Source organism: Burkholderia diffusa, assembly GCF_902499115.1.
GTDB classification, from domain to species: Bacteria; Pseudomonadota; Gammaproteobacteria; order Burkholderiales; family Burkholderiaceae; genus Burkholderia; species Burkholderia diffusa.
On the sequence record NZ_CABVPN010000020.1, the window covers coordinates 1 to 115,343 of the forward strand.

At 66.1% G+C, this 115,343-nt stretch carries 93 protein-coding genes and 4 pseudogenes (1 of these 97 running past the window's edge); 33 read left to right on the plus strand and 64 right to left on the minus strand.

Translation table 11 applies throughout. The features are described from left to right. From BTE28158_RS20460 to BTE28158_RS20480, 5 genes are all read right to left on the minus strand, one after another. The coding region (locus BTE28158_RS20460; protein WP_254597373.1) for a DUF6531 domain-containing protein at positions 1-1,241 on the minus strand (1,241 nt) is incomplete at its 3' end. 365 nt (positions 1,242-1,606) lie between these two features. Next, positions 1,607-2,191: a hypothetical protein gene (locus tag BTE28158_RS20465; protein ID WP_151049361.1), complete on the minus strand. Its 585-nt coding sequence runs from the start codon at positions 2,189-2,191 to the stop codon at positions 1,607-1,609. Positions 2,192-2,415: 224 nt separating this feature from the next. Continuing rightward, complete coding sequence (locus tag BTE28158_RS20470; protein WP_151049359.1) at positions 2,416-5,091, minus strand: TcfC E-set like domain-containing protein; 2,676 nt, start codon at positions 5,089-5,091, stop codon at positions 2,416-2,418. A gap of 52 nt (positions 5,092-5,143) precedes the next feature. Beyond that, positions 5,144-5,851, minus strand: a complete 708-nt coding sequence (locus BTE28158_RS20475; RefSeq protein WP_151049357.1) for an EcpB family pilus assembly chaperone — start codon at positions 5,849-5,851, stop codon at positions 5,144-5,146. A gap of 113 nt (positions 5,852-5,964) precedes the next feature. Continuing rightward, complete coding sequence (locus BTE28158_RS20480) at positions 5,965-6,618, minus strand: common pilus major fimbrillin subunit EcpA (protein ID WP_059599572.1); 654 nt, start codon at positions 6,616-6,618, stop codon at positions 5,965-5,967. Positions 6,619-7,703: 1,085 nt separating this feature from the next. On the opposite strand from BTE28158_RS20480, the gene BTE28158_RS20485 reads away from it, so the two are divergent. Further along, the gene (locus BTE28158_RS20485; protein WP_151049355.1) at positions 7,704-9,338 is read left to right on the plus strand and encodes a fimbrial adhesin EcpD family protein; all 1,635 of its coding nucleotides are present in this window, start codon (positions 7,704-7,706) and stop codon (positions 9,336-9,338) included. Between the two features lie 505 nt (positions 9,339-9,843). Then, positions 9,844-10,095, plus strand: coding sequence for a hypothetical protein (locus BTE28158_RS20490; RefSeq protein WP_151049353.1), 252 nt, complete (start codon positions 9,844-9,846; stop codon positions 10,093-10,095). A 902-nt stretch (positions 10,096-10,997) separates the two neighbouring features. Here BTE28158_RS20490 and BTE28158_RS20500 read toward each other — a convergent pair. Further along, positions 10,998-11,174 carry a CsbD family protein gene (locus tag BTE28158_RS20500; RefSeq protein WP_151049351.1) on the minus strand — a complete coding sequence of 59 codons (177 nt, stop codon included), beginning with the start codon at positions 11,172-11,174 and terminating at the stop codon, positions 10,998-11,000. A gap of 230 nt (positions 11,175-11,404) precedes the next feature. On the opposite strand from BTE28158_RS20500, the gene BTE28158_RS20505 reads away from it, so the two are divergent. Beyond that, entirely contained in the window at positions 11,405-11,551 is a 147-nt protein-coding gene (locus BTE28158_RS20505) for a DUF3096 domain-containing protein (RefSeq protein ID WP_124627542.1), read from the plus strand. 631 nt (positions 11,552-12,182) lie between these two features. Continuing rightward, complete coding sequence (locus BTE28158_RS20510; RefSeq protein ID WP_151049349.1) at positions 12,183-12,458, plus strand: hypothetical protein; 276 nt, start codon at positions 12,183-12,185, stop codon at positions 12,456-12,458. Between the two features lie 103 nt (positions 12,459-12,561). Here BTE28158_RS20510 and BTE28158_RS20515 read toward each other — a convergent pair whose 3' ends face one another. The 3 genes from BTE28158_RS20515 to BTE28158_RS20525 all read right to left on the minus strand — a co-directional run bounded on the left by BTE28158_RS20515 (position 12,562) and on the right by BTE28158_RS20525 (position 18,732). Further along, complete coding sequence (locus BTE28158_RS20515) at positions 12,562-13,797, minus strand: S53 family peptidase (protein WP_151049347.1); 1,236 nt, start codon at positions 13,795-13,797, stop codon at positions 12,562-12,564. 33 nt (positions 13,798-13,830) lie between these two features. Then, the gene (locus BTE28158_RS20520) at positions 13,831-15,963 is read right to left on the minus strand and encodes a polysaccharide deacetylase family protein (protein WP_151049345.1); all 2,133 of its coding nucleotides are present in this window, start codon (positions 15,961-15,963) and stop codon (positions 13,831-13,833) included. A 690-nt stretch (positions 15,964-16,653) separates the two neighbouring features. Continuing rightward, positions 16,654-18,732 (minus strand): hypothetical protein, encoded by a 2,079-nt coding sequence (locus BTE28158_RS20525; RefSeq protein ID WP_151049343.1) that lies wholly within the window; start codon positions 18,730-18,732, stop codon positions 16,654-16,656. A gap of 233 nt (positions 18,733-18,965) precedes the next feature. On the opposite strand from BTE28158_RS20525, the gene BTE28158_RS20530 reads away from it, so the two are divergent. Next, positions 18,966-20,084 (plus strand): helix-turn-helix transcriptional regulator, encoded by a 1,119-nt coding sequence (locus BTE28158_RS20530; protein ID WP_151049341.1) that lies wholly within the window; start codon positions 18,966-18,968, stop codon positions 20,082-20,084. Positions 20,085-20,258: 174 nt separating this feature from the next. After that, a complete protein-coding gene (locus tag BTE28158_RS20535) occupies positions 20,259-20,375 on the plus strand; it encodes a LamG domain-containing protein (RefSeq protein ID WP_217481645.1) in 117 nt (38 codons plus the stop codon). Positions 20,376-20,451: 76 nt separating this feature from the next. Here BTE28158_RS20535 and BTE28158_RS20540 read toward each other — a convergent pair whose 3' ends face one another. The 13 genes from BTE28158_RS20540 to BTE28158_RS20600 form a co-directional block, all read right to left on the minus strand. Continuing rightward, positions 20,452-21,639 carry a M20 aminoacylase family protein gene (locus BTE28158_RS20540; protein ID WP_151049337.1) on the minus strand — a complete coding sequence of 396 codons (1,188 nt, stop codon included), beginning with the start codon at positions 21,637-21,639 and terminating at the stop codon, positions 20,452-20,454. Positions 21,640-21,670: 31 nt separating this feature from the next. Beyond that, entirely contained in the window at positions 21,671-23,140 is a 1,470-nt protein-coding gene (locus BTE28158_RS20545; RefSeq protein ID WP_151049335.1) for an aldehyde dehydrogenase family protein, read from the minus strand. Continuing rightward, the gene (locus BTE28158_RS20550; RefSeq protein WP_151049333.1) at positions 23,137-24,414 is read right to left on the minus strand and encodes an NAD(P)/FAD-dependent oxidoreductase; all 1,278 of its coding nucleotides are present in this window, start codon (positions 24,412-24,414) and stop codon (positions 23,137-23,139) included. The genes BTE28158_RS20545 and BTE28158_RS20550 overlap by 4 nt, the downstream gene beginning before the upstream one ends. A gap of 137 nt (positions 24,415-24,551) precedes the next feature. After that, a complete protein-coding gene (locus BTE28158_RS20555) occupies positions 24,552-25,877 on the minus strand; it encodes an NAD(P)/FAD-dependent oxidoreductase (RefSeq protein ID WP_151049331.1) in 1,326 nt (441 codons plus the stop codon). 2 nt (positions 25,878-25,879) lie between these two features. Then, positions 25,880-26,614 (minus strand): cupin domain-containing protein, encoded by a 735-nt coding sequence (locus tag BTE28158_RS20560; RefSeq protein WP_151049329.1) that lies wholly within the window; start codon positions 26,612-26,614, stop codon positions 25,880-25,882. Positions 26,615-26,703: 89 nt separating this feature from the next. Next, entirely contained in the window at positions 26,704-27,159 is a 456-nt protein-coding gene (locus tag BTE28158_RS20565; protein WP_151049327.1) for a helix-turn-helix domain-containing protein, read from the minus strand. A gap of 183 nt (positions 27,160-27,342) precedes the next feature. Beyond that, positions 27,343-28,620: an NAD(P)/FAD-dependent oxidoreductase gene (locus tag BTE28158_RS20570; RefSeq protein WP_151049325.1), complete on the minus strand. Its 1,278-nt coding sequence runs from the start codon at positions 28,618-28,620 to the stop codon at positions 27,343-27,345. A 166-nt stretch (positions 28,621-28,786) separates the two neighbouring features. After that, positions 28,787-30,658, minus strand: a complete 1,872-nt coding sequence (locus BTE28158_RS20575; protein WP_151049323.1) for an ABC transporter ATP-binding protein — start codon at positions 30,656-30,658, stop codon at positions 28,787-28,789. Next, positions 30,658-31,617, minus strand: a complete 960-nt coding sequence (locus BTE28158_RS20580; protein WP_174920064.1) for an ABC transporter permease — start codon at positions 31,615-31,617, stop codon at positions 30,658-30,660. Before BTE28158_RS20580 ends, BTE28158_RS20575 begins: the two co-directional genes overlap by 1 nt. 30 nt (positions 31,618-31,647) lie before the next feature. Next, on the minus strand, positions 31,648-32,601 hold the full coding sequence (locus tag BTE28158_RS20585) for an ABC transporter permease (protein WP_059536198.1): 954 nt from the start codon (positions 32,599-32,601) through the stop codon (positions 31,648-31,650). Positions 32,602-32,680: 79 nt separating this feature from the next. Beyond that, positions 32,681-34,264 (minus strand): ABC transporter substrate-binding protein, encoded by a 1,584-nt coding sequence (locus BTE28158_RS20590; RefSeq protein ID WP_151052075.1) that lies wholly within the window; start codon positions 34,262-34,264, stop codon positions 32,681-32,683. A gap of 696 nt (positions 34,265-34,960) precedes the next feature. Further along, positions 34,961-36,499 carry a methyl-accepting chemotaxis protein gene (locus tag BTE28158_RS20595; protein ID WP_151052079.1) on the minus strand — a complete coding sequence of 513 codons (1,539 nt, stop codon included), beginning with the start codon at positions 36,497-36,499 and terminating at the stop codon, positions 34,961-34,963. Between the two features lie 203 nt (positions 36,500-36,702). After that, the gene (locus tag BTE28158_RS20600; RefSeq protein ID WP_059599594.1) at positions 36,703-37,371 is read right to left on the minus strand and encodes a haloacid dehalogenase type II; all 669 of its coding nucleotides are present in this window, start codon (positions 37,369-37,371) and stop codon (positions 36,703-36,705) included. Between the two features lie 479 nt (positions 37,372-37,850). On the opposite strand from BTE28158_RS20600, the gene BTE28158_RS20605 reads away from it, so the two are divergent. The 8 genes and pseudogenes from BTE28158_RS20605 to BTE28158_RS20640 all read left to right on the plus strand — a co-directional run. Then, positions 37,851-38,711, plus strand: a complete 861-nt coding sequence (locus BTE28158_RS20605) for a GNAT family N-acetyltransferase (RefSeq protein ID WP_124901927.1) — start codon at positions 37,851-37,853, stop codon at positions 38,709-38,711. 12 nt (positions 38,712-38,723) lie between these two features. Continuing rightward, positions 38,724-39,650: a 2-hydroxyacid dehydrogenase gene (locus tag BTE28158_RS20610; protein WP_174920066.1), complete on the plus strand. Its 927-nt coding sequence runs from the start codon at positions 38,724-38,726 to the stop codon at positions 39,648-39,650. A gap of 160 nt (positions 39,651-39,810) precedes the next feature. Continuing rightward, positions 39,811-41,211, plus strand: coding sequence for an aspartate aminotransferase family protein (locus BTE28158_RS20615; protein ID WP_151052592.1), 1,401 nt, complete (start codon positions 39,811-39,813; stop codon positions 41,209-41,211). 85 nt (positions 41,212-41,296) lie between these two features. Next, positions 41,297-41,788, plus strand: a complete 492-nt coding sequence (locus BTE28158_RS20620; RefSeq protein ID WP_006749694.1) for an Lrp/AsnC family transcriptional regulator — start codon at positions 41,297-41,299, stop codon at positions 41,786-41,788. A gap of 108 nt (positions 41,789-41,896) precedes the next feature. After that, positions 41,897-43,369: an NAD-dependent succinate-semialdehyde dehydrogenase gene (locus BTE28158_RS20625; RefSeq protein WP_124901924.1), complete on the plus strand. Its 1,473-nt coding sequence runs from the start codon at positions 41,897-41,899 to the stop codon at positions 43,367-43,369. A gap of 203 nt (positions 43,370-43,572) precedes the next feature. Then, on the plus strand, positions 43,573-45,093 hold the full coding sequence (locus BTE28158_RS20630) for a sensor domain-containing diguanylate cyclase (protein ID WP_151047783.1): 1,521 nt from the start codon (positions 43,573-43,575) through the stop codon (positions 45,091-45,093). A 236-nt stretch (positions 45,094-45,329) separates the two neighbouring features. Continuing rightward, entirely contained in the window at positions 45,330-47,288 is a 1,959-nt protein-coding gene (locus BTE28158_RS20635; protein ID WP_151047781.1) for a phosphatase PAP2 family protein, read from the plus strand. 205 nt (positions 47,289-47,493) lie between these two features. Next, a pseudogene (locus tag BTE28158_RS20640) lies at positions 47,494-47,937 on the plus strand (acetate--CoA ligase family protein); the annotation flags it as partial. A 64-nt stretch (positions 47,938-48,001) separates the two neighbouring features. Here the strand turns inward: BTE28158_RS20640 and scpA are convergent. From scpA to BTE28158_RS20690, 10 genes are read right to left on the minus strand one after another with little or no spacing between them, the layout of a single operon-like run. Continuing rightward, a complete protein-coding gene (scpA, locus tag BTE28158_RS20645) occupies positions 48,002-50,143 on the minus strand; it encodes a methylmalonyl-CoA mutase (RefSeq protein WP_151047779.1) in 2,142 nt (713 codons plus the stop codon). After that, complete coding sequence (locus BTE28158_RS20650; protein ID WP_151047777.1) at positions 50,140-50,973, minus strand: Pnap_2097 family protein; 834 nt, start codon at positions 50,971-50,973, stop codon at positions 50,140-50,142. Before BTE28158_RS20650 ends, scpA begins: the two co-directional genes overlap by 4 nt. Positions 50,974-50,978: 5 nt before the next feature. Further along, on the minus strand, positions 50,979-52,280 hold the full coding sequence (locus tag BTE28158_RS20655; RefSeq protein ID WP_151047774.1) for an MSMEG_0569 family flavin-dependent oxidoreductase: 1,302 nt from the start codon (positions 52,278-52,280) through the stop codon (positions 50,979-50,981). Positions 52,281-52,336: 56 nt separating this feature from the next. Next, complete coding sequence (locus BTE28158_RS20660) at positions 52,337-52,621, minus strand: MSMEG_0570 family nitrogen starvation response protein (RefSeq protein WP_059599611.1); 285 nt, start codon at positions 52,619-52,621, stop codon at positions 52,337-52,339. A 9-nt stretch (positions 52,622-52,630) separates the two neighbouring features. Further along, a complete protein-coding gene (locus BTE28158_RS20665; protein WP_151047771.1) occupies positions 52,631-53,815 on the minus strand; it encodes an MSMEG_0565 family glycosyltransferase in 1,185 nt (394 codons plus the stop codon). Next, entirely contained in the window at positions 53,812-54,798 is a 987-nt protein-coding gene (locus BTE28158_RS20670) for a sll0787 family AIR synthase-like protein (protein ID WP_059599613.1), read from the minus strand. The genes BTE28158_RS20665 and BTE28158_RS20670 overlap by 4 nt, the downstream gene beginning before the upstream one ends. After that, positions 54,795-55,355: an MSMEG_0567/Sll0786 family nitrogen starvation N-acetyltransferase gene (locus BTE28158_RS20675; protein WP_059599614.1), complete on the minus strand. Its 561-nt coding sequence runs from the start codon at positions 55,353-55,355 to the stop codon at positions 54,795-54,797. Before BTE28158_RS20675 ends, BTE28158_RS20670 begins: the two co-directional genes overlap by 4 nt. 2 nt (positions 55,356-55,357) lie before the next feature. Beyond that, positions 55,358-56,428 carry an MSMEG_0568 family radical SAM protein gene (locus tag BTE28158_RS20680; RefSeq protein ID WP_151047798.1) on the minus strand — a complete coding sequence of 357 codons (1,071 nt, stop codon included), beginning with the start codon at positions 56,426-56,428 and terminating at the stop codon, positions 55,358-55,360. Then, positions 56,421-57,443, minus strand: coding sequence for a Nit6803 family nitrilase (locus BTE28158_RS20685; RefSeq protein WP_059599702.1), 1,023 nt, complete (start codon positions 57,441-57,443; stop codon positions 56,421-56,423). Before BTE28158_RS20685 ends, BTE28158_RS20680 begins: the two co-directional genes overlap by 8 nt. Positions 57,444-57,462: 19 nt before the next feature. Continuing rightward, on the minus strand, positions 57,463-57,945 hold the full coding sequence (locus tag BTE28158_RS20690; RefSeq protein WP_059599615.1) for an MSMEG_0572/Sll0783 family nitrogen starvation response protein: 483 nt from the start codon (positions 57,943-57,945) through the stop codon (positions 57,463-57,465). Positions 57,946-58,326: 381 nt separating this feature from the next. Between BTE28158_RS20690 and BTE28158_RS20695 the strand changes: the two genes are divergently transcribed. After that, positions 58,327-59,718, plus strand: coding sequence for an aminotransferase-like domain-containing protein (locus tag BTE28158_RS20695; RefSeq protein WP_151047769.1), 1,392 nt, complete (start codon positions 58,327-58,329; stop codon positions 59,716-59,718). 498 nt (positions 59,719-60,216) lie between these two features. Here the strand turns inward: BTE28158_RS20695 and BTE28158_RS20700 are convergent. Continuing rightward, positions 60,217-60,594: pseudogene (locus tag BTE28158_RS20700) on the minus strand (fucose-binding lectin II); the annotation flags it as partial. Between the two features lie 118 nt (positions 60,595-60,712). On the opposite strand from BTE28158_RS20700, the gene BTE28158_RS32820 reads away from it, so the two are divergent. Continuing rightward, entirely contained in the window at positions 60,713-60,844 is a 132-nt protein-coding gene (locus BTE28158_RS32820; protein ID WP_275404664.1) for a hypothetical protein, read from the plus strand. Positions 60,845-60,938: 94 nt separating this feature from the next. Here the strand turns inward: BTE28158_RS32820 and BTE28158_RS20705 are convergent, their stop codons facing one another. From BTE28158_RS20705 to BTE28158_RS20770, 14 genes are all read right to left on the minus strand, one after another. Beyond that, entirely contained in the window at positions 60,939-62,270 is a 1,332-nt protein-coding gene (locus BTE28158_RS20705; protein WP_151047764.1) for an MFS transporter, read from the minus strand. Between the two features lie 4 nt (positions 62,271-62,274). Then, positions 62,275-63,234, minus strand: a complete 960-nt coding sequence (locus BTE28158_RS20710; protein WP_239007361.1) for an amidohydrolase family protein — start codon at positions 63,232-63,234, stop codon at positions 62,275-62,277. Positions 63,235-63,421: 187 nt separating this feature from the next. Beyond that, positions 63,422-64,102 (minus strand): hypothetical protein, encoded by a 681-nt coding sequence (locus BTE28158_RS20715; protein WP_151047762.1) that lies wholly within the window; start codon positions 64,100-64,102, stop codon positions 63,422-63,424. Between the two features lie 139 nt (positions 64,103-64,241). Further along, complete coding sequence (locus BTE28158_RS20720; RefSeq protein WP_244108021.1) at positions 64,242-64,739, minus strand: cupin domain-containing protein; 498 nt, start codon at positions 64,737-64,739, stop codon at positions 64,242-64,244. Next, positions 64,715-65,752 carry an alpha/beta hydrolase gene (locus BTE28158_RS20725; protein WP_151047791.1) on the minus strand — a complete coding sequence of 346 codons (1,038 nt, stop codon included), beginning with the start codon at positions 65,750-65,752 and terminating at the stop codon, positions 64,715-64,717. Before BTE28158_RS20725 ends, BTE28158_RS20720 begins: the two co-directional genes overlap by 25 nt. Before the next feature lie 149 nt (positions 65,753-65,901). Then, positions 65,902-67,848, minus strand: a complete 1,947-nt coding sequence (locus BTE28158_RS20730) for a glycoside hydrolase family 3 protein (RefSeq protein WP_151047760.1) — start codon at positions 67,846-67,848, stop codon at positions 65,902-65,904. Between the two features lie 155 nt (positions 67,849-68,003). Further along, complete coding sequence (locus BTE28158_RS20735) at positions 68,004-69,143, minus strand: porin (protein ID WP_151047758.1); 1,140 nt, start codon at positions 69,141-69,143, stop codon at positions 68,004-68,006. Between the two features lie 684 nt (positions 69,144-69,827). Continuing rightward, positions 69,828-70,718, minus strand: coding sequence for an alpha/beta fold hydrolase (locus BTE28158_RS20740; RefSeq protein WP_151047756.1), 891 nt, complete (start codon positions 70,716-70,718; stop codon positions 69,828-69,830). A 62-nt stretch (positions 70,719-70,780) separates the two neighbouring features. Continuing rightward, on the minus strand, positions 70,781-71,671 hold the full coding sequence (locus BTE28158_RS20745; RefSeq protein ID WP_124901905.1) for an alpha/beta fold hydrolase: 891 nt from the start codon (positions 71,669-71,671) through the stop codon (positions 70,781-70,783). Between the two features lie 32 nt (positions 71,672-71,703). Next, the gene (locus BTE28158_RS20750; protein WP_151047754.1) at positions 71,704-72,489 is read right to left on the minus strand and encodes a substrate-binding domain-containing protein; all 786 of its coding nucleotides are present in this window, start codon (positions 72,487-72,489) and stop codon (positions 71,704-71,706) included. A 79-nt stretch (positions 72,490-72,568) separates the two neighbouring features. Next, positions 72,569-73,405, minus strand: coding sequence for an amidohydrolase family protein (locus tag BTE28158_RS20755; RefSeq protein ID WP_151047752.1), 837 nt, complete (start codon positions 73,403-73,405; stop codon positions 72,569-72,571). Next, positions 73,405-74,232, minus strand: coding sequence for an SDR family NAD(P)-dependent oxidoreductase (locus tag BTE28158_RS20760; RefSeq protein WP_059599627.1), 828 nt, complete (start codon positions 74,230-74,232; stop codon positions 73,405-73,407). The genes BTE28158_RS20755 and BTE28158_RS20760 overlap by 1 nt, the downstream gene beginning before the upstream one ends. A gap of 11 nt (positions 74,233-74,243) precedes the next feature. After that, entirely contained in the window at positions 74,244-74,804 is a 561-nt protein-coding gene (locus tag BTE28158_RS20765) for a carboxymuconolactone decarboxylase family protein (protein WP_059599628.1), read from the minus strand. A 23-nt stretch (positions 74,805-74,827) separates the two neighbouring features. Beyond that, the gene (locus tag BTE28158_RS20770) at positions 74,828-76,153 is read right to left on the minus strand and encodes a cation:dicarboxylate symporter family transporter (protein WP_059599629.1); all 1,326 of its coding nucleotides are present in this window, start codon (positions 76,151-76,153) and stop codon (positions 74,828-74,830) included. Between the two features lie 254 nt (positions 76,154-76,407). Here BTE28158_RS20770 and BTE28158_RS20775 point away from each other — a divergent pair, with 254 nt between their 5' ends. Together BTE28158_RS20775 and BTE28158_RS20780 are read left to right on the plus strand one after the other, a co-directional pair. Beyond that, positions 76,408-77,346 carry a LysR family transcriptional regulator gene (locus BTE28158_RS20775; RefSeq protein WP_124901899.1) on the plus strand — a complete coding sequence of 313 codons (939 nt, stop codon included), beginning with the start codon at positions 76,408-76,410 and terminating at the stop codon, positions 77,344-77,346. A gap of 87 nt (positions 77,347-77,433) precedes the next feature. After that, on the plus strand, positions 77,434-78,240 hold the full coding sequence (locus tag BTE28158_RS20780; protein WP_151047750.1) for an IclR family transcriptional regulator: 807 nt from the start codon (positions 77,434-77,436) through the stop codon (positions 78,238-78,240). Between the two features lie 24 nt (positions 78,241-78,264). Here BTE28158_RS20780 and BTE28158_RS20785 read toward each other — a convergent pair whose 3' ends face one another. Next, positions 78,265-79,596 carry an MFS transporter gene (locus tag BTE28158_RS20785; RefSeq protein WP_059599633.1) on the minus strand — a complete coding sequence of 444 codons (1,332 nt, stop codon included), beginning with the start codon at positions 79,594-79,596 and terminating at the stop codon, positions 78,265-78,267. A 273-nt stretch (positions 79,597-79,869) separates the two neighbouring features. Here BTE28158_RS20785 and BTE28158_RS20790 point away from each other — a divergent pair, with 273 nt between their 5' ends. Together BTE28158_RS20790 and BTE28158_RS20795 are read left to right on the plus strand one after the other, a co-directional pair. Continuing rightward, positions 79,870-80,646 carry an enoyl-CoA hydratase/isomerase family protein gene (locus tag BTE28158_RS20790; protein ID WP_151047747.1) on the plus strand — a complete coding sequence of 259 codons (777 nt, stop codon included), beginning with the start codon at positions 79,870-79,872 and terminating at the stop codon, positions 80,644-80,646. 19 nt (positions 80,647-80,665) lie between these two features. Continuing rightward, positions 80,666-82,765, plus strand: a complete 2,100-nt coding sequence (locus tag BTE28158_RS20795; RefSeq protein WP_151047745.1) for an acetate--CoA ligase family protein — start codon at positions 80,666-80,668, stop codon at positions 82,763-82,765. Positions 82,766-82,825: 60 nt separating this feature from the next. Here BTE28158_RS20795 and BTE28158_RS20800 read toward each other — a convergent pair whose 3' ends face one another. Continuing rightward, on the minus strand, positions 82,826-83,701 hold the full coding sequence (locus BTE28158_RS20800) for an aldo/keto reductase family oxidoreductase (protein ID WP_151047789.1): 876 nt from the start codon (positions 83,699-83,701) through the stop codon (positions 82,826-82,828). Positions 83,702-83,800: 99 nt separating this feature from the next. Between BTE28158_RS20800 and BTE28158_RS20805 the strand changes: the two genes are divergently transcribed. Continuing rightward, positions 83,801-84,703 (plus strand): LysR family transcriptional regulator, encoded by a 903-nt coding sequence (locus BTE28158_RS20805; RefSeq protein WP_151047742.1) that lies wholly within the window; start codon positions 83,801-83,803, stop codon positions 84,701-84,703. 58 nt (positions 84,704-84,761) lie between these two features. Here BTE28158_RS20805 and BTE28158_RS20810 read toward each other — a convergent pair whose 3' ends face one another. From BTE28158_RS20810 to xylA, 5 genes are all read right to left on the minus strand, one after another. After that, positions 84,762-85,961 (minus strand): sugar ABC transporter permease, encoded by a 1,200-nt coding sequence (locus tag BTE28158_RS20810; protein ID WP_151047740.1) that lies wholly within the window; start codon positions 85,959-85,961, stop codon positions 84,762-84,764. Further along, positions 85,958-87,517 (minus strand): D-xylose ABC transporter ATP-binding protein, encoded by a 1,560-nt coding sequence (gene xylG / locus BTE28158_RS20815; protein ID WP_151047737.1) that lies wholly within the window; start codon positions 87,515-87,517, stop codon positions 85,958-85,960. The genes BTE28158_RS20810 and xylG overlap by 4 nt, the downstream gene beginning before the upstream one ends. 73 nt (positions 87,518-87,590) lie before the next feature. Beyond that, positions 87,591-88,619 carry a D-xylose ABC transporter substrate-binding protein gene (xylF, locus tag BTE28158_RS20820; RefSeq protein ID WP_151047735.1) on the minus strand — a complete coding sequence of 343 codons (1,029 nt, stop codon included), beginning with the start codon at positions 88,617-88,619 and terminating at the stop codon, positions 87,591-87,593. 109 nt (positions 88,620-88,728) lie between these two features. Next, positions 88,729-90,207 carry a xylulokinase gene (gene xylB / locus BTE28158_RS20825; protein WP_151047732.1) on the minus strand — a complete coding sequence of 493 codons (1,479 nt, stop codon included), beginning with the start codon at positions 90,205-90,207 and terminating at the stop codon, positions 88,729-88,731. A 4-nt stretch (positions 90,208-90,211) separates the two neighbouring features. Further along, the gene (xylA, locus tag BTE28158_RS20830) at positions 90,212-91,534 is read right to left on the minus strand and encodes a xylose isomerase (protein ID WP_151047730.1); all 1,323 of its coding nucleotides are present in this window, start codon (positions 91,532-91,534) and stop codon (positions 90,212-90,214) included. 266 nt (positions 91,535-91,800) lie between these two features. On the opposite strand from xylA, the gene BTE28158_RS20835 reads away from it, so the two are divergent. From BTE28158_RS20835 to BTE28158_RS20845, 3 genes are all read left to right on the plus strand, one after another. After that, complete coding sequence (locus BTE28158_RS20835) at positions 91,801-92,994, plus strand: XylR family transcriptional regulator (RefSeq protein ID WP_059599641.1); 1,194 nt, start codon at positions 91,801-91,803, stop codon at positions 92,992-92,994. A gap of 27 nt (positions 92,995-93,021) precedes the next feature. After that, a complete protein-coding gene (locus BTE28158_RS20840; RefSeq protein WP_151047727.1) occupies positions 93,022-94,110 on the plus strand; it encodes an aldose epimerase family protein in 1,089 nt (362 codons plus the stop codon). 170 nt (positions 94,111-94,280) lie between these two features. Continuing rightward, a complete protein-coding gene (locus BTE28158_RS20845) occupies positions 94,281-95,441 on the plus strand; it encodes a glycoside hydrolase family 53 protein (protein WP_151047725.1) in 1,161 nt (386 codons plus the stop codon). A 44-nt stretch (positions 95,442-95,485) separates the two neighbouring features. Here the strand turns inward: BTE28158_RS20845 and BTE28158_RS20850 are convergent, their stop codons facing one another. The 6 genes from BTE28158_RS20850 to BTE28158_RS20875 form a co-directional block, all read right to left on the minus strand. Next, positions 95,486-96,784: a sugar efflux transporter gene (locus tag BTE28158_RS20850; protein WP_151047723.1), complete on the minus strand. Its 1,299-nt coding sequence runs from the start codon at positions 96,782-96,784 to the stop codon at positions 95,486-95,488. Between the two features lie 4 nt (positions 96,785-96,788). Beyond that, positions 96,789-98,759 carry a beta-galactosidase gene (locus BTE28158_RS20855; protein ID WP_151047721.1) on the minus strand — a complete coding sequence of 657 codons (1,971 nt, stop codon included), beginning with the start codon at positions 98,757-98,759 and terminating at the stop codon, positions 96,789-96,791. Between the two features lie 36 nt (positions 98,760-98,795). Then, positions 98,796-99,647, minus strand: coding sequence for a carbohydrate ABC transporter permease (locus tag BTE28158_RS20860; RefSeq protein WP_059599644.1), 852 nt, complete (start codon positions 99,645-99,647; stop codon positions 98,796-98,798). Positions 99,648-99,658: 11 nt separating this feature from the next. Beyond that, a complete protein-coding gene (locus tag BTE28158_RS20865) occupies positions 99,659-100,576 on the minus strand; it encodes a carbohydrate ABC transporter permease (protein WP_059679901.1) in 918 nt (305 codons plus the stop codon). 97 nt (positions 100,577-100,673) lie between these two features. After that, on the minus strand, positions 100,674-101,912 hold the full coding sequence (locus tag BTE28158_RS20870; RefSeq protein WP_151047719.1) for an ABC transporter substrate-binding protein: 1,239 nt from the start codon (positions 101,910-101,912) through the stop codon (positions 100,674-100,676). A gap of 63 nt (positions 101,913-101,975) precedes the next feature. Further along, the gene (locus tag BTE28158_RS20875) at positions 101,976-103,130 is read right to left on the minus strand and encodes an ABC transporter ATP-binding protein (protein WP_151047717.1); all 1,155 of its coding nucleotides are present in this window, start codon (positions 103,128-103,130) and stop codon (positions 101,976-101,978) included. Positions 103,131-103,364: 234 nt separating this feature from the next. Here BTE28158_RS20875 and BTE28158_RS20880 point away from each other — a divergent pair, with 234 nt between their 5' ends. Continuing rightward, a complete protein-coding gene (locus BTE28158_RS20880) occupies positions 103,365-104,378 on the plus strand; it encodes a LacI family DNA-binding transcriptional regulator (protein ID WP_151047715.1) in 1,014 nt (337 codons plus the stop codon). 205 nt (positions 104,379-104,583) lie between these two features. On the opposite strand, the pseudogene BTE28158_RS33110 reads toward BTE28158_RS20880, so the two are convergent. After that, a pseudogene (locus tag BTE28158_RS33110) lies at positions 104,584-104,682 on the minus strand (porin); the annotation flags it as partial. Here BTE28158_RS33110 and BTE28158_RS32965 point away from each other — a divergent pair. The 3 genes and pseudogenes from BTE28158_RS32965 to BTE28158_RS20895 form a co-directional block, all read left to right on the plus strand. Continuing rightward, a pseudogene (locus tag BTE28158_RS32965) lies at positions 104,678-104,836 on the plus strand (LysR family transcriptional regulator); the annotation flags it as partial. The pseudogenes BTE28158_RS33110 and BTE28158_RS32965 sit on opposite strands and share 5 nt — an antisense overlap. Positions 104,837-104,919: 83 nt before the next feature. Then, positions 104,920-105,195, plus strand: a complete 276-nt coding sequence (gene frmR, locus BTE28158_RS20890; protein WP_059599650.1) for a formaldehyde-responsive transcriptional repressor FrmR — start codon at positions 104,920-104,922, stop codon at positions 105,193-105,195. 55 nt (positions 105,196-105,250) lie between these two features. Further along, positions 105,251-106,360 carry an S-(hydroxymethyl)glutathione dehydrogenase/class III alcohol dehydrogenase gene (locus tag BTE28158_RS20895; protein ID WP_059599651.1) on the plus strand — a complete coding sequence of 370 codons (1,110 nt, stop codon included), beginning with the start codon at positions 105,251-105,253 and terminating at the stop codon, positions 106,358-106,360. 207 nt (positions 106,361-106,567) lie between these two features. Here the strand turns inward: BTE28158_RS20895 and BTE28158_RS20900 are convergent, their stop codons facing one another. Next, positions 106,568-107,761: an NnrS family protein gene (locus tag BTE28158_RS20900; RefSeq protein ID WP_151047713.1), complete on the minus strand. Its 1,194-nt coding sequence runs from the start codon at positions 107,759-107,761 to the stop codon at positions 106,568-106,570. Positions 107,762-107,937: 176 nt separating this feature from the next. Beyond that, on the minus strand, positions 107,938-108,963 hold the full coding sequence (locus tag BTE28158_RS20905; RefSeq protein WP_059599653.1) for an AraC family transcriptional regulator: 1,026 nt from the start codon (positions 108,961-108,963) through the stop codon (positions 107,938-107,940). Positions 108,964-109,317: 354 nt separating this feature from the next. On the opposite strand from BTE28158_RS20905, the gene BTE28158_RS20910 reads away from it, so the two are divergent. From BTE28158_RS20910 to BTE28158_RS20930, 5 genes are all read left to right on the plus strand, one after another. Next, positions 109,318-110,547: a dienelactone hydrolase family protein gene (locus BTE28158_RS20910; protein WP_151047711.1), complete on the plus strand. Its 1,230-nt coding sequence runs from the start codon at positions 109,318-109,320 to the stop codon at positions 110,545-110,547. Positions 110,548-110,614: 67 nt separating this feature from the next. Next, entirely contained in the window at positions 110,615-111,400 is a 786-nt protein-coding gene (locus BTE28158_RS20915; protein WP_124901879.1) for an SDR family oxidoreductase, read from the plus strand. A gap of 65 nt (positions 111,401-111,465) precedes the next feature. Next, the gene (locus BTE28158_RS20920; RefSeq protein ID WP_170296379.1) at positions 111,466-112,704 is read left to right on the plus strand and encodes a styrene monooxygenase/indole monooxygenase family protein; all 1,239 of its coding nucleotides are present in this window, start codon (positions 111,466-111,468) and stop codon (positions 112,702-112,704) included. A gap of 5 nt (positions 112,705-112,709) precedes the next feature. Further along, on the plus strand, positions 112,710-113,237 hold the full coding sequence (locus BTE28158_RS20925) for a flavin reductase family protein (protein WP_170296378.1): 528 nt from the start codon (positions 112,710-112,712) through the stop codon (positions 113,235-113,237). Positions 113,238-113,270: 33 nt separating this feature from the next. Beyond that, positions 113,271-114,230 carry a SphA family protein gene (locus BTE28158_RS20930; protein ID WP_151047709.1) on the plus strand — a complete coding sequence of 320 codons (960 nt, stop codon included), beginning with the start codon at positions 113,271-113,273 and terminating at the stop codon, positions 114,228-114,230. 223 nt (positions 114,231-114,453) lie between these two features. Here BTE28158_RS20930 and BTE28158_RS20935 read toward each other — a convergent pair whose 3' ends face one another. Then, on the minus strand, positions 114,454-115,343 hold the 3' portion of the coding sequence (locus BTE28158_RS20935) for a hypothetical protein (protein ID WP_151047707.1). Its footprint extends 103 nt past the window's final position; the window shows 890 of its 993 coding nt (coding positions 104-993); the start codon falls outside the window, past its right edge; its stop codon occupies positions 114,454-114,456.

The window sequence follows — 115,343 nt, forward strand, 5'->3', positions numbered from 1 at the left end:
CGCAGGCCTTCGCCCCGCACGTCGAAGCGCGTGGTGTATGGCGTGATCCAGCGCGCGCCCAGCACGCCATCGTCGAAAGCACCCAGGCTGGAGCGGTAGGTGCGGGTCCATTCAATGGGGAACGGACCCGGCAAGGCGAAGTCGGTATGCGCGATGGTCTCGCTGCCCATGGCGAAGCTGATGCTGCCGCAACTGCCGACACACGTGCCGTTTTTCTGGGGCTTGGCATCGCCCTGGGCCCTACGTTCGACGGGGCGCGGCTCCAGCGGCTGCCCCGGGTGGCTGGCCTTGCTGATGCTGGTGGTGCCCGACTTGACGTTGGCGCCATGTCCCCGGCCTGGTCTGCGGGCGAGCACGGCACGGGCCAGGCCCGCGATGATCCAGCCGATGCTCTGCTCAATGTTTTCGTCGGCCAGACGGCGAATCTGCCGACCGAGTTCGGGGGACAGCCGACGAAGTGCTGCGGTCTCCCGCAGCACTGCTTCGCGGGCGCGCTTCGGTATCGCCATTGTCGCCAGGTTGAGGCTGGCCTTGGCCACGCTCGCCTGGAATTGCGTGGCGGCGCCATACACATTGGTGAATACGCCGAGCGGGTCACGCCAGAGTTTGCCCGTGGCCTCGAACAGTTCCGCCTTCGCCGCCTTGAGATTGCCCTCGGCATCCAGCTCGCTCAGCACGATCGCGTCCAGGCCGTTGGCCAGGTCAACGATCAGCGCCTCTCCATACTGGGCGGCCGCTTCGATGAAACCGGACAACTCGGCCCGTGCCTTCGTCACGAAGTCTTCCAGGCTGCCCTTGATGCTGGCGTTCAAACTGGTAGCGAGCACCGTGAGCATTGCCTCGCCGACCAGTTGCTTGCCGCTCTTGCGCAACTCCTGACGCACCAGGAACAAGCCGGGGCGCAAACTCATGCGGGCAGCCGCTGCGCCGGGCAAGGGCACCACGCCCATCAGGTTGATGCCCAGGCTCACCCAATCGAGCGTATGGCGCTCTTTACTCTTGGCGAGGGTGACGATATCGCCGAACACGTCCGCCAGTGCGAGGATGTTGCCCAACACCGGCAGCGCACCGGCCATGGTGGAGATACGTTCCAGCGAGATCGTGCCGTCGCTGATGCTGATCAGCCAGTCGTCGAAGGCACTGATGCTCTGCCCCACGTCGGCGGGTTGGATCAGATTCACCGGGACGACGGCTACTTGCTTTGCTCGAGGTAACGCGGCGTTGCTGTTGTCGCTATCCATCGCGGGTTAATCCGAATGTGAAATTGGAATAGATGGGCCGCGATCCAATGCGGCTTCTTGGGATGGGGGCGCTGCGTCCGGGACCAAGCCTTGTTTAGGGGGCAAGGGCGCCCCTCTGTCGCGCCCGGTGCCTCTTGACGCTGGCTAAGGTGTCAGTTGTACGGCGGCGTGATGCCGGTGCCGATCTGCTTTCAAGATCGCTACTCAGGCAAGAGGGCATTGCATTTGGCATGAGCCGTCGAGGCGATTCTTGGGGACAACGCCGCAATGGAATGCTTCTTCAACCCTGAAGAACCGAGCGCGTGAGCAGGCGCGCCTATCGCACCCGTGCCGATGGGTTCGAATACATCGAGCGACAGGGAAAATTAATTCACCGGCACCACTTTCACTTCATGCGTGTCGGTCCCGTTTGCCAAGACGACCCTGACCGGGCCGCCCACTGGATTCAGCCCGGCCAGATCGAGTGATTCACCAGGCGACAAATAGCGGTCTCGCATGCAGTCAATCAAAAGCGCACATTCCCCATGCGCGGTTGCCAGCATGACCGTGTTCCCCGTATTAACGAATAGCGTCCCATCGACCCGATAAGCCTGCCTTGGCGACCTCGGCTGCACGACCAGGATTGTCTGCAACTCGAGACGCGGTTTCACCTTGACCGCATTTGTATCGATCGAAACCGCGCGCTCCTCCCGGAACGTCACGCGAAAATAGCGTGGCGAGTCGTCACTTACACCTTTGAAATAGAGACGCAACCACCCACTCTTGTTCGGGCGTAACACGAGCTGCTTCGGTGCGTACATCAGATCGCCGCCGTTCGGCTTCCAGGTCGCGACGTCGCCATACGGCGGAGCACTTTCCTCCACTGACACGCCGTATACGCGCGTCTGGTCGCTGTCGTTCACGACCTCGCGAACGAGATAGTCTTTCCCGGACCCCATGAAATAGGTCATGTCGCCAACGGACAATGCCTGCGCGGTGCAAGACCAGACCAACATCAAGAACGCTGCGAATTGCCTCAATCGATTCCTCACTGGTTACTGGTCCGCGCATACGCATCTCACCCGCTACAACTCAGCCGGTCGGCCCGGCATCGCGCGTTACCCGACAAAAATAGACGCGCGACCGACTGCGTCGGCCGCGCATATGGATACGTCTCCTCCATTTTGGTTTGGTATCAGCCTTCGCGACGCCGAACCGGGCGCGCATCGGCCACGCTTTTCGGTTTGCACTCGATCTGATCAACCCACAGCGCGCCTTGCGCCTTGCTGAGGTCAAAGTCGATCTCGCACGTTCCGCCGGTGCCCGTCTCATATTGAATGACCGGATAGGCGGTATCGACGTCGATCACGAAACCGCCGTCGGCCGCAGTCGTAGCCTTGCCGATGTGGTTGCGAATCTCGGTGTTCGGCTTCACCAAACCGTTCTCGGTCAGCACGCCGAACACCGTTACCAGCCGGCGGACCTTCGGCATCATCGACGCGACGTTGCCCGGATACAGCACGAGCTTGGCGTCGCCTTCCTGGATATCGAAGTTTTCCGGCGTGTCACGACGCGTGCGGATCGTCACGCGGTGTTCGCGGTATCCCGTAAGCGGAACGAACGTGGAACGCGAATCGAGCGCCAACGCCCCATTCGTCGACACCATCTCGAGGTTGCCACGTGCCGACTTGTCCACGCCGACGATCACGCCGCTTTCGCCCTTCTTGCTGTTGAACCCGATGCCGCGCGTGTTCCACCCGACACTGCCCTGCATCGCGGCGGTGCCGCTGGCGTCGCCGGTATCGTCGATGTTCACGTTACCTTGCCAGCCGAACCAGCGGTTGTGGCCCTGCGCGCCAAGGTTCGCTTGGGTGCTCGACGGATTGCCATAGTCGCTCGACAGCGAACGCGAGCGGTTGACCCCTGCCGACAGATAGTCGACGCCCGGGATACGCTCCGGCCGCCAGCCGACGTGCGCGCCGATCTGCTCGGTATCGAGCGAACGCGAATAGTCGATGCCTGCGTCGCCGAACGAGAACGTCGCATTCAGGCCGACGTAGAACGCATTGTTCCACTTACGGCCCATGCCGCCGCTATTCCGGCTGAACATCTGGCCGCCATTGAGCATCACGCGCACCCATTTGTTCGAGTAAATGTCCTGGCTCCAGTCGATGCGGTAGTCCTGACCACCGCCGCCGTATACGCTTCCGCTCACGTTGAGCGTCGCGTTGTTGGCCCAGCCGAACATACGCGCAACGTTCACGTTCGAACCGAAGCTCAGTGTGCGCTGATTGTATACGCCGTTTTTCGCGGTGCTGCCCGTCGTCAGCATGTAGTTCGCCCACGCGCCGACAGGCCCGATGTTCGCCGCGCCATTCGCATTCACGCGAAAACCGCCGTCGCTCGTCGCTCCCGTGTCGATGCCTACGTTACCGTGCTTGAAACCCCGTTGATACCGCAGTTCGGCGGCGGCCAGACCGTCAAAATAATATGCACTTCCGTTAAACGTGCCGAACCGAGTCGCCATCTTGCCGCTCGCGCCGACGAGCTGTCGGCTGATCGCACCACGCCCCCCAACGTTGTTCGCAACATACTGGCCGACATAGAACTGATACTGCGTGTCCGCACCGGTTCCGCCGTTACTCGGCTTGTACACTTGCTCATTGCGGGACGACACCACACGACCGTTGACAACGACGTCCACGCGAATCGGGTAAGTCCCGACTGGCAACTGGCGCGTATCGATTTCCTGGTTGCCGAGGGGAAGATGCTGAACGTTGATCAGCTTGCCGTCGCGATGAATCTGCACTTCACCCGATGCAGGCATGAACGCGAAGATTGGCGTGCGCGCCAGCGAGCCGTCGTTCAACTCCGAGCGGCTCGCGGTGCCTGCGCTGACGCCAAGAAAGCGCCCGCCCGGAAGGAACGTTGTCTGCCCCAGCGCATTCATCGACCAGGTGCTCAGATAGCCGGCCGTGATCGATACGCCGCGGTAATCACGTTCCAGCCGCGCTTCATACAGGTTGAAATCGTCGCCGCTGCGAATGTCGCCCTCAACATACGCGTGATTGACACCAATTGCGCTGACCGACTGCATGTGGAGGTAGCCGTTCGCATCGGCTCTGGCGTTCTTCACGACCGACATGTCGTAATTCAGCACACCGCTCGGATGCTTCTCGGTACTGTCGGGCAGCATATGCAAGCGCGGCGCGCCTTCGCTTGCATAGGCATCCCTCGGCAGCTGTGCAACCAGTTCGAACGTCCGGAGATTGAATTCCAGTTGGACGTCAGATACGTCCTCGCGTGCGCTCGACGTTTCCGCGACCATGCGCAGCGGCTTGCCGTAGCGATCCGCAATCCTTTGCTTCGCGGCATCCGTGATGGCGATCTTCGCGAGGCTGAAGTCCACCAGCGTCAGCGTGCGACCATCGTACTTGACGGTCGCCCGGCCCGCTTCCTCCGAACCGCTATCGATCTTGAGCCGCACGGGCACGTCGACACCCTGCTCGAGTGCACCGAGCAGGTTGTCAGGAAAGGCGTACTGACCAGCAGCCAATGTGCCATCGGCATCTGCACCCTCCGCAGGATCGGGCGCGCGATCGGCAATTTCCGGATTCAACGAGCGAGCATCGCGGCCTGGTTCCATGTCCGACGCTGGCACGGACACCGATGCGTATTCCGAGGCCGTGATCGCGTCGACATCGACGGCGTATGCGGACTCGTCGCGCCCCCTGTCAGCTTCGGGCGTCTCGACTGCCCGCGCACCCCGATCGAACATCACCGAATGATCCGCCGCAAGCACAGCCGACGACACCCATCCTCCCGCAAGGGATACGGCGACGTTAATTGCTGTCATTGTCGACTTTTTCATTCGCAGTCCAAATTGAATCTCTGTTTATCCAAGTCACATAACCGTGATTCGCTTACTTCGCTACGACCTTCGACGGTGCGGCATTCATCGGGAAATACTGGTACTCGCTGCCTTTCCAGACGCCAATGCCTTGAAGGGATACCAAGCCCTTTTCCTTTCGCATGTCTCCCGACTCGCCCGGGAGCAGGAAAGTGGATCGGCTGCACGCCTTCGGTTCGGTCGCGGCCTTTTCTTCGCACTTCCCCGTGGCCGTGACATGGACGAAGGTATTTCCGATGTTCTTCACACGCCCGTTGCCGTCGTGTTCGAATTTGAAGTGGATCATTCGCGGGCGCACGACGAGGATCGAACTCAGCCGAATGCGCTGCTTCGCGGACAAGCTGACGCCATCACTGATGTTCGATTGCGACGACACGGCCTGTTCAATGAACGACAACTGGTAGTAGCGCTCCTTGTCGTCCCGCTTGCCCTGGTAGTAGATCTTGACGTCCGCCGTTCGATGCGGCGGCAGAAACACCGTTGCGGGCGAGATCAGCACATCCTTTTTCTGCTCATGCAGCACATTCAATTGCCGCGGATTGGTAATCTCCTGGACTTCCGTCGACACGAATTTGGCTATCGAGTCGTCGTTCTTGATCTGCTTGACGACGTAGAACTCGTTTTCCTGCATTTCGGTCGTCAACGATCCGATGCCAATGGCCGATGCATGCTGCGCGCCCATCAGCGCGGCCGCCAGCGCCAAGAGTTTGAGTGGCTTCATCGTGTCCTCCGAAAGAAAAGAAAAAGAAAATGCCGAACCCCTAGACCGCGAGGTCCGGCATTACCGGAGTCAATGCCTGCTTCGACCGAATCTACGCAGGCATTCGGCGCAACTTACGCGGTCGGCGTTTCCCAGCTCGCGACGAAACGCACTTCGACGTCGCCGTTGTAACGGCCGTCGGAGACGCCAGACAGACCTGTGCCAGTCAGCGCGTTTCCGTCCTTGTCGGTGCCTTCTGCGATCGAGAACTTCACCGGCACGCCATTCGCCTGGTGGTACGAGCCGTTCGGCGTCTTGTTCGGGCCGACCTTCGACAGATTCATGTTCTGCAGGCCATTTGCCGCGATCGACGGCGCCGCGTCACCGCCGGTGCCCGACAGGATGTCGGTGAGGGTTTCGCTCAGCTCGACGCCACCGAGATCGACGCCGACCTTCAGCGAATCCTTCACGCCACCTGCAACGGCATTCAGCGTGTTCTTCGTGACTTGCGCCTGGATCTTGTAGCCCGTGCCGCCTTCGTAACCCGCCGCGAGAACGGTCAGCGTGCGGTCCTGCGTCGAGAATGCTTCGCTCGACGGGTTCCACTCGAAATCGAGCGTCGTGCTACCTTCCGCGAAGACGCTCAGCGTCACGTCGGACTTCTTGACAACGGATGCCGTCCACTTCACGCGTGCTTCTTCCGGGCCCACGGTTGCGGCGATGGCCGGAACAGCGAACGCGACTGCGAGTGCGGATGCCACTGCGAGGCGGAATGCAGTTTTCTTCATATCGATCTCTCAAAGGTGTTCATCAATTAACTTGGATGACCAGACGACATCCCATACCCGGGGATGCTTCTGGACCGCCCGTCCTACCAACTGCCGGTTCAATGGGTTTGCCAGATCACGGCGGCGAAACGAATTATTTCAATTGAAAGGCCAATGTAATATAAGAATGGGCCTAAAAAATCCTTGACCCGCTTCGAACGGCACATGCTCATGCGGCCCGGCGCCCGTGCTGATGGATGACAGTCACACCCGAGCGCATCCCTCTCCGGCAAGTAAGCCAACAGAAAAAGGTTTGCCGCGGACGCGATGATTTGGACGTGCGAAACCGGCAGGTGCGCCGGAACCGAAGACAACACGCATCACGACCACGATGGTCGGTGCATTTCGCGGCGCACCCGCAACGCGCTGCCGAAACACGTCCGCGTGTGTTTTCACCTGCGCTGAATGGCGCCACACGGCGATGGGTGCGATACGCCCTGGCCGGTTCCAGGCGTGCGTCGCTCGAGGGCGGACAAGATGCCGGTATGCAACGTGAGTGCCGCGCCGTATGCGCGGTCTCTACGGATCGTCAAGCCAGAAGACATGCCCGACGCCTGCAGGTGCCATTGCACAACGGCCGGTCTGCACGCATCCGGGCGCGAACGAACGCGTCGCGGTAGTCCGCGCGAGAACATTCACACGGCCTCGCGCTCAATCGCAGACTGATACATCTGATCGACGCTCCAGTGGCGCGAGCGCGGAAGGCGTACGCTCCGTGCGTTCTCTCGCAACGATTCAGCAGCTATCGTCGAGACCTTCCCCGACTCCGCCGGCAGGCCGAGCGGGCATTGCGCGGATATCCGCGGGATGCATTTAGGACGGTTCTCATATTCTGATCGCGCGCCCCTCCGTTAGCATACGAAAGCCATTTTGCGTGTGATTAGCGGGACGACTCGGTTATCCGGTCCTCATCGCGGCCCCCTCCGCTCAACCGCTCGTGGTCGAACGTGCGTTGCGTGTCGACCTGAATCCGGATGGCGGTCAACAAATCATGTGCGCTCCACCGAATGTGTCTACTCCTCTCCTCTCCTCGCCATTGCATTGAAATGTCAAATCTCAAACCACTTTTTCTACGCGCTGCGATTCGCTTTTGCTTGAGCGGCGCGCTGGCGCTCGGTCATGCTGTCTCTGCCCATGCCGCGGCCGATGACCCGTTCAGCGTTCCGTGCAGCCGTTCGCCGACGATTTCCGACCACTCTTATGCGCCGTTAGTGATTGAGGTGGGTGATTATCTTTATTTGCCTGACATTCCCACTGGTACGATGGGTGCACTCGTCGGGCGCATTCACAAAACGAATCCCCAACTGACGCAGTTGGCAATCATCTTCAAGGAAGCGACCACCTGGGACGATTTCCCGGACGTCGCTGTCGGCGCATGGCTGTCGGCGAGCGGCGGCTTGCGCTCGATCGTTGTTCCGAATAGCCAGGATGTGCGCTTCCCCAATCTTCCCTATTCGAGCAAGACCACACTAAATCGTCTCAGCGCGGACTACATCATCAACGGCATGCAAATCGCGTCAATTGCTCAATTTACGCAGCAAACCAGCAACTCGCTGGGGCAGTTCGTTCGCGGGCCGGGTACTCAAGTGCAAGATCAGACCGCCAGAAAGATGGTGGCGGACGCCTTCCTGAACCAGTCACCGATGACGTTCGGTGCGCATATGTTCTACTCCTCTATCATGCTTGGAGACCGCGGTCAGCAGCTTTCGGATTGGTGGTTGAATGGAAACTTCTCGAACATGGGCCTTTGCGGATACTCCAGCCAGTTCATTTACAGAACGACGGTGACGCCAACCGCCTCCCGGACGCTCACGCTGTCACCGATCAGCGGCACCATCAGCGTGTCGAACGGCAAAATGCTCGTATCCGTTCCGCCCGTATGCCGTATCACGGACGGCAACATGGAATGCCCGATATCCGCCAACTCCACGGCCACGATGGATAACATTTCGTTCATCGTACCGCCTTCTCAGCAATCCGACGTATGGTTCAAGACGGCTGGCGGGCAGAAGTTGTCGAAGGTCTCTGCGACTGCCTTAGGCACAACGAAACTGGTGGTCACGTCGAGTCTGCTGGATTCGCTGCTGGGCGACGCCGAAGCGAAGCCGCTCGGCGAAACCATCGGCGCGATCGTGCAATCTACCGGTGGAACGGCCGTCGACATGCGGGTGTCCTTTTTCGAAGATACGGAACTGAAACGTCTCACATTCGGCGTCGCGATCGACGAGCGCGACCCCGCCGCGATGGGCAAATATTCCGGTTCGATCGGCCAGGATGCGGAGATCGTCGTGCCGCTCACAATCCGCCAGTATGGCGCGTCGAAGGCGACCAAGGTGTCGGTAGACGTGCTCGCGCCCAGTGTGCAAACCGCCGACGGGCCACGTTGCAAATTCGTCGACAAGAGTGGTGCAACAGTGGTTGCAGTGCCGTCAATCGTCCGCTTTTATGACGGCACTGGGCTCGACGACCGCCCGGACAATTGCGCCGGCACCGTGTATGACGTTGCCACGCTAAGGTGGCGCGAGACCCTCGGCGGCGCATTCGCGTACGAGGGGGCCCTCGATATGGACCTGCGCTTCCCGCTCGATCCAAAGCAACTAGCGACCGACACGTCAGGCGCGCCCTGGTTTGGTACCGTTTCGGCCAGTGGTGAAGTCCGCGTACGCGCTGACTGGCTCTAAGCGACTGCGGCCTTGGCGGTGCTCTGCGCTGACATTAGACATTCCGCGAATAAATCCTTCGATGCCGCACCGCTTCGCCAGCATCGTGAGCGACGGTTCCGTCTACGACTGTCTCAGGCTCCCAGCGGCGATCGACAGACGGGACCGCAGCCGCATCAGCGGCTGTCGATCCCCACGCCCGATCGCCGTTGGTGACACCTCGCAATTCGATTTTGCGTAGGTCTTTTATAGAATTCCTCATTGGGTTCCACACGACAAGACTTTGTCGGATTGGAATCCGTCTAATCGAGTGCAGTCGTCCTTTTCGTGAAAAATCAGGACTCCTCGCGCGCTTACACCAGCACTCGAGACGGTCCTTGTCCATCTTTGACTTTCTTTCAGACGTATCTGATTGTTCCGATTAGTCGATTTCGCGACGATAGGTTCGCGTGGGAGGCGTCGGCCTGATAACGCGATTCCTTCCCTGCGAATCATTCACTCAGATTTTTTGGGATCGTTCTGAACAATGAAAAAAATAACCCTGACTCTTCTCTTGATGGCGCTCGCCGTGCCCGCCTTCGCAGGCCAATGCAATAGCTACGGCTATCAAAAGAAGCTGCGTAAACTTGAAGTCAAAGCCGAAGCTGCGAGCCGGTATGGCGACAGGATCAAGGCGCAGAAGCTCCGGGAGAAGCGCCAGTATTTGATGTCCCGTTGCCAGTTGACGCACACCATTGGCGGAGCGGCTGAAAACCACATCCCGTACCAATATCACTAATTTGCCGTAGGCGTAGGCGCGCGGTGTCAGGAAACGCGCGCCGTCCGCACGTGAAAGTAGGCAGGCCCTCGATCAAGGGCTCAGCGCTTACAGAACGCAACGCCGGGCGCAATCTGAACAAGTTCGCTCATCTGCGGATTTCTCCACGCATTCTGAACGTCGAAGTGCGCGGCAGCAGGCAGTTCGACACTTCGCGCCGTCACACCTGAAGGAAGCCGGTCCACTCGCGACACAGCGCCCAATTTCCCGTTGGTTACCGTTAGTGGCTTTGTGCTAGACCGTCAGTTCGACTCAGTGCTTTCTCAAAAAACGATCGCGGCCCTTCACTCCCTCAATCCATTGAGGCTTCCTGCCATGCCCAATGCATGGTGCACCACTCTTTCGATCACGATACTTCGGCGCGATCGGTGCACTCGTGTTCGTCACAACGGCACGGCGCCGCCCGAAAAGCTGCTTTGGGTAATACGACCGCTCCAGCAGCGTGCACGGCGACCGTGGGGATGACCTGGTGACCAGTGCTGATTCAAGTTGGATCTCTTCTCAGCGAGTCAATCAATTCGTATGTCTAATCATACTTTACATGATGCCATTCAACGTTTTGGGTGTGTAGTGGCCAGATTGAAATGTCCGCTTTTGGGCCGTGTCAGAAGTACGGCCGTGGGTGTCCGGCGCCGAGGGCTGCGATGGCTCCAACGGACCAGATCACGATGACGATGCGCGATCGGCCGGTCAAGGCGTTGCGATTGTGATGGACCAACACGACAGCAGACGCCAACGTTTACACGCTTCCCGTCGTGGCCGCTTTCAACGCACGCTTCGCGAAGCCACAGAAGAGCGACTCCAATGCACACCGGCCGCTTCGGTCTGACGAGAAGCCAGTTCGGTGTCTTCCACGTCAGGCTCTAATGCCGCTTCTTGATTCGCTCCTTTGCATCGCCGAATGATGCTTGTGTCTTGCCGACGATCTGTTCGGCCTTGCCCGTCAATCTGCTTGTTCGATTTCCCACGACCTTGCCAACCATTTCCTTCAGCTTGCCCTTTGCTTCCGTAAGGCGGCCTTTTACCTGATCTTTGTTCATGACATTGCTCCTTGAAACTTGACGAATGCTCGAACTGCGGTCCGGCACGCCGATCCCAATCGCGATGAAACGTCGGTGCAGGTACGGCGATTGCGCCGGTCGAAGCGTTCGCGCTTGTGGACAATGAGTTGACGGCCGCAAGCTTGACGCTCGCCAGGCTCGCATCTCTGTAACGGGTGCCGGAGGCAAGGCAGGCGGTGGCCACTCGTTCTCAATCTTGCGGAGGAAGCATGAACACGCTCACTAGCGCCGGCCCGCTGGTTTCGCTGATCGCCGGCATTCTCATCCTCGTGGTACCCCGCCTCCTGAATTACATCGTTGCGCTCTACCTGATCATCATCGGGCTGCTCGGTCTGTTCGGAGGACGTCTCCATTGAATTGATATGACCACGAGATAGCCTGTTACGAACGCGCATCAGTTACATCGCGGCGCCATGCGTGGGTCCGGTGCCGGCGAACACCGCCAGCGCAATGAGCAACACATATACCCGCTGCATGTGAGCGAATGATCGAACAACGACGTCGTGCGTCTTCGTCGATGAAATGACTCGCCGCCCCTGCACTGGCCACCGGGCGGAGAACAGTGATGCCAACAGTGCGCACCCTCTCGCAAGGCAGAGCAGGGGCCATTCCTTCGGATGCGAAGCGATATTCGACCCGACATCGGCACTGCGGGAATGGGGCGGTTCCCTCCACTTCATTTCAATTCAATGTAAGTGTTGCTTTGTCAGATCTGAACGCAAATCCCGATTGCATTGTGGACCTTGTCCGCGTGCGCTTTCGCGTTGCGCCATCATGCTCTGCATTCCTTCACATTATTCACACGCCGTGCCTCGAAGCGATTGCATTTCCGGCCTGTGGCGACGGTGACATCGTGGGTTCGGCCATCGGATCGGCATTGCTGCAAAGAGATGCGGATCGCGTCGTTGAAATAGGGAGCGAAGCGCCTGCCGCTTCGTACGAGAACGATTCATGCTCGTTGTCAGGTACTGAATGGAGGACAGCACGATGAAGCCCAAGACCCTTTCAAACCGCAGAATTCTGGCGACACTCGTGGCAGGCAGCGCACTCGTCGCGGCCACCACGGCCTTCGCGCAAGTCTACGTTGCACCGCAACCGAGGTACGAAGAGCCCGCCCCGGCGCCGGGTGTGTCGATCACAATCGGCATGCACGGCCACCGCTACTGGGAGCACGACGAGTGGATGCATCGTCATCCGCGTGAACATGATCCGTGGCGTGAGGACGAGCGCGGGCGGATGCACGAACACGAATATCGTGAATAGCGCAGACCCGCCGCCAGATACGAGGGAACACGCCTACCGACCAACATTCTCGTATGTGGCGCGCGGACCCGCCTGATCTTCTCGAGCGGCCAACATATCCACGTCAAGGTGCGGCCATCAGTGCCTGGATCAGATTGGCGGCCATCGGGCGCCCGAGGCCGGTCACGTAGTCGTATCCGACCGCCGCGGTACAAAGCGTGCCGCATGTGCCGTTCGATCCGCTGACAATGTCGCGGAAGTTCGCCGCGTAAGCGCTCGACGCGAGACCGTACAGCACGCTCTGGATCGCATTCACCGCGTTCAGCGTCGTCTTGCCGCGCGCGATGCGCAAGCTGTTGACGATCGCGACCAAAGCGGACCATTGCGGTGCGCCCGCGCTCGTGCCGCCGACGACGAACCAGCCGCGCTGCCCCGCATAGCCGTACGAATCGTAGACCGCGAAGCCGGACGCCGGGTCGCCGTCGTAAGCGACGTCGGGCACGCCGCGCAGCCCGAGGCTGTCCGATGGCGTCCCGAAGTTCGACTGATACGTCGGTTCCGACTCGACGGCGCTCTGTCCGCCGCCGCTGCCGGCCCACGCCGTTTCGCCGGCATAAGCGCCACTTGCGTCGGTCGCGATCGACGTGCCGCCGACGCTCAGCACGTACGGCGACGCGGCCGGGTAGTCGACGCCATTGCCGCCGTCGCCGGACGCAGCGACGAACGACACACCGTTCGCGCTGGCGAATTGCCCGTCGTATTGCGTTTCGGCCAGAAATTCGGCGCTCCCCCAGCTCATCGACACGACCTTGGCGCCGACCCCGCCCGGTGCCGGACTCGTCGCGAGCGCGATCGCGCTCATCAGGTCGTCCAGCGAACTCGATGCGGCTTCGACCAGCACGATCCGCGCATTGGGTGCGATCGCGTGTGCCCACTGCACGTCCAGCGAACTTTCGAGCGCCCACAGCGCATCGGGCGGCGGCGGCCGCTTGTCCGGCGTCGCGTACACCTTCGTGAAGCAGCGCGGGGACGCGCACGGCGGCAAGCCGAACGTGCTGCTGAACAATCGCAGATCAGCCTCGACGTTCGGATTGTCATAGGCATCGACAATCGCGATGACCTGATCGTCGCCGCCATAGCCGCGCGCCGGCAATAGATCGAACCCGTAGAAATGGCGGATCTGCTGCGGCGACAGGCCGACCGGATTCCGTTTCGCGGATCCGTGCAGATGGAGCGGCGGCCTCGCAAACCCATGCAGCGCTCGCGACGAGGATTGCGCGAACGCCACGCCGGTCGCAAGCGCGACGCTCGCCGATACGACCAACATGCACAGCCCACGCGCAAACGAGGCTCGGTTCATGGTGTTCCCCCTTGGCAAACGAGCTGAGGTGCGTCACTGCACCTTCGCGCTCGTGAACGACAGCGATTTCCCGGTGCCCGCGATGACCAGCCAGTTGTTCTGATCGGTGCTGACGACCGTCGCGCTTCCGCTTTTCACGCTCGGCATCTGGTACGTGCGCTTCGGCAACAGCCAGGTCATGTCCTGGAGGTTCGTCGGATGCGTTGCACTGAACGTCCAGCTGGTACCGGTATCTGTCGCCGTCCAGTTCACCAGCAGACGGCGCCGGTCGAACTGCGTGAGCTGGTCCATCGTGAACCACTTGAACTGGCCCGTCGTCGCGAGCGACGCCGCGTAGCTGAGAAACGTCGTAACGACGTTCGGATACCATGACGCGCCCAGCGGGTGCATGTAGATCAACCGGCTCGTGCGGTTCGCAACGACGAAGTCCATCAGCGACAGATACCAGTTCTGGACGTCTGTCGTCGGCACCGCGAACTCCTGGAACTCCTCGAACGTCGCGTACTTGCCGAACGGCATCACCGGAAACGCCCAGATGCCCGGATTCAGCAGCGAACCGTTGCGATACGCCCGCGTTTGCGCATTGCCGGTATGGCCGGTGAAGTAGTAACCGGAATAGCCGTTCGACTCGAGCCAGTTCACCGCCCACGTCGGCGTGTTGCCTTCCGGCGCCGCCCATTCGACGTCCGGCTTGCCCGTCACCGACTGGACCGCATTGTGGTTCAGCACCAGATATTGCGTGAACGTGCTCGCATTCGTTTCGCTGGCGTTCGCCCCCCAGTAGTCGTGCGCCCAGCCGCCGTGGCTGCCGACTTTGTGCCCGCGCTTGAGCAGGAACGCGACAAGTTGCTTCGCCTGCGTATTGTTCGTCAGGTTGATCCCGAGACCGTCGCCGATCGTCACGTCGTCCGGGCCGGCGGTCATCACGATCGAGTACGGGCCGCTGTTCCAGACACCGTAGTTCTTCAGGTACTGCGCCGGCTGGATCTGGTCTTCCGCGCAGAAGTGCCAGTTCAGGACCATCCCGGCCTGCGCGCGCGGCTGCAGCGACAGGTGCGGCATCGACAGGATGTTCGTCGTGAAGTAACGCAGAAAGCCGTGAATCGGCATGCTGTCGGTTTGTCCGTCGAGATACGCGAGCGGCAGGTTGACGAACATCACGCCGCCGTTTCCATACGCCTGATAGCCGGAGACGAGGCCGAAGTTCGGCGACGTCAGCAGCGTCGTGCCTGTATACGTGCCCTGTGTGACGTAGCTCGGATATGTGAGGAAGCCGTATACGTAGCCGGAAATTCCTTCGAGCACGTCCGTCGTCGCCGACGGTGTCGCAGTCGCGAGCGACGTCGCGCCACTCACCGCCGTGGATACCGACGACAGCGTCGTCGATGTCGGCGAATACGATCCGGATCTGACCTTGCCGCCCGTCGACACGCGCCCGAGATTCAGCGGCACGCTGGTCATGCGCCCGTTATCCATCTTGTACGTGAAATACGCCTGATGGTTGTACCCGGCAAGCCCGCCCGGGTTCGACGTGCTCGGCTGCAGGAAGAGCAGCTGATTCGTCGTCGAGCCGGTCGAAGAAGTTGACGTGGTTGCGGCCAACGCCGTCGCGGTCGTCGTCGAGCCGGACCATGTCATCGACTTCCCGGGCGGAATCTGAAGGGCGCGCAACGTGCTGCCCATCCCGGTCACAGGGCCGAGGCCGATCATGCTTCCGCCGAGCGTATCGTAGAGCACGTAGTTGACGCCGGCCATCGAGCTGAATCGCGATTGCCCGGCCGGATAGAATCCAGTTGCGTTCAGCACACCGAAATCATAGACGAGCATCACGCGCCCGCCGTTCAGCGCGTAGTTCTGGATGGCGGTCACGAGCGTATCGTCGGCGACCGTATGCACCTGGTCCGGCAGGATGAGCCCCTGATACTGCTGCAGCGACGTGCCGCCCTGCTTGAATTGCGTGTCGCTGATGAGCGAAATCTGCAACCCCTCCTCCGCCGCCGAATCGAGCCACGCGGACACACGCGGGTCCGGCAGCGTAAAGTTGTCCGGCAGCAGCAACAGCAACTGATTCGACAGTGCGTTCGCCGGCCCGGCTGCGAACGTCAACAGGCAAACGGAAAAGACGATCAGAAAGGCTCGTAGGGCCCGAATTGAGTTGGCCAACATTATGCTCTCCCGTCGGAGGGGGGATAACTGCCGATGCCCGACACGTTGCGGCCGACGCGTTCCGCCCATCGTGATCGAGCGGTCGGCGGCCGGGCCGTGTGGCGCCATCGGCTGAGGGGGAGAGCGAACGTGCCGCGTTGCGGACACGTCCGGTCATGCAAGTGCATCGATTCGTCGGACGATCACGAACGCGCGGCAACTATCGTTCCCACCGCAATCCATGAAGCTAACAACGTGCCAGTCTCGCAACCACGCAGCCGCGACAGCCACCTGCCATGGAAAGCGCGCGGAACAGGGAAAATCGCACCGAAAACGTTACAGCTTCGATACGGCGTACCTGGTGGCGCAATGTGACGAGCCGACAGGAAGCGTCGCGATGGACGATGTGAGGTTGTCTGGCGGGGTGGCGCCTGGGACTCGGGGTCGCCAACGCCCTTTGCTGGGCATCCGCAAGCGCCGGGAATCGACGGAGAATGATTCTGCCGAGTAACGTCGGCGCTGCACGCGTGTGGACTGCGTGGCCGTCTCCCGAGTCATGCCTGATGAATTGACAATAAAAATATTCATGCTCGAAGGCCGTTCAGGACATGGCGCGCATCGTCTCGCCACGCCATGACGCAAAAAGGGCCGGCGGGATAAAAAATCTCCCCGCCCGCCCCATTCTCACCGGGCATATCTGCCCGGCCTCCGTCACCGGTCGTACTCGAAGGACTCGGTAAAGAGCGTGTCGACCGTGTCGGACCAGCTCAGGTTCACGAACGAGAAGTCGGTGCTGCCCGTCCAGCCGGCCACCGACGGGAACGCGACGCCCTGGTCGCCCGGCACGTTGAGCGTCACCGCCGCTCCCGGCAGGACCGGCGACGCCTGTGCCGAACCGTTGACGAACGTCGGCGCGGGCTGCCCCGACGCGGTCGCGCGAATCTGCACGTTGCCGCGCTTGACGAACGGCAGCCCTGCCTTCGACGTCCAGCTCAGCGGGAATGTCGCGCCGCCCGCGAACGTGCTGGCGGTGCCGGGCGTCAGGCTATCGCGCGTGGACTGCGCCAGATCGTGCCACGCATACTGGCGCAGCGCGTCGGGCAACGGCGAAGGTGTACGCAGCCTGACCGTATAGTGCCTGGCCGGCGCCGACGTGTCGCCGTTCTGGTAGACGTCGATCGTATAGGCACTGAAGGGCTTGATGTCGGCCAGCTCGGCGGCGCTCAGTTGCGGCTTCGCCCACGCGGTGTTGTTGCGCGGCGCATCGCCGGGCCACGTGAACAGGCTCTGGCTGGCCGGGTCCTGCGCGACACCGGCCAGGCGGAAATTGTTGCGGCACTGCGCATTCTTCGTCAGCGCGGCGAGCTGAGCCGGCGTCTGCCCGCTCGCGATCTGCGCGCGGATGTTCAGCGTGTCGCACGTACCGCTCGACGGCTGGAGGAACACGCCGTTTCGCAATCCCGGGCCATTGACGATCGCGAAATCCACCGCGGTGCCCGATGCATCGACGGTGCCGACCTGCAGGTTGAGCGAATCGACGAACGCGTTGGTCCCCGTCGACGGATTGGCCGGATTCAGCCAGTCCCATTTCTGCGCATTCGCGTTCACCTTGCTCAGCACGGCTCGCTGATTGCCGACCACGCGCCAGCCGGTATCGCCGCTCGCGAGGCTGCTCGCCTGCACCGCGAGTTGCACATGCTGCTGCATGCCGTCGCGAATGCCGTCGGTGCGCGTCCACGCGAGCTTGACCCACATCGTGTCGCTGGCGATAACGCGGACGACTTCCGGCAAGCTGAAGCTGGTATTGTTCATCGCATCGTCGGCCACGATGCCCGGCGCGCCGCCGGCATGCGCGCCGAATTCCTGGTCGGCCGACATGCCGTTGTCGAGATAGGCAGCGGGCACGCCTGCGTTCAGCGCGCCCGGCGCGACGCCGTCGACAAAGATCCGGCCGCACGCCGATACGTTGCCGCCCGCGCGCGCCGCGCCGGTCGAACCGGCGAAACACTGATTGAGCGCACTCTGCAATCCCGCCAGGTCGCTCGCGCTCGGCAGGTTCGACACCACCGTGCCGTTGATGGTCGCGGCGGCCGGCAGGCTGGCCTTGTCGCTAGGCTGCGGCGCGACACCGGCCGCGAGCTGAAGCTGCACCGGCGTATCGCTGGACGCGCCCGCCACCGAGCTGATCTGAACCCCACCGTCCGGCAACACGTTGATCTTCACCTGGTCGAGCAGCCGGTCGAGGCCGGGGCCGCCGGCCGTCAGCGGGCCGGAAATCAGGTCGACGCCCGTATTGCCGGTTGCGGTCAGCAGGTCGGCCAGTGCGGACGAATAGGCCTGCACCGTGCTGGCCACCGCCTGGGCGGTGACCTTGCTCTGCAGCAATCCGGTGTCGGCCAGCAGCTTCGTCGGGTTGTCGCCGATGATCGTGGCGGCGATCGCATTCGTGATCGGCGTGATGTTGATCGTCTGCGTGCCGCCCGTGGCACTGAGTGCGATCAGCGTGGCCTGAGAATCCGCGACGTTGCCGTAAGCGGACAACGCGAAAGGCGCGGTCAGTCCGGTCACGGCGCAATGAAACGCGCCGGTCGTGGCGTCGGCGGGACAGTCGACCGATTTGCCGGTCGCATCCATCAGTTTGACCGTCGCGGCCTGCATGGCCGCGCCGGCGGCCGCGACGCCGCTGACCGTCTGTGCGGCGGGTTCGGATGGTGACGAAGATGAACCGCCGCCTCCACAAGCAGACACCACCAGCGCTGCGATACCCCACACGACAGGTTTGAGTTTCATTGTTTTTCCCCCGCGAGTCTTCTGGTTGTCAGGTGCGATACGCAACGCGCATGCACGCTGAGCGGAATTCTCGCAAAGGCGATTTTTGCGATCATCATTCAAGTGAATGAAAATCCAGAAACAATGCGGTACGGAAGGCAAATAGCCCGTGTTAGCCTGAAACAAATTCGGTATTCGAATCAATATCGTCAGACAAAATCCGCATACAAAATCATTACGCGGCGGGGTGGAACATGCAACGGGACCAGCTCATCGGGGACCTCTACGAGGCCGCCCTATGCCCGGATGGTTTTCTCGAAGTCTTCCATCGGGTATCCGAATCGCTCGGCGCAAACGTCTTTCATATGTTCAGCTGGGACGCCGCGCGCAATGCACCGAAATTCTCGATCTATTCGCCGCGTGCGGAATTCGACACGATCGTCGCACTCTACGACCAGTATTACGGCGCGCTCGATCCGCGCCGCGGCTTCGTCGAGAATGCGCCGCTCGGCAAATTCGTTTGCTGCCAGGATCATCTGACCGAACGCGATGTCGAGCGCAGCGAATTCTTTCAGGACTATCAGATTCCGTCGGGCATTCGCTACCTGATGGGAATGCGCTTCGCGCGCCCGGGCAGCGACGACATCCTGCTCGGCTTGCTGAGAGCGCACGGCCGGCCGCCCTATTCGTCAGAGGAACGCGCGAACCTGACGGGCATGGCCGGGCATCTGCAACGCGCGATCAACCTCTGGCAGGATGCAAGCGTGCTGCGTCGGGACGCTGCGCTCGGCCGCGAACTGATGGAGGAAATGGGCTTGTCCGTCTTCACGCTCGACCGGCATTCGCGCGTCATATTCGTCAACCGGGCCGCAGAGTCGATGTTGCGCGCCACCACTTGCCTCAAGCTCGAGCACGGGCATCTGAGCGCGGCGAGCGCACCGCAGAACGATGCACTCAAGGCGGCCGTGGCACGTGTCGCGAAGACCCGCAAAAGCGAGAACCTTGCGCTGGCCGGCACCGTGAGCGCCGCGCACGAAATCTTCATCAGCATCGCTTCGTTATCCGGACAAGCACGCGATGGCGCACTCGGCGACGCTGCGATACTGATCACCGCCAGGCGCCGCAGCGCCGCTCCGCTCGTCGTCGCTCAGCAACTTCGGCAGGCATTCGGCTTGACGAGCGCCGAAGCCGCCGTCGCCGAAGCATTGGTCGGCGGCAAGACGCCGGAGGAATGCGCGGCCATTGCCGGCGTGTCGCTCTCGACCGTTCGCACCCAGTTGCGCGCGATCTACGAGAAGACGCATTCCCGAAATCAGGCCGAGGCGGTTGGCCGGATGCTCTGGGTGCTACCGCAGCACGCGCGCGATGCGTGATCTCTCGAAATCGCGAGCCACCGATGTATCGAAAAACGGCGGCCGCAACGACCGGTTGTATTTCGCGCTCGCCAGCACCGTTCGCTCGTTGCAGAACACGCATACTGCGCACGATTTGCGCCCGCTGACGTAGCACCGGGCGAACAGGTTCGCGACATTCGACGCAAGCCGCCAGTGACGCAGCTGATAGCGCATTGCGACCCGTTCTTCAACGGCGTGATCGACGAATTCCGCATCCATCGCAGCGCGATGTCGGCCGCTCAGGTGAGGGCGCTCGCTCAGGGCGCGTGATGCGTGCCGGGGCTCCGAATGCGTGTCGCGGCGGGCTTCGCCTCCACTGCCCGCTGCTCGGACATCACGCACGCACTCACGGCGATCGCCTGAAGTAATGCTGCGCCAACGCGACCCAATACCGTACCCCGGCCGGAATGATGTCGTCGTTGAAATCGTATTTCGGGTGATGCAGCGCCGGCGCAGCCGTTCCGGCCGGCGCGTTGCCGATCAGCACATAAGCGCCGGGGCGCTCCTCGAGCATGAAGCCGAAGTCTTCGGACGTCATGTTCGGCGGCACGTTGGCGTCAACGCGTGCGTCGCCGAAGGTGTCGCGAATCACCGCTTCGCAGAGCGCGGTCTCGGCCGGCGTGTTGACCGTCGCCGGATAGTACTGAAAGAACTCGACGTCGGCTTGCGCGCCATGAGCGCGGGCGAGCGCCTCGCACATGAGCCGGACGTCGCGCTGCAACTGTTGCTGCAATGCCGACGACAGCGTGCGAATCGTCCCGCGCAGCTCGGCGGTGTCCGGAATGACATTGTCCGTCGTTCCCGCATGGAACATGCAGACGGAAATGACGGCGGGATCCACGGGATCCTTGTGGCGCGCGGCGATGGTCTGACACTGCAGCACCATCGAACAGGCGAGCGGGACGGGATCGATGCCCAGGTGCGGCTGCGCCGCATGCGCGCCCTTGCCGGTCACCGTGATCCTGAACCGGCAGCCCGCGGCCATGATGGGGCCCGTGCGCAACCCGAAATGCCCGGCCGGCAAGCCGGGCCAGTTGTGCATGCCGAATACCGCTTCCGCCGGGCATTGCTCGAACAGCCCGTCGTCGATCATCTTCCGCGCGCCCGCGCCGCCCTCTTCGCCGGGCTGAAACACGAAATGGACGGTGCCCGGCAGCTGCGGCAACGCTTTCAGCACGCGTGCGGCGCCGAGCAACATCACGGTATGGCCGTCGTGGCCGCACGCGTGCATGATCCCGTGCGTGCACGATGCATGCGCGAAGTCGTTGGCTTCGTGGATCGGCAACGCGTCCAGATCGGCACGCAGTACGATGCCGCGGCCCGGATCCGCGCCAGGCAGGCTCGCGACGACACCTGTGCCGCCCAGCCCGCGCGTCACCGCATAGCCGAGCGCTTCGAGCTCGCGGGCGACGACGTCGGCCGTCCGGTGTTCTTCGAATCGCAGCTCGGGATGCGCATGCAGGTCCCGGCGCAGCTTCGCCCAGTGCGCGTGATGCGCTTGAAGCGACGTGTCGGGGATGACGGGGTTTTCCAATTTCGGCACCTTCGAAAAATAGACGGCTGCGTCAGTCGTAAAAGCCGACGATCGACTTGATCTCCATATACTCCTCCATCCCTTCGATCCCGTACTCGCGACCATTGCCCGACTGCTTGTAGCCGCCGAACGGCGCCTGCGGATCCCATGCCGGGTAGTTCAGATGCACCTGCCCCGACCGGATGCGCGCGGCCACCGCACGTGCCCGTTCCTTGTCGGCGCCCTGCACATGCGCGCCGAGCCCATAGACCGTGTCGTTCGCGATCGCGACGGCTTCGTCGACCGTATCGTAAGGAAGAATCGCCAGGACCGGACCGAAGATCTCCTGCTGCGCGATCGCCATGTTGGTGCGGACGTCGGAAAAGATCGTCGGCCGCGCATAGAAGCCGCGGTCGAATCCCGTGGGCCGTCCGGGGCCGCCGGCGATCAGCTTCGCCCGTTCGTCGATGCCCGCGTCGATCATCTGCGCGACGCGACCGAACTGCGCGCGATTGGCGAGCGGCCCGTGCGTCGTCGCGCCGTCGAACGGATCGCCGACGATCAGCCGTTGCGCTGCCGCGACGGCCAGTTCCTCGACCGCGCCGAGCACGTCGCGCGGCACGATCATGCGGGTCGGCGCGCTGCACGATTGCCCCATGTTCCGGAACGCGGCGGCCACGCCCGGCCCGATCGCCTGCTGCAGGTCCGCATCCGGCAACACGATGTTCGGCGATTTGCCGCCCAGCTCCTGCGCGACGCGCTTGACGGTCGGGGCCGCCGCCTGCGCCACGAGCACGCCCGCGCGCGTCGACCCGGTAATCGACACCATGTCGACCTCGGGGTGCGACGAAAGCGCACCACCCACCGCCTCGCCGCTGCCGCTCACCAGGTTGAAGACGCCCGCCGGCACGCCCGCATCGGCAATCACTTCCGCGAACAGCAGCGCGCTGAGCGGCGACAGCTCGCTGGGTTTCAGCACCACCGTGCAGCCTGCCGCGAGCGCCGGGCCGACCTTCGCGGTGATCTGATAGATCGGCCAGTTCCACGGCGTGATCAGCGCGCATACGCCGATCGGCTCGCGTACGACCGCGGTCGTCCCGCGCCGCGTGACGAACGGGTAGCTGGCCAGATTGTCGCGCGCGACCCGGATATGTTCGGCCGCGAGCGGCACATGGGCGCCGCGTGCATAGCTGATCGGCGCGCCCATTTCGAGCGCAAGCGCCGTGGCGAACCGTTCCGCGCGCTCCAGCATCAATGCGTGCACGCGGTCGAGCAGCGCGGCGCGTTCTTGCGGCGAGGTCGCGGCCCAGCGTTCGAACGCGTTGCGCGCGGCGCGCACCGCGCGGTCGGCATCGCGTGCGTTGCCGGGCGGGATGTCGCACAGCACGTCTTCGGTGGACGGGCAAACGACCGCGAAGCGCTCGCCGCCGTCGGGTAAAACCCAGTCGCCGTCGATGAAGAAGCGATCGAGCCTGCCGGCTTCCATCAGATGACGAACCGGTGAATTGACCAGTGAATTCATTGCAGCGTGTCCTTGAGTCGATACCATGCGCCGACGAACGGCAGAAACCACGGCTTGCCGAAGTGGCCGGGAATCGCGGGCCAGTCGAAGCTTTGCCACGGATTGAGATCGGCGCGTCCGTCCATGATCTCCGCCATCAGCGTGCCCATCAGCGTCGCCATGTGCGTGCCGTGGCCGCTATAGCCCATCGAAAAATACACACCATCGCGCTGGCCCGCGCGCGGCAGGCGGTTGGCCGTCATGTCGACCATCCCGCCCCAGCAATAGTCGATGCGCACGGCGGCCAGTTCGGGAAACACGGCGGACATCTGCTGTCGCAGGATCAGCCCGCTCTTTTCGTCCGAACGCGGGTTGGACGTCGCGAACCGCGCGCGCCCGCCGAACAGCATCCGGTTGTCGGGCGTGACGCGAAAAAAATTGACGAAGTTCTTGGTGTCGGTGACCATCCGGCGGGTCGGCAGCAGCCGGTCAAGAAGTTCGCGCGGCAACGGCTCGGTAACGATGATGAACGCGCCGACCGGCACGATCCTGCGCCGGATCCAGCCGAACGGGCCGACCTGCGAGATGCCGCTCGCGAGCAGCACCTGGCGCGTACGGATCTCGCCGAGCGGCGTTCGCACCGCGTAGGCGCCGCCCGCCTCCCGCGTCATGCCGAGCACCGGCGCATGCTCGAGAATGTGCGCGCCGCGCGCTTGCGCGGCGTTCGCCAGGCCGCGCACATAGCGGCCGACGTGCATCCCGGCACTCTTCTCGAAGATCAGCCCGCCGTGATAGCGGTTCGAACCGATCTCGTCGTGCAGCTCCGCCTTCGTCACGAGGCGCGTGTCGGGGTCGACGCTTGCCGCGAGCAGCGCCTGGCTTCGCACGAGCTTGTCGTAGTGCTCGGGCTTCGCTGCGAGCTTGAGCTTGCCGCGGCGCGCGAAGTCGCAATCGATCGCCTCCTCCCTGACCAGCCGCTCGACCGTATCGACACCCGCGTCGAATGCGAGATACAACCGGTTCGCCAGTTCCGTGCCGATGCGCTGCGACAGGAACGCGTAATCCTGCGCGAAGCCGTTGTTGCACATGCCGCCGTTGCGTCCCGACGCCGCCTGTCCCACGGTGCCCGCTTCGCAGACAACCACGCTCGCGCCCTTCTTCGCCAGCGCGAGCGCCGCCGCCGAACCCGTGATCCCGCCGCCCACCACCACCACGTCGCAACTTCCGTCAGGCCGCTCGGTCGAGCGGCTCATGAACGGCTCGGACGTATCGAGCCAGTAGGATCCGAAACGCATCACGCACTCCAATGTCGGCAGCACCAGGCTACACAGCGCGGCGAGCATTCACCACACCGATCCGGCCGCTCGCGCGCCGTCCGGATCGAAACGCATCGTCCCGAGGCCGCCACCGTCGTTCCAGTGACGACCGCGCACTAGAAGTCGGCAACCTTGCCCCAGGCGGAATCGCCGAACCGGCTCGGCCGATACGGCACCGGGTCCACGATCGGTTGCGCACCCGTGGCGAGATCCGCGATCAAGTGACCGGCGCCGGGGCCGATGCCGAAGCCGTGCCCGGAAAAGCCTGCCGCCAGGATCAATCCCGGCACGCCCGGCACTTCGCCGATACCTGGCACGCCGTCCGGCGTGCTGTCGACGAACCCGGCCCATGCGTGCGTGATCGTCGACTCGCGAAGTTCAGGAAGCAGTTCGACGGCACGTCGATACGTTTCGGCGACCGTCGGCATGTCTGGCTTCGGATCCAGGATGCGCACCGCCTCCATCGGCGTCGGCGCATCGAGCCGCCACCGCTTCAGCGTTTCGTGTCCGCCGCGCATGCCTTCGAGGCCGCCCGGAAGAAGATTGCGCCAGCGCTTCGCGAACATCGGCACGAACTGCGGCGCGAATCGCAGGAACTGCGGCGTGAGGTCCACGCGTGCGCGGCCGCTGATCGCCAGTGCGTAGCGTCCGTCGCTGCGGCGGGTGATGGACACGCCGGACGTATACAGCGCATCCGGCAGCGGATGCGCGACAGGCGACACGCTCAGGATCGACTGACGGATCGACGCCTGCGGAAAACGAATCCCCAACTGTCGGCAGAACGACGACGCCCATGCGCCGCCGGAGAGCACGACCGTCCTGGTCTTGATGACGCCCGCCTCGGTAACGACGCCGCTGACGCGCCCGCCCTCCAGCTCGATGCCGCGCGCCGCGCAGTGCTGGTTGATGCTGCCGCCGAGCTTCATGACCGCGGCCGCCACGGCCGGCGCGGCCTTCCCCGGGTCGGCCGTGCCGTCGCTCGGCGAGAACACGCCGCCCTTCCACGACCGCCCGGTCGCGTGCCCGCGCTCGCCGGCCTGCTTGCTGTCGAGCATGTACGTCGTCACGCCCGCGGTCTTCGCGAAATCGCCCCAGTTGGCCCAGCGCGACAGCTCGGCCTCGTCGTTGCTCAGGTACAGCAGTCCGCAGCGGTGAAAGCCCGTGTCTTCGCCGGATTCGGCGGCGAATCGTTCCCACAGATCGATGCTCTTGCTTGCCATCGGCAATTCGCGTTCGTCGCGGTTCTGCTGCCGGCACCAGCCCCAGTTGCGGCTCGACTGCTCGGCCCCGATTCGGCCCTTCTCGACCAGCGCGACCGACACCCCGCGCCGGGCCAGGTAGTAGGCAGTGAAGACGCCGATGATGCCGCCGCCGATCACGACGACATCGGCCGAAGCCGGCGGCGTGGACGGCGTTTCGATTTGGCGCAACGGAGGGGACATGTTCAGTCTCGTTCGGTTGATACGTGGATGTTTTGCACGACGTAGAATTTCGCCACGCGTTCGCTGCTTTCCCATCCGATCGATGCGCCGCGCGGCACGAAGAGCGCGTCGCCGGCGCCGAGCGACAGCACGCTGCCGTCGGGCGCGGCGAACCGTACGCTGCCGGCGAGCAGGAGCATGAACTCGTTCACGCGATGCGGGCGAACGATCCGGTGATAGGGCGTCGAATCCCACGTGCCCGCGCAGTACTCGGCGCCGTCGTCGATGAACACGTTGTCGCTACGGCATTGCGGTGCGGGGCCGAGCAGCACCTCTGCCGGCAGCGATGCGGACGGCCTGAAGTCGGCGTCGGCACGCAGCGGGAACAGGCCGCCCTTCGTCGGTTGCGCGCATGCAGCCGCGCAGAACGTGACGAGCACGCGCGATTCCGCGGTGACGCGAAGCGCCGTGCCGCCGCCGATCACTGCCCCCTCCCCCGGCCCGAGCACCAACGGTGCGGCGCCCGCCGCTTCCAGCGTCAGCTCGCCTTCGACGACGACGAGGGTCTCGATGTGCGGATAACGCGTGACGTCGAGCTCGCCGACGAAACGGATACGCCCGGCGGCCATCGAATCGGGCCCTTCCCACGCGATCTCACGATGTCGCGCGAAAGGATCACGCTCACCGAACGCCTGCTTGCGGAAAGCTGTTGTATTGGCCGTGCCGTCGGCACGATGCAACACGAAAACTGCGGTCATTTCTGCTCCTGCCGGTGCGCGGCGATGTTGTCGACAACCCGTCGCGCGGTATCGGAAATCGTTGTTCGCGGGCGTCGCCCGCGCCGCGCCTACGCGGCGTGACGCGACGCTTCGCTGCGTTCGGCATGCGCGCGCATCGACGACGTTCGCGCCGGCGCATCACCCGCCCGGGCGACCACGTAATCGCGCGGCGTAATCCCGAGCACCCGCCGGAAATGCCGGCACAGATGGCTCTGATCGAAGAAGCCGACCTCGGTCGCGACGACCGACGGCGCCAGACCGGCGCGCAGCAAATCCTGCGCACGCCGCACACGCACGAGACACAGATACCGGTGCGGCGACAAGCCGACTTCGCTGCGAAAGCGCGCCGTGAACCTCGACACGCTCAGTCCGGCCACCGCCGCGAGCGTGTCGAGGTTCAGCGGCTGCGCGAACGATGCATCGATCGTGCGCAGCACGTCGCCGATCGCTGGCGAGACGGGCTGCGGAATACGCAGTGCGCGCGGCGTCGCGCCTTCAGGAAAATCGTGGAACAGGGTGGCCATGCTCGCCGTCCTCATGCAATCGTCTCAACGGTCGCGCCTTGTGCGGCGAAATGCGCGATCGAGCATCGCTCGATCAACGAGGCCATCGTGTCACCGACGCCCGTCCCGTCGCGGCGACGTTCTTCGGCGGCGAGCAGGCAAACGAATCGTGCGTTCATATCGAATCTTCCCGAGGCAGCCGCTTCAGTGCAGGAAATCCTGCATCCGGTAATACGCGCCGACGAACGGCAGGAACCACGCTTGCCCGAAATGGCCGGGCATCGCCGGCCAGTCGAGTTCGCGCCACGGATTCGACGCGGCCGCGCCGTACAGCACGTCGGCCATCACGCGGCCCATGTGCACGGACATCTGCACGCCGTGGCCGCTGTAGCCCATCGAGTAATAGAGCCCGTCGTGCTGACCCGCGCGCGGCAGCCGGTCGGCGGTGATGTCGACCAGCCCGCCCCAGCAGTAATCGAGCCGCACGTTCGCGAGTTCCGGAAAATAGCCGGCCATGCCGGCGCGCAGGATCTCGCCGCTTTTTGCGTCGGAGCGCGGGCTCGACATCGCGAAGCGCGCGCGGCCGCCGAACAGCAGCCGGTTGTCGGGCGTCACGCGGAAGTAGTTGCCGATCTGGCGCGACGTCACGTATGCGCGGCGATGCGGGAACAGCCGGTACAACTGCGCGTCGGGCAGCGGCTCGGTGACGACGATGAAACTGCCGACCGGCGCGATGCGCCGCCGGAACCACGCGAACGGGCCATGCTGCGACGCGCCGGTCGCGACCAGCACGCGATCGGCGACGAGCGTGCCGCGCGTGCTGGTGATCGTGTGGCGCTCGCCGTCGATCCGATCGAGTCGCGTGACGGCCGCGTGCTCGTAGATGCGTGCGCCGGCTCGCACGGCCGCCTGCGCCAACCCGACGCCGAACTTGCCCATGTGCATCTGCACGCCATTGCGTTGCAACAGCCCGCCGTGGAAACCGTCGGACGCGATTTCATCGCGGATTCGCGACGGCTCGATCAGTTCGATATCCGGATCGACGTCGCGCCGCAATGCGTCGAACGTCTTCGCGAGTCCCGCGAAATGCTGCGGTTTCGCCGCGAGCTTCAGCTTGCCCGCCCGCCGAAAGTCGCACTCGATCGCATGCTCGGCGACGATCGTCTCGACGCTCTTCACCGCACTTTCGTAGGCGCGATAGAACTGCTTCGCCGGCTCGGCGCCGATGCGTGCGGCCAGCGACGCGTAGTCCTGCGCGACACCCGTATTGCACTGGCCACCGTTGCGGCCGGACGCTTCGCCCGCGATCTGCGCGGCTTCCAGCACGATCACCGATACGCCGCGCTGTGCCAGCGCAAGCGCCGCCGACAGGCCGGTGAAGCCGCCGCCGATCACGACCACGTCGGCGCGCCCTTCCACGGGCCCTTCGCAGCCGGCACGAAACGCGGGGCGGGTATCCAGCCAGTACGATTCGAATTTCATCGGATCCTTGTCGAGCATTCCGGCGACAGCGATTGGCGATCGCCCGTTGAAAGTCATTTAATCACCGTCAAAAAGCGCAGTTGCCGCGTATTCGCGCACGGCGCGCGCACGATCCACCGTTTTGCACGACCGCCGCAGCACACTATGCGGAAGGCCGCGCGGCGCGCTACAGACGCACCGGCTGCACCGGCGCGACGCCCGCCGCCGGCTCGGCCTGGAAGCGCGCGAGGTCTTCCTCGCTGCGATGGCACAGCACCTGCGCGCCGTTCTCGAGCGTGCGCAGCGCGGGCGCGGTGCGGTTGCACACGCCGTCCACCCGCATCGCGCAGCGCGACAGGAACGGACACAGCTCGACATCGTCGGCGCTCGCGCCGATCGGCACCAGCGGCCGGTGGCAGCGCTCGGCCGCATCGTCGAGCCAGCCCGCGCGCAACTCCGGTGCCGACGACACGAGCAGGTGCGAATACGGGTGGTAAGGCGGCGCGCACAGCGCATCGCGGCTGCCGGTTTCGACGCGGCGGCCCGCGTACAGCACGACGATGTCGTCGCTGATCGCGCGCACCTTCGCGATATCGTGCGTGATGAACACGTACGACACGCCGAGCTTCGCCTGCAGGTCGCGCAGCAGGTCCATGATCGCGGCGCCGACCACGGTGTCGAGTGCCGACGTGACCTCGTCGCACAGGATCAGGTCAGGCTCGGCCGCCAGCGCGCGCGCGAGGTTCACGCGCTGCTTCTGCCCGCCGGACAGCTCGCCGGTACGCCGCGCGGCGACCGCCTGCGGCAGCCGCACGAGTTCCAGCAGTTCCGCGACGCGCTGCCGTGCACGCGCGCCCTTGATCCCGTGATAGAACGCGAGCGGCCGCGCCAGCGTGCGCTCGACGGTATGCACCGGATTGAGCGCGGTATCGGCGTTCTGGAACACGATCTGCACGCGGCGGTGCTGCTCCTTGGTGCGCTTGCCGATGTCGAGCGCGAGCGGCTCGCCGTCGAGCAGGATCTGCCCGGCCGTCGCCGGCACGAGGCCCGCGATCACCTTCGCGAGCGTCGTCTTGCCCGAGCCCGATTCGCCGATCACGCCGACCGTCTGCCCGCGCCCGATGCGCAGGTCCACTTCGTGAAGGATCACCTTCGCGGGAAAGCCTTTCGCGGTACGGCCGCCGTAGCCGGCGACCGCGCCGCGCACGTCGAGCAGCGGCGCCGGCGCGGCGCTCGCCGCTAGCGCATCACGTTCGGCATCGCTCGGCGTGACCGCCGCGATCAGGCTCTGCGTGTACGGATGCGTCGGCGCATGCAGGATCTGTTCGGTGTCGCCCGATTCGCGGATCACGCCATCGCTCAGCACGACGATCCGGTCGGCCATTTGCGCGACCACCGCCAGATCGTGCGACACGTACACCGCGCTCATCCCGCAGCGCCGGATCACGCTCTTGAACGCCTGCAGCACGTCGATCTGCGTGGTGACGTCGAGCGCGGTGGTCGGCTCATCGAGGATCACCAGCTCCGGATCGGTGATCAGCGCCATCGCGGCCATCAGCCGCTGCAGCTGGCCGCCCGACACCTGGTGCGGATAGCGCTTGCCGATCGTCTCCGGCTCGGGCAGCGCGAGCGCGCGGAACAGCTCGACCGCCTTCGCCTGCGCATCGCGCTTCGTCATCGTCTTGTGGATCAGCGCGCTCTCGATCACCTGGTCGAGAATCGTGCGCGACGGGTTGAACGCGGCGGCCGCGCTCTGCGCGATATACGCGACCTTGCGCCCGCGCAGCGCGGCCAGCGCCGGCGCCGGCAACGTGCAGACGTCCACGCCGCCGAGCTTCACCGACCCGCCGGCGATCCGGCAGCCGGCACGCGCATGGCCCATCAGCGACAGCGCGATCGTCGTCTTGCCGGAGCCGGACTCGCCGATCAGCGCGAGCACCTCGCCGCGCCCGATCTCGAAGTCGACGCCGTGAACGATCGTCGTTTCCTCGCCGCCCGGCCGGCCGCCGACGACGCGCAGCCCGCGCACCTCGACGAGCGGAGTCGATTCATCTCGCATCAGTGTTCTCCCGCGGCAGCGGCCGCGCCCTTGCGGCGGCCGCGATGCGGCAGGCCGTCGATCAACAGGTTGACGCCCACCGTCAGGATCGCGATTGCGACTGCGGGCATGATCGCGACGGCCGAGCCGTCGCCGAGGCTCGCGATGTTCTCGCGCACCAGCGAGCCGAGGTCCGCGTACGGCGGCTGCACGCCGAGCCCGAGAAAGCTCAGGCCGCTCAGCAGCAGCACGACGAACGTGAAGCGCAGCCCGGTATCGGCCAGCATCGGGTGGATCATGTTCGGCAGCATCTCGACGCACGCGATGTACAGCGCGCTCTCGCCGCGGGCTCGCGCGACCTGCACGAACTCGAGCGTGCTGATGTTGATCGCCAGCGCGCGCGCGATCCGGTACGAGCCCGGCATGTAGCTGACCGCGGCGGTCAGGACCAGGAGCGGCAGCGACGAGCCGAACGCGGCGACGAACATCAGCGCGAACATCTTCGACGGAATCGACGTGAGCGCATCGAGCAGCCGGCTCATCGTCTCGTCGACCGCGCGGCCCGAGACGGTCGCGAGCAGCCCGAGCGTCGTGCCGGTCAGCGCGGCGAGCAACACCGCCGCGAGCGCGAGCAGCACGGTCAGGCGCGTGCCGTACAGGATCCGGCTCAGCATGTCCCGGCCGAGGAAGTCGGAGCCGAACGGCAGCTTCGCGCTGAACGGCGCGAACACGTCGGGCGTGACGATCGTGCCGACGTCGTGCGGCGCGAGCAGCGGCGCGAACGCCGCGATGAACAGCATCAGACCGACCATAGACAGGCCGACGCGGCCGCCGGTCGTCAGTTTCACGCGCGCGGCGCGGCGCTTGCGCGGCTGGTCGGGGGCGGGCGCGGCTGGCGGCGTCGCGCCGCTCCACGGCGGAGGCTGATCGCCGGACGGCGGCAGCGCGCTGCTGCGTTGAACGGGTTCGGTCGGGTGCATGGGCGGCATCTCGGAAGGAGGACTGGACGCTCAGGTCCGCAGTCTCGGGTTCGACACGATCGAGCACAGGTCGGCGAACAGCACGAGCGTCAGATAGGCGACGCAGAAGATCAGCGTGCACGCCTGGACCAGCGGGAAATCGCGGTTGCCGACGGCATCGACCATCAGGCTCGCGAGCCCCGGATAGTTGAAGATCGTCTCGACGACGATCACGCCGCCGAGCAGATACGACAGGCTCAGCGCGACCGCATTGGCGATCGGGCCGATCGCGTTCGGCAGCGCATGGCGCAGCACGACGCGCGCGGGGCTCGCGCCCTTGAGCACGGCCATCTCGACGTACGACGCGCTCAGCTGCTCGATCACCGCGGCGCGCGTCATCCGTGCCATCTGCGCGATCACGACCGCGCACAGCGTCAGCACCGGCATCGCATACGCGCGCAGGAAATCGTGCAGGCTTTCGATCGGGCCGCTGTACGACAGCGCAGACAGCCAGTGCAGCTTCACGGCCAGCACGAGCACGGCGACCGTCGCGATCAGGAATTCCGGCGTTGCGACGAGCGACAGCGTGCCGAGGCTGATCACGCGATCGACCACCGACTCGCGCTTGACCGCCGCGAGGATCCCGAGCAGCAGCGCGATCGGCACCGACACGGCGGTCGTGATCGCCGCGAGCGCGAGCGACTTCGGCAGACGTCCGCCGATCATCTCCGACACCGGCATGTCGCCCGACAGCGAGCGGCCGAAATCGCCGTGCAGCAGCCCCGCGAGCCAGTGCAGGTAGCGCACGTGGGCCGGCATGTCGAGGCCGAACTGCTGACGCAGCGCGGCGACCGTCTCCGGCGTCGCGGACTGGCCGAGCGCGGCCTGCGCGGCGTCGCCCGGCAGCAGGTTCGTAATCGTGAAGATGATCGCGGACACGATCAGCAGCGTCAGCGCGGTAACCGCGATGCGCCGGCCGATCAGCCCGAGCAGGATTCGATTCATGAAGCGGCACTCCGGAAAAATTCGCGCGCGACCAGGGCGAGGGCCCGCACTGGTCGCGCGGCGGCGGCACGCGTCGTGCTCAGGCGTTCCACCACACGTGCTCGGCGAACATGAAGCCCATCATTCCGCCGGTCGGAATCGAGCCGAGACCGGCGAGCCGCTTGTCGTAGCCGTCGAGGAAGCTGATGAAGGCCGGAATGCCGACCCGGCACTGTTGCGCGACGAGCACCTGCATGTCGCCGTACATCTGCTTGCGCTTCGCGTCGTCGGTTTCCGATCGCGCGGCGAGCAGCAACTGGTCGAACTTCGCGTTCTTCCAGCCCGACTCGTTCCACGGCGCGTCCGACTTGAAGAACTGCGTGAACAACACATCGGCGCTCGAGCGCGGATTGATGTTGCCGAAGCCGAGCGGATGCTTCATCCAGTGGTTCGACCAGTAGCCGTCGGGCGACACGCGGTTCACCTGCAGGTTCAGCCCGATCTTTTGGCCGGCCTGCTGCAGCAGCACGGCCATTTCGATCGACCCGTTCGCGTCGGACGTCGCATAGATCGGCGGCAGCGGGGCGCCCAGTGCGCCCGCCTTCTGGAACAGGAACTTCGCCTTGTCCGGATCGTGCGGCCGCTGCGGCAGCGATGCGTTGAAGTAGCGATGCCCCGGCGGGATCGGCTGGTCGTTGCCGATCACCGCGTAGCCGCGAAACACCGCCGAGCGGATCTGCTCGCGATCGAACAGGTACTTCATCCCTTCGACGAAATCCGGGTTCGCGGTGATCGGGTTGTCGCTACGCACGATCAGGTCGGTATAGAGCCCTGACTTGGTTTCCTGCAGCGCATAGCCCGGCGTCGACGCGACCCGCTGCGTCGAGCGCGGATCGATCGCGTTGATCAGGTGCACGTCGCCCGACAGCAGCGCGTTCAGGCGCGCGGCGCTGTCGCTGATGCCGATCAGCTCGATCTCGTCGAGATACGGCATCCCCGGCTTGAAGTAGCTGTCGTTGCGCACGCCGACGGTCGACACGCCCGGCTTGAACGACTTCAGCTTGTACGGGCCGCAGCCGATGCCGGTGCTGAAGTCGGTCGTGCCGTCCTTGACGATCACGAGCTGCGGCGTCGCGAGGATCACCGGCAGATCAGCGTTCGCGCTGGCGAGCGTGAGCGTGACCTCGTCCGGGCCGCTCGCTTTCGCATCGGCGAACTGATCGGCGAGCGGCTTGACCTTCGAGGCGGTGGCCGCGTTCTTGTGGCGCATCAGCGAGAACACCACGTCGGCCGGCCCGACCGGTTTCCCGTCGTGGAACGTGACGCCCTTGCGCAGCTTGATGACCCACGTTTTCGCGTCGGTCGTCTGCAACGACTGGGCGAGATTCATTTGCGGCGTCAGGCTCGCATCGAGCTGCGTGAGGCCGCTGTAGAACATGAAGAATCGAATGTAGTCGGCGCCCGTCGAGCCCTTGGCCGGGTCGAGCGTATCGGCCGTCGAACTCGATTCGTTCGCGACCCGGATCTTGCCGCCGCGCTTCGGCGCGGGCGCGGCGAACGCGGATTGCATGCCGGTCAGCAGGCCGCCGCCACCGACGGCCATCATGCCGCTCGCCGCCATGACCCGCATCATGTCGCGGCGCGTGATGCCGCCCTTGCCGCCGTTGTCGATATCGTCGCTCATCCGAACTGCTCCTGACTGTGGAAAGTGGGGTCCTGGGATCCAGCGTGGTTCGAGAAAACCCGCCGCGCCTGCCTGCTGGTGGCGAACACGACGTCGTGCGCATTGAGTTCATTTAAGCATCGCCAAAATGCGGGTTGTCGCGATTCGGGGCGGCTGCACGACACGATTCGACCGTTTTGGGCCACCTGCGCAGCATGATTTGCTGCGTGACCACGCGTGCCGCCGTTTGCTCGATGCCGCGTCGCGACGCTGCGCAGCGCGTGCGCGACGAAGGAAATCGTAAAGTGATGCACGCGGCAGATTGCGCCGACAAAATTGGCCGTTCAGCATCCGAAGCGCGTTCGGCTCCCTCAAACAGCATGTTTGCGTGGAATGCGCACTCGCGGCCCGCAGTGCCCGAAACGACCGGAACGCCACGTGCACATGCGACAGCGGGTGCCGGCCGTGAGGACGCCTTGAGCCTGAAAGATCGGGAGATTGCGGCGACGTCGAAGCGGCTTTGCCGGATAACGGGAAGACGGCGGGGTTGCCCGACGCCGGGAACGAACCCGTGACGGGCCACCAGGCCGTGATTTCCTGCGGCGATGCGGTCGATGCGGTCGATGCCGGCTTGTCGGCGCGCACGCCGGACACATGCCGGCGTGGCGTGAGGGAGACGCGATGATGTCGTTGCCGGCAGATGCCGGCACGCGGCCGTCAGGCAGCCAGCCTGAACACCGATACGGCGGCCCGCAAGCGTGCCGCCTGTTCATCCAGCGAGGACGCGGCAGCGGCAGCCTGCTCCACCAGCGCGGCATTCTGCTGGGTCACTTCGTCCATTTGCGCGACCGCCAGGCCGACCTGCTCGATGCCGGTGCTTTGCTCGGCGGATGCCGCTGAAATCTCGCCCATGATGTCGGCCACCCGGTCGATCGACCGCACGATCTCCGTCATGCGCGCGCCCGCTGTCTCGACGAGCCGGCTGCCGCTGCCGACCCGCTCGACCGACGCCTCGATCAATCCCTTGATGTCTTTCGCGGCCGCCGCGCTGCGTTGCGCGAGCGAGCGGACCTCCGAGGCCACCACAGCGAACCCGCGCCCTTCCTCGCCGGCCCGCGCGGCCTCGACCGCGGCGTTGAGCGCGAGAATGTTCGTCTGGAACGCGATGCTTTCGATCACGACGGTAATGTCGGCGATCCGCACCGATCCGTCCGAAATCTGCCGCATCGTTTCGACGACTTCGCGCACCGCAGCGCCGCCGAGTTCGGTCGCCTCCTTCGCGTGGGTCACGAGCGCATTCGCCTGACGTGCATTGTCGGCATTCTGTTTGACCGTCGACGTGATCTGCTCCATGCTGGCGGCCGTTTGCTGCAGCGACGCGGCCTGTTCCTCCGTGCGCTGCGACAAGTCCAGATTGCCTTGCGCGATCTCGCCGGTGCCGACGGCAATCGAGTGGGTCGTGGTCTGGATTTCGGCGATGGTCTCGGTCAGTCGGGCCTTCATGTCGGCGAGCGCGACGAGCAGGCTGCCCGGCGCGGCGTTCGCCGTATCGAACTGCACGTCCAGTTCGCCGGCGGCGATGCGGGCCGCAATGTGCGTCGCATGCGCCGGCTCGCCGCCGAGCGTGCGCCGGACGCTGCGCAACACCCCCCACGCGATCGCCGCGAGCGCCGCGGCGATGGCGAGCGTGATGGCGCCCAGCACCTGCGCGAGCCGCGTAAACGCGGCATTGATGTCGTCGTAGAAGAATCCCGTGCCGATCCACCAGTCCCACTCCGGAATGGCGACCACGCCCTGGAGTTTCGGCTCCACGTCCGCGTCCGGGCTGCGCTTGATCAGCACGTCGACGAGCGCGAAATGCGCCTGGGCCATTCCGGCGCGGTACGCCTCGCTGTCGGTCATGCCGCTGGTCGTGCGGTTGCCCTTGGCGCGGGTGCCGATGAACTTCGCGTTCGGATGCACGAGGTTGACGCCGTCGGACGTCGTCACCCAGTAGTAGCTTTTCGAATTCGCATTGAGCGCGGACAACGCGGCCTTGGCCTGCTGCTGGGCCTGATCTGGCGTGAGCGTGCCGTTCGCCTGCATCGCGCGATACGCGTCGACCAGATGCTCGGCTTTGGTCAGAAGAATGACGATCTCTTCACGACGGCTGTCGATCAGCGCGTCGCGCAGCGTATACAGCGACATCGCGGCAAGCAATGCAACGCCGAGCAGCGCCGCGGCGACGAGCATCAGCAGTTTCGTGGACAACTTCATGCGGAGGGCCTCGATATATTAACCGTTCGGTACATATATCGGCCCGGGCGGCCCTGCCTTGAATGGCTCTGTATCGGTAATTACCCTCGTTTCGTGCGGTGATCGCACGCGCAAGGCGGAACGGCCGTCGCGCCACCCCGGTCGATCGCGACGGGCACGGCCGCGCGCGCAGGGCACGCGGCCCCACGCCGGCGCGGCGTCGCTTACAGCCCGAGCTGTGTCGCGAGATGGCCGATGTCCGACACCTCGTAGTAGTTGTAGAACGGCGTGCCCGGCTCGTGGCCGCGGTTCACGAAAGCCTTGTGCTTGATGCCGAGGTCCTCGGCCGTCATCAGGTCGTAGCGCAGGCTCGACGACACGTGCAGCACGTCCTCCGGCTTGCAGCCGAGCTTGCCGAACATGTATTCGAAGCCCTGCATCCGCGGCTTGTACGACTGCGCCTGCTGCGCGGTGAACACCGCATGGAACGGCGCGCCGAGCTTGTCGACGTTGCTCATGATCTGGTCGTCCGACGCGTTGGACAGGATCACCAGCTTGTACTTCGTGGCCAGCCGCGAAAGCCCGGCCGGCACGTCCGGATGCGGACCCCACGTCGGCACCGCATGATAGAAACGCTCGGCCTCGGCCTCGTCGAACTGCACGCCGATGCGCGCGCAGGTGCGCCGGATCGCATTGACGACGACGTCGCGGTACGGCTTCCACGCCCCGAGCACCTCGTCGAGCCGATAGGCGGCGAACGCGCGCACGAATTCCTCCATCGCGACCGGCGACAGCCGGTCCGCGTAGACCTCGCGCGCCATTTCCGCCATCCGGAAGCGGGTCAGCGTGCCGTAGCAGTCGAACGTGATGAACTTCGGTTCAAATTGGATCATGGTGACGTCCTGTCGGTGTGAAGCCCCGGCAGGGCCGGGGACGGGCTGGGTTGTACGAAATTGAATCAGGGCAAAAAGTCCTTCGCGCATCGTTCGACGCCGGTCAAAACGCAGAATCACCGCGTGTTGGGCGCGCTGCACGGCACGATCTGCGGTGCGATTCCGGGCGGTGCGCTCGGGCCGGCCGACGGCTCTCGCAAAACCGCGACGCGCGCGCCCGGCGTGGCCGCCACGCGGTTCGGCGCGGCAGCGAGCGGCGCGCCACCCCGCTTCCATCGTACTGGCGTTCATGCAGCAGAAGCTGCCGGGAAGAAGGTCCGAGGCGGCACGATCCGCGCGTTCGCGCACACCGATCGAGCGGGTTTGCGTCGATCTCTCTCGCGCGCTCGTCGCCGCCGGAAAACAGGCGAATCGTCCTATCCGCGCCGTGGTGGCGCTGGCAAAGTCGACATGTCATTCCTACCCATCCGGAGTCCGGCGTGGCCGACCTCAATTCTTCCAGCACGCTTACCTATCGCCCTTTCGCCGAGACCGACCTGCCTGCCGCGCTGCGGCTGTCGGAAGCAGTCAAGTGGCCGCACCGGCTCGACGACTGGCGCTTCGCATTCCAGCTCGGCAGCGGCTTCGTCGCCGAAGACGAATCCGGCATCGTCGGCACCGCGCTCGGCTGGCGCTTCGGCGAGTCGCACGCATCGCTCGGCATGGTGATCGTGTCGCCCGAGCGCCAAGGTCGCGGCATCGGCCGCGAACTGTTTGCGCGCGTCGTCGACAGCCTCGGCACGCGCACGATCCTCCTGCACGCGACACCGTCCGGCGAACCGCTCTACGTGAAGTTCGGCTTCGCGGCGATCGGCACGATCGACCAGCACCAGGGCGCCGCGTTCCAGCCGCCGCTGATCTCGCTGCCGCCGGGCGAGCGGCTGCGCCCGCTCGGCACCAACGACGGTCCGCGCCTCGCCGCGCTCGCATCGCGCGCGGCCGGCTACCCGCGCGACGCGGTGATCGATGCGCTGCTCGGCGTCGCCAACGGGATCGCACTCGACCGCGACGGCGAACTGCTCGGCTTCGCGCTCTTTCGCCGTTTCGGTCGCGGCCACGTGATCGGCCCTGTGATCGCACCGGACGCGCTGCGCGCGCAGGCGCTGATCAGCCACTGGCTCGCGCTGCACGAAGGCATGTTCGTGCGCGTCGACGTGCCGGGCGACAGTGGGCTGTCGGACTGGCTGCAGGGGCTCGGCCTGCCGCGCGTCGACACCGTCGTCGCGATGGCGCGCGGCGCGGCACCTGCCCGCGATCCGGCACTGCGCGCGTTCGCGATCGTCAACCAGGCGCTCGGCTGAACCGCACGCACGATGAGCTTTCTCTACAAGGCCGACCCGGTGCGCGGCGCGCAATGGGCGCAGCGCTTCGCGCAACAGGCGCCCGACCTCGCGTTCCGGATCTGGCCGGACATCGGCGATCCCGAAGCCGTGCGCTATCTCGCCGCGTGGCAGCCGCCCGACGATCCGTTAGCGCTGCTGCCGAATCTGGAGATCGTGTTTTCGGTCGGCGCCGGCATCGACCAGTTCGACCTGTCGTGCGTGCCCGCGCACATCCCGGTCGTGCGGATGATCGAGCCGGGCATCGTCGAAGGGATGGTCGAATACGTGACGCAGGCCGTGCTGACGATCCATCGCGACCTGTTCGACTATGCGACGCAACAGCGCGAGCACGTGTGGCGCGAGAAGCCGGTGCGCGCCGCCGCGTCGCGACGCGTCGGCGTGCTCGGGCTCGGCACGCTCGGGCAGGCCGTGCTCGACACGCTGCTGCGCTTCGGCTTCCCGTGCGCCGGCTGGAGCCGCACGCCGCGCACGCTCGACGGCATCGACTGCTACGCGGGCGACGCGGCGCTCGACGCGTTCCTTGCCCGCACCGACATCCTGATCTGCCTGCTGCCGCTCACCGACGACACGCGCGGCCTGCTCGGCGCGCGCGTGTTCGACGCGCTGCCGGCCGGCGCATCGCTCGTGCAGGTCGGGCGCGGCCCGCAGCTCGATGCGACCGCGCTGCTCGCCGCGCTCGGCAGCGGCCGCCTCGACAGCGCGATCCTCGACGTGACGGACCCGGAGCCTTTGCCGGCCGGCCACCCGTTCTGGACGCATCCGCGCATTCGCATCACGCCGCACATCGCCAGCGCGACGCGGCCCGACACCGCGGCCGACGCCGTGCTCGCGAACCTCGCGCGCCATCGCGCGGGGCAGCCGATGATCGGCGTCGTCGATCGCGCACGCGGCTACTGACGCGCGCGCCCGGCCCCGCGGGGCGCGCAGCAGAAAATGCCGAAGCGCCCCGTGCAAACACCGCTTTCGTACGTTTCAGGCCGCAAATTGAAGACGCATGCGGATTTCTCGCCCGGTAGCATGACCTCACGCTGACACCCGACGAGAGTCCCGCCCTGCCATGAACCAAGCCGCGCTGATCGAAGCCGATCGTCAACACCTGATCCACCCTGTCGTCAACTATCGTGCGCACGAGGCGCGCGGCGTCACCGTGCTCGAATCCGCCGAAGGCGTGTTCCTGCGCGACGCCGACGGCCACACGTTGCTCGATGCGTTCTCGGGCCTGTGGTGCGTGAACGTCGGCTACGGCCGCGACAGCATCGTGAAGGCCGCCGCCGAACAAATGGCGAAGCTGCCCTACGCGACCGGCTATTTCCATTTCGGCTCACAACCCGCGATCGAGCTGGCCGAACGCCTCGCGGCGCTCGCGCCGCCGTCGCTGAATCGCGTGTACTTCACGCTCGGCGGCTCGGATGCGATCGACTCCGCGGTGCGTTTCATCACGCACTATTTCAACGCAACCGGTCGCCCGACGAAAAAGCACATGATCGCGCTCGAGCGCGGCTATCACGGCTCGTCGTCGATCGGCGCCGGCCTCACCGCGCTGCCCGCGTTCCACCGTCACTTCGACCTGCCGCGCGCGGACCAGCACCACATCCCGTCGCCCTACCCGTATCGCCACCCGCTCGGCAACGATTCGCAGGCGCTGACCGCCGCGTCGGTCGCCGCGCTCGAAGCGAAAGTCGCCGAACTCGGCGCGGACAACGTCGCGGCCTTCTTCTGCGAGCCCGTGCAGGGTTCCGGCGGCGTGATCGTGCCGCCGGCCGGCTGGCTGAAAGCGATGCGCGACGCCTGCCGGCGCCTCGGCATCCTGTTCGTCGCCGACGAGGTGATCACCGGCTTCGGCCGCACGGGCCCGTTGTTCGCGTGCGAGACCGAGCAGGTCGACCCGGACCTGATGACCGTCGCGAAGGGGCTGACCGCCGGCTATGCGCCGATGGGGGCCGTGCTGATGTCCGATGAAATCTACGAAGGGATCGCGGGCAGCCGCGCCGATTCGCCCGCGGTCGGCCACGGCCATACGTATTCCGCGCATCCGGTCAGCGCGGCGATCGGCCTCGAGGTGCTGAAGCTCTATCACGAAGGCGGGCTGCTCGCGAACGGCCAGGCGATGGCGCCGCGTTTCGCCGCGGGGCTCGATGGGCTGCGCGCGCATCCGCTCGTCGGCGACGCCCGTTCGGTCGGGCTGCTCGGCGCGCTCGAGCTGGTCGCCGACAAGGCACGCAAGACGCGCTTCGACCCTGCGCTGAACGTGCCCGACAGGATTGCCGCCGCCGCGTACGCGAACGGCGTGGTGTTTCGCGCATTCGGCGACGGCGTGCTCGGTTTCGCGCCGGCGCTGAGCTTCAACGCGGGCGAGTTCGACCTGATGTTCGAACGCGTGCGCAAGACGCTCGACGACGTGCTGGCCGACGCGGGCGTGCAACGCGCGCTCGACACCGCGCACGCGCAGCCGGCCTGACCGGCCAAGGGAAAGCCGGGCTTGTGGCGGCCATCGTTCGACTCTAAAGTAACCGGACATTCCATTTTTTCCCTCTCACGTGAACATGACGGACAGCAAGCTGGATCGCATCGACCTGCGCATCCTCTCCCAGTTGCAAAAGCGCGGCCGCATGACCAACGTCGAACTGGCCGATGCGGTCGGGCTGTCGCCCAGTCCTTGCCTGATCCGCGTGAAGCGGCTCGAGAAGGCCGGCTACATCGGCGGCTACGGCGCGCACATCCAGCTCGAGAAACTCGGCGACGTGCAGGTCGTGTTTACCGAAGTCACGCTGGCCGACCACCGGCGCGAGGACTTCGACCGTTTCGTCGCGGCGATCCGCAACGTCGACGAGATCGTCGAGTGCCACCTCGCGAGCGGCGGCTACGACTATCTGCTGAAGTTCATCACGCGCAGCGTGAGCCATTACCAGACGATCGTCGAAGGGCTGCTCGAGCAGAACATCGGCATCGAGAAGTATTTCAGTTACGTCATCATCAAGTCGCCGTTCGTGAAACGGCACTACCCGCTCGAATCGCTGTTCGGCGAGCGTCACTGACGGACAGCGCGCGGCATCCACGAACGCGGCGGCCCGCCGTCCGCGCGGGGTAGTCGCGCGCCCGCGCCGCCGCCGTCGTCACCGAATCGCCCCATCCAAGGATCTGTCATGCCGCTTACGCTGTCCCGAACCGAACTCGTTCGCACCGCCAACCTGATCGACGGCACCTGGCGCGATGCGCTCGACGGCCGCCGCTTCGACGTCACCGATCCCGCGACGCTCGAGATCGTTGCCCACGCACCCGACAGCGGCGCCGCCGACGCGCGCGCCGCGACCGACGCGGCAGCGCGCGCGCTGCCCGGATGGCGCGCAACGCCCGCTCGCGAACGGGCCGCCATCCTGCGCGCGTGGCATGCGGCAATCGTCGCGCACACCGACGATCTCGCGGCGCTGATGTCGCGCGAACAAGGCAAGCCGCTCGCCGAAGCGCGCGGCGAAGTCGCGTACGGCGCGTCGTACGTGCTGTGGTTCGCCGAGGAAGCGACGCGCACCTATGGCGACCTGATTCCGCAGCAGCAGCGCGGCAAGCGGCTGAGTGCGGTCAAGGAGCCGATCGGCATCGTCGCCGCGGTCACGCCGTGGAATTTTCCGCTCGCGATGATCGCGCGCAAGATCGCACCCGCGCTCGCGGCCGGCTGCACGGTCGTTGCGAAACCGGCGGAAGACACGCCGCTCACGGCGCTCGCGCTGGCCTTCCTCGCACAGGAAGCCGGCGTGCCGCCCGGCGTGCTGAACCTGATCGCCGCGTCGCGTGACCGCGGCATCGACGCGGTGGCCGACTGGCTCGCCGACGCTCGCGTGCGCAAGATCACGTTCACCGGATCGACGCCCGTCGGCAAGCTGCTCGCGCGCGAATCGGCCGCGACGCTGAAGAAGCTGTCGCTGGAGCTCGGCGGCAATGCACCGTTCATCGTGTTCGACGATGCCGAGCTCGACGCCGCGGTCGACGGGCTGATGGCCGCCAAGTTCCGTAACGGTGGCCAGACCTGCGTGTCGCCGAATCGCGTGTACGTGCAGGCCGGCGTCTACGACGCCTTCGCCGCGAAACTCGCCGCGCGCGTCGCCGCGCTGAAGGTCGCGCCGGCGACCGACCCGGCCGCGCAGATCGGCCCGATGATCAACGCGCGCGCGATCGACAAGATCGCGCGCCACGTCGGCGACGCGATCGAGCGCGGCGCACGCGTGCTCACGGGCGGCAAGCGCCTGCCCGAACTCGGGCCGAACTATTACGCGCCGACGGTGCTCGCCGACGCCACCGCCGACATGCAGCTGACCTGCGAAGAAACCTTCGGCCCGGTCGCCGCGCTGTTTCGGTTCGCTACCGAAGACGAGGCCGTCGACGCCGCGAACGACACGCCGTTCGGGCTTGCCGCATATTTCTACACGCAGGACGTGCGCCGCATCGCGCGCGTATCGGCCCGGCTCGAAACAGGGATCGTCGGCATCAACGAGGGCGCGCTTGCGAGCGAAGCCGCGCCGTTCGGCGGCGTGAAGGAATCGGGCTACGGCCGTGAAGGCTCGCGCTACGGCCTCGACGATTACCTGTCGATCAAGTATCTGTGCCAGGGCGGGCTCGACTGATCCCGCGCAGCCGCTCGCATCCGCGGCCGTTGCGTTCCGTTGCGCGGCGCGCCGCGACCGGCGCGCAACGGCCGCACACGTTTGCGGCACCCATGCAGTCATCGCTTCGCATGGCGGCCTCGATTTCCGGTTAACGGTGCCGTTAACCCGGATTTGACCCGCGCCGCTGCGATCGCAGCCGGCTCCCCGTACGAACGCGAGCAATGCCTGCATTCACTTCGATCGAGAAAATTGCCGACTGGGCCGGCCGCCACCACCTGATCGTCGGTGTGCTGGGCACGCTGATGTCGCTCGCGGCGTTCGGCATCAGCGCAGCGACGCTGTGGGCCGCGCGAAGCGAAGTCGTCGAGCATGCGCACGAGACGTCGCGTAATGTCGCGGCCGTCCTGGTCAGCGAGATCGCGCGCACCGTCGAAACGTCCAACAATGCGCTCGTCGCGCTGGCCATCGATCTCGGCAATCCCGCCGTCGCACGCATGGACGCCGGGCTGCGTCACGACGTGCTGTTCGAGCGCACGGCCGCGCAATACGTGACCGGCATGGGCGTGACGGACCGCTACGGCCGTTTGATCGACGGCTGTTGCAGCCCGACCCACAACTGGGACTTCAGCGATCGCGACTACTTCAAGGTCCATCGCGATGCGGACAACGTCGGCCTCTACGTGTCCGAGGCGTATCGCGCGCGTTCGCGCGGCGACACGGAATCGATCGCGCTGTCGCGGCGCATCGAGCGGGCGGATCACACGTTCGACGGGATCGCGGTGGTCGCCATCGACCTCGCCTACTTCGATCGCCTCCTGTCCCGCCTGAACGTCGGGCCGCACGGCGTCAGCGCGATCCTGCGCGCGGACGGCACGATCCTCGCGCGCAACCCGCCGTTGAGCGATCACCAGATGGTCCGCCTGCGCCGCTCGAAGTCGTTCGAACGGATGGTGAACCGCGAATCGGGCTTCTATGTGGCGCGCTCGAGCATCGACGGCACCGTGCGGCTTTATACGTTCCAGCGTGTGCCCGGAACGCCGCTGATTGCCGTGGTCGCGCCGGCCGAGCGCGACGTGCTGGCCGGCACCACGCACCTCGCGTGGACGGTCGGTGTGTCTGCGTCCGTCATCGGTGCACTGTTCTGCGCGGTGGTATGGCTGCTCGCGTTCGCGCTGCGGGACAACCTGCGCAAGCAGACACTGCTCACCGACCTGACGCGCACCGATCCGCTCACGGGCCTGCACAACCGTCGCGCGCTCGATGCCGCGCTCGCCGAAGAATGGGAGCGGCTGCAGCGCGGCAGTGACGGCAGCCTGTCGGTGCTGTTCATCGACGCCGACCACTTCAAGCAGTACAACGACCGATACGGCCATGCGCAAGGCGACATCGCGCTGCGCTTTCTCGCCGAGTGCATCCGTGCGCATACGCGGCGGCGCGGCGATCTCGCCGCGCGCTACGGCGGCGAGGAATTCGTCGCCGTGTTGCCCGATACGGACGAAGGCGGCGCCGCGCAGGTCGCCGAGGCGATTCGCCGCGCCGTGGAGCGCAACCGGCTCGACGGGTTCGACGCGACGATTCCGGCTTTCACGGTCAGCATCGGCTGCGCGACCGGGCACCGCGCGCACCCGAGGTCCGTGCACGCGTTGTCGCATCAGGCGGACCTCGCCCTCTATGCGGCGAAGCGCCAGGGCAGAAACCGCGTGTGCCACGCCGACGCGAAGTCGTTGGCTCAACCGGCTTGACCGTGCCGGTTCCGCTCTCCTTCAAGCACCCGCGCGAGCACCGCCTGCCCGTATCCGCACGCTGCAGAACATCGGCCGACGGCAGAATCGATCCGTCCGCAAACGTTCAGCATCACGAATTCACCACATAGTGAACATTCGGGCGCATCGTCCGCGACCCGAAACAAATCCTTAACGGCTGCGTCACGATCGCCCACGACAATCCGCCATCTTCAACACTCAGGATGGAGTCTTGCATGTTTGCGTCACGAAGCCGTTTCCCGCTGCACGTCGCAGCGCTGTCGAGTGCGATCGTTCTCGCCGCATGCGGCGGCGGCGACGATGTCGCGTCGACCACCACGACCAGCGCGGCCATGCCGGCACCGCCGGCCGACCCCGGTTTCGTCGACAGCGCGCCCGTGCCGAGCGTGCCGGCCTTCGTCGACAACATCGCGACCAACCAGCGCGGCGACGCGCGCTATGCAACGCTGTCGACCAACGCCGCCGTGCGCGTGGTGAGCCGCTTCCTCGACCTGTGGCAACCGGCGACGATGCTGGTCGATGCCGGCGTGAGCGCGCCCGCCAACGGCGCGTTTCCGGCGATCTCGCCGTCGACCTGCTCGGGCCTGCCCGGCAGCGGCACGCCTTGCGGCACGATCCTGAACGACACGGTGCTCAACGCCAATGTCCAGTATGTGATCAACGCAACCACCGCCCGCACGCAGCAACAGGCCGACGCCGCCTACTTCGACGACCGGCGCGGCAAGGGCTACAGCGTGACCGACGGCATGGGGCCGCTCACCGACGCATGGCGCACCGCGGCCCAGCAGACGACCAGCATCACCAGCGTGCCCGCCGACGCGACGACGGTGCTGTACAACGATTCCGGCAACAACGTCGGTATCGGCAGCAGCACGAACACGAACTTCGGCAAGGTCGTCGACCTGCTCAACCAGATGGGCAACAACGCGTCGACCGAGCCGTCGAAGCGCTTCTACAAGTATGCGCGGCCGTACCGCTGGAGCACGAGCGTGGTCGTCGCGCCGACGCTCGTGCCGGCGGAAAGCACGACGCCCGCTACCGACGGCGGCTTCATCAGCGGCCACACGGCCGAAGCGGTGCGCGACGCGATGACGATGGCGTGGCTCGTGCCGGAGCGCTTCCAGGAGATGGTCAGCCGCGGCCTCGAACTCGGCGAAAACCGGATCCTCGCCGGCATGCACTCGCCGCTCGACGTGATCGGCGGCCGCATGCTCGCGCTCGCGATCAGCGCGGCGAACCTGACCGCGTACGCGAGCGACGCGCAGGCCGCGTATGCGCAGGCCCATCAGACGCTGCAGCAGCTCACGGGAACGACCGATACGACGTTCGCCGCCTTCGCGCACTCGGGCACGCCGACCACCGACCGGTTTGCCGATTACGCGACGAACAAGACGGCCTTCGCGCGCCGCATGACGTTCGGCTTCGGCACGATCGAATCGACCGGCGCGCCGCCCGTGGTGCCGAAGGGCGCGGAAATTCTGCTGCAGACGCGCTTCCCGTATCTGAGCGCGGATCAGCGGCGCGTCGTGCTGAAGACCACCGAAGTGCAGTCCGGCTATCCGGTGATGGACGACGCGGAAGGCTGGGGGCGCCTGAACCTGTTCGCCGCGGCCGACGGTTACGGCGCGTTCAGCGGCAACGTCGTCGTGTCGATGGACGCATCCCAGGGCGGGCTCAATGCGGCCGATCAGTGGCGCAACGACATCGCCGGCGCCGGCAAGCTGACGCTGCAAGGCACCGGCACGCTGACGCTCGCCGGCAACAACAGCTATACGGGCGGCACGCAGGTGAGCGGCGGCACGCTCGCCGCTGCATCGGCGAGCGCGTTCGGCACCGGTGACGTCTATGTCGGCTCGGGCGGCAGCGTACGGATCGCGGCCGCGTCGCCCGTGACGGTCGCGACACGCTACACGCAGCTCGACAACACGACGCTCGAACTCGATATCGACGGCAACGGCGGCGGACGGCTGCGCGTCGGCGGCCCGCTCACCGTCGCGGGTGGCACGCTGCACGTGAAGTTCGTGAACGGCTATGCGCCGAAGGCCGGCGACACGATCGCGCTGATCGACGGCGCGGCGGCTTCAGCGAAGTTCTCGACCGTGACGGTCGACGGGTTCAAGGCGACGCCGGTTTATACAGCGACGGGGGTGTCGATGAGGTTGTCGGCGTCATGATCCGGAGCGGTGCGCGCGGGACGTTCATCGCTTCGGACTTTCCGCCGCGCCGCGCCTGATCGGTGCCCGCATCCACGTGGATTGCACGCGCCCTCCGGAACAGCCCGGCCGCCATGCCGAACTGACTGACGGTCAGGCCGATATCGCGGTTCATCGTCAGCGCCGCGAAGCCGATGTTGGTGCGATCGATGTAGTTGAAGCAATTGCGGTCGACCTGGCCGACCTGCCGGCCGGGCCGCTCGACGAAGCGCAGGACAGGGCGCTGTTCGCGCGCTTCGGCATCCCGCCCGCGCGGGAAGGCATCGTCCGCACCGCCGCGGATGCGGAGCAGGCTGCGCGCGACTTCGACGATCGCGTCGTGCTCGAGCGCCTGTCGAACCGCATCACGCACAAGAGCGATGTCGGCGGCGTGGCGGTCGGCCTGAGCGCGGACGGGATCGGCGGGCGTCTCACGCGCATGCGCTGCGACGTCGAGATCGCGGCCGGCTTCGCGCCCGATGTCGAAGCGCTCGCCGCCGCGCTCGTGGCGTTCTCGCGCATGGCGCTTCAGCTCGGCGAGCGGCTCGTCGAAGCCGAGATCAATCCGCTGTTCGTGCTCGACGCCGGCCAAGGCGTGCGAGCGGCCGACGGCGTTGCCGTGCTCGCTTGACGCGGCTGCGGCCGATCGTTCGCGCGATGCAACCGCTGTCGCATGAACGGCCGGCCGTCCCGCGTCAGCTCGCGCCGTCCGCCGGGTGTGCGCATCGAGCCCGCTCGATACATGCGCAAAGCGCTTCGGCGATCGCATCGAGCGATACGCCGGGCCCGAAAGTCGCTGCGACACCCTTCGCCTTCAGATGTCGCGCATCCGCGGCGGGAACGATGCCGCCCAACACCACCGGAATCTCGGCGCGACGCGATGCCAGTTCGTCGAGCAGCTCTTCGACGAGCTCGAGGTGGGCGCCCGACAACGACGAAATGCCGACGATATCGGCGCCGTGCGCCTGCGCTGCTGCCGCCACGGATGCGGGTTGCTGAAAAAGCGGCAGGCGAACGACGTCGAATCCAGCGTCCTCGAGCGCGGCTGCGACGACGGCCGCACCGCGGTCGTGTCCGTCCTGGCCGAGCTTGGAGATCACGATGCGCGGCCGGCGGCCGGCCCGTTTCGCCAGCCGGTCGACGCGGCCCTTCGCCGCCCGCCATGCGGCGTCGCCTTGCCGATGGTCGCCGTAGACACCCTCGCCGTCCGCTTCCACCGCCGCGGCATGCCGCGGCCATACCGATTCGAGCGCGCGCGTACACTCCCCGACGGTCGCACGTGCCCGCATGCAGTCGATCGCCAGTGCGAGCAGGTTTCCGGTGCCGTCGCGCGCCGCATCGGCCAGCCGCCGCAACGCCGTCGCAACCCGCACCGGATCGCGCGCGGCCTTGACGGCTGCGATTCGCCGTTCCTGCCCGGCCCGAACATGACGGCCGTCCACCTCGCGCACCATGAACGCGTCCGTCGGATCGCTCGTGACGAAACGGTTCACGCCGACCACGGTCCGGCGCCCGGAATCGACCTGCGCCTGCGTCGCGGCCGCGGCACGCAGCAAGCGCCGTTTGACCCAGCCGGACTCGATCGCGGCGATCACGCCGCCCTGCGCGTCGATGGCGGTCAGCTCGGCGCGCACACGTGTCGCGATACCGTCCGTCAGTGACTCCATCATGTACGAACCGGCCCACGGATCGACCGTGTCGCACAGTCCCGTTTCATGCTGCAGAATCAGCTGCGTGTTGCGAGCGAGGCGCGCGGCCGCCGCCGAGGGCAGCGCAAGCGCTTCGTCGTACGCATTCGTGTGCAGCGACTGCGTGCCGCCGAACGCCGCGGCCATCGCCTGCGCGGTCACGCGAACGATGTTGTTTTCCGGCTCCTGTGCCGTCAACGACCAGCCCGATGTCTGGCAATGCATGCGCAGTGCGCACGCCCGGGGCGAACGCGCGCCGCACGCATGCGCGATCTCCGCCCACAGCAGACGCGCCGCGCGCAGCTTGGCGATTTCCGTATAGAAATCACTGCCCACGCCGAAGAAAAAGCTCAGACGGGAGCACGCTTCATCCGCGGGCATGCCACGTGCGGCCAGCGTGTCGACGTACGCACGCGCGTTCGACAGCGTCAACGCGAGTTCGAGCACGGCATCGGCGCCGGCTTCCTGGAAGTGATATCCCGACACCGACAGCGCATTGAAGCGCGGGGCGTGCTCCGCCAGCCACAACGCGACGTCTGCGACGATCCGCATCGACGGCGCCGGCTCGAATATCCACGTATTGCGGACCATGTACTCCTTCAGGATGTCGTTTTGAACCGTCCCGCCGATCCGGGCGGGCGGCACACCCTGCTCCTCGGCGGCCACGACGAACGCCGCCATGATCGGCAGGACCGCGCCATTCATCGTCATCGACACGGTCGTGCGGTCGAGCGCGATGCCGTCGAACAGTCGCACCATGTCCTCGACCGTATCGATCGCGACGCCGGCCACGCCGACATCGGCCCGTGCGTCGGCGCAATCCGAGTCGTAGCCTCGCTGCGTCGCCAGGTCGAATGCCACGGACAGCCCCTGCGCGCCCTGCTCGAGTGCCGTGCGAAACGCGAGATTGGAATCGGTCGCGTCCGCGTGCCCCGTGTATTGCCGGATCGTCCATGGGCGATCGGTATACATCGACGCGTACGGCCCGCGCACATAGGGCCATGCCCCGGGCATGCCGTCGAGATGCGCGACCGCTTCGAGATCGCGCTGCGTGTAGAGTGTGCGCAGCGGCACCGTCCGCGCGCCTCGGTCGTTCCGCGCGACGCTCTCCACGTCAGCGCCCGGCTCCATGATTGCCGCTTCGTTCATGCCCGGCTCCAGTGCTTTTGCGTGATCACGTCGGCAATCTTCGTCCCGTCGCTGTCGCGGACGATTTCGCTCCAGTGCAGCAAGCCCCCCGCATCAGGTCGGGCACGCAAGAAACGCACGGTCAACGCATCGCCGATGTCGAGATTTCCGTGAAAGTACAGTTGACGCGCCGCCAGCACCGGTGCGTGCGCGAAGCGGTAATGCTGCCATTCCGCGCGGTCGACGAATGCCTGGAAGCTGGCGAAGTACAGCAGGTCCGCGCCGTTGAAATCCATGTTCGGGCACGGCAGGAACGAGACGCTTGCGCCGTCGTCCTCGGTGAGGCCGGCGAGCGCCGGTACGATCGACAAATCCCGCACCCGCAACTTCTTCGCCCGTTCCGCCATCGACAGCGCATCGGCCGGGACCGGTCCGGTGCGGCCGTCGACGCCGGTCATTCGCGCCTTCATCACCGAACGGTTGCTGCCGGCATGTTCGCGCGTCACGAACGTCGACATCATCCGCACGACTCCGGCTTCTTCGTTGCCGTGCCGGATCCGCTGTTCGCTGAAATGGCGAATCGGGCCGACCCGGTGAAGCGCGACATGAAGCGCGAACGTGTCGTTCTCGCAAATCGCTTGGCGGCGGTTCATGTCCACGCGCACCGCAACGAACGACGCGTAGGCACGCCGCCCCTCATCGTCGAAGAACTCGGGCACGTCGCGGCCGCTATGCGCGGCCAGCGCGTCCCAGTGGCGTTGCCCGCACTCCTTGAGCAGCCAGTTTTCCGCGAGCCCCGTGTGCGCGAGTTGCGGCATGCCGGCCCGATAGCGATGGATGGCGGTATGCATCGGCGTCAAGCGGCCAGGCTTTCGGCCGAGCACCGCGCGGCCGTTATCTCGACCTGGATCTGGTCGACGATATGGGCGGCATCGCGCGCAACTCCGGAGAATCGACCCGAACCCCACGTGTACAGCCAGGGCAGCCCGACGAAGTAGAGCCCCGAAACCGGCGTCACGCCGCGCCGGTGCGCGGGATAGCCGCGACCGTTGAAGACGGGCTCATCCAGCCAGCTGAAATCCGGGGTGAAGCCGATGCACCAGATGACCGATGCGATGCCGCTGGCCGCGAGATCGAGCGCCGTGCGCTCGCCGGCCGGACGCCACACGGGTTCGTAGCGCGTCGCCGGCGGCGCCGCGATCCGGTTTTTCTCGATATGGGCGTCGATGCCGGCATTGATCCCGTTGTACGTATCGTCCGCGCTGTCGAGCCGCGCCGACAGATCCGCGGAGAATCGCAACTGTCCGTCCGTGAAATCCTCCAGCCGACCGTACAGTTCCATCCCTTCGACGGCAAAGCGGCGCAGATCGATGTCGCGCCCGCCGTCGCGGCCGGTCACATAGTGGTTGGTGTTGTCGCGCACACCTTCACGCAGCGGATGCGCATCGACCGGCATGTCGTAGTACTGCATGTCTGCCAGCCAGTCGACGACGTCCCTGCCCCGGTAGAAACGGGCACAGCGAGGGGCATCGCCCACCGCGAGGAACACCTTTCGTCCGGCGAGGTGGAGGTCTTCCGCGATCTGCGCACCCGATTGTCCAGATCCGACCACGAGAACCGGTCCGTCCGGCAAGGCGGCCGGATTCCGGTATTCCGAAGACTGGATCTGCACGATCGATGCAGGAAGCCGCTCGGCCATGCGCGGGACGATCGGCCGATGGTAGCCACCCGATGCAACGACGACCCGATCCGCCGTGTACGTGCCGCGCGACGTCGCGATGCGATAGCGTCCGTCCGCGTCGCGCGCCACGCGCTCGACCGCAGTGTGTTCCAGCACCGGTGCATCGACGCTGCGGATGAAGCCGTCGAGATACTCGACGATCTCGTCCTTCGTCATGAAGCCGTGCGGATCGGCACCGCGATACGGATAGCCCGGCAGCGCGCACTGCCAGTTCGGCGTCACCAGGCAGAACGCGTCCCAGCGCTGCTTGCGCCACGTGTGCGTCACAGTTTCCTTTTCGAATACGAGATGATCGATGCCTGCCTGCTTCAGGTAGTAGCTGATCGACAATCCCGCCTGCCCGCCACCGATGACGGCTACGCCGAGATGGGAATCGATATCCGGGAGGCTGGATGAAACAACGCTTTCGCTTGACATGATGCAGTCCTGAATGTGTGTTGAAGACGACAATGGATTTCCGTATGCCGGACGCCTCAAACGAGCTCGATGACGGTCACGGTCGCATCGCCCTGCGGCGCAAATCGTTCCGCGTGCGCTTCAATCCGTGCCAGCTCGTCCATCGCGGCCGAGCAAGCGAACCCGTATTTTTCGCGTACGCGATCGGACGCGATACCCAGCGCGCGGCGGGCCCGCTCGACGAAATCGTCAAGCGCGTACTGCGTGTCGGGCGCAAAGAATTCCGACACGACGGTCGAAGGCGAATAGCAATTGGTTTCCGACTGGTCGGGCCAACGAACCCGAAAATGCATGACCGGCATGATTCCTCCTCACTCGGCGGACGATGCTTGCGCACGCTGCGCCAGCCTGTCCTGGTAGATGTCCAGATGCCTGCGCGCACTCGCTTCCCATGTGAAGCGGTTCAGCAGCGCGGGGACGGCATGTGCGAAATCGGGAGCACGCCGTCCCGTGAGCGCATCGCACAGCGCGTCGGCAATCGAATCCACGTCGTCGGGATCGGCCCAGATGCACGCGCGCTCGTCCAGATACTCGGTAAAGGGGGCGATTTCCGACACGACGACGGGCTTTCCGCAGGCGAGCCCCTCGAGGACGACCAGACCGAACCCCTCCCGGATCGACACCATCGACACCACGTCGGCGCAGTGCATCAGCGCGATCAGCGCCGCGTCGTCCAGCGGCCCCGTCGGTACGACGGGTTCGTCGACACCGATGCCCAGCCCGAGCGCTGCGGCACGCGCGACGAAACGGCGCGCATATGCATCGTGATCGAGCAGACTCGCGCCGCCCCCGATCACGAGCCGTGCCTCGGGTATCGTGTCGCGCAGCCGTGCGAACGCCTCGAGCAACGCAATCGAGTTTTTCCGCTGCTCGATCCCGCCGATCGCCAGGACAACCGGCGCGCCGTGCAGGCCGAATCGCTGCCGCACCGCCTGCATGTCCGCCTGGTGCGCACGAGCGAACCGGGCAACGTTCACGCCGTTGGGCACGACGCTTGCGTCGACCCCGAACGTGTTCCGCATCGTGGCCGCCCAGGCGGCGCTCACGCACAGCACCTGATCCGCCTCTCGCCACGCGCGCTCCTGCCAGCGTTCGAGCTGCGGGTCGTCGAATACGTCGAGGTGATGTACGGTCCGTACGAATCCATCGATTGCCCCTGACTGCTTCAGCTCGGCCAGTGCATTGCCCGTGATGCTGTCCTGTGCATGCAGAACGTCGAACCCGCTTGCGTCGTGCTCCAGCAAGGTGTGCTTGATCGCGGAAATTCGCGCGCGCACCATTTCAGCGACGCTGCGCGGATGGCCATCGACGCGTGCCAGCACGACGCGGCACGGGACCTCGCGGAACATCGCCTCGCCCGGCGCGGCCGGCGCGAACACGGTGACGTTGCTTCCCGTTTCGTGCAGCGCACGGGCGAGTTCAAGTGCGTGCACGACACCGCCGCGCGGATTGACCGAGTGGGTAAGCAGCGCTATGCGCAACGTATCGCCGCTCATCGCACACCTCCGCCGACGCCGGTCATGAACGGTTCGATCCGGAAATCCCACAGCATCGCGGTTTCGCCCGCTTCTTCGACGACGACCTCACGCGTTGCATCGATATCGCCGATCACGGCGCACGCGAGCCCGCGCGCCGCGAAGCGTTCCGCGATCGCGTCGGCATGCGCCGGCCGGGCCGACATCAGGAATCCGTAGCTCGGAAAGGCAGTCAGCCAGCGATCGAAGTCGACGCCGGGCGGACGCGGAATCGCGTCGAGCTCGATGCGCGCACCGACGCGCGAGCATTCGACGAGCATCAGCGCCGTACCGAGCACGCCCGCCATCGAGATATCCTTCGCGGCATCGCACAGCCCGTCTTCAGCCAACGTCGGCAGAATCTCGAGATCGCCACGCAGCCGGGCCGGCGGCGCGGCGACCGACGCATTCCAGAACGGATACGGCTCCTCGAATGCGCCGCGCAGGTCGACCGCCATCATCAGGCGATCGCCCGGCCGCGCGCTGAAGCTCGACAGCAGCGCGCGCGCCCGGCCGACGATCGATACGGCCAGTTGCCCCTGCGCGCTGCGCGTGTTGCTGTGGCCGCCGACGATCGGCACGCCATACGCCGACGCCGCCGCGGCCATCCCGGCGAGCACCGGGCGCGCGGCGTCGATTCCGTCGCTCCACAATGCGTCGACGACGGCGATCGGCCGCCCACCCATCGCGTAGATGTCGCTGACGTTCGCCATCACACCGCTGTAACCGGCGAACCACGGCATCGACTCGACGAAATCGCCGACCATGCCCTCGATCGCAAATAGCAGGTAGCCGTCCGCGTCGGGAATCGCCGCGCAGTCGTCGCCGAGTGCAACGGCCTGTGCGAGATCCCGTTCGCCGTTCGGCAAAGCCGCCGCGAGCGACGCCACCACGCCGGAGATGTCGTGCTTGTGCTGGAAGCCGCGGCTTGCGCGCAGCGTTGCGATGCGATCTTCGACACTCATTGCCGCCCCTCCGAGCGCAGGACGAAACCCTCGAACGGCGTGCCGCACGGCGGATAGTGTGCAAGCTGCGCCTGCATCAGTTGATGAGGACGTCCGAACAACGTTTCTTCGCCGAGCGCGTCCCAGTGAAGCCGACGAAACAGCGGCACGTTCTGCGCTTGCACGTGTGCGACGAAGGTCCGGCAACCTTCGGCATGCGCGCTGCTGACGGCCAGCGCGATCAGCATCGAGCCGATCCGGCCCTGCCTGCGAAACGCGGGATGCACCGCGAGCCGCGAACCCATCCAGGTTCCGGGCACGGTTTCATGAATCCGCACCGTGCCGACCACCTGCTCCGGCAGCCCGGCGCAGCAGCTGACCGCGACCAGCAATTGCGCGTGGCGATCGATATCGTCGCGATCGTCGCCGGCGAAGATCCCCTGCTCGATGCAGAACACCGCCCGGCGCAGCTTGTACGCTTCATCGATTTCCCAAGGAAGCTCCGCCCATTTGATCCGGTATTCGGCAGGCCGGTAGGTGTCGCGGCTGTCGGCCAGTCCCATCTCTGCGCAGTACATGCTCACCCCTCGTAGGTCGAAAGCGACGAGCAGGCGCCGCACTTTCCGCAGCCTGCCTTGATGTCGGCGGAGCGCATGCCGGCGTCGCGCAGCATGGCGCCGAGCGGTTCGAGCACCGCCCGCATGAAGTCCGGCGACGGCGCGGGATGACTCTCCAGCGGCGTGCCGCTGATCGGGACGAACGGCACCACGAACGGATACACGCCCAACACGATCAGTTCGCGCGACATGTCGAGAATCGCGGTCGCGCTGTCACCGAGCCCGGCGAGGATGTAAGTGCTGACCTGTCCGCGGCCGAACACCGCGACGGCCGCGCGGAATGCCGCCATATACCGGGACAGCGGCACGCTCGCCTTGCCTGGCATGATTCGTTCGCGCACGGCCGGCGTCACGGCCTCCAGATGCATGCCCAGCGTATCGATCCCGCTAGCCTTCATCCGGTCGAACCAGGCGTCGTCGTCGGGCGGCTCGCATTGGGCCTGGATCGGAAGATCGACCGCGGCCCTGATCGCGAACGCGCTTTCGCACAGCACGCGCGCACCGCGATCCGGCGTCGGCGGTGTGCCGGTCGTCAGCACCATGTGCTTGACGCCGTCGAGCAGGACCGCAGCGCGCGCAACCTCGGCGAGTTGTTCGGGCGTCTTGCGTGCGATCGTCCGGCCGGCCGCAAGCGACTGGCCGATCGAGCAGAACTGGCAGGTCTTGCGCCGGCTTTCGTAGCGAATGCAGGTCTGCAACACCGTGGTCGCAAGCACATCGGCACCATGCAGCGTCGCGATGTGCGAGTACGGCACGCCCTCCAGCGTCTGCAACGCATAGAAGCGCGGGCTCGACGGAAAGCTGATGCTCGCGATCGGGATGGTGCCGCGCGAGAGCAGGCTGACACCCGCCGCATCGGGCGCCGCCGCGACGAACGGCGAATCCCACGCGGTGCTCGTGTGCACGGGCACCATGATGGTCACGCCGTCGACCGTCACGGCCTTGTGATCGGATGGTCCGGCGCCGCCGCGCCGGCTCGCGGCGCCAACCCTCGGATCCGTGAGGCGCAGCCCCACCGACTGCAATTCAGTCATCAATTGCCGGCTCTGCACCGACGGTTTCGCGTTCGCGCTCATGGCAATGTCCCTCAAAGTCGCGTGCGGCCGACCCGCTGATCCCCATCGGGGTCACCGTCGTCGCCGGCCGATCGTTGATGGCAAGACTCAGCAGCTCCGGCCGCGCATAGTGGCCAACCGAATCCATCATTCGCTTGCGCTTGGTGATCAGCGACATGTCCAGGTCGGCGATCACCATCCCTTCGCCGGCCCGCAAGGGTTCGGCCAGATGCTGCCCCTCTGGTGACACGATCGCGGTATTGCATCCGCCGCGCAGGGCTTTCTGCAGATTAGGATCGCCCGTGATCGACTCGATCTGGGCGTCCGTCAGCCAACCGGTCGCATTGACGACAAAGCACCCCGACTCCAGCGCGTGGTGGCGGATCGTGACCTCGATCTGTTCCGCGAAGATCGGGCCGACCAGCGAACCGGGGAACTGGCTGCAATGAATTTCCTCGTGCTGCGTCATCAACGCATAACGGGCGAGCGGGTTGTAGTGCTCCCAGCACGCGAGCGCACCGACCCGTCCGACACCGGTCTGCGCAACCTTGAGTCCGGCAGCGTCCCCCTGTCCCCAGATCATCCGCTCGTGGAACGTCGGCGTGATCTTGCGGCGCTTCACCGCGAGGCGCCCGTCGACGTCGAAGATCAGCTGCGTGTTGTACAGGCTGCCGTGGTCGCGCTCGTTCACGCCGAGCACGACCACCATCCCGTGCAGGCGCGCACGCTCGGCAACCGCATGCGTCACGGGGCCCGGCACCGCCACGGCCTGCTCGTAGAGCCGCATGTGATCGGCGCCGGACGCGACCGGCGTCCGCACGAACGAGAAGTACGGGTAGTACGGCACGAATGTTTCGGGAAAGACGATCAGCTGGACACCCTTGCCGGCGGCCTCGTCGATCGCCGCGCAGACCTTGTCGAGCGTGCCGCCGGCGCGGTCCAGATCGGGTGCGATCTGGACGGCTGCCGCCCGGACGATGCGTTTGTCGGACATGATGGCACCCGTCATTCGGTCAAACGGTCCAGGTGTGGATGATCAGCGCGTTCTCCTTGCGGTGAAGCAGCTGGATATCCAGCACGTCGAGCGGATTGATCGGTCGAATGCCCTCGATCAGCGACGCTTCGCCATGCCCGTAAAGCGCCTGCAGCGCAAAGCGGCACGCATAGACTTTCCCGCCTTCTTCCATGAACTTGACGAGCTGCTTGTTGAAGTTCAGGTGACCGGGAAATGCCTCGTCGCCCAGGGTCGGAAACCCGCGTTGCAGGCCGAGCGTCACGCCGGGGCCGTAGAGCAGCACCGACGTCTCGAACCCCTTGCGCTGCAGGCGCGTCGCCTGCAGAAGGTTCACGAAGCCGATCGATCCCTCGAACGCAACCGTGTGGAACGTCACGAGCGCCTTCTCGCCCGGTTCCGCCTTCACGTCTTCGAATACTTTTTCCTCGTAATCGACGAGGAAATCTCCCTTCTTGTGCAGAGGCTGATTGACTGCGGGCATGGCACGCTCCGTCTGAAAATGAGTTGAGTGAGGTTCCCGGACGCTTTCGAATCCGGGCGAGCTCATTAACGCAACGCATATGCCAACCAGGCGTAGACCCGATGCAATCACTCTCCAATCATTCAATCGAAAAATGCCGCTGCAGTCGGTCCGATCCTTGCGTGCCCCAATTCGGATCCAACTGGAACCGGCCTGTCCGGGCCGAACGGCGCACCTGACTGATGCAGCACGCGTGAACCGGTGCGCGTCTAGCGTGCATCGATGCATCAATCCGATACACGATGCGATCAATGCAATCAGTCGGCTTCGACGTGGCGATATATATATTTTCGATTAATGCGCCATGCTAACGTTTTGATGAATCGTCAAATGGAAACGGGTATGGATTACGCAATCCATCATTGGTCGAAGCGCTTGTTGGAAAGCAGGAAACCGGCCTATCTGCTGATCCCCGACCTCATCGAGGAAGACCTCGCGGCCGGCCGGCTGAAACCGCGCGACCGCCTGCCCGGGCTGCGCGATCTCGCCGGCGCGCTGAACCTGAACTACACGACGGTCGCCCGTGCTTATGCGGAAGCCCGCCGACGCGGCTTGCTCGATACACGGGCAGGAAGCGGTACGTTTGTGCGCGGCCCAACGCAAACGGTCCCGCTGTCGGGCGGCAGCAGCGTCGAGATGTCGATGAACATGCCCCCTGAACCGGCCGAGATGGTCGGCCGGCTGCAACAATCGGCAGCGGCATTATTCGCCGCAGCGGATCCTTACCAACTGATGCGATACCAGGATTTCGGCGGCACACCGGCGGATCGCGCCGCCGGCCGCGCATGGCTGGCCAATCGCCTGCCCGGCTGCAGCGGCGATACCGTGCTCGTGTGCCCGGGGATCCACAGCGCCCTCGTCGCGCTCGTCTCCCGGCTTGCGCGCCGCGGTGACTCGATCTGCCTCGATTCACTCGCTTACCCCGGCATCAAGGCCATCGCATCGCAACTGGGCGTGCAATTGCAGCCGCTGCCTCGGGACGACGACGGTCCGTTGCCGCACGCATTCGAATCGCTCTGCAGAAGCGGACAGCCCGCGGCGCTGTACTGCAACCCGACCCTGCAGAATCCGAGCACGCTCACGATACCGTTCAGGCGCCGCGAAGCGCTGGCCGATATCGCGATGCGCTACAGCGTGCCCATCATCGAGGACGACGCCTATGCGATGCTGCCGCAGAGCGCACCGCCACCCCTGGCGTTGTTGGCACCCGAACTGACCTATTACGTCACCGGCATGTCGAAGAACCTCGGCGCCGGGCTGCGAATCGCTTACCTGCTGGCGCCGACGGCGCGCGAAGCGCAGCGTATCGCCGGTGCATTGCGCGCCACGACCGTGATGCCGAGCCCGTTCACGATGCTGCTGTCTACCCAGTGGATCAATGACGGCACGGCAAGCGAGATGCTGGCCGCAATCCGATCCGAGGCGCATTCGCGGCAGGCGATCGCTAGCCGCGTTCTCGGCGCATGGCCTTTCGAAGCGCATCCCGACGGTTTCCATCTCTGGTTGCCGATTCCCCGCGAGTGCCAGTGGACTGCGCCGGACCTGGCGCAATATCTGCGGAGTCGGAACGTCGCCGCCGTGGCAAGCGCGGCATTTTCGACGGACGGCGACCCGCCGGCGGCGATTCGCATCTGCCTTGGCGGGCCGCAGGATCGGGAGCGGTGTCGGGACGGCTTGCAACTCGTCGCCGACGCACTGGCCGACGCACATCATCTTTACAGTGCGGCGATGTAGCGGCGCCGGGGTCGCGGATGGATCGCACGAACCGGACGCCGTGCCGCAGGTCAACGTGTCGCCCGAATGCGCCGCATGTCCCCGCTAGCTGGGAAGCTTCAATAGGTTGTATCGATGGCTCATCCGAACTGAGTCTCGGTTCCTGGAAGTCGTCAAACACTCAACCTTCCAGGAACCCAGCCGGATGGACACGCATAAGAATGCCCGACTCACTTTCGCGCATCGACTTGAGATGGTTCAGGAGATCACCGAATCCGGTTCGAGTGTGCAGCCACGAGTTTTGTGTAGGCTACAGCTCTTGAGGGAAATGGTATGGGCGCCCCCTCCCGCGACGTACGGTGGCGTCCAATTGAGGGCAATGGGCGTGGTGATTGGGAACGCAAGCTGCCGAAACCCGTACGGAACGCTCGATGCGTGAACGGCGCCTGCGTGACTCGGCCGTTCCCGCGGATCGCCACGCCGGACGGCGTGGCGATGTTCGCCCAATGCGGCCAACGCTTAGCCCAGCGGCCAGTTCAGGAACACGATGCCGTCGTTGTAGTCGTCGTCGGTGCCGTGTTCCGAGCCGACGATCCCGAAGTACGACTTCTTGAACAGATCGACTTGCCGCGAGCCGAGCCGCGACGGCTTGCCGTTCACCGTCACGATCACGCGCACGCGCCCCTTGCCGGAGTCGAGTACCTTGGTGCCGAGGTTCTGATCCTCCACGCCCGCGCCCTTGAACGTGGCGGCGGGTTTCGGGTTGTCGTCGATATAGATGTCGATCGTCTGGTCGTTCGCCGCGTTGGTGAGCGCGGTAACGCCGAACCGGGTGTTCGGCGGCAGATTGAAGACACCGTCGCGCTCGCCGCCGACGCCGATGTTGCCCGGGGCCGGGCCCGAACCCGTGCCGGTGCCGCCGCCTTCGCCGCCCGGATTGCCCGGCGTGCCGCTACCCGCCGACGACGACTGCCCGGCCGTGCAGCCGATCGCAGAAATACTCGCATACGAATCGATGTGCATCGCACTGCCGCTACCGCTCAATGCAAGCCAGAAGATCGAGAAGTTCAAACTGCGTCAGCAGGCGGCCGAATTCCCCGAAACCTTGTGGGATCGCGAGAAAGCCAGCGTTTCGGTGGAACGCTGAGGTTCCGGCGAAGACGCGATTGCCGATTCTTCGCGCCTTCAGTCGTTCGCTTCTGAATCGAGGCCTGCGCACGCAGGCTTCATCCGAATATGCGTCAGTTGCCGTTCGTCTCTCCGGACGATTCATGTCGCGTATAGACCGCAAGACCCCACGTCAAAAGCGCGGCGAGCGCGAGCGACACCGACATCGCCAGCATTCCCGGTGCATACGAATGCGTCGTGTCCTTGAGCACGCCGACCATCCACGGGCCGACGTAGCCACCGAGGCTTCCCATCGAGTTGATGAACGCCATGCCGCCCGCCGCCGCGATCCCGGTCAGATACCGCGACGGCAGGCTGTAGAACGCCGGCCGCGCCGCGCTCAACCCGATCACCGCGAACACCATGCCGACGAGCGCAGGCAGCAGCGACGAAAAAACGACGGCGAATATCAACCCCGCGGCGGAGACGACGCACGCCAGCGCGAGATGCAGCAGGTGCCTGCCGTGACGCTCCATCAGCCTGGCCCACACGATCATGACGACCGCGGCGACGAGATACGGCACTCCCGACAGCAGGCCCACCGAGAACGTCGACAATCCGTGCCCCTTGAGCATCAGTGGCAACCAGATCGCAATGCCGTTGATGCCGATCCAATAGCAGAAGAGAATGCCGACCATGAACCAGACCCTCGCGTCGCGGAGCACGGCGCCGAAGTTCCTTTTCGGCAGTTCGGCCGATTCCCGGGCCAGGACTTCGGAGAGCGCCGCGGATTCCTCCCGCGTCAGCCAGTTGGCCTGTTCCGGTCGGTCGCGCAGGAGCCACAGGGTCAGCAGGCCGAGCAGGCACGCAGGCAACCCTTCGACGATGAAAAGCCATTGCCAGCCTTTGAGCCCCCCTGCCCCGTCCAGTTGCATGACGAACGCCGCCAGCACGCCGCCCACCACCGACGACAATGGAATCGCGACCAGAAACCACGCCAGCACGCGCACACGCCATGCTTTCGGAAACCAGCACGACAGATAGAACAGCACGCCGGGAAAGAAGCCCGCTTCGGCCGCACCGGTCAGCACGCGAAGTACGTAGAAACTGGTCGGCCCCTGGATGAACGCACAGGCGGCCGACAGCAGCCCCCAGCTGATCATGATGCGGGCCAGCCAGCGCCGCGCGCCGAACCGATAGAGTGCGAGATTGCTCGGCACCTCGAGCACGCAGTAGCCGACGAAAAACAGACCGGCGGCCATGCCGAACTGGCTACCGGTCAGGCCGAGATCGCGGTTCATCGTCAGCGCAGCAAAGCCGATGTTGGTGCGATCGATGTAATTGAAGAAATAGCCGATCGCCAGCAGCGGGACGAGACGGATCAGGTTCTTGCGCAACGCGCGCTGAAGCGCGGCGTCTTTCGTCACATCCGGCCGGTCGTGCGCAATAGAGAGCGTCGATGCCATGGGTTCACCTGAATCCGAAGAAGTGAGCGGGATTGTCGACCAGCATCTGCATGCGGCGCGTCTCGTCCGGCACGATCCGTGCGATCAGATCGACCAGGTCGCCGTCGTCCGGCATCGGATGGCTCAGGTTGACGTGCGGCCAGTCGCTGCCCCACAGAACGCGCTCGGGCGCGTGTTCGGCAAAGCGGCGCGCGACAGGCAGCGTGTCCTCGAATGGCGCCCCGGCCTTCGACATCCGGTCTGCGCCCGACAGTTTGACCCATACGTTTCCCGTATCGAGCAACGCACACAACGCCCGCACTGACGGACTGTCCGCCCCTTCGTCGATGTCGAGACGCGCCATGTGATCGATGACCACCGGCATGTCGAGCGAACGGATGAACGGCGAAAACTCGATGATGTCCTGCCCGGCCACGTGAATCGCCAGATGCCAGCCGAGCGGCCTGATGCGCGCGGCAACCGTCCCGACTGCATTCAAATCCGGACGGCCGCCGAGATGCGCAAGGAAGTTGAACCGTGCACCGCACACCCCATTCGCGTCGTACTCCGCGAGGAGCTCATCGGAATCGCCCGGCCGAACGAGTGCGACACCCTTGTAACGCCCGGCTCCGTCACGCAACGCGTCGAGCATCGGCCGATGATCGAACCCATGGCCCTGGCTCTGTACGATCACGGCGCGCGAGAAGCCGATGCGCTCGTGCAGTCGTCGCAACGCAGTTTCGGGTGCCGCAGACGGATCGAAACTGCGGTCGTCGGGCAGCGGATAGCGGTCGAACGGCCCGAACACGTGACAATGCGCGTCGCAGCTGTTTGCCGGCGGGCGCAAGACCGGGCGACGCGGCTCCGCCAGCGGCGGCGGAGAAAACTTGAGTGAATGCCCCGAGGAATTCGGAGAAGGCATGGTCATGTCGACAGATTCCTTGAAGGTAGGCGAACGGTATGGGTACCGCACCGGAGAACGCATCGTTGGGCGCGCGCGTGTGGTGCGAATCCGGCATTCATACGCACGTAGTCGGGCGCGAGATTGCGCGTGTCCGATCGAGGCGATCGAGCTGTGCGATCAAGTCTTGACTGGCAGTTCGAAATCCTGTTTTCAAGGCCGAACTGGTTGCAGATCGGGCACGCCGATCCGACACAAACCCCATCTGCATTTACGGGTCGGCTGACAGGCCGGCATCACGCAGGTACGGCGCATAGACATTGAATACCGTCAGGGAGTGGCCGGCTGCGCCCCGGCGCGTCGCGTCGAGAAGTGCGTGCTCCAAGGGCGCGACGAGCGCGACAATGAACCATGCGATGCCTGCCGGTACTGCGCTTTGATGCGGGCCGTCGCGCGTCGGCTGAGCGCGTGATTCGAAAAATCCGCGAAGCTGAAGCACCTCGTTCGACGAGGCCAGTTGGCGTTGCAGCCCCCCGGCGACATCCAGCGCGTCGCCATGCGTCTCGACCGGAATGCCCATCACGACGAGCCGCGAAGTTTCCCATCCGGCATGCTGGGTCGCCGTGGTCTCGGCAAGCGCCGTGGCCACGACGCGGCGTCGGCCCACCGTGCGCGACAGGATCCGGCGTGTCCAGGGCGTCGATTGCCTGCCCGACATCGAGCGATACGCGTCGCTTCGCAGCACGTCGACGCTCGCCAGATCGTAAAGCGCCATCCAGCGGGGCCACCCGTGCACACATACCCATCGCGAAGCCGCGATGCATCCGGGCAGCGATCGGCGCTGGGGGAAATGCTCGGTGTCGTACCAGTCGTTGAACTCGTCCTCGAGATCGGACGGTGGTTCCATCATGACCATCAACATGGCGCTCGGCAGCGTCGTGGCATCGTGCAAGCTCGTCTCCTGTTTATGCCAGTCACTGTGAACACTTTTCCCGGGATTGACCAAAACCTTTTATCGATAGAAACCTATAACCGGAATGAATAGGACCGCACGGATCTGCCGTATGCGGACCGTCTCGGCAAACGTCGAGCTATTTGGCAGGCGGCAGGTCGACCTCGAGAAACACCGCCGGAACCGAGCCGGTATTGCGCAGCGCGTGCGCGCGCGGGCCGGAAGTGGTGTAGGCCTGACCTGCCTGCGCTTCCCGCGGTGCCGGGGTGCCGTCGAGATACTCGGTCACGGTCCCGCTCAAAACATACGAGACGGACGGCCGATCGCGATGGCTGTGCATCGGTAATACGCCACCGGGCTGTATGGTGACTTCACGCATTCGCAGCTCGCGACTGCCGGCCGCCGCCAGGAACTCGGCGCTCAACGGGATCGACCCGAGCGTCTTCCCGTCGACGCCGACCCGCTGCGAGGGCAGCGCCTGCGCATGCGAGATGCTCCAGCCCAGTGCCAGTATCGCGCCGACGAGAGGGTGCCAACGCAACTTGTTCAATTTACGATGCATGATCGATTCCTCAAATGGTCTTTCATTACCCGAATGCACGCGCGCACGCATCATTGCACCGTCTTCGCGATCCACGAGTGGATCACGGCGGCGACGTCCAGGTTGTTTTTTTCCTGCATCATCAAGTGCCCGTTGCCGTGAATGCCTATTGCGTCGAGGCGCACGAATGTCGTCTTCACACCGGCCTGTTCGAGAAATGACGCCGTACAGTGGTCATAGGGCGCGTGATAGGACGCCTCGCTGGTCAACACCAGCACCGGCACATGCTGAAGATTCACGAGCTTGCGGGCTGGCTCCTTCTGGAGCCAGCATTTCGTCAGATCCCTTCCGTCTGGTGTGTCTTGCTGTTCGATCGTCAGCTGCGCCGGATCGGTGACGGGCGGGTCGTACCGAACGGGAATGTTCGTCAGCCCCCACGCGAGTTCGGGTTTCGCTTGCGTGGCGTTCTGGAACGGCGGCCCCGACGGCTCGACCGATACGATCCCCTTGACAAGCTGCGGCCTGGCGTCGGCAATCGACCAGCCGAACAGGCCCGCCTGTGAATGGACGAGCAGGATGGCGGGTCCGATCTTGTCGAGCAGCGCGGCCGCCGCATTTTTGACGAGCAGTTCACTCTGCACATTGTCGGCAAGCGACGGCACGAGTGCGGCATAGAACGCATCGAACACCGGGTCGCCACGCCGCCCGGCATCGGGCCATTGCATGTGCTTCTCCGCCTGCGGCCACCCCTTGTCGCGCTCCGGCGACGTAAAGAGGCGCTGCGCCATCGCGACATCGGTCACCCGAAACCGGCGATCGGCGTCCGTCGACCAGGACGAGCGGCCGCGATCGGGCTGATCGACCATGTAGACCACGTAACCCTGATCGACAAAGTAGTCGGCCCACCCTTTTCGCCCGTCCGCCGTGCTCATCCAGTTCGTCGCCGTCTGGCCGAGACCGTGAAGAAACACGATCGGATACCGATGCGTGATGCGTGCGGGCGCCCAGCCCTCGACATACATCTGTCCGTCCATCGTCGTCTTGCCGTCCTTCTCGACATACCGCCCGCCGACATAGAACGACGCATGCCGCGTGACTTTCGTCGGGATGAACTGCTGCGGGCCGAACTCCGCCGCCGACGCCATACCGCCTGCGGCGGACGTGATCGCCACGGCAGTCGCCAGGCAGGCCAGCGTCCGGCATCTTTTGAGATGTGTGAATATCATCGATACGTTCCTCGCTAACAATGCAAAATTGGTTAGTACTTAAGACCTTCACCCATTCGATACGACACCGGCTCGTTCGTTTGCTCGTGAAGGCGATCGGTCCATACCAGGTCGTACGGCAGGCGAGCGACAGGACCGGACTCGCCGGTCAGGACATCGACGATCGCGTCGGGCGCCGCACCAAAATTGGCGACGATCGCTGTCGCGCGGTTCGCGATACCGGACAGGTCGATCGGGCGCTCCATGTATATCGACGCGATGGTCGGCACGACGGCGGCAGTTTTCTCAAGCACGGCGAACGCCGGATCGTCCGCCCTGAAACGCGTGCTGCCTTCGCGGTACCGTGCACCGAAGAAAAAGTTCGGATGCAGCATCTCGAATGGCGTCGCCATACCGACGACGGCAAAATCCGCTTCCTCGGGACGCTGCACGACCGTGAACCCGCGCCGTCGCATTGCCTCCGCGTCGAATCCGTACACGAATACCTTCGTCATCCTCCGGCTCACCGGCAGCAGATGTCGGCCGTTCTTCAGCAGTACCTGCGAGCGATGCTGCGCGTCGAGTGCGATCCGCCTGAATTCGGCATTTCCCACGATCGACGAGGCACGGCCGGCATCGACGTACGGATCCTCGAAGAGCCCCTGCTCGAACTTCTGCGTCATGATTCGCCGCACCGCTGCATCGACCCGCGACACGTCGAGTCTTCCGCTCCTGACGAGGCCTACGACGATCTCCGGGTCGCTCGTGCCGCCGAACTGGTCGACCCCTGCGTCGATCGCCTTCACGTAGCGCCCGGCCTTGTCGAGTGCTTCGACACCCCACGGCATCGCGATGTCAGAGAACTGTGGCTTCTCGCCGGGATTCGCGCCGTTCCGGCATACCCGCGTGCAGTCGTCAGTGATCTGCCAGTCGGACAGTACGACGCCGTCGAACCCCATGCGGCCACGCAATACATCGGTCAGCATGGCTCGGTTGAATCCCATGCCAACCGATTCGACCGGTTCGGCGCTGCCGCGCACGCGAAATGGCGCCGCAGGCATGCCGTACGAAGGCATCACCGCACCGACCCGCGCGGTAAATGCGCCGGTAAACGGCATAATGTGCCGCTCGATGTTCGCCCCGTCGATATCGAGCAGGCGTCCGTAGTAGTTATGTGCGTCCGCCCCGTCGTTCATCGTCGCGCCATAGCCGACCCAGTGCTTGATGACCGACACGACGCTGCTCCGGTGAATCCCGGATTCGCCGTCCTGCATGCCGGCGACATAGGCGCGAACGAATCGAGCGGACGCCGCCGGATCGCTGCCGAATGTTCCGCTGCTGCGATGCCAGCGCGGATTGACGGCCAGATCGGCTTGCGGCGACAACGCCATCCGGATGCCGACTGCCAGGTATTCCCGGCGCACGCTGTCGGCGAACCGACGGACCAGTTCCGGATCGCCCGTCGCCGCCATGCCGACGGGATCCGGCCATTTCGTGAAGGCGCCGGCGTCGACGCTTACACCCTGTGCATACGAGAACTGGCTGCGCGGATCGCTGCTGATCGTGACGGGAATCCCGAGGCGCCCCTGCTCTGCAATCGCCTGCAGCGCGTTTTGCTGATTCGCCAGGCTCGCCGGGTCGGCTTTGAGCCGGTTCAGAAAGAATGTCACGTGCCGGTCGAGCACGAGGTGGCCGACGGCAGCCATGTCCCATACCGAGCCGGCTCCCGGCACGCCCGCCGCCTCTTTTGCCGGTGGATTCGCGTGCATCATCGCGCCGGCCTTTTCCTCGAGCGTCATTCTTGAAACGAGATCGGCAGCCCGCACCGCCGCGGGCCGGCGCCAATCCTTGTACGGCTCCAGCACGCCGCTGCGGTCCAGATCGCGGAACAGCAATCCGTCGGCGTGGATCAGCGGAATTGCACCGCCGGCGAGTTTGACCTGCTTCGAGGATTCCGGGTGCGAGGTTCCGCATCCGGACACTGCCAGAATGGAGAGCAACAGTACGCCGACTACACCAGAGATGGATCTTGATCGAATCACCTGGATTTCATCCTTTTCCGAAAGGTACTGAAGGAGAAATTCGCCGAAGTGGACTGCAACCTGCCAGTCGCTCCGGCACGATATGCGCCGCCTTGACAATCGATCGCCGAACTTCAGAAGCGATGGCTGACGCCGAGCTCCGCACCGACGAGCAGGCGCCCGACCGGCTGCGTGCCGAAGCCGAATGCATCGCCGCCCTTGTTGCTCAGTCGCACGACCGTTCCATACGTGCTCGTCCTCTTGGAAAGCGCGTACGTGTAGCCCACAGCGACCTGGGTGGCGTGATTTGCATCGATCGAGGTCTTGCCCAATGCACCGGATTCACTCACACGCGTGAAGTTGGCGCGAAAGGAAAGAAACGGATTGACGGGTACGATCACCCCGGCTTGTGCTATCAGCCGGGACGCTTCCAGATACTGGTTGCGCACCGCCGACCCCAGTAATGTCAGGTACTTGAGGTCATAGCTGACCGCAAAGCCGATGCGCTTGAGCGGCCCCTGCAGACCGTCGAATACGCCGAATGCCGCCGTGACGTTGACGGTGTCGTTCGCATAGCCGACGCGGCCGCCCGCATACCGCTTCGCCCGCTCGCCTCCACCCAGCGCATAGGCAGCCTGCGCGTAAAATCCGCCGAGACGGGGCGGCGTGTAATACGCGATCATGTTGTCGGCACGAGCCCAAAGCCCGGTCGCCTCGATGCCACTGCCGAACGCCGTCGAATAGAATTTCCCCTGGTCGGCCAGACCGCTGACGCCAAACGTGTCGAACTCCCCAAACGACGTATAGCTCGGCGTCAGATCGTGGCCCATCCGCAGTTCGCCGTAGCGGTCGATCACGCTCAACGTCGAACGCCGGTTCCAGTAGCGGGACGGATTGCCCGTGCCGTCATTGAAGTTCACCGTGCCCTCCAGCCAGGCGCGTACCTTCGTTCCTCCTCCGATATCCTCGTCCGCCCGAAAGCCGAGCCGGCTCGCGGCAAGTCCCCCGCTTCCGATCGAATAGGCGGCATCCGCCCCGTTGCCAATGCGCCTGACCGACGCGTCTGCTACGCCGAAGAGTGTCGCACTGGATTGTGCGGCGGCAGCTCCTGAAATCATCAGCATTCCGATTAACTCGATCCTTCGACTTCTCATCGACCATCCCCAGAAATTCGTATCGTTGTACTTATTGATCTGATGTCGCCAGCAGACCTTTGAGGTCCGTGCGTCGATCCTGATCGGCCATGTCACTGCATCTGCGAGCGCAAGGGACATGCCATCTGCGCCCCATCGAATCCGATCACCATGCGATCAGGCCGGTGTCGCGCAGTCGCCGGCGCAGGCATCGAACTCCGCCGAAACGTCGCTCGCCCCTGCTCGCCGACCGCGTGCCCGTTCATGGTGCGACATCGGTTTCCGGAACGTGCGCTCCGCACCGCAATCCACCGAAATGCCGGCGCGCAGAATATCTATCGTCTGCGGACGATACCCATGTCGAACTCGAACCGTATTTGCTGACAACCGCAGCTCGAGTCAGAACGATAAACGATCCCTTATTTCTCGCAATGGCGCAGTTTCATTCCTTGAAACAAGGGCGTTGACTATTATGTAGTTGCGTAAATTAATCGGCGTCATTCGCACATCGCCGTCGCTTGCGCGTTCGACACACGAGATCAATGGCGACACACGACATTCGATATGGATACCTGACGGTTCTCCGCAGTGCCGCCCAAGGTCCGGCATCGCGCAACGTGACGACACGACGCACCAATTTTCTCGCCCCTGTCGCGGCAAACAATCGAAATTGAGGAGGGTGGACAGCGTGACATGACACGCGAAGTCGTATCGGGATGCGCATACGGACAGGTCCGCACACGTCAGGTGGAAAGCTTGCGGGGGAGCACGGCGCACTCCCCTCGATCATGCACGGCGGCCCGATGGAGCCGCCATGCATGATCATCACTGCGCGGCGTTGATCTTCCGCGCAAAGGCTGCGATGGCGTCAGCCATTGCGGCCGGCTGTTCGGGTGCAAGCGCGTGGCCGGCATCCGGAATCCTCACGATCGTCACGCGATCGCCGAGCATCGACTTCAACACGTTGGAGAACCGGCGCGGCGCAACGGCGTCGTGCTCGGCTTGCAGGTCGAGAATCGGCACGGTGCCGGCCGCGAAATACGCATCGACCGGCGTCGTCTCGCGCGCATGCGATTCGGCGTCGTGCGTGGCGGCATGCCAGCCGTCGAGCCAGACCCGCGGATCGTTGCCTGGTGCGAAGAATGCCTTCTTCAGGTATTCGATCCGCTTGGCTTCCGGCAGCGAAAGGTCCCCGGCGCCGTCGATCGCCTGCCGAATCTCCGCGCTGATCGGCTTTTCCGTCGAACCGGGCGGCACCTTGCCCGCGGACGCGGCCGCGAGCACGACCCCGCGAACGAGATCGGGCCGATCGACGGCCAGCATGCGCGCCGGGAAGTTCCCCCATGCATGGCCGACGACGATCGCCGGCCCGCGATGCTCGTTCTCGATCACGGTCGCTACGTCCGCCGCGAAATCATGAACCGACAGGTTTTCCATCGGCCCCTTGCTCTGTCCGATGCCGCGCGGCTCCGGACGCAGCACGCGAAAGCCGTCCGCCACGAGCCGCGCGGCAACCACGTCGTAATCCAGACCCGAGCGCCCGAGCGACGGCAGGATCACAATCAGCGGGCCTTGCCCCTGGCGCATCACCTCGATCTGCACGTCGCCATGCCGGACGATCTCCCGATCGACCGCAGCCACGCCGGACGATGCAAAGGCGGACGCCGCCCACCACAACACGCATGCGGCGACGATGCCGCGCTTCGATACCTTCATGATTTGAATCTCCTCGTTGATTGACGAACGCATTCGCCCCTTGCTGTCCGTGCGAATACAGCTCAGCGCGTGCCGTAGACCTTGCGCGCAAAGCCCGCGATCGCATCGCTCATCGCGCGCGGCTGCTCGGGCGCCATCGCGTGCCCGGCGTCCGCGACGACCTGCACGGTCACGCGCTCACCCAGCCACGGCTTGAACACGTTAGGCACGACGACGGCGTCGTACTGTGCCTGCAGATCGAGCATCGGCACCGTTCCGCCGCCGAAATACGCATCGATCGGGGTGACGTTGCGTGCATGGGCCTGTGCCGCGTGTACCGCGGGATACCAGCCGGTCAGCCACGCACTCGGATCGTGTCCCGGTGCGAAGAATGCCTGCCGCAGGTAGGTCAGCCGCTGCGGTTCCGGCACCCGGGGATCGCCGGCGCCGTCGATCGCTTCGCGCAGGCGTCCATAGGGCTTCTCTGTCGATCCCGGCGGCAACTTGCCCGCGGAGGCCGCGGCCATCACGAGCCCGCGCACGAGGTCGGGGCGGTCGACCGCGAGCATGCGCGCGGGCTGGCTGCCCCACGCATGCCCGACGACGACGACCGGCCCGGTGTGCTCATGATCGAGCACGAGCGCGACGTCGGATGCGAATGCATGCAAGTCGAGGTCGCGCATCGGCCCCGTGCTGCGGCCGATACCTCGCGGTTGCGGACGCAATACGCGGAATCCGTCGTGCGCGAGCATGCGCGCGACCTCGTCGTAATCTTCCGCGCCGCGCGCGAGCGACGGCAGGATCACGACCACCGGGCCATGCCCTTGCGCGAGCGTTTCGATCCGGACGTCGCCCTTCGACACGAGCGTGCGTTGAACCGCGTTCGCGTCGGCGGCGGGCGTGGTGCAGGCGGCAACCGACGTCGCCAGTGCGGCGGCGAGCGCGAGCCGCGTCAGTATCTGGTTTGCTTTCATTGTCTCCTCGTGAATCGATACGGACCGTCGCCTCAAAGCGGATCGAGGCCGGTTTTCTGCAGAACGGCCACGGCGGGCGCCGTCTTCAGAAAAGCCGCGAACGCGCGCGACGCGTCGGCGGCCTGCGCATTCGCGGCGATCGCCGACGAGATCACGCTGGTCTTCTGCACGTCGGCAGGAAGCGGCCCCGCGAAGTCGATGCCCGGCGTCACCTTCAGTTCGCTGATCTGCTGCAGCCCCAGGTCGGCGTCGCCGCGCGCGAGTGCGGTGCCGACCAGTTCCTTGCCGCGAATCAGCACGCTCTTCGATTTCATCTGCTCGGCGATGCCGAGCCGGTTGAAGAGCGTGCCGACGATATAGGTGCCGCTCGCTCCTTCGGAAAAGGCAACCGATTTGGCGGAGAGCAACGCGCGACGCAGCGCGTCGTCCGTACTGATGTCGGGCACGGCGAGTCCCTTGCGCACCGCGACGCCGATCCCGGTGGCGGCGATGTCCGACAGCGTGGCCCGGTCGAATCGGCCCGCGTCGACTTCCTGCTCAAGCGCCGGCTTGATCATGAAGCAGATGTCGACCTTCTCGCCGTTGCGCAAGCGCATCGGCAATGCCTCGGCCGACTTGCCGTACGACGGCCCCCAGGCAATCTCGAGACGATGTCCCGACGATTTTTCAAACATCGGCACCAGTTGCCCGAACGCGCCGTGCAGCGCGCCGGTTGCCAGTACGTGAATGTCTTCGGCATGCGCGCCCGGCGACGCCACGCACAGCGTTACCCATGCCGCGGCGGCCACGCAAGTCCGCCAGATCGATTTTTCCTTCATGTCTCCTCCTTGAGGGTCACTGTAAGTCGAATGTGTTTTCTGTTCGTCCGCCGGGCGGCGATTCGCGGGCTGCTTCGGCTCAGCCGTAGAGCCGCCGCGGATTGCCGGCCAGCACGGCATCCGCAAGCGCCGCGTCGCCGCACAAGGCGCGAACGAACGCGAGCAGTGCGGAGTCGTCCGGGGCCGCGCCTTCGATGTTCGGATGCGGCCAGTCCGATCCCCAGATCGACCGGTCGGGTGCGGCATCGAGCAGCCGGCGCGCGAGCGGCCGCGCATCCGGCCACGCATGCGCGTCGCCGCCCGCGAATCGATCCACGCCGGACAGCTTGATCCAGCGATACGGATTGCCGAGATGCGCGATCAATGCGCCGCGTTCGTCGTCGGTCCACGGCGCTTGCAACGACGGGCGCGCCATGTGGTCGATCACCATCGGAATGTCGACCCCGGCCCACGTGTCGAGCACGGGCAGCAGTTCGGCGAGCCGGCCGTGCAGAAGCACGTGCCAGCCGAGCGCTGCAACGCGCTCCGCGGTGCGCAGCAGCTTGTCCGTGTCACGCTCGCCGGGAAGGTGCCCCATGAAGTTGAACCGGATGCCGCGCACGCCACCTTCGTGAAGCTCGCGCAACGTGCCGTCGTCCATCGTGTCGTCGACGAGCGCGACGCCGCGATAGGCGCCGCCGGTCGCGGCGATCGCGTCAAGCAATGCGGCGTGATCGTGCCGATAGCACGCGGCCTGGACGATCACGCCATGCGTGACGCCGAGCCGTTCGTGCAGCGCGAGCAAGCGCGACATCGGTGCCGCCTCGGGCAGGTACGCGGCGTCGGCCGGCACCGGAAACCGCTCCCATGGCCCGTAGATGTGCGCGTGGCAATCCCACACAGGCGCCACCGGGCCATCCTGCCGAACGTGCACCATCAGTCGCACCGTGCGGTCATGCCGCCGTCGACGACGATTTCCGTACCCGTGATGAAGCGGGCTTCGTCGGAGGCGAGGAATAGCGCGGCGTTCGCCGTGTCGCGGCCGTCGCCCATGAAGCCGAGCGGAATGCGCGCGAGCCGGCTTTCGAGCAGCTTGTCGACATCGCCGCCGGAGCGTTGACCGGCCAGACGCACCTCGACCATCGGCGTATGCAGTTGGCCCGGCACGACCGTGTTGACGCGGATGCCCTTCTTCGCGTATTCGACGGCCACCACCTTCGACAGCTGGATCACGCCGGCCTTGCAGGCGGCGTAGGCAACCTGCGCCGAGCCGGTCCAACGGATGCCGGAGGTCGACGCCGTGTTGACGATCGCACCGGCGCCCTGTTGCTCCATGACCGGCAGCACGTGCTTGCAGGTCAGGTAGACGCTCTTCAGATTGAACGCGACCTGCTTGTCCCACGCTTCCTCGGACAACGCGACCGGGCCGCCCGCGGCCGAGCCGCCGACGTTGTTCACGAGAATGTCCACGCGCCCGTAGGTTTCGCGGCACGCGTCGACCATGGCCGCGACGGCGGCGCTGTTCGTGACGTCGCACGTGTGCGCGGTAATCTCCCCGCCGAGCTCGGTGACGCGGCGGACCGTTTCGGCCATCGCGTCCATGTTGATGTCGACCGCGAAGATCTTCGCGCCCGCGGCGGCAAACAGCGCGGCCACGGCGCGGCCGTTGCCCCAGCCGGGACCGACGCAGCCCGCGCCGGTGACGATCGCTACCTTGCCTTGCAGGCGGCCCGTGCCTGCCTCGTTGATGGATGTGTCGTTCATGATGGGTGTGTTCAACCGTGTGTTGCAGGGAGTTCGGGGGCGACGCCGGCTGGCGGCGGCACGTTGAAGACCTTGATCGTCATCGAGATCAGCGTGTAGTAGCCGGCGATGCCGACGAGATCGACGACCGCGCCTTCGCCGAGCGTGTCGACGAGCGCCGCATACAACGCATCGTCGATCTCGTGGCGTTCGTGCAATTGCGTGACGAAGGCGTGGACGAGCTTCTCGTCGTGCCGGACGAACGGCGGTTCGACGCCGTCGCGGATCGCGTCGATCACGTCGATCGTCAGGCCTGCCTCGAGCGCGAACGGCTTGTGCGCAGCCCATTCGTACTCGGCGAGCCAATGGCGCCCCATCGACAGGATGACCAGCTCGGAGAGCCGGGGCGACACGCTGCTGTCATAGCGACAGTACTGGCCGAGCGCCTGCGCGCAGCCTGCAAGCTTCGGGCGATGCAGCCAGACGGCCAGCGGACCGCGCACGCCTTTGCGGGGCCCGCTGGCGATCGCGTCGTACACCTGGCGCTGCGCGTCGGACATGTGCTCGGGGGCGAGCGTGGCAATACGTTCCATGAATGAAATCACCTCGACAGAATTCAGTTGGCTTCGGCGGGCGCGCCGGACCGTTCGGCTCGTGCATCGGCAGGCACGACGCGCGCGCGCAGCATCGAGCGTCGCGCCGTGCGGCCGGTTTCGCGGTTGAACGCGGCGGAATCGAACAGCCCTTCCCAGCGGGCAATCGCGAACACCGCCATCGTGTTGCCGACCACGTTCACGAGTGCGGTCGCGGTCGCCATGACCCGGTCGATGCCGAACAGCAGGCCGAGCCCGGCGAGCGGCAACGAACGCACCGACTGCAGCGTGGCCGCCAGCTTGACGAACGCGCCGCCGGCGACGGTCGTGCCACCCTTGGACGTCAGGCTCAGGATCGCGAGCAGGCCAAGCTGCTGCCAGAGCGAGAACGGCGTGTCGGTTGCCTGTGCAATGAAGCCGATCGCGATCGCCATGTAGATGGCGGTGCCGTCCAGATTGAAGCTGTAGCCGGCCGGGAGCACGAACCCGACCACGACTTCGTCGCAGCCGGCGCGCTTCATCTTCTCGACGAGGCGCGGAAACACCACTTCGCTGGACGCGGTACCGAGCGTCAGCAGGAGCTCGTCGCGAATCAGGCGCATGATCCCGGCGAACGGCAGGCCGATCGACCAGCTGATCGCGCCGAGCACGCCGAAGACGAAGATCGCGGAGGTCGCGTAGTACAGAACGATGACCTTGAACAGGTACAGCAGCGTCACGCCGCCATAGCTGCCGACGGCGGCCGCCATCGCGCCGAACGCGCCGAGCGGCGCGAGGCGCATGATGAACGCGAGCATCCGGAACAGCACCTTCTGCGCTTCGTCGATGCCGCGCAGCACCACCGAATCGGCGCCGACCGATACGTTCAGCGCGAGCCCGGCCAGGATCGAGATGATCAGGACCTGCACGATGTCGCCTTTCGCGAACGCATCGACAAGCGTATGCGGAATGAGGCTGAGCAGATACGCAACCGCGGAGATCTCGCCGGCATTCGACGTCGTCTTCAGCGCTTCGGCACTCTCGGCGATGTTGGCGGCGTGCAGGCCCGTGCCCGGCGGAAACAGGTTGACCATCGCGAAGCCAAGCACCATCGCGATCGTGCTGACCACCTCGAAGTAGACGAGCGATTTCACGCCCATCCGGCCCAGCATCCTGAGATCCTTGACGTGCGCCATGCCCTGGACGAGCGTGCAGAAAATGATGGGCGCCAGCATCATCTTCAGGAGCGCGATGAACCCCTGTCCGAACGGTTTCATCGCGATCGCGGTCTTCGGCGCGAGCAGGCCCAGCACGATCGCGCAGGCCAGGCCGATCAGCACCTGGACGTGCAGTTTTTTCAGGCTCTTCATCAGTATTCCTTCATATTTCGGTTCGGATGGCGCTTCGATCGAACGACTAAACGCTCAGCGACGATGCGGCTGCGCGCTGCGACGCGACCGCGAATGAGGAACGGGATGGGCGGAAGGAAGAGGATGCATGGCGTCTCCGGAATCGTTATTGGGTTGAATTGCTATCTAACCGCAGCATAGAATCTGGCGTCTTCTTTGACAAAGACCTTATGAACATGTATTTCTATGCCACGCCGGCATAGCTCAAAACCGAAATGGACATTCGAGAACTGCGCAGTTTCATTCACGTCGCACGCGCCGGCAGCTTCAGCCGCGCGGCGGCGGAGCTGTATATCGCGCAACCGGCGCTGAGCCGCCAGATCGCCAAGCTCGAGGAAGAAATCGGCGTCGCGCTGTTCACCCGCTACGGACGCGGCGTCCGCTTGACGGCCGCGGGTTCGCGGCTCCTCGAGCATGCGGAGATGATCACACGAATGGTCAGCGAAACGGCCGATCAGGTGCGTGCCAGCGCCGACACCGAACGCGGCTATCTCGCGGTCGGCCTGCCGCCGACGATCGGCCGGCTGATCGGCACCGATCTCGTGCGCGACTTTCATGCACGCTGGCCCGGCGTGTCGCTGCACGTTCGTGAGGGGCTCAGCAATTCGCTGCAGGAATGGGTGCTCGATCGGCGCGTCGATCTCGCCGTCGTCTACAACCAGCCGCCCCTCGATGCGTTCGATGTCGTTCCCCTTTTCAGCGAACCGTTGATCGTCGTCGCGCCGCCGGACGCGGCACCCGTGCGAAAGGCGCTGAGCATTCGCGATCTCGCGAGCATGCCGCTGATCCTGCCCGGCCTGCCGCACAGCAACCGCCGACTGATCGACCAGGCCGCCGTTCAGCACGGCGTGCGGCTGCGCGTCGCGTTCGAAATAGACAGCGTGGCGCTGACCAAGCAGCTCGTGCGCGCGGGCGTCGGCTATTCGCTGCTTACCTACGTTGCGATCCAGGAAGAACTGGCGCGCGGCGAGCTGAAAGCCATTGCGATCGAACGGCCCGCAATCCGCTCGACCGTATCGATCACCACGTTGCGCGAAAACCGCCCGTCGCGTCTGGTCGACGCATGGATCCGCATGCTCAAGGACACGCTGTTCCGCTTTACGCGCGAGCAGACCTGGAGCGATCAGGTCGTATGGCTCGCATCGGACTCCTGAACCCCGCGTGCCGGCCATGTGTGCGCGGCCGGCGCGGCGACGCATTCGACGCTGTCCCATCTCCCCACCCTCGCGAGCCACTGCACCATGCGTGAATCCCGCCCGTCGCACTCGTCAGACGCAACCGAACGCGGCCCGTCGTCGACGGTCTCGAACCGCTCGCTCGAACGCGGGCTCGACGTGCTGCGCGCGTTCGGCTCCGGCGCGACGCTGCTCGGCAACGGCGACCTCGTCGAACTCACGGGCCTGCCGAAGGCCACCGTCACCCGGCTCGCCCGCACGCTCGTCGAAGCCGGCTATCTCGAACACGATCCCGTGCATCGCGGCTACCGGCTCGGATTGCCGGTGCTCGGCCTCGCGCATGCGCTCAGGAGCGGTTCGACGGTGCTGCAGGCGGCCGCGCCGCGGCTGCGCGAGACGGCCCAGGCGCTGCACATCAACGTCGGCATCGCCGGCCCCGACCGCGACGACATGGTCTACCTCGAATCGATCCGCTACAGCCCGCGTGCGTCGCTTCGCACCGTCGTCAGCGGCCAGCGCGTGCCGATGGCGCTGACGTCGCTCGGCCGCGCGTTTCTTGCGTCGCTGCCGGGCGCCGATTACGCGCGTCAACTCGCCAAACTCGAGCCGCATCGCGCATCGTGGCCGCGCATCCGTGCCGAGATCGACGACGCCGTCGCAGCGGTGCACGCGCAAGGATTCTGCGTCGCGAGCTGGCAGCCGGAAGTCGTCGCGCTCGCGACGCCGCTCGAGATTGCGGGCCACCGCACGCTCGCGCTCAACTTCAGCGTGCGCACGCTCGATGCCCCGTCAGCCGTCGCCGCCCGCCTGTCGGCGGCATTGCTGGCATTGCGCGACGACATCGTCGCCGCGACGCTGCGCCTCGACAGCTGACGCGACGATCGGCTCCCCCCTGCATCAGCGTTCGCGAATCGCGCGAGCCGGGATGCCGAGCACGACGGCGAGCCCGCCGAGCACCGACACGATCGCGACCGTGTAGAGGCCGATCGCGCTGCTGCCGAATTGGGTCGACGTGTAGCCGATCACAGACGGTGCCGCAATGCCGCCGAACTGGCCCAGACTGCTGATCAGGCCAATCCCGCTCGCGGCCACGGTGCTCGACAGATACGCGGGCGGAATCGTCCAGAACAGCGACAGCATCCCGAGATAGCCGGCCGTCGCGATGGTGAGCAGCACGATGAGTGCGGCCGGCTGCGACGCGGCGGCCGGCAGCAGCGCGACGCCGAGCGCGGCCAGCGCGGCACTGCCCATGAAATGCCAGCGCCGTTCCAGCTTGCGGTCGGAGTGCCGGCCGAGCAGATACATCGCGACCGCACCGAACACATAAGGAATCGCCGACAGCAGCCCGATGTACCAGAAGTTCGTGATGCCGCTCTTGCGAATCACGCTCGGCGCCCACACATGCACGACGATGCTCGCCCAGGGCACGCTGAAATACGCGAACGCCAGTAAGTAGAACTTCGGCTCCTTCAGCGCATCCCAGATCGAGCCGTGCGCGTGCGATGCCTTCAGCGCCGCGTCGTGTTCGAGTTCGCGCAGCAGCAGCGCCTTCTCATCCGCGCTCAGCCATTTCGCGTGCTCCGGGCGATCGGTCAGATAGACGTACGCGAACAGGCCGGCCACGACCGACGGTAACCCTTCGATCACGAACAGCCACTGCCATCCCTTCAGGTGAAGCACACCCGACAGGTTGTTCAGGATGAAACCGGATACCGGCCCGCTGACGATGCCCGATACGCAGATCGCCGTCATGAACAATGCGGTCACGCGGGCGCGCCGCGCCGATGGGAACCAGTACGTGAAGTACAGGATGACGCCGGGAAAAAAGCCCGCCTCCGCCGCGCCGAGCAGCACCCGCGCGATGTAGAACTGGGTCGGCGTCTGCACGAACGCGGTGCCCGCGGACACGAGCCCCCAGAGCGCCATGATCCGCATCAGCGTCTTGCGCACACCGACACGTGCGAGCCACAAATTGCTCGGCACCTCGAAAATCATGTAACCGACGTAGAACAGCCCGACACCGAGGCCGAATGACGCTTCAGTCAGACCAATGTCGCGCGAGAACTGCAGATGCGCGAAGCCGATATTGGCGCGATCGATGTAAGCGAATACGTAACAGATGAAGAGGAACGGCAGCAGCCGTTTCGTCACCTTGGCATAAACCGCGTCGAGTGCCGGCCGGTCAGCGCCGCTTCGCTCGAGCGATTCCGTTGCAATGGCGGGTTGCATCTTGTCTCCAGTCTTGTTGAACGCGCCGCGACACCAAATCGGGTTTTGTCCGGTCGCGGTGAAGTTGATTATCGGCGGCTGGCGGCCAGCCGCAACCATGCCGTTTCACTGGATGAAACAAACCTGCGTGGCTGACAGTTTCATTCAGTGAAACGACGTTGATGGCAGCCGCATGCGTTGGCGCTACGCTTGCTGCAAGCGGATCGGCCTTCGCGCATCGCGCCGCGCACTGCCGATTCATCGCACCGCTCGTTTTCGACGCAGGAAGAAACCATGCAAACCATCGACGTCACGATTCAATCGAATATCGCGACCCTTACCCTGAACCGCCCCGACAAGCGCAACGCCGTCAGTGACGCGATGCGCACCGAGCTCATCGATGCGCTCGAATCGCTCGCACGGGCGCCGGAAGTTCGCGCCGTCATCATCACCGGCAGCGGCAAGGGTTTCTGCGCTGGCGGCGACATCGCCGGGATGGCGCAGCGCATGGATGCGCCGCCCGATGAAGTCGCGTTCAACGGGTGGTCGCGCCAGCAGCGTGTGCATCACGCCGTTTCGCTGCTGCACACGATGCCGAAGCCGACGATTGCCGCCGTCAACGGCGCCGCAGCCGGGCTCGGCGCCGACATGGCGCTGTCGTGCGATTTCGTGATCGCCTCGGAAGCGGCGACGTTCGTGTGGAGCTACATCAAGCGCGGGCTGATTCCCGACGGCGGCGGCCTGTATTTCCTGCCGCGGCGGGTCGGGCTCGCGGCCGCCAAGGACCTGATTTTCAGCGGTCGCAAGGTCGACGCACGCGAGGCGCACGCGTTGGGCATCGCCGACCGGATCAGCGCGCCCGACACGCTGCTCGCCGACGCCACCGCGTGGGCGAGCGAGCTGATCCAGGGCTCGCCCACCGCGCTTGCGCTCGGCAAGGCGATCCTGAACCAGAGCTACGAACTGTCGGCCGCGCAGGTGCTGTCGCAAGGCAGCCAGGCGCAAGCGATCTGCTACACGAGCCGCGAGCACCGCGATGCCGTGCGCGCATTCCTCGACAACGTGCGCTGAGCGCCGACAGGAGCCTCCGATGAACGCCATCGAAAAATTGATGCGGCCGGCCCGCGTCGCCGTCATCGGCGCGTCCGCCGATCCCGCGAAGACCGCCGGCCGACCCATCGCCTACTTGCAAAAACACGGGTTCGGGGGAGACATCTACCCGGTCAATCCGCGCTATCCGTCGATTGCCGGCCTGCGCTGCTACGAGGACGTCGAAGCGCTGCCGCACGCACCCGACGTCGGCATCGTGCTGCTCGGCGCCGAGCGCGCGCACCTCGCGGTCGAGGCGCTTGCGAAACGCGGGACCGCCGCCGCGATCGTGCTCGCGAGCGGCTACGCCGAAACCGGCGAAGCCGGCGCACGCCGCCAGGCACAACTGAAGGAAGCGGCCGGCTCGATGCGGGTGCTCGGGCCGAACACGATCGGCGTCGTCAACCTCACGGATCGCGTCACGTTGTCCGCGAGCGGCGCGCTGGACACCGACGGCTTCGCCGTCGGCGGCGTGAGCGTCGTGTCGCAGAGCGGCGGCATTCTGGGTGCGCTGCTGTCGCGCGCCGCCAATCGCGGCATCGGCCTGTCGAAGCTCGTGTCGACCAGCAACGAAGTCGATCTCGACGTGAGCGACTTCATCGATTACTTCATCGACGACGATGCAACCTCCGTGATCGCGCTGTACCTCGAAGGGCTGCGCGATCCCGCGCGGTTTCGCGCGGCCGCGCGCCACGCGGCGCGTGCGGGCAAGCCGATCGTCGTGTACAAGATCGGACGATCGGAGTCCGGCGCGCGCTCGGCCGTCTCGCACACCGGCGCGCTCGCCGGCGAGGACCGGATGTACGACGCGCTGTTCCGCGACGCGGGCGTGATTCGCGCGCAGACGTTCGGCGATCTGCTCGACATGCCGAACGCCTTCGCGGCCGGCCGCACGCTGCGCGGCACGCGCGTCGCGATTCTCACGTCGACCGGCGGCGCGGGCACGCTCGTCGCCGACAACCTGGGGCTGGCCGGCTTCGACACGCCGGCGCCCGATGCGGACACGGCTGCCGCGCTACGCGCGCTGCAGTCCGGCGATCACGCGGTGCTCGACCGCAATCCGATCGACGTGACGCTCGCCGGCCTGCAGCCCGGGCTGCTGCGCCGCGCGATCGAGACGCTCGCGGCCAGCCCTTCATACGACGCAGTTGCCGTGATCGCCGGTTCGTCGAGCATCGGCATGCCCGAGCTGATGGCCGGCGCCGTGCGCGATGCGTTGCCCGGCACCGACAAGCCGGTGGTCGCATTCGTGAGCCCGCATGCGCCGGCCGTCACGCATGCGATGAACCGGCTCGGCGTGCCGGCGTTCGTGTCGCCCGAGAGCGTCGCGAGCGCGATGGTCGCGATGCGGGACGCCGGCCTCTGGCGCGCGCGGGCGGCCGCGCCCACGCTCGATGCGGTTGGCGCGGCAACCGGCATCGACGTGCCGGACCTGCCGCGCGGGCCGCTCGACGAAGCGCAGGCGAAGGCGCTGTTCGCACGCTTCGGCGTGACGCCCGTGCGCGAGTGCGTCGTGCGCAATGCAGCGGATGCCGAGCAGGCGGCACGGCATCTCGGCGATCGCGTGGTGCTGAAACTGCTGTCGAACCGCGTCACGCACAAGAGCGACATTGGCGGCGTCGCGGTCGGCGTGCATGCCGATGCGATCGGCGAACGGCTCGGACGCATGCGTGCCGACGTCGAGACCGGCGCGGGGTTCGTGCCGGACGCGTTCCTCGTGCAGGAAATGATTGCGGGCGGCGTCGAGATGATCGTCGGCCTGCATCGCGACCCGCTCGGCATCGCGATCCTGCTCGGGATGGGCGGCGTGACCGCGGAGATATTCAACGACACGGTGTTGCGGATGCTGCCGGAGGACGCGCCGCTGTCGCGCGACGACGCGCTCGACATGATCCGCGCGCTTCGCACGTGGCCGTTGCTCGACGGGTATCGCGGCCGCCCGAAGGCGGACGTCGACGCGCTCGCCGACGCGCTCGTCGCGTTCTCGCGGATGGCGCGCCAGCTCGGCGCGCGGCTCGTCGAAGCCGAAATCAATCCGTTGTTCGTGCTCGATGCCGGCCACGGCGTGCGGGCAGCCGACGGCGTCGCCGTGCTGGCCTGACGGCGAGCGCGCCGCAGCGGCACAAGCGTTGGGGCAGGCGCGCTGAGTCACGCGCCAGCCTCAACCGCGAACGGACGCGACACCGTCGAGTTCGCGCACGGCGTCCTCCGGCAACACCAACCCACCGGCGGCGAGATTCTCGCGCAGATGCGCGACGGACGACGTCCCCGGAATCAGCAGGATGTTCGGCGCGCGCTGCAGCAGCCACGCGAGCGCGGTCTGCATCGGTGTCGCACCGAGCCGGGCCGCGACCGCGTCGAGCGTGGACGACTGCAACGGATTGAAGCCGCCGAGCGGAAAGTACGGGACGTAGGCAATGCCGTCGCCCGCGAGCGCATCGACGAGATCGTCGTCGTCCCGGTGCGCCAGGTTGTAATGGTTCTGCACGCAGACGATGTCGCAGATCCGGCGCCCTTCGGCGATCTGCGCGGCCGTGACGTTGCTCAGCCCGATGTGCCGCACGAGGCCCTGCCGCTGCAGTTCGGCCAGCGCGGACAGCGGCGCCTCGATCGAGCCTTCTGCCGGGCCGTGCGTGTCGAACATGATCCGCAGGTTGACCACGTCGAGCACGTCGAGACCGAGGTTGCGCAGGTTGTCTTGCACGGCAGCGGCGAGCGCTTCGCCGGAAAACGCCGGCAGCCAGGAACCGTCGTCGCCGCGCCTCGCGCCGACCTTGGTCACGATCAGCAGGTCGTCGCGATACGGATGCAACGCTTCGCGAATCAGCTGGTTCGTCACATGCGGGCCGTAAAAGTCGCTCGTGTCGATATGGTCGACGCCCGATGCGACGGCTTCACGCAAGACGGCGAGCGCCGCGTCGCGATCCTTCGGCGGACCGAACACGCCGGGGCCGGCCAGTTGCATCGCGCCATAGCCGATGCGGTGAACGCGTCGGCCCGCGACGGAATACGTGCCGGACTGAACAATGGGGGATATGATCGTGCTCCTGTATCGAATGCGTGGCCGCAGGTTACGCCGTGTCGCGCTGCGCGATAACCGGTCATAATCTGCACGACCTGTACGAAAAGGCGAACAATGCAAGTCGATCTGGGCGATCTGAACGCGTTCGTGGCGGTGGCACGGGCGAAGGGCTTTCGCGAAGGTGCGCGCATGGTCGGCGCGAGCGCATCCGGTCTCAGCGAAGCCGTGCGCCGGCTGGAGGCGCAACTCGGCGTGCGGTTGCTGCACCGCACGACGCGCAGCGTGTCGCCGACCGAAGCCGGGGAGCGCCTGCTCGCGCGGCTCGCGCCGGCACTGAGCGAGGTGGAGGCGGCGCTCGACGTGGTGAACACGTTCCGCGAGCGACCGGTCGGCACGCTGAAGCTCAATGTGCCGATGAGCGCGGCGCGGCTCGTGCTGCCGTCCATCGTTCCGCGCTTTCTCGACGCGTATCCGGAGATCCGGCTCGAGGTCGTGGCCGACGAAAACTTCGTCGATATCCTCGCGGCCGGCTGCGACGCGGGCATCCGTTACGACGAGCGCCTCGAACAGGACATGATCGCCGTGCCCATCGGCCCGCGTACGCAACGCTTCGCCACCGCTGCGGCGCCCGCCTATCTCGCGCGCCGCGGCCGTCCGGCGCATCCACGCGATCTGCTCGATCACGCGTGCCTGCGCGGCCGGTTCGCGAGCGGCGCGATGCCGGCGTGGGAGTACGAGCGCGACGGCGAAGTGGTCCGCGTGGAGCCGTCGGGCCCGCTCGTCGTGCAGATCGGCGGCGCCGTCGATCTCGTCGTGGACGCCGCCTGCGCCGGGCTCGGCATCGTGCACCTTTTCGAAGACTGGCTTCGTCCGCACCTCGCGTGCGGCGCGCTCGAGCCTGTGCTCGGCGAATGGTGGCGACCGTTCTCGGGCCCGTATCTGTATTACCCGGGGCGGCGTTTCGTACCGGCTCCGCTGCGCGCGTTCGTCGATTTCGTCAAGGCGGATGCCGGGTAGAGCGGCGGGCGCCGCCGCCCGGCGCCTGCGCAAGCGGCGATCGCGCCCGCACCGCCCGTCACCGCCGGTTCGAACGCGACACCACGTCGATCCACACGGCCAGCACCAACACCCCGCCCTTGACGATCATCTGCCAGTACGCGTCGACGTCGAGCATCGACATCCCGTTGTCGAGGCTCGCCATCACGAGCGCGCCGATCAGCGCGCCATAGACGGTGCCCGACCCGCCGCGCATCGACGTGCCGCCGATGAAGCACGCGGCGATCGCGTCGAGCTCGCCCATCGTGCCGGCCGACGGCGAGCCGGCCGCGAGCCGCGCGGTGTTGACGATGCCCGCGAACGCGCACATCAGCCCCATCAGCGCGAAGATCGCGAGCTTCACACGATCGGTGTCGACGCCCGACAACCGCGTCGCTTCCAGGTTCGAACCCACCGCATAGATGCGCCTGCCGAACACGGTCTGCGTCGCGATCCACGAGAACGCACCGAGCAGCGCGAGCAGCAGCAGCACGGGCACGGGAATGCCGCCGTAACGATCGAGCGTCGCGACGAACGCGAACAGCACGGCCCCGGCACCGACGACTTTCGCGACGTCCTGCCACAGCGGCACGACCGCAAGCCGGTAACGGTGCCGCGTACCGCGCTGCCGGAGGACCAGCAGCGCAACGAGCGCGAACAGCAGGACCGCGAGCCCGTCGCCGCCCGCGCGCGGCAGATAACCCTGCCCGATGAACACGAAGCCGTCGGACACCGGCGCGATCGTCGAGCCGCCCGTCACGCCGAGCAGGATGCCGCGGAACGCGAGCATCCCGCCCAGCCCGACGATGAACGACGGCACGCGCCGGTAGGTCGACCACCAGCCGTTGAACAATCCGACCAGCACGCCGAGCGCGAGCACGGCCGGCACCGTCGCGGCCACGGGCCAGTGGCGATTGACGTCGAGGATCGCCGCGACACCGCCGAGCAACCCGAGCAGCGATCCGACCGACAGGTCGATCTCGCCCGCGATGATCACGAACACCATGCCGCACGCGAGCATCCCGGTGATCGACATCTGCCGCAGCAGGTTCGACACGTTGCGCGGCGTGATGAACGCACCGTCGGTCAGCACCGAGAAAAACACCCAGATTGCCGCGACCGCGAACAGCAGCGCGAGCACCTTGTAGCGCACGAAGATCTGGCGCAGCGGATGGCCGTGCGCGCGGCGCGCGTCGGTGTCCGGCGGCACGGCGGTGGAGGAAGACAGTTCGGTATTCATGGGGCACTCGCTGCAATGGGTTCGGCCGGCTGCCGCGCGGATTTCAGCGCGGCGCCGAGGATCTGTTCCTGCGTGAGACCGTCGTTGACGAAATCGCCGCGCAGCTCGCCTTCGCCGATCACGAGCACACGATCGGCGAGCCCGAGCACTTCCGGCAGCTCGGACGACACGACGATCAGCGCGACGCCGCGTTTCGCGAGCGCAAAGATCAGCCGGTAGATTTCCGCCTTCGCGCCGACGTCGACGCCGCGCGTCGGCTCGTCGAGGATCAGCACCTGCGGATCGGCCAGCAGCATCCTGGCGAGCACGGCCTTCTGCTGGTTGCCGCCGGACAGGCTCGCGATCGGCAGGAACGGATGCGCGGCGCGCACCGACAGACGCTGCATCTCGGTGCGGATCGCGTCGAGTTCGGCGGCCGCGTCAATCCGGCCGTGGGCGGCGAAACGGCGCAGCACCGACAACGTGATGTTGTGGCCGACGCCAAGCTGCGGCACGATCCCGTGACGCTTGCGGTCCTCGGGCACCATCGCGATGCCCGCGCGAATCGCATCGGCCGGCGAGCGGATCGCGAGCGGCCGGCCGTTCATCCGCACGGTCGCCGTGCTCGCGCCCGGATACGCGCCGAAGATCGCCTGCATCAGCTCGGTGCGGCCGGCGCCGACAAGCCCGGCGACGCCGAGGATCTCGCCGCGCCGCACGCTGAACGACACGTCGTCGACGCGCTTGCGGCGCGGGTTCGCCACGTCGTGACAGGTCACGTTGCGCGCGTCCAGCACGACGTCGCCGATCTCGTGCGGCTCGCGCGGATACAGGTTGCGGATCTCGCGGCCAACCATCATCGCGATGATCCGGTCGGTGGTCATTCCGCGCATCGGCTCGGTCGCGACGTGGCGGCCGTCGCGGATCACGGTCACGGTGTCGCACACCGCGTCGACTTCGTCGAGCTTGTGCGAGATGTACACGCACGCGACGCCGCGGCGCTTCAGGTCGCGCACAATGTCGAGCAGGATGCGCGTCTCGGCGGCGCTCAGCGACGACGACGGCTCGTCGAGGATCAGCAGCTTCGCGCGCTTGTTCAGCGCCTTCGCGATCTCGATCAGCTGCTGGTGGCCGCCGCCGTAGTTCATCACCGGCTGCGCGACGTTGATCGCGTCGATCCGCAGCTCGCGCAGCAGCGCCTCGGAACGCCGCACCATCTCCGCGTAATGCATGCGCCCGCCGGGCAGCGTGATCTCGTTGCCGAGGAAGATGTTCTCGGCGACCGACAGCTCGGGCACCAGCATCAGTTCCTGGTGGATGATCACGATGCCCGCGCGTTCGGTGTCGCGCACGCCGGACGCGACGAGCGGCGCGCCTTCCCAGCGGATCTCGCCCTCCCACGTGCCGTGCGGATAGACGCCCGACAGGACCTTCATCAGCGTCGACTTGCCGGCGCCGTTCTCGCCGCACAGCCCGACGCACTCGCCGGGGCGCACGGTCAGATCGATTCCGTCGAGCGCCTTCACGCCGTCGAATGCCTTGACGATGCCGCGCATCGTCAGCAAGGGTTCGGTCATACGTTGATTGCCTCGCAGTGAGCACGCGGCCGGCCGCACCTGGCCGGCCACATGCATCCTGCCCGTCGCGCCGTCATTGGCTCGCGAGCTGGGCCTGGGTATAGAAGCCGTCCTTCACGACGACGTCGACGTTGCGCTTGGTCAGCAGCGTGGGCTGCAGCAGCACCGTGTCGACCATCTTCTTCCCGTTGTCGTACTGCGCGTTGAACGCGGGCTTCGTGCCCTTCGCGAGATCGACCGCAAGCTTCGCGGCTTCGCTCGCGATCAGCTTCAGCGGCTTGTAGACGGTCATCGTCTGCGTGCCGGCGATCACGCGCCTGACCGCCGCGAGGTCCGCATCCTGCCCGGACACGGGCACCTTGCCGGCCAGGTGCTGCGCGGCGAGCGCCTGGATCGCGCCGCCCGCGGTGCCGTCGTTCGACGCGACGATCGCGTCGATCCGGTTGTTGTTCGCGGTGAGCGCATCCTCGACGATGCGCAGTGCGGTCGATGCGCTCCATTCGGGCACCCACTGCTGGCCGACGACCTTGATGTCGCCGCGATCGATCGCCGGCTTCAGCACCTTCAACTGGCCCTCGCGCAGCATCTTCGCGTTGTTGTCGGTCGGCGCGCCGCCGAGCAGGAAATAGTTACCCTTCGGCTTCGCGTCGAACACGCCCTTCGCCTGCAGTTCGCCGACCTTCTCGTTGTCGAACGAGATGTACGCGTCGACGTCCGCATCGAGGATCAGACGGTCGTACGACACGACCTTGATGCCGGCCTTCCTCGCTTCGGCGACGACGTTGCCAAGCGTCTTCGAATTGAACGGCACGATCACGATCACGTCGACGCCGCGTGAAATCAGGTTCTCTATCTGGGAAATCTGTCGCTCCTCGCTCGCGTCGGCCGACTGCACCGACACCTTCGCGCCGAGCTTCGTCGCGGCCGCGACGAAATAATCGCGATCGCGCGACCAGCGCTCGACGCGCAGGTCGTCGATGCAGAAGCCGATCTCGGGCTTGTCCTTGCTCGCATGCGCAAGCGGAGCGCCGAGCGCGAAGAGCGCCAGCGCTGCTGCGCCGGCAAGGGAACTCAATACGGTACGGCGCGTCACGGATTTCATGTCTCCACTCCTTGTTATTGGACAACCTCACGAACACCGGGCGGCCGCGGGAATGCGCCGCCCGCTTCGAGTCACTGCACAGCACGGGATCGCACCGGCGAAGCGCCGCTCACGCGCCCGTCGCAAACACCGGTTCGAGCGCGCGGTAAAGCGCGCGAAACGTCGGCCGCCGCGCATCGCGATACCACGCGTGTCGCGCGGGATCGGGCTCGCGCACCGCGACGATCGGCGGCTGCGGGCACACATCGTCGAGCGACGCATCCGGTTCGAGCGCGAGATGCGCGAGCCGTGCGGCACCGAGCGCCGGGCCGACCTCGCCGCCCGCGCGCAGCGTCAGCGCGCGTCCGCTCACGTCGGCGAGCATCTGCGTCCAGTACGCGCTGCGCGAGCCGCCGCCGATCACCGTGATGCCGTCGGGCGCCAGTCCGGCCGCATGCAGCGCATCGATGCCGTCGAGCAACGCGAAGCCGACGCCTTCGAGCGTTGCATTCGCGAGATCCGCGCGCTGCGTATCGGGCGTGAGCCCGTAGAAGACCCCCTTCGCATTCACGTCGTTGTGCGGCGTGCGCTCGCCGCTCAGGTAAGGCAGGAACCACGGGCGGCTGGCGCGCGCGTTCGCCTCGGCATCGGCGAGCAGCGCCGCGACGCCGTCGTAACCGGCCAGTTGCGCGGTGAAGTCGATGCAGCCGGCCGCGTTCAGCATCACCGACATCAGATGCCATGTATCGGGCAGCGCGTGGCAAAAGCTGTGCACCGCCGATTCGGGGTTCGCGCGAAACCCGTCCGACACCGCGAAATAGACACCCGACGTGCCGAGCGACAGCAACGCGTCACCGGGCCGCACGATCCCGACGCCCACCGCGCCGGCCGCGTTGTCGCCGCCGCCGGCCACCACCGGAATCTCGCGCAGCCCGAGCGCGCGCGCGACGGCCGGCAGAAGCGTGCCCGTTACGCGGTTGCCCTCGTACACAACCGGCATCTGCGTGCGCGACAGCCCGCACGCGGCGAGCAGCGTGTCGTCGTAGTCGCGCTTCGCGACGTCGAGCCAGAGCGTACCGGCGGCATCCGACGGATCGGTCGCGAACGCGCCGGTCAGCCGGTAGCGCAGGTAATCCTTCGGCAGCAGCACGTGCGCGATGCGCGCGAACACGTCGGGCTCGTGGCGGCGCACCCACAGCAGCTTCGGCGCGGTGAAGCCCGGCATCGCGATATTGCCTGTCACCGCGCGCAGCGCGGGTGCGAGCCGCTCGAGTTCCGCGCACTCCGCATCCGCGCGGCCGTCGTTCCACAGGATCGCGGGACGCAGCACGTCGCCCTGCGCATCGAGCAGCGTCGCGCCGTGCATCTGCCCGGTCAGTCCCAGCGCGTCGATGGCGCGCGGATCGATGCCGCCCGCGCGTGCCTCATCGACGAGCGCGGCCAGTGCGCCGCACGCGGCGTCCCACCAGTCGCGCGGCGCCTGTTCGGACCAGCGCGGCTGCGGCCGGCTCACCGTCAGCGGGCGACTCGCGCTCGCCCGCACCACGCCGTCGCGGTCGAGCAGCACCGCTTTCACGCCCGACGTACCGAGATCGAGTCCGATATACATGGCGTCAGCGCAGGCCGTAGATCGCCTGGTTCACGATGTTCTCCAGCCGCTCCTGCGCGCCGCTCGCATGCCGCGGGTCCACGCCGCGCGCGAGCGCGTCGTCCGCGAGCGACTGCAGCGTATAGCCGCCCGACAGGATCTTGCGGCCGAACGCGTCGTCCCACTGCGCGTAGCGCTGCCGGCGCAGCGCATCGAGCCGGTCGTTCTCGACCAGCACGGCCGCACGTTCGAGCGCGAGCGCGAGCACGTCGATCGCGCCGACGTGGCCGTAGAACAGGTCTTCCGCATCGATGCTCTGGCGCCGCACCTTCGCGTCGAAGTTCATCCCGCCGGTCGTGAAGCCGCCGTGGCGCAGGATCTCGTAGAACGCAAGCGTCAGTTCCTCGACGCTGTTCGGGAACTGGTCGGTGTCCCAGCCGTTCTGCGGATCGCCGCGGTTCGCGTCGACGCTGCCGAACACGCCGAGTGCGAACGCGTTCGCGATCTCGTGATGGAACGAGTGGCCGGCGAGCGTCGCATGGTTCGCCTCGATGTTCACGCGAATCTCGTTCTGCAGTCCGTACTGCACCAGAAATCCGTGCACGGTCGCGACGTCGTAGTCGTACTGGTGCTTGGTCGGCTCCTGCGGTTTCGGCTCGATCAGCAGCGCACCCTTGAAGCCGATCCGGTGCTTGTGCTCGACGACCATCGACAGGAAACGCGCGAACTGCTCGCGCTCGCGCTTCAGGTCGGTATTGAGCAGCGTCTCGTACCCTTCGCGGCCGCCCCACAGCACGTAGTTCTCGCCACCGAGCCGGTGTGTCGCGTCGAGCGCGTGGCACACCTGGGTCGCGGCCCACGCGAACACGTCGGGGTTCGGATTCGTCGCGGCGCCCGCCGCGAAGCGCGGGTGCGAGAACAGGTTCGCCGTGCCCCACAGCAGCCGCACGCCGCTCGCCTGCTGGCGCTCGCCGAGATAGTCGACCATCCGCGCGAAATTGGCTGCGTACTCGCGCAGGCTATCGCCCTCCGGTGCGACGTCGGTGTCGTGGAACGTATAGAAAGGCGTGCCGAGCTTCGTGAAGAACTCGAATGCCGCGTCGGCCTTCATTCGCGCACGTTCGAGCGCGTCGCCAGGCTGCTGCCACGGCCGCTGGAACGCGCCCTGCCCGAAGATGTCGTGCCCCGGCCATACGAAGGTGTGCCAGTAGCAGACGGCAATCCGCAGATGCTCGGCAAGTGTCTTGCCGAGCACGCGCTTCTCGGGGTCGTAATAGTGGTACGCCAACGGGTTGTCCGACTGCGGACCTTCGTAGCGAATCGCGGGAATGTGTTCGAAATACGACATGGCGTCTCCGTGCTGGGTCTTGGTGCAGCGCAACGCGCGTCGCGACGACGACGCACGCGGCCGAATCCGGTTGGCTGGATCGTGCCCGCGCGCCTGCCGGCCGGCAATTGCGAAATTGCGCAGCACGCTTAACGTTTCTTGCCAGCCGCTGCGCGCGGCGTGCGTTCCGTCCTACAATCGCCGGACACCAGAGAACCGCGCGGCACCGCCCGCGCGCCCCGGAGACAACGGCGAGACGCCCGAGCGGCGCCCGCCTCGAGACCGACATGACCCGTGCCTCTTCCGCCCAGACACCGCACCGCATCGCGCTGCTGTTCAACGCGAACAAGGTCTACGACCGCGAGATCATCAGCGGCATCGGCCAGTACCTGCACACGACGCGCGTCGTGTGGGACCTGTTCCTCGAAGACGATTTCCGCTGCCGGCTCGCCGGCATCGAACGCTTCGACGGCGACGGCATCATCGCGGACTTCGACGATCCGGCCGTCGCCGACGCGCTCGCCGGTTCGCCGCTGCCGATCGTCGCGGTCGGCTCGTCGTACGAGGATCCGGCGCAGTACCCGGACGGGGTCCCATATATTGCGACGGACAACCCGAAGCTCGTGTCGCTCGCCTACACGCACCTGATCGGCGCGGGGCTCGCGCATTTCGCGATGTACAGCCTGCCGGTCGCGCAGGAGAACCGCTGGGCGCAGCAGCGTGAGCTCGCGTTCGACCGGCTCGCGCGCGCGGACGGGCTCGACGCCCCGATCTACCGCGGGGTGTCGACGAGCGCATCGGGCTGGAATCACGCGATCGAGGAGCTGATCGGCTGGCTGCATGCGCTGCCGAAGCCCGTCGGCGTGATCGCGGTCACGGATGCGCGCGCGCGGCATCTGCTGCAGGCGTGCCTGCTCGCCGGCATCGCGGTGCCGGAACAGGTCGCGATCATCGGCATCGACAACGATCCGCTCACGCGCACGCTGACGCGCATTCCGTTGTCGTCGGTGATCCAGGGCACCGAGGAAATGGGCCGCACCGCCGCGCACCTGCTGCACCGGATGCTGCGCGGCGCCAGGTTTCCCGGGCAGCGCATCCTCGTGCCGCCGGTCGGCATCAACGTGCTCGAATCGACGCGCCACCAGCCGCTCGCGAGCCCGCACGTGATGCGCGCGCGGCACTTCATCCGGCAGTACGCATGCCAGGGGATCAAGACCGAACAGGTCGCCGACTATGTCGGCGTGTCGCGCTCGCTGCTCGAAGAGCACTTCCGGCGCGAACTGCAGCGCACCGTGCACCAGGAAATCCTGCGTCACAAGCTCGAGGCCGCGCAGGCGCTGCTCGCCGGCCGCAATGCGTCGAGCGCGGAAGTCGCGATCCGTTGCGGCTTCACGTCGTTGCAATACATGTACGCGGTGTTCCGCCGCGAACTCGGCTGCACCCCGCGCGAATACCAGGAACGCGCGGCGGCCGCTCACTGAATTCACCGCCCACGAGCGAACCCACTCATGCATATCGATACCGACTCTTCCCGCCCGTCAGCCGATGTCGGCCGCATTCCGTCCGAGCCGTGGGGCGCGCTGCCCGGCGGCGATCCGGTGCGGCGCTACACGCTGCGCAACGCGCACGGCATGCGCGTCGTCATCAGCGATCTCGGCGCGACCGTCGTGTCGTGGCTCGCCCCCGACCGCACCGGGCGCTTCGCCGATATCGTGCTGGCGCACGACACGCCGGCCGAGTATGTCGAATCGGGTGCGTACCTCGGCGCGACGGTCGGCCGGTGGGCGAACCGGATCGCGGATGCGCGCTTCTCGCTCGACGGCATCGACTACACGCTCGACCGCAACGAGAACGGCAACCTGCTGCACGGCGGCGCGAGCGGCTTTCACCGCGCGCGCTGGGACGTGGTCGACGACCGCGGCGGACTGACGCTGCGGCTCGATTCGCCGGAAGGCGATGCGGGCTTCCCCGGCAACGTGAGCGTGCAGGTGCGCTACACGCTCGACGACGACGGCACGCTGACGATCGACTACGTGGGCGTGACCGACGCGCCGACGCCGCTGAACCTGACGAATCACAGCTACTTCAACCTGAGCGGACGCGCGGGCAGCGACGTGCGCGGCCACCTGCTGCAGATCCACGCCGACGCGTTCGTCGAAGTGGACGATGCGCTGATCCCGACCGGCACCGCCGACGTGACGGGCAGCGCGTTCGATTTCCGGCAGAGCGCGCCGATCGGCGCTCGCCTCGACTGGCCGCATGCGCAGCTCACGCGCGGGCGCGGGTTCGACCACTGCTACGTGCTGCGCGACCATGGGCGCAACGTGCGGCCCGTCGCGTCGATCTACGATCCGGAAAGCGGTCGGGAACTTGCCGTGTCGACGGATCAGCGCGGGTTGCAGCTCTATACGGGCAATTATCTGGATGGCGTGCGCGTGGGCGGCGGCATGCCGTGCGTGCGACATGCGGCGCTGTGCGTCGAAGCCGGTTTCTATCCGAACCAGGTCAACATGGACGCGCTGCGCGACGAAACCATCCTTCATCCGGGCAACACCTATCGCCAGACGACTCGATATCGGGTCGGGGTGCGCGGGTAGCGGACATGCCGGTCGCCAGATAGTAGGCAACGCACGCGTTCTTTGCGTCGGCATCGACGGCTGCGCTACGCTCGATCCGGCCTCGCATCGAGGCTGAAATTTAAGCGCTTAAACCGACGAAGCCCGCGATCCTGCGATCGATCGACCGGGCCCGATACTGGAGGATGACGATGAACAGACGATCGATGTTGCGCTGGAGTGTCTCGACCGCGGCGCTCGCATGCGTCGACCTGGCCGGCACGCTGCCGGCCGTCGCGCAAGGCGTCGCGCGCGCGGCGGGTGGCATCCCGTTCGCGATGGGCGCCGACGTGTCGACGCTGCCGGAGCTCGAAGCGCACGGCGCGCGGTACTTCGACCACGGCCGCCCGACCGACTGCCTGAAGGTCCTGCACGCGCACGGCGTCGACTCGATCCGCATCAAGGTATGGAACGATCCCGGCAATCCGGCATTCTTCCCGGCCAACCAGAGTGATGCGGCCGGCTATAACAACGCGGCCCATGTCGTCGCACTCGCGAAACGCGCGGCCGCGCTCGGGATGCGTATCCTGATCGATTTCCACTACAGCGACTGGTGGGCCGACCCCGGCAAGCAATACCCGCCGCATGCGTGGGCCGGCAAGAATCTCGCCGAAACGTGTGCGTTGCTGTCGGCCTATACGACCGACGTGCTGCGCCAACTGCAGCGCGTCGGCGTGCGGCCGGAGTGGGTGCAGATCGGCAACGAGATCACGGGCGGCATGCTGTGGCCGCTCGGCCGCTACGACCAGTGGGACAACCTCGCGCAGCTGCTGAAGACGGGCCGCGATGCGGTGAAGGCCGTCGATCCGCGCATCAAGGTGATGCTGCACATCGACAGCGGCGGCGACAACGCGAAAAGCCGCTGGTGGTTCGACAGCGCGACGCAGCGCGGTGTCGCGTTCGACGTGATCGGCCTGTCGTACTACCCGCAGTGGCAAGGCTCGCTCGACGACCTGCGCAACAACGCGAATGACCTCGCGGTGCGATACGACAAGGAACTGATCGTCGTCGAGACCGCGTATCCATGGACCACCAGCGACGGCGACTCGGAACCGAACGCGATGACGAACACCGGCTCGACCGCGTTCCCGCCGTCGCCGGCCGGCCAGGCGCAGTTCCTCGCGGCGGTCGTCGATATCGTGAAGGGCGTGCCGGGCAATCGCGGCAAGGGCGTGTTCTGGTGGGAACCGGAATGGATCCCGACGCCGGGTGTCGGCTGGAAACTCGGTGCCGGCGATCAATGGGACAACAACACGTTGTTCGACTTCCACGGCAACGCGCTGTCGTCGCTCGACGCGTATCGCCAACGCTGACGCATTCGCGTCGTCACCGCATCACCGCACCGACGCATCCCGCGTCAGTGCGGTGCATCGAAGCGGCCTCCGGCAGATGCCGTCGTGCCGCCTGCGCCACGCGCACCGCCCCGCTCGCCGTGCGCGTCCCGGGCGAGCAGCGCGAATGCGACGAGCGCGAGCACGCAGCACCCCGCGCACGTCCCGCGATAACCGAACAGGTCGACGCACGCGCCCGACAGCACGCCCGATGCGATCGAGCCGACGCGCGCGGTGCTGAAGAACATCGCGGTCGCGGTGCCGGGACGCGTCGGCATCAGGTCGCACACGCGCGTCATGCCGAGGCACGACGTAATCGCGACCACGCAAGCGCTCAGCAGTTGTAGCGGCAGGATCATGTCCACCCGCGTCACCGCCGCGAGTCCGATGAAATACGCCGCATGCACGGCCGCGCACGCGGTCAGCCAGCGCGCCTTGTCGAGCCGCGTCGACCGGATGCCGAGCCAAAGCATCATCGGGATCTCGAGCAACGCGGCGAGACCCAGCGCCGCAGACACGTTGCCCGGCGATCCGCCGAGCCCGCGCACGATGTACAGCGGCAGCACGATCATCGTCGCGTTCGCCGCGAGCCCCATCAGCGTGAGCGCGACGAGGGTGCGCCGCACGCTTGCGCGCGGTGCGACGACGATCTCCGCCGGTGCCTCGGCGGACAGCGGCGCAGCATGGTCCACTGCGCGCACATGAGCCGCCGCCGGCCGCCGCGCGGGCTCCGGAATCCGCGCGATGATCGCCGCGCATGCGACGAAGCCCACTGAAGCGGCGAGAAAAAGCCCGACAAAACCCGTCTGCGCGAGGATCAGCGCGCCGAGCGCGGGACCGAACACCCATGCAACCGACAGCATCGTGCGCAGCGCCGCCGACGCGAGATCGCGCTGCGCATCGTCGTCGACCGGCAGCACCGCGCGCGCGAACGCGAAGATCTGCGACAGCGACACGGCCCCCGCACCGAGCAGGATCGTGCCGGCCGCGATCACCGGCCCGTGCGCGCGCAGCACGCATAGCAGCGCGAAACCAAGCGCGGCAGCCGCGAGCGAGACGACGAGCAACGGCCTGTGCCGGTCTCGGCGATCCGACCAGCGCCCGGCCCACGTGCTCGCGACGACACCGCTCGCCGCGATCAGCGTCATGAAGATGCCCGCGAGAAACGGCGACATCCCCGCCGCCTCCACGCCGAACAGCGACAGGTACGGCGCCGTAAAGGACATCGCGACGCCGAGCATCAGCGCGGCGGCGGACAGCGGCAAGAAATTCGCGATCCCGGCGAGGCGCGCGAAATGCGACCGTAGCGACCGCGGCGACTGCATCGCGTCAGTCCGGCTCGACCCACGCGGCGACGTCGACCGCGCCGAGTTCGGGGCCGCCGAGCACGAAGCGCGCACGGTCCGGCGCCGGCAGCGTGCATGGCGCGTCGCCATAGTTGAGCGCGAACACGAGACGCCCGCGCCGGCGCAAGCGCACGCCATCCGGCAACGCGCGGACCGGCAGTCCGGCGTCGCGCGCGCAGCGGGCGACGATCGCACGCAACAGCGCGTGGTCGAAGCAGGCGGTCGCCATCGTCACGCGGCCGCGCCGCACGAGCGCGGGCACGCCGTCGTCGCAGGCAGCAAGCACGTCGATGCCGGTCGCCGATTCCATATCGACGTGATCGCGCCATTTCAGCGCATGGCCATCGACGCCGTCGAACGCGACGCGCGGTGTGAGCGACGGCCGCAGCGACTCGACCTGGCCGATTCGCACCGGCAGCACGTTGCGCAGCTTGCCAGGTGCGAGGCCCGGCGCGATTGCGAATTCCGCCGTGCGCGAGCCCGTGCGCGGCCCGAACAGCCAGTGCGCGTCTCCGCACGCCGCCTGCTCGACGACACGATCCGGCACAACCGGCAGCGTCGGCGCGACGACGAGTGCATAACGCGACACGTCGGCGTCGGCCGCGACGATGTCGACGTCGAGCCCCAGTTCGCGCAACGCGCGATACCAGTCGAACGCGTGCTGCTGGTAGTCGAAGTCGGCGCCGTGCGGCTGGATCCGGATCATCCAGTCGGCCGCGTAATCGAACAGCAGCGCGACGCGTGCGGGCTCGTGCGTGCCGGTGACGAGCCCGATATCCAGCGCGGCCAGTTCGCGTGCGACGCGCGCCACTTCGCGGCCGCCGGGCGACAACTGGTCGTCCGGCGCATTCAGCCCCGAGTGCAGTTGCTCCTGTGCATGCGGATACTGTCGCCAGCGGAAATACGACACGAGTTCCGCGCCATGCGCGAACGCTTCCCACGTCCACAACCGCACCGCGCCGGCATGCGGCACCGGGTTGTACGGCCCCCAGTTCACGGGCCCCGCCTGTTGCTCCATCACCCACATCCGCCCGTTGCCGACGCCGCGATACAGGTCATGCGAGAACGCCGACACGTCCGGGTGCCCAGTACGTGCCCAGCGTCGCTTGTCCGCTTCGTCGAGCGGCAGCACTTCGGTACGCGGCACCGGGTAGCTGTCCCACGCGGCGACGTCGAGGCCGCCATGCGCAAACGCATAGTGATCAAACTCGGTAAAAAAGCCCATGAAGTTGTGCAGCACGTCGCGGCCCGGCGCGTGCGGACGGATCGCATCGACCTGCACGGCGTGGAACCGCGCGACCTCGTCCGACTGATAGCGACGGAAGTCGAGCAGATGCGCGGGATTCGCATCGGTCGGCGTATGGTGCGGCAGTTCGATCTCGTCGAAACCGCGATACTCCATGCTCCAGAATACGTTGCCCCACGCGCGGTTCAGCGCGCCGATGTCGCCGTAGCGCACCGCGAGCCACGCGCGAAAGCCTTCGAGCGCCGCGCGCGTATAGCTCGGCAGCGTGTTGTGACAGCCGAGCTCGTTGTCGGTCTGCCATGCGATGACCGCCGGATGCGCACCGTAGCGTCGTGCCATCGCGTCCGCGATGCGCACGCAGTGCTCGCGATACACGAGGTTCGCGATGTCGTAATGGCGGCGCGAACCGAACTGCCACACCGCGCCGTCCGCGCCGACGGGCAGGATCTCCGGATGGCGATCGACGAGCCACTTCGGCGGCGCGGCGGTCGGCGAGCCGAGGACGATCTTCAGCTGCTGGCTGGCGAGCGTGTCGATCGCTTCGTCGAGCCACGCCCAGTCGTAGCGGCCCGGCTCCGGCTCCATCCGGCTCCACGCGAATTCGGCGATCCGCACGCGGGTCAGGCCCAGTTCGGCCATCCGCCGCGCATCGCGGGCCCATTGTTCGCGCGGCCAGTGTTCGGGGTAATAGCAAACGCCGAGGTGCATCGTGGGTTCCTTGCAGAAGAAAATGGATGTGACGGATCAGCCTTTCGTCGCGCCGAACGTGAGCCCCGCGACGAAGTGCTTCTGCATCGCAAAGAACATCAGCACCGACGGCAGCGCGGCGAGCACCGAGCCGGCCGACACGATGTTCCAGGCGGTCGTCCACTGCCCCTTCAGCGCGGCGACGCCGACCGTGATCGGCGCGGCGTCGTCGCCTTGCGTGAGGCACAGCGCCCAGAAGTAGTCGTTCCACACGAACGTGAACACGAGGATCGCGAGGGCGGCGAGCGCCGGCCGCACGAGCGGCAGCACGACGCGCCAGTAGATCGCCCACTCGGACGCGCCTTCGACGCGCGCGGCCTCGATCAGCTCGAACGGCAGCTCGCGGATGAAGTTGCGCAGGAACAGCGTGCAGAAGCCGGTCTGGAACGCGGTATGAAACAGCACGAGCGCCCACACGGTGTTGTAGAGGCCGACGCCGAGCATGATCTGTCGCACCGGGATCATCAGGATCTGGATCGGCACGAAGTTGCCGGCGACGAACAGCCCGAGCAGCACGAGATTGCCGCGGAACCGGTAGTTCGCGAGCGCGTGCCCCGCGAGCGACGCGAGCAGGATCGATGCGGCGACGGACGGCACCGTGATCAGGATGCTGTTCGAGAAGTAATGCAGCATCGGCGTCTGCGTGAGCGCGGCGCCGTAGTTGTCGAGCAGCGCGAACTGCTTCGGCCAGTCCCAGTAATGACCGGCCATGATCTCGTCGGTCGAGCGGACCGACGTGACGAGCACCGCGAGCAGCGGCACGAGCCACAGCGCGAGCGCGCACGGCAGCGACAGCCGGTACAGCCAGCGGGCGGGACGTCCCCAGCGGGACACGGGCATCGGATACATTTTCGTGATCCTTATGATTCGACGCGCACCAGCTTGCGTAGCTGCCACACGATATAGACGAGCATGATCGCGAACAGCACGACCGCGATCGCGGCCGAATAGCCTTCGCGGTAGTACTTGATCGCCTGGTCGACCATGAAGTACGCGAGCACGGTCGAGCTGTCGAACGGGCCGCCGCCCGTCATCACGGAGATCAGGTCGAAGCTGCGCAGCGCGCCGATCACGGTCAGCACCACCGCCATGAAGGTCGCGGGCCGCAGCTGCGGCAGGATCACGTGCCACAGCAGCGTGAAGCCGCGCGCGCCTTCCATGCGCGCCGCCTCGACGATCTCGCCGTTGATGCCCGTGAGCCCGGTCAGATAGAGGATCATGCAGAACGGAATCTGCGGCCACAGCGCGGCGGCAATCACGCCGAAGGTCGCATAACGCGGATCGCCGAGCACCGGGATCCCATGCCCGACGATCAGCTTCAGCAGCCCGAACGTCGGGTCGTAGAACCACGAGAACACCAGGCCGACGACGACGCCCGGCAACACGAACGGCGCGAAGAACAGCGACTTCACGAGCCGGATCCCGAACACGTTCTGGTTCAGGTACAGCGCGAGCGCAAGGCCGAGCGGCGGTGCGGCGAGGAACAGCACGAGCCACAGCACGTTGTTCTTCAGCGCGACGTAGAACGTGTCGGACTGCAGCAGCTCGCGGTAGTTGTCGAGCCCCGCGTACGTCATCGGCGTCATCCCGTCCCAGTGATGGAAGCTCAGCCAGATGCTGCTGACGATCGGATACAGCACGAACACGGTGAAGAGCGCGAAACCCGGCAGCACGAACAGCAGGGCCGCGCGGTTGCGCCGGCGCGCCAGCGACGCACGCGCATGCCGCCGCGGGCCGGCTGCGCGGCGTGCGGTGCTTTCGGACAGGCTGGTTGACATGAGATAACCTTCGACGAGACGGACGTAACTGACGAAACGGACGCGACGGCGGCAACGACGCACCGGGCCGGCGTGGCCGGCCCGGCCGCGCGGCGCGTTACTTCCGGTAGATGCGCTTGCGTGTCTGCTCGAGGCGCTGCAGGATCGCATCGAGCTGCGTCGGGTCGGACAGGAACTGCTGCATCGCCTTCATCCCCTCGTCCGCCATTTCCTTCGTCATGTCGCGGTCGTAGAACTGCGCGATGCCGCCCGGCGTGGTCGCGAGCGTGCGGAAGCCGATCTTCGAGATCGGGTCCTGCGGCTCGGGCGCCTTGTTGTTCGACGGCAGTTGCCCCATCCCCTTCGCGAACTCACCGTTGACCACCGGTTGCCCCATGAACGCGAGCAGGCGACGCGCATCCGCCTTGTTGCGCGCCTTCGCCGGCACGATCATCACGTTGACCGGGCCGTCCTCGGCAAGCGGCACCGACGCGTCGATCACCGGGAAGCGGAAGAAACTGATCGGGTTGCGCGTCGCGCTCAAGAGACCCGCCGAATACCAGGTGCCCATCAGCGTCATCGCGGCCTGGCCGTTGACGATCAGCGGGCTCAGCGAATCGACATCGTAGGACAGTGCGTTGTCGATGAAATACTTGTCGTCGATCAGCTTCTTCCATGCCGCGTACACGGCCCGCACGCGCGGATCGGTGTAGGCGACGTCGCCGGCCATCAGCTTCTGGTGGAATGCGTAGCCGTTGATCCGCAAGTCGAGGTAGTCGAACCACGCGGCCAGCGTCCAAGCATCGCGCGCGGCCACCGCGATCGGCGCGATACCGGCCGCCTTCAGCTTGCGGCACGCATCCAGAAACTGCGCCCAATCGGCCGGCTCACCGTGAATGCCGGCCTTCTCGAACAGGTCCTTGCGGTAGAAGAGGCCATACGCGTCATAGCCGAGCGGCAAACTGTAAAGCTTGCCGCCGTAGGTCGACGACTGCTTGACGGCCGCATACGTGTCGTTCCAGCCGTTCTTCTGCCAGTCCGCGCTCAGGTCCTCGATCAGCCCGCGCTTCGCGAAATACGCGAGCCGCTCGCCGTTGTTCCAGCTCAGCACGTCGGGCGGATCGGTCGCGAGCCAGCCGGACATCTGCACCTTGTACGCCTCCTCGCCGACGTAGCTGACCTTCAGGTCGACGTCCGGATTCGCCTTGTGGAACTGGTCGAACACGGCTTGCCACGTCGCGCGCTGGTTGCCGCGCGCGGCGACGTTCACCTTGAGCGTGCCCGCGTCGGCCGTCCCCGCCGCGAACGCGGCGGCAGTCGTCAGGGCAAGCAGCAGTCGGCTCGCACGAAGTTTCATCGTTGTCTCCTGGTATTGGTGTGATAGGTGCCGCGTCGCGCGCGGCGGGTCGGCATTGCGCCGCTATGCGAACGCCGCTTCGGCGTAAATGGCCGGCAACGCGATGCCGGCCTCGTCGAACAGGTGACAGCGCGACGGCGGCACGTGGAACGCATGCCGCTCGCCGCGCCGCATCGCGGCCTGGCCGGGCAGTTTCGCGAGCAGCGGCATGCCGCAGGGCTGGTCGAGATGCACGTAGGCGGCTTCGCCGAGTTGCTCGACGAGCGCGATGTCGCGGATGATCGTGGGCGGGTCGGCATCGCCCGACGCGGCGACCGTCAGATGCTCGGGACGAATCCCGAGCGTCACGCGCGCGCCGCTGCCGATGTGGCGCGGCAGCGGGCGATCGCGCAACGTCAGCGTTTCGCCCGTGCCCTCGAGCCGCAGCCGGCAGCCATGCGCATCGGCTGCGTCGACGACCGCCGGCAGGAAGTTCATCCGCGGCGAGCCGATAAAGCCCGCGACGAAACGGTTGGCCGGCCGGTGATACAGCTCGAGCGGCGCGCCGGCCTGCGCGATGCTGCCGAAGCGTGCGACGTCGTCGCCCGCGTGCAGCAGCACGATCCGGTCGGCAAGCGTCATCGCCTCGATCTGGTCATGCGTCACGTAGACGGAACTCGATTGCGTGAAGCGTGCATGCAGGCGGGCGATTTCGACGCGCGTCTGGCCGCGCAGCGTCGCGTCGAGATTCGACAGCGGCTCGTCGAACAGGAACACACGCGGCTCGCGCACGATCGCGCGGCCGATCGCGACGCGCTGCCGCTGGCCGCCGGACAACGCCTTCGGCTTGCGATCGAGCAGCGCATCGAGTTGCAGGACACGCGCGGCCTCGGTCACGCGGCGCCGGATCTCGTCCTTCGGCGTGCCGGCGATGCGCAGGCCGAAACCGATGTTGTCGAACACGGTCATGTGCGGAAACAGCGCATAGCTCTGGAACACCATCGCGACACCGCGCTCGGCGGGCGGCGTGTCGTTCATGCGCGCGCCGCCGATCCGCAACTCGCCTTCGGTCACGTCTTCGAGCCCGGCGATCATCCGCAACAGCGTGGACTTGCCACAACCCGACGGACCGAGAAACACGCAGAACTCGTGCGACGCGATCTCGAGGTTCACGTCGCGCAGCACCGGCGCATGGTCGCCGTAGCGCTTCGAGACGTCCTTCAATGAAATGGCGGTCATCGCGCTCTCCTCTCCTGGTCAGGCGCTTCGGGACGCGAAATTTAACCGCTTAAATTCCGGTGGTGCGATTCGCCCTGTTCGCCGTACCATGTCGTCTCCTTGATCTGATGTGTCGAGAAATTAGCGTATCGCTTGTCCTTGTGCAACTTGTGGGACGCACTCCCAGAATATGAGCAGACACTCCCTCGCTTCCCTTCCCTCGTGCAGCATTGCCCGCCCGGCCCGAGGCCGTGCATGGTGACGCTCGCGCAAGTCGCGCGGCGCGCGAACGTCACCGCGGCGACCGTCTCGAACGTGCTGCGCAATCCGCAGAAGGTGAAGCCGGCGACCGTCGAGCGCGTGATGGCGGCGATCCGCGAGCTCGGCTATCGGCCTAACCTGACCGCGCGGGCACTGGCCGAGGGCCGCACGTCCACGCTTGCGTTGATGCTGTCGAACATCACGAACCCGTTCTATCCGGAATTCGTGCTGGCCGCCGAGCGCGAGGCGCGCAAGCGCGGCCATTACCTGCTGGTGTCGAATACCGACGACGATCCGGCGATCACGCGCAACTACCTCGAGCGGATCGCCGGCACGCTTGCCGCCGGCGCGATCGTGATGAACACCGACCTCGCGGAAGCCGAACTCGCCGACATCGCACGCCACGGCGCGTCAATCGTGCTGTGCATGTGGGAGCACGTGCATGCGTCACGCACGCTGCCGTGCGTCACCGTCGATTTCGCGACGGCGGGCGCGCTGGCAGCCGCGCATCTGTCCGGGCTGCGGCATCGCGCGTTCGGCGCGCTCGTCGGCAAGGGCTCGGGCGGTCCGCAATCGGTGCGCTTGCGCGGGTTCGCGGACGAACTCGCGGCATGCGGCCATCCGGCGGAGGCGCTGACGACGGTGTCGGCTCACGATTCGATCGAAGGTGGCTACGAAGCGGCCGCTGCGCTGCTGCGGGAGAAGCCGGGCCTCACCGCGCTGTTCGCGACCAATGACCTGATGGCGATCGGCGCGATGCAGGCAGCCGCCGATCTCGGGCTGCGCGTGCCGGCCGATCTGTCGGTGGTCGGCATGACCGATATCCAACTCGCCCACCAGTTCCGCCCCGCGCTGACGACGGTGCGGTTTCCGACGTCGCAGATCGCCGCGCGGGCGATCGCGCTGACGCTCGACATGATCGACGGCGTCGAGCCGGCTGCCGCCGTGCATACGATCGGGGCGCCGGAGCTCGTGGTGCGGGAATCGACGGGGGTGGCGCGGGGTTGACGCACGGAGCGCGCTGCGTCGACGTCGCGCTCCGGCCGGCCGTTCACGCATTCGCGTGTCAGCGTAAATGGCTACCCCTCCGCGCTCAGAACTGCCACGACAGGTTGCCGTACGGCGCATGGTCGCTGACGTTGCCGGGATCCACCGATTGTGCGAGCGGGTGACGCCAAGCCGGCCGCCCGTCCCGTCTTCGATTCCGATCCGGTCAGAACTCGTGCCGAATCCCCGCATGCACCATCCTCTGCCTCGACGGCGACGGCAGATCAGCTGCCCCCGGCACATATGCCCGATCGAGCGACGAGCCGAGCGAACTCGGCATCGTCACGCGCCGCAGCAGCACGCTGAGCGGCGCCGCGCGCTGCTTCATCGACCGCCTGCTGCCGATGATCCGCCGGCATGCGCGGTCGGCGCGCAACGAGGATCTTGCGCTGTTCCGCACGCTCACGCTGCTGATCTGACGGTGTGCCCGGCAGCGATTCCGTATACCTCCGCGCCACATTGTTCTATACTGCCCCCCAGTATCCGGAAACCCACAGATCCCATGCCGCATTCCCCCGAAGAAAAGAAACGCGTCCTGACCCGCGTGCGCCGTGTTCGCGGGCAACTGAATGCGCTCGAGCAAGCGCTTGAGGAGGGCGCGGACTGTGGCCCGATACTTCAGCAACTGGCTGCCATTCGCGGCGCGATCAATGGCGTGATGGCCGGCGTGCTCGAAAGCCATTTGCGCGAGGAATTCACCCAGCTCGCGGACGCATCGCGCCCCGCTTCCGGGTCGATCGACGATATCGTGACCCTCGTTCGGTCCTACTTGCGCTGACCGGTGCGGAATCGTCGACCTATCGATCCATTCGATGATTTTTTAAAGGATTGCCATGAAATCACGTGCTGCAGTTGCGTTCGAGGCGGGTAAGCCGCTCCAGATCGTCGAAATCGACGTCGAACCGCCCCGCAAGGGCGAAGTGCTCATCAAGATCACCCATACCGGAGTCTGTCACACCGATGCCTTCACGTTGTCGGGCGACGATCCGGAAGGCATCTTTCCGGCCGTGCTGGGCCACGAAGGCGCCGGCATCGTTGTGGAAGTCGGCGAAGGCGTGACGAGCGTGAAACCCGGCGACCACGTCATTCCGCTGTACACCGCCGAATGCGGTGAGTGCCTGTTCTGCAAGAGCGGCAAGACCAATCTGTGCGTGTCGGTGCGCGCCACCCAGGGCAAGGGCGTGATGCCCGACGGCACCACGCGTTTCAGCTACAACGGCCAGCCGATCTATCACTACATGGGCTGCTCGACGTTCAGCGAATACACGGTCGTCGCCGAAGTCTCCCTCGCGAAGATCAACCCGGACGCGAACCCCGAGCAGGTCTGCCTGCTGGGCTGCGGCGTCACGACCGGCCTCGGCGCGGTCAAGAACACCGCGAAGGTGCAGGAAGGCGATACGGTGGCCGTATTCGGCCTCGGCGGCATCGGCCTCGCGGTGATTCAGGGCGCCAAGCTCGCGAAGGCCGGCCGCATCATCGCGATCGACACCAACCCCGGCAAGTTCGACCTTGCGCGCGTGTTCGGCGCAACCGACTGCGTCAATCCGAAGGACCACGAAAAGCCCATCCAGCAAGTCATCGTCGAAATGACCGGCTGGGGCGTCGACCACAGCTTCGAGTGCATCGGCAACGTCAACGTGATGCGTGCCGCGCTCGAATGCGCGCACCGCGGCTGGGGCCAGTCCGTCATCATCGGCGTCGCGGGCGCCGGCCAGGAAATCTCCACGCGCCCGTTCCAGCTCGTCACCGGTCGCCGCTGGCTGGGTACGGCATTCGGCGGCGTGAAGGGCCGCTCCGAACTGCCGGGCATGGTCGAGGAAGCGATGGCCGGCACGATCCAGTTGGCACCGTTCGTCACGCACACGAAGCCGCTCACCGGCATCAACGAGGCATTCGACTTGATGCACAACGGCGAGTCCATCCGGACCGTCGTGCATTTCTGAAATACGCGCAACGAGATCGCCTGCTGTAACCGGTCTCGTTGCGCGATACCGCCGGCAAGCCGCGATGCTTGCCGGCGCGACGCATTCTCCGAACCATCGCTTATCAGACCGGCAACGGTCGACGTCTCATGACGCCGTGCCCGGCGCGCAAGGCGGCTCTGATGTTGCGCCCGACGCTTCCTGCAGCGATCCGACGACGCGCGAGCGTCAATCCTGGCGACCGTCCGCACGCGGCGACATCAGGAACGGCGCGTAGTGAACCGCGTACGCCGCGAACGCGACGATCCAGCACGCGCCCGACGCATCGAGCCAGACCGTGTACGGCACACCCGGCAAGAGCGGACCAAACACGCGAATGACTGCCGCACCGATCACCAGCCAGTAACACAGCTGCTCCCACGGGCCCGCGACGAGCATGCGTCCCGTGTGGCCGAGCGCCGTGCGCGTGATCATCGCGATGATCGCGCCGCCGATCGCGCCGACGGTCAACGCATGCACGGCGAGCGAGTGCGCGACCGCGCCAGCGAACGACAGCGCGAGCAGCACGAAGCCGACCGGAATCCACAGACAGGACACGTGCAGGATCCACACGATAGGCCGCTTGCCGACGCGCCATGAATGCCATCCGGCAAGGCGCCACGCGTGCAGCACGGCGGTCGCGAGCGCAGCGACGACCAACAGCGTATCGGGTGCGCCGAGCGCGTCCGCGAACAACGTCAGCGCGACCGCGGGGGCCGCGAGCGCGTCCACGATCCTGAAGCGGTGAATCTTGAAGCCGGGAATCGCATTCATCGTGAACATCGGCACGATGCGTCCGGTTATCACGGCGACGAAGAACACGACCAGCCCCGTCGCCGCGTAGGCCGCACGCAACGCGAGATCGGCCCGACCCGTCGTCACCGATACATGGAACAGCGCATTCAGCGCGCCGAACAGCAGCAGCGCGACCGGCAGGAACACGTTGTGACGGTTCTTCGCCGAAATGAGCACGCGCAACAACACGATGGCCGTCACCGGCAAGAACAACGAATCGACGACGGCCGCGAGCATCGGCGGCCCCGACCAGACGAGCACGCGTCCGGCGAGCCAAAGCAGCCACAGCGCCGCGAGCGCCGGGCCGCGCAGCGTCTCGCGCGAAGTCCAGGCCCGCGTGGCGGTCAGCAAGAAGCCGACGACGATCGCGGCGACGAAGCCGAAGATCATCTCGTGCACATGCCACATGAGCCCGGTCATCGGACCGGCACGCCCGGCGACAGGCACGCCGTGCCAGGCCGCAAGCCACAAGACGATGGCGACGCTCGCGAACAGCGCGCCGGTCAGATAGAACGGCCGCAGGCCAAGCTGCAGCAGCGGTGACGTATCGGGCGCCGACGGGGCTCGCATCGGCTCGCTGATTTTCATGTGCGTCTCCGGCAATCGAGGATGACGTCATTCATCCTAGCGCGGTGAGACGCGAGACGGGAGCGTGCCCCTACGCGGCGCAGTGGCATCGCCCGCGTTCATGACATGCGTCAAGCGCGCGCTTCACGCGTGTGCCAGACTTTAAAAAGTGAGCCTGCGTTGTGGCTGCCCTCCCGTCAGCACCGCGCACGCCGCATCCGGAGCGTGGCCGACGGCGATTCCCCGAACGCGCGCTTGTAGTCGATCGCGAACCGCCCGAGGTGCGCGAAGCCCCATTTCAGCGCGACGTCCGTCACCGATGCGAGCCCCGGTGTCGCGTCGTCGAGCAGTTCGTCGCGCACATGTTGCAGCCGCAACTGGCGCACGAATCCCATCGGCGTGATGCCGTGGCGATTGCGGAATCCGGCGAACAGCGTGCTCGGGCTGACGCCCGCGAGTTCGGCCAGCCGTTCGATCGTCAACGGCTCGTCGAGATGCGCACGGATGTATTCCTCGACGCGCCGCACATAGAACGGCGCGAGCGGCGCCGGCGCGGGGCGTGTGCCGTTGCGTGCGCTGTTCGGGTGGCCGTACAGCAACAGGTTGAGCAGCGTCGATTCGAGTTGCTCGAATGCGAGCGGATGGCGCAGCGGATGCCCGTCCGTCGCGATCGCGTCGGCCAGCATCGGCAGCATTTGCGCGAGACACGCGCCCTGCTGCGACGACAGGCTGAATTCCGGCTCGAACTCCACCGGCACGCGCCGGTCATCGCCGACATGCCGCTGCGCATGCCGCTCCATCACCTCGCGCTCGATGCGCAGGATCACTTGCGGGCACGCCTCGCCCCACCGCATCCGGAGCGGCAGCGTCGGCGACAGCAGCGACGCGGTGTCGGGCGACGACACGAAGCGCGTCGCGCCGCACTCGATCTCGGCGTCGCCGCGCAGCGGAATCTGCAACAGATAGAAGTGCTCGAGCGGCCCCGGTTCGATCGACACTTCGCCGCCGTAGTCGAGCAGATTCAGCGACAGATTGCCCCAGCGCGCATGATGCATGCGGCCGTGCAGCGCGCGCGAATCGCCGGTCAGCGTAAGCCGATGCGGTTTGAACACATCCGCAACCCGCGCGCGCACCTCGTCGACGTCATCTGACTGCAGCAGCAGCGTGTCGTGGTTGAAACAGGCAGCGTCACCCAGCCAGCCCGCTCCGCAAAATTGCCCCATCGAAGTTCTCCCGTCGTGCTCGATTGCACCTGCGCCGTGCACGTATTCCCGATTCCGGGGAACCCCGTCGCACGATCCGGATAGCGTCCGGAGTATCCGGACAGTCCGCCTCGTTACACTACGCAAGCCCTGCGCACATCACGCAAGAAGTGGACCGTTCGCGCATCGTAGAAAACTGTGCGGACCTTCCGCATCCGCACATACCCGCAGTGCGCCGCGTTCCGGCCCCGGCGCGGCGGGCCGATCCGCAGGTTTCCGGAATTCGCGGATACCGGCCGAAGAAAGCGGATAGAAGCGCGCGTTTCGTCCGCCAATACTGGGCCCATGCCAGTCACGAACAGAACGGAGGGACACATGCAAGGACGACACATCGACATCCCGTCGCCGGACGGCGGGACGTTTCGCGCATACCTGAGCACGCCGGCCGGCGGCACGGGACCGGGCATCGTGTTGTGTCACGAGATCTTCGGCGCGAACGCGACGATGCGCGACGTGGCCGATTACTACGCCGAGGAAGGCTACACGGTGCTCGTGCCCGACCTGTTCTGGCGCCAGGCGCCCGCCATCGAACTCGGTTACACGGCGGCCGACTTCGAGCGCGCGATGGCGTTGTACCGCGAGTACGACGAAAACAAGGGCGTCGAGGACATCGCCGCCGCGCTGGCCGTGCTGATGCAACGGCCAGAATGCACGGGCCAGGCCGGCGTGCTTGGCTACTGCCTGGGCGGCAAGCTCGCGTATCTCGCCGCGTGCCGGCTGCCGGACGTGGCCGCCGCCGTCAGCTATTACGGCGTGGGGATCGAGCACGCGCTCGACGAAGCCGCCCATCTGCGCGGCCGGCTCGTGCTGCAGATCGCCGCGCAGGACCGCTTCTGCCCGCCCGACGCGCAGCAGCGCATCGCCGCTGCAATGGCCGGCCGCGACGGCGTCGAAGTGTACGTCTACCCGGGTGTCGATCATGCGTTCGCGCGCGTCGGCGGCGATCATTTCGACAAGGCCGCCGCGGTCATGGCGCACCAGCGCGCGATCGCCGCGTTTCGCGTGGCGCTCGGCCCGCACTACGATCTTTCCGCCCTGTGGGAAGAACACCTCCGGCACGAGTTCGACACGCGCAACGTCGACGCGACGATGGCCACGATGGTCGCGCAGCCTTACGTGAACCATATTCCGACGCTGACGGGCGGCGTGGGCTACGACGAGCTCAAGCGCTTCTACACGCATCACTTCGTGCATGCGAACCCGCCGGACACGACGATCACGCCGATCTCGCGCACGGTCGGCGCGAGCCAGATCGTCGACGAACTGCTGTTCTGCTTCACGCACACGACCGAGATCGACTGGATGCTGCCCGGCGTCGCGCCGACCGGCAAGCGTGTCGAGATTCCGCTCGTCGCGATCGTCAAGTTCCGCGGCGACAAGCTGTATCACGAACACATCTACTGGGACCAGGCGAGCGTGCTCGTGCAGATCGGCCTGCTCGACGCGGCCGGGCTGCCCGTTGCCGGTGTCGAAACGGCGCGCAAGCTGCTCGACGAAACCGTGCCGTCGAACAGGCTGATGCAGCGCTGGCACGACAGCGCGTGATCGACGGATACGCATGCGGCGCGCGCAACGCGCGCCGCCTTCACTCAATCATTCCAGGAGACACACCATGACTGCCCTTGCTGGCAAAGTCGCGATCGTCACCGGCGGCGCCACGCTGATCGGCGCCGCCGTCGCGCAGGACCTCGGGCGCGCCGGCGCGTGCGTCGCGATCCTCGATCTCGATGCGGAAAACGGCGCGCGCGTCGCCGACACGCTCGGCGAACGCGGGATGTTCATCGCGACCGACATCACCGACGACCGCGCGATCGACCGAGCGGTGTCGGCGGTCGCCGAACGCTTCGGCGCGATCGACCTGCTGATCAACCTGGCCTGCAGCTACGTCGACAACGGGATCCAGGCCACGCGCAACGACTGGCTGGCGGCGATGGACGTCAACGTCGTGTCGGCCGCGATGCTGGTCAAGGCCGTTCATCCGTTCCTGAAGCGGCGCGGCGGCGCGATCGTCAACTTCAGTTCGATCTCCGCGCAATGCGCACAGACCGGCCGCTGGCTCTATCCGACCTCGAAGGCCGCGATGCGCCAGCTCACGCGCAGCATGGCGATGGATCTCGCCGGCGACCGGATTCGCGTCAACTCGGTGTCGCCGGGATGGACGTGGTCTCGCGTGATGGACGAGCTCACGCACGGCGACCGCGCGAAGACCGATCGCGTGGCCGCGCCGTTTCATCTGCTTGGGCGCGTGGGCGATCCGTCGGAAGTCGCGCAGGTCGTCACGTTCCTGTGCAGCGACGCGGCGAGCTTCGTGACGGGCGCCGACTACGCGGTGGACGGCGGCTACTCCGCAATGGGCCCCGAGCAGGCGGTGCCGGCGATTCCGCGGCTGGCCGAATAACCGGCAGCCGCTTCTCGCTCGCCCATACTTCGCCCCATGCAATTCGTTCTACCAAGGATTTCATCATGAAACGCATCGCTATCGTCGGCGCCGGCCAGGCCGGCCTGCAACTCGCCTTCACGCTGCTCGACCAGGGCTATCACGTCACGCTCGCGACCAACCGCGACGCGGAACAGATCCGCGCCGGCAAGGTCATGTCGAGCCAGTGCATGTTCCATACCGCACTGCAGATCGAACGCGATCTCGGCCTGAACACCTGGGAAGAAGCGTGCCCGACCATCGAAGGCATCGGCATCGCGGTGCCGCATCCGGAAGGCAACGGCCGCAAGGCGATCGACTGGTCGTCGCGGCTGACCCGCTACGCACAATCGGTCGACCAGCGCGTGAAGATGGCCGACTGGCTCGACGCGATCCGGCGCCGCGGCGCGGACGTGCGCATCTGCGACGTCGGCGTGCCGGAACTCGAGGACCTCGCGCTCAGCCACGATCTCGTGCTGCTCGCGGCTGGAAAGGGCGAAATCGTGCACCTGCTGGGCCGCGACGACGCACGCAGCGCATTCGAGCGCCCGCAACGCGCGCTTGCGCTCACCTACGTGAAAGGCATGACGCCGAGCCAGCCGTATTCGCGCGTGCGCTTCAACCTCCTGCCCGGCATCGGCGAATACTTCGTTTTTCCCGCACTGACGACGACGGGCCCGTGCGAAATCATGGTGTTCGAAGGAATCCCCGGCGGCCCGCTCGACTGCTGGGCCGACGTCAAGACGCCCGAGCAGCATCTCGACCGCAGCCTGTCGTTCCTGCAGCAGTATGTGCCGTGGGAATTCGAGCGCTGCCGCGACGTCGAGCTCACCGATCCGAACGGCACGCTGTCCGGCCGCTTCACGCCGACCGTGCGCAAGCCGTTCTTCCGCCTGCCGTCTGGCCGAACCGTATTCGGCATGGCCGATGCGGTGGTCGTCAACGATCCGATCACCGGCCAGGGTTCGAACAATGCGGCGAAATGCGCGAAGGTATACGGCGACGCCATCCTCGCACGCGAAGGCCAGCCGTTCGACGAAAGCTGGATGCACGACACGTTCGAACGCTACTGGTCCTATGCGCAGCACGTCGTGCGCTGGACCAACTCGCTGCTCACCCCGCCGCCGCCGCACATCCTCGAACTGCTCGGTGCCGCCGGCCAGTTGCCGTCGCTGGCCGCGACGCTCGTCAATGGCTTCGACGATCCGCGCCAGTTCGCGCCGTGGTGGTTCGAACCGTCGGCCTGTGCGGCGCTGATCCGCGAACACGCCGCACGTTCGGAGTGAGCGACATGGACACCACCGCGACCTGCATTTCGGGCCTCGACCCGCAGCAACTGCGCGCCGCGTTCGGGCAGTTTCCGACCGGCGTCACCGTGATCACGACGCGTTCGGCGGACGGACGCAAGGTCGGCCTCACCGCGAATTCGTTCTCGTCCCTGTCGCTCGACCCGCCGCTCGTGCTGTGGAGCCTGCGCAAGGTCGCGCCGAGCCGCCCGGACTTCGTCGCGGCCACGCACTTCGCGATCAATATCCTCGCGCACGACCAGATCGAGCTGTCGCGCCGTTTCGCGACACCGAGCGCCGACAAGTTCGACGGCGTGTCGCACGTGGAAGCCGATGCGGGCGGCGTACCCTGTCTCGACGGCGCGAGCGCGCGTTTCGTGTGCCGCAACGTGGGCCATTACGAAGGCGGCGACCATCTGCTGTTCATCGGACAGATCGAGCAGTTCGATGCGTTCGGAAAGGCGCCGCTCGTGTTCCATGCGGGCCAGTATCGCGCGATCTCCGTACATCCCGATCTTTCTCGCGCCGTTTGATTAGTTATACAAATAAATATTCAGGAGGTGGTGATGATGAAATTCGGCTCTCGCCTGCTTGCGATCGCAGGTCTCGGGTTAGTCGGCCTGACCGGCCCCGCGCCGGCGCATGCGACCGACCTGCCGTCGGTCAACCTGGGGATGACCAGCTTCCTCGACGGGATGCCGCCTGCCGGCTCCGGCTGGTACGGCACGCAGTATCTGACGTACTACACCGCCGGACGCGTCAACGACAACGCCGGCAACAAGGTCGGGCTGCCGAAGCAGGACATCGACCTGTTCGCGGGCCTGAGCCAGCTCGTCTACCAGTCGCCGCTGACGTTCGGCGGCATGCATCCGGGGCTCGACGTGATCCTGCCGTGGGTGGCCTCCGTGCATACGAACGACGGAATCGGCAACGTCGCGCTGAATTCGCGTGCCGGATTCGGCGACCTGCTGGTCGGACCGTTCATCCAGTTCGATCCGGTGATGGGCGCGCAGGGGCCGCGCTTCGCGCAGCGGCTGGAGTTCCAGTTCATTGCGCCAACCGGTGCATACGATCCGGCGCGCGCGATCAATCCGGGCAGCCATTTCTGGTCGTTCGATCCGTACTGGGCCGCGACGTTCTGGATCACGCCGAAGTGGACCGTGTCGTGGCGTCTGCACTATTTGTGGAATGCGACCAATCACGAGCCGGCGACCGCGCTCGGGCCGGACGTGACGTCGACGCAGGCCGGCCAGGCCGTTCATGCGAACTTTGCGACCGAGTATGAAGTGCGGCCCGGGCTGCGGCTGGGTCTGAACGGCTACTGGCTGCGCCAGACCACCGACATGAAGGTGAACGGTCAGGATGTGTCCGGCACGCGGGAAGCCGTGCTGGCGATCGGACCCGGTGCAATGTACAGCTTCTCGCCCCAGGATCACCTGATGTTCAACGCGTACTTCGAAGTCCATGCCCGTAACCGGCCGCAGGGTTCGCGGATGGTGCTGCGGTACGTGCATCACTTTCAGTAGGCGAAACACCGACGCGTGACGCAGCACCGCGGGTACGTATGACGGATGGCAACTTCTACTACCCCGGTTTTTCTCGCGCATCGCTCATCGGCCGGCGCATCACATGACCGCGGCTGCACCGGCCGAGGCGATCCGCGCGTATCGTCGTGGGCGAGCCCGGCAAGGCCGCCGATGGGGCAAGCGAGAGGCGCCGTGGCAGTCCGGCGCGCAACCCGCGCGCGACCTATTTGGCCGCCTGCGCCGCCGGCGTGAAACTGCACTTCGGATCGTCCTTGCCGCGCGCCGAACAGCATTCGAGCAGGTCGCTCACCGACTTCGCGTTCGCCGCATTCCATTCATACAGGCTCTTGTTGTTGTCGATCGGCATCCAATGCGTCATCGGATACCGGCTCGCACGCGCGTTGCTTCCCTTCGGCGGCGGCAGCAAACCGGCCGCGAGCGGCACGTAGATCTTGCAGCTGTTCTGATCGCCGATCCGGTGACAGCCGATGCAGGTATTGCCCGGCGTGCTGATCGCGTGCGATGTCCACGACGCGAAGTCCGCGCCGAGATTCACGTACTTGCCCCACGGATCGGTCGGCACCTTGCTCCAGACCTGGCCGATCCACGGGCTGTACATGACCGGGCTCGCGTCATGACACGACACGCAGCGCTTCGTCGCGGTCGCGGCCGGCTTCCACCAGAACTCCGCCGCGGACGGATGGCCGGGCGGCGGCGTCGTCTCGTTCGGCGGCGGCACGCGCGCCGCGTTCATGCCGGCTGTGCCGCCCTGCTCCGCATGAAACCAGCAGGTCTTGCCGTTGCCCGCATGATGCAGCACGATGTCGACTTCGTCGTAATACGGGCTCCGATTCGCACGGATCTGCTTGCGGCGGCAAAACGCCGAGATCTGCGTGTCGCCATGCGACAGGTCGAGGATCTTCGAATACGGTGTGCACTGTCCGGACGTCGGCGCGTCATAGGGCAACAGCGCCGGGCGATCGCACGTCATGTGTGCTGCGTAGCGCACGGGCACGCGGCCGTTGACGGTGATCGGCACATCGGTGCCGTCATTGCAGTCGAACGCGGGAATCTCGCCGATTTCGTCGGTGCACCGCTGCGCATACTCGTGCA

What these genes read in the sequence shown, in the direction of transcription:
- BTE28158_RS20690 (WP_059599615.1), bottom strand. Translation starts at nt 57,945, where the DNA reads ATGCCCGCAGTCAATCAGCCTCTGCACAAGAAGGGAGATTTCCTCGTC.
- BTE28158_RS20545 (WP_151049335.1), bottom strand. Translation starts at nt 23,140, where the DNA reads ATGAATTCACTGGTCAATTCACCGGTTCGTCATCTGATGGAAGCCGGC.
- BTE28158_RS20505 (WP_124627542.1), top strand. Translation starts at nt 11,405, where the DNA reads ATGAACACGCTCACTAGCGCCGGCCCGCTGGTTTCGCTGATCGCCGGC.
- BTE28158_RS20795 (WP_151047745.1), top strand. Translation starts at nt 80,666, where the DNA reads ATGAACGCCATCGAAAAATTGATGCGGCCGGCCCGCGTCGCCGTCATC.
- BTE28158_RS20595 (WP_151052079.1), bottom strand. Translation starts at nt 36,499, where the DNA reads ATGAAGTTGTCCACGAAACTGCTGATGCTCGTCGCCGCGGCGCTGCTC.
- BTE28158_RS20670 (WP_059599613.1), bottom strand. Translation starts at nt 54,798, where the DNA reads ATGAGTGTCGAAGATCGCATCGCAACGCTGCGCGCAAGCCGCGGCTTC.
- BTE28158_RS20510 (WP_151049349.1), top strand. Translation starts at nt 12,183, where the DNA reads ATGAAGCCCAAGACCCTTTCAAACCGCAGAATTCTGGCGACACTCGTG.
- xylA (WP_151047730.1), bottom strand. Translation starts at nt 91,534, where the DNA reads ATGTCGTATTTCGAACACATTCCCGCGATTCGCTACGAAGGTCCGCAG.
- BTE28158_RS20925 (WP_170296378.1), top strand. Translation starts at nt 112,710, where the DNA reads ATGGACACCACCGCGACCTGCATTTCGGGCCTCGACCCGCAGCAACTG.
- BTE28158_RS20735 (WP_151047758.1), bottom strand. Translation starts at nt 69,143, where the DNA reads ATGTCCCTTGCGCTCGCAGATGCAGTGACATGGCCGATCAGGATCGAC.
- BTE28158_RS20845 (WP_151047725.1), top strand. Translation starts at nt 94,281, where the DNA reads ATGAACAGACGATCGATGTTGCGCTGGAGTGTCTCGACCGCGGCGCTC.
- BTE28158_RS20570 (WP_151049325.1), bottom strand. Translation starts at nt 28,620, where the DNA reads ATGAAATTCGAATCGTACTGGCTGGATACCCGCCCCGCGTTTCGTGCC.
- frmR (WP_059599650.1), top strand. Translation starts at nt 104,920, where the DNA reads ATGCCGCATTCCCCCGAAGAAAAGAAACGCGTCCTGACCCGCGTGCGC.
- BTE28158_RS20575 (WP_151049323.1), bottom strand. Translation starts at nt 30,658, where the DNA reads ATGCGAGATGAATCGACTCCGCTCGTCGAGGTGCGCGGGCTGCGCGTC.
- BTE28158_RS20695 (WP_151047769.1), top strand. Translation starts at nt 58,327, where the DNA reads ATGGATTACGCAATCCATCATTGGTCGAAGCGCTTGTTGGAAAGCAGG.
- BTE28158_RS20785 (WP_059599633.1), bottom strand. Translation starts at nt 79,596, where the DNA reads ATGCAACCCGCCATTGCAACGGAATCGCTCGAGCGAAGCGGCGCTGAC.
- BTE28158_RS20740 (WP_151047756.1), bottom strand. Translation starts at nt 70,718, where the DNA reads ATGAAGGTATCGAAGCGCGGCATCGTCGCCGCATGCGTGTTGTGGTGG.
- BTE28158_RS20920 (WP_170296379.1), top strand. Translation starts at nt 111,466, where the DNA reads ATGAAACGCATCGCTATCGTCGGCGCCGGCCAGGCCGGCCTGCAACTC.
- BTE28158_RS20580 (WP_174920064.1), bottom strand. Translation starts at nt 31,617, where the DNA reads ATGCACCCGACCGAACCCGTTCAACGCAGCAGCGCGCTGCCGCCGTCC.
- BTE28158_RS20525 (WP_151049343.1), bottom strand. Translation starts at nt 18,732, where the DNA reads ATGAAACTCAAACCTGTCGTGTGGGGTATCGCAGCGCTGGTGGTGTCT.
- BTE28158_RS20680 (WP_151047798.1), bottom strand. Translation starts at nt 56,428, where the DNA reads ATGACTGAATTGCAGTCGGTGGGGCTGCGCCTCACGGATCCGAGGGTT.
- BTE28158_RS20910 (WP_151047711.1), top strand. Translation starts at nt 109,318, where the DNA reads ATGCAAGGACGACACATCGACATCCCGTCGCCGGACGGCGGGACGTTT.
- BTE28158_RS20565 (WP_151049327.1), bottom strand. Translation starts at nt 27,159, where the DNA reads ATGGCCACCCTGTTCCACGATTTTCCTGAAGGCGCGACGCCGCGCGCA.
- BTE28158_RS20905 (WP_059599653.1), bottom strand. Translation starts at nt 108,963, where the DNA reads ATGGGGCAATTTTGCGGAGCGGGCTGGCTGGGTGACGCTGCCTGTTTC.
- BTE28158_RS20780 (WP_151047750.1), top strand. Translation starts at nt 77,434, where the DNA reads ATGCGTGAATCCCGCCCGTCGCACTCGTCAGACGCAACCGAACGCGGC.
- BTE28158_RS20860 (WP_059599644.1), bottom strand. Translation starts at nt 99,647, where the DNA reads ATGTATCCGATGCCCGTGTCCCGCTGGGGACGTCCCGCCCGCTGGCTG.
- BTE28158_RS20750 (WP_151047754.1), bottom strand. Translation starts at nt 72,489, where the DNA reads ATGAAGGAAAAATCGATCTGGCGGACTTGCGTGGCCGCCGCGGCATGG.
- BTE28158_RS20660 (WP_059599611.1), bottom strand. Translation starts at nt 52,621, where the DNA reads ATGCCGGTCATGCATTTTCGGGTTCGTTGGCCCGACCAGTCGGAAACC.
- xylF (WP_151047735.1), bottom strand. Translation starts at nt 88,619, where the DNA reads ATGAAATCCGTGACGCGCCGTACCGTATTGAGTTCCCTTGCCGGCGCA.
- BTE28158_RS20555 (WP_151049331.1), bottom strand. Translation starts at nt 25,877, where the DNA reads ATGTCCCCTCCGTTGCGCCAAATCGAAACGCCGTCCACGCCGCCGGCT.
- BTE28158_RS20585 (WP_059536198.1), bottom strand. Translation starts at nt 32,601, where the DNA reads ATGAATCGAATCCTGCTCGGGCTGATCGGCCGGCGCATCGCGGTTACC.
- BTE28158_RS20665 (WP_151047771.1), bottom strand. Translation starts at nt 53,815, where the DNA reads ATGAGCGGCGATACGTTGCGCATAGCGCTGCTTACCCACTCGGTCAAT.
- BTE28158_RS20790 (WP_151047747.1), top strand. Translation starts at nt 79,870, where the DNA reads ATGCAAACCATCGACGTCACGATTCAATCGAATATCGCGACCCTTACC.
- BTE28158_RS20705 (WP_151047764.1), bottom strand. Translation starts at nt 62,270, where the DNA reads ATGGCATCGACGCTCTCTATTGCGCACGACCGGCCGGATGTGACGAAA.
- BTE28158_RS20485 (WP_151049355.1), top strand. Translation starts at nt 7,704, where the DNA reads ATGTCAAATCTCAAACCACTTTTTCTACGCGCTGCGATTCGCTTTTGC.
- scpA (WP_151047779.1), bottom strand. Translation starts at nt 50,143, where the DNA reads ATGAACGAAGCGGCAATCATGGAGCCGGGCGCTGACGTGGAGAGCGTC.
- BTE28158_RS20895 (WP_059599651.1), top strand. Translation starts at nt 105,251, where the DNA reads ATGAAATCACGTGCTGCAGTTGCGTTCGAGGCGGGTAAGCCGCTCCAG.
- BTE28158_RS20560 (WP_151049329.1), bottom strand. Translation starts at nt 26,614, where the DNA reads ATGACCGCAGTTTTCGTGTTGCATCGTGCCGACGGCACGGCCAATACA.
- BTE28158_RS20475 (WP_151049357.1), bottom strand. Translation starts at nt 5,851, where the DNA reads ATGAAGCCACTCAAACTCTTGGCGCTGGCGGCCGCGCTGATGGGCGCG.
- BTE28158_RS20770 (WP_059599629.1), bottom strand. Translation starts at nt 76,153, where the DNA reads ATGAAGAGCCTGAAAAAACTGCACGTCCAGGTGCTGATCGGCCTGGCC.
- BTE28158_RS20805 (WP_151047742.1), top strand. Translation starts at nt 83,801, where the DNA reads ATGCAAGTCGATCTGGGCGATCTGAACGCGTTCGTGGCGGTGGCACGG.
- BTE28158_RS20650 (WP_151047777.1), bottom strand. Translation starts at nt 50,973, where the DNA reads ATGCATACCGCCATCCATCGCTATCGGGCCGGCATGCCGCAACTCGCG.
- BTE28158_RS20470 (WP_151049359.1), bottom strand. Translation starts at nt 5,091, where the DNA reads ATGAAAAAGTCGACAATGACAGCAATTAACGTCGCCGTATCCCTTGCG.
- BTE28158_RS20915 (WP_124901879.1), top strand. Translation starts at nt 110,615, where the DNA reads ATGACTGCCCTTGCTGGCAAAGTCGCGATCGTCACCGGCGGCGCCACG.
- BTE28158_RS20685 (WP_059599702.1), bottom strand. Translation starts at nt 57,443, where the DNA reads ATGTCCGACAAACGCATCGTCCGGGCGGCAGCCGTCCAGATCGCACCC.
- BTE28158_RS32820 (WP_275404664.1), top strand. Translation starts at nt 60,713, where the DNA reads ATGTGCATCGCACTGCCGCTACCGCTCAATGCAAGCCAGAAGATCGAG.
- BTE28158_RS20615 (WP_151052592.1), top strand. Translation starts at nt 39,811, where the DNA reads ATGAACCAAGCCGCGCTGATCGAAGCCGATCGTCAACACCTGATCCAC.
- BTE28158_RS20855 (WP_151047721.1), bottom strand. Translation starts at nt 98,759, where the DNA reads ATGCACCTCGGCGTTTGCTATTACCCCGAACACTGGCCGCGCGAACAA.
- BTE28158_RS20755 (WP_151047752.1), bottom strand. Translation starts at nt 73,405, where the DNA reads ATGGTGCACGTTCGGCAGGATGGCCCGGTGGCGCCTGTGTGGGATTGC.
- BTE28158_RS20550 (WP_151049333.1), bottom strand. Translation starts at nt 24,414, where the DNA reads ATGCGTTTCGGATCCTACTGGCTCGATACGTCCGAGCCGTTCATGAGC.
- BTE28158_RS20675 (WP_059599614.1), bottom strand. Translation starts at nt 55,355, where the DNA reads ATGTACTGCGCAGAGATGGGACTGGCCGACAGCCGCGACACCTACCGG.
- BTE28158_RS20590 (WP_151052075.1), bottom strand. Translation starts at nt 34,264, where the DNA reads ATGAGCGACGATATCGACAACGGCGGCAAGGGCGGCATCACGCGCCGC.
- BTE28158_RS20600 (WP_059599594.1), bottom strand. Translation starts at nt 37,371, where the DNA reads ATGATCCAATTTGAACCGAAGTTCATCACGTTCGACTGCTACGGCACG.
- BTE28158_RS20810 (WP_151047740.1), bottom strand. Translation starts at nt 85,961, where the DNA reads ATGAATACCGAACTGTCTTCCTCCACCGCCGTGCCGCCGGACACCGAC.
- BTE28158_RS20865 (WP_059679901.1), bottom strand. Translation starts at nt 100,576, where the DNA reads ATGTCAACCAGCCTGTCCGAAAGCACCGCACGCCGCGCAGCCGGCCCG.
- xylG (WP_151047737.1), bottom strand. Translation starts at nt 87,517, where the DNA reads ATGACCGAACCCTTGCTGACGATGCGCGGCATCGTCAAGGCATTCGAC.
- BTE28158_RS20875 (WP_151047717.1), bottom strand. Translation starts at nt 103,130, where the DNA reads ATGACCGCCATTTCATTGAAGGACGTCTCGAAGCGCTACGGCGACCAT.
- BTE28158_RS20490 (WP_151049353.1), top strand. Translation starts at nt 9,844, where the DNA reads ATGAAAAAAATAACCCTGACTCTTCTCTTGATGGCGCTCGCCGTGCCC.
- BTE28158_RS20850 (WP_151047723.1), bottom strand. Translation starts at nt 96,784, where the DNA reads ATGCAGTCGCCGCGGTCGCTACGGTCGCATTTCGCGCGCCTCGCCGGG.
- BTE28158_RS20520 (WP_151049345.1), bottom strand. Translation starts at nt 15,963, where the DNA reads ATGTTGGCCAACTCAATTCGGGCCCTACGAGCCTTTCTGATCGTCTTT.
- BTE28158_RS20760 (WP_059599627.1), bottom strand. Translation starts at nt 74,232, where the DNA reads ATGAACGACACATCCATCAACGAGGCAGGCACGGGCCGCCTGCAAGGC.
- BTE28158_RS20655 (WP_151047774.1), bottom strand. Translation starts at nt 52,280, where the DNA reads ATGTCAAGCGAAAGCGTTGTTTCATCCAGCCTCCCGGATATCGATTCC.
- BTE28158_RS20465 (WP_151049361.1), bottom strand. Translation starts at nt 2,191, where the DNA reads ATGACCTATTTCATGGGGTCCGGGAAAGACTATCTCGTTCGCGAGGTC.
- BTE28158_RS20745 (WP_124901905.1), bottom strand. Translation starts at nt 71,671, where the DNA reads ATGAAAGCAAACCAGATACTGACGCGGCTCGCGCTCGCCGCCGCACTG.
- BTE28158_RS20870 (WP_151047719.1), bottom strand. Translation starts at nt 101,912, where the DNA reads ATGAAACTTCGTGCGAGCCGACTGCTGCTTGCCCTGACGACTGCCGCC.
- BTE28158_RS20635 (WP_151047781.1), top strand. Translation starts at nt 45,330, where the DNA reads ATGTTTGCGTCACGAAGCCGTTTCCCGCTGCACGTCGCAGCGCTGTCG.
- BTE28158_RS20500 (WP_151049351.1), bottom strand. Translation starts at nt 11,174, where the DNA reads ATGAACAAAGATCAGGTAAAAGGCCGCCTTACGGAAGCAAAGGGCAAG.
- BTE28158_RS20880 (WP_151047715.1), top strand. Translation starts at nt 103,365, where the DNA reads ATGGTGACGCTCGCGCAAGTCGCGCGGCGCGCGAACGTCACCGCGGCG.
- BTE28158_RS20630 (WP_151047783.1), top strand. Translation starts at nt 43,573, where the DNA reads ATGCCTGCATTCACTTCGATCGAGAAAATTGCCGACTGGGCCGGCCGC.
- BTE28158_RS20710 (WP_239007361.1), bottom strand. Translation starts at nt 63,234, where the DNA reads ATGCGTTCTCCGGTGCGGTACCCATACCGTTCGCCTACCTTCAAGGAA.
- BTE28158_RS20900 (WP_151047713.1), bottom strand. Translation starts at nt 107,761, where the DNA reads ATGAAAATCAGCGAGCCGATGCGAGCCCCGTCGGCGCCCGATACGTCA.
- BTE28158_RS20610 (WP_174920066.1), top strand. Translation starts at nt 38,724, where the DNA reads ATGAGCTTTCTCTACAAGGCCGACCCGGTGCGCGGCGCGCAATGGGCG.
- BTE28158_RS20775 (WP_124901899.1), top strand. Translation starts at nt 76,408, where the DNA reads ATGGACATTCGAGAACTGCGCAGTTTCATTCACGTCGCACGCGCCGGC.
- BTE28158_RS20930 (WP_151047709.1), top strand. Translation starts at nt 113,271, where the DNA reads ATGATGAAATTCGGCTCTCGCCTGCTTGCGATCGCAGGTCTCGGGTTA.
- BTE28158_RS20840 (WP_151047727.1), top strand. Translation starts at nt 93,022, where the DNA reads ATGCATATCGATACCGACTCTTCCCGCCCGTCAGCCGATGTCGGCCGC.
- BTE28158_RS20625 (WP_124901924.1), top strand. Translation starts at nt 41,897, where the DNA reads ATGCCGCTTACGCTGTCCCGAACCGAACTCGTTCGCACCGCCAACCTG.
- BTE28158_RS20515 (WP_151049347.1), bottom strand. Translation starts at nt 13,797, where the DNA reads ATGAACCGAGCCTCGTTTGCGCGTGGGCTGTGCATGTTGGTCGTATCG.
- BTE28158_RS20530 (WP_151049341.1), top strand. Translation starts at nt 18,966, where the DNA reads ATGCAACGGGACCAGCTCATCGGGGACCTCTACGAGGCCGCCCTATGC.
- BTE28158_RS20620 (WP_006749694.1), top strand. Translation starts at nt 41,297, where the DNA reads ATGACGGACAGCAAGCTGGATCGCATCGACCTGCGCATCCTCTCCCAG.
- BTE28158_RS20480 (WP_059599572.1), bottom strand. Translation starts at nt 6,618, where the DNA reads ATGAAGAAAACTGCATTCCGCCTCGCAGTGGCATCCGCACTCGCAGTC.
- BTE28158_RS20765 (WP_059599628.1), bottom strand. Translation starts at nt 74,804, where the DNA reads ATGGAACGTATTGCCACGCTCGCCCCCGAGCACATGTCCGACGCGCAG.
- BTE28158_RS20835 (WP_059599641.1), top strand. Translation starts at nt 91,801, where the DNA reads ATGACCCGTGCCTCTTCCGCCCAGACACCGCACCGCATCGCGCTGCTG.
- xylB (WP_151047732.1), bottom strand. Translation starts at nt 90,207, where the DNA reads ATGTATATCGGACTCGATCTCGGTACGTCGGGCGTGAAAGCGGTGCTG.